The sequence below is a fragment of the Brenneria sp. g21c3 genome (assembly GCF_040240345.1).
In the GTDB taxonomy this organism is placed as follows: Bacteria; Pseudomonadota; Gammaproteobacteria; order Enterobacterales; family Enterobacteriaceae; genus Brenneria.
On sequence record NZ_JBEIAB010000009.1, the window covers coordinates 1 to 115343 of the forward strand.

A 115343-nucleotide genomic window follows, 5' to 3' on the forward strand; every position below is an offset into this window, starting at 1 on the left:
TGAACTATACGGTGGGCGAGGCGCCGAAGAACGGTTCCCTGACGCTGGACGCGGTTACCGGTGAGTATACCTATACGCCGACCGCTAACTTTAACGGCAGTGACAGCTTTACCGTCACGGTGGCTGACGGACAGGGCGGTACGACGGTCAGTACCGTGAATATCGGTGTGACCGCCGTGAATGACGCACCGGTGACAGCCGATCAGACGCTGACTACCGCGGAAGACACGCCGATCAGCGGCGCCATCAGCGCATCCGATGTGGATGGCGACGCGCTCAGCTACACGGTGGGTGAGGCGCCGAAGAACGGCACGCTGACGCTGGATGCGGCCACCGGCGAGTACACCTATACCCCGGCAAGCAACTTTAACGGTAGTGACAGCTTTACCGTCACGGTGGCGGACGGACAGGGTGGCACCACGGTCAGCACGGTGAATATCGGCGTGACCGCGGTCAATGATGCGCCGGTGACGGCCGACCAAACGATCAACACGGCGGAAGATACGCCGGTGACCGGGCAAATTACTGCCAGCGATGTCGATGGCGACGTGCTCAGCTATACCGTGGGTGAGGCGCCGAAGAACGGCACCCTGGCGCTGGATGCGGCCACCGGCGTGTATACCTATACGCCGACCGCCAATTTTAACGGTAGTGACAGCTTTACCGTCACGGTGGCGGACGGACAGGGTGGCACCACGGTCAGCACGGTGAATATCGGCGTGACCGCGGTCAACGATGCGCCGGTCACGGCCGACCAAACGATCACTACGCCGGAAGATACGCCGATCAGCGGCGCTATCAGCGCATCCGATGTGGATGGCGACGAGCTCAGCTATACCGTGGGCGAGGCGCCGAAGAACGGTACGCTGACGCTGGACGCGGCCACCGGTGAGTACACCTACACGCCGACCGCTAACTTTAACGGTAATGACAGCTTTACCGTCACGGTGGCTGACGGTAATGGCGGTACCACCGTTAGCACGGTGAATATCGGTGTGACCGCGGTGAATGACGCGCCGGTGACGGCCGACCAGAGTCTGACGACGCCGGAAGACACGCCGATCAGCGGCGCTATCAGCGCATCCGATGTGGATGGCGACGAGCTCAGCTACACGGTGGGTGAGGCGCCGAAGAACGGTACCCTGACACTGGACGCCGCTACCGGTGAATATACCTATACCCCTGCAAGCAACTTTAACGGCAGTGACAGCTTTAGCGTCACGGTGGCGGACGGACAGGGCGGTACGACGGTCAGCACGGTGAATATTGGTGTGACTGCGGTCAACGATGCACCGGTCACGGCCGATCAAACGGTCACCACGACGGAAGATACGCCGGTGGCTGGACAGATCACCGCCAGCGATGTCGATGGCGACGAGCTCAGCTACACGGTGGGCGAGCAGCCCAAGAACGGTTCCCTGACGCTGGACGCGGCCACCGGTGAGTATACCTATACCCCGGCAAGCAACTTTAACGGCAGCGATACCTTTACCGTCACCGTGGCTGACGGACAGGGTGGTACCGTGAGCAGCACGGTCAGCATTGGCGTGACGTCGGTGAATGACGCACCGGTCACCGCCGATCAGACGCTGACTACCGCAGAAGACACCCCGATCAGCGGCGCCATCAGCGCATCCGATGTGGACGGCGATGTGCTGAGCTACACGGTGGGCGAACAACCGAAAAGCGGTACGCTAACACTGGATGCGGCCACCGGACAGTACACCTATACCCCGGCAAGCAACTTTAACGGTAATGACAGCTTTACCGTCACGGTGGCTGACGGACAGGGCGGTACCACGGTCAGCACGGTGAATATCGGCGTCACCGCGATCAACGATGCACCGGTCACGGCCGACCAAACGATCACCACGACAGAAGACACGCCGGTGACCGGACAAGTTACCGCCAGCGATGTTGATGGCGATACGCTGAACTATACGGTGGGCGAGGCGCCGAAGAACGGTTCCCTGACGCTGGACGCGGTTACCGGTGAGTATACCTATACGCCGACCGCTAACTTTAACGGCAGTGACAGCTTTACCGTCACGGTGGCTGATGGACAGGGCGGTACCACCGTTAGCACAGTGAATATCGGTGTGACCGCGGTCAACGATGTACCGGTCACTGCCGATCAGACGCTGACTACCGCAGAAGACACCCCGATCAGCGGTACCATCAGCGCGTCCGATGTCGATGGCGACGCGCTGAGCTACACGGTGGGTGAACAACCCAAGAACGGCACCTTGACGCTGGATCCGGCCACCGGACAGTACACCTATATCCCGGCAAACAACTTTAACGGCAGTGACAGCTTTAGCGTGACGGTGGATGACGGTCATGGCGGCACCACGGTCAGTACCGTGAATGTCGGCGTCACGTCGGTGAATGACGTACCGGTGACGTCGGATCAGACGCTCACCACGGCGGAAGATACGCCGGTGACCGGGCAAATTACTGCCAGCGATGTGGATGGCGACGCGCTCAACTACACGGTGGGCGAGGCGCCGAAGAACGGTACGCTGACGCTGGACGCGGCCACCGGCGCGTATACCTATACCCCAGCAAGCAACTTTAACGGCAATGACAGCTTTAGCGTGACGGTGGCTGATGGACAGGGCGGTACCACCGTTAGCACGGTGAATATCGGTGTGACCGCGGTGAATGATGCACCGGTCACGGCCGATCAAAGCCTGACGACGCTGGAAGATACGCCGATCAGCGGCGCCATCAGTGCGTCTGATGTGGACGGCGACGCGCTGAGCTATACCGTGGGCGAGGCGCCGAAGAACGGCACCCTGACGCTGGACGCGGCCACCGGTGAGTACACCTATACGCCGACCGCCAACTTTAACGGCAGTGACAGCTTTACCGTCACGGTGGATGATGGACAGGGCGGCACGACGGTCAGCACGGTGGATATCGGTGTGACCGCCGTGAATGATGCGCCGGTCACGGCCGATCAAACGGTCACCACGCCGGAAGATACGCCGATCAGCGGCGCCATCCGCGCATCCGATGTCGATGGCGACGTACTGAGTTATTCCGTGGGCGAGGCGCCGAAAAACGGCACCCTGACGCTGGATGCGGCCACCGGTGAGTACACCTACACGCCGACCGCCAACTTTAATGGTAATGACAGCTTTAGCGTCACGGTGGCGGACGGACAGGGCGGTACCGTGAGCAGCACGGTCAGCATTGGCGTGACCGCGGTCAACGATGCACCGGTCACTGCCGATCAAACGCTGACTACCGCAGAAGACACCCCGATCAGCGGCGCTATCAGCGCGTCCGATGTGGATGGCGACGAGCTCAGCTATACCGTGGGCGAGGCGCCGAAGAACGGTACCCTGGTACTGGATCCGGCCACCGGTGCGTACACTTACACGCCGACCGCTAACTTTAACGGCAGTGACAGCTTTGCCGTCACGGTGGCGGACGGTAATGGCGGCACCACGGTCAGCACGGTGAATATTGGCGTGACCGCGGTCAACGATGCGCCAGTGACCGCCGATCAGAGCCTGACAACGCTGGAAGATACGCCGGTGACCGGACAAGTTACCGCCAGTGATGTCGATGGCGATACGCTGAACTATACCGTGGGCGAGCAGCCGAAAAACGGCTCTCTGGTGCTGGACGCCGCTACCGGCGAGTACATCTATACTCCGGCAAGCAACTTTAACGGCAGTGACAGCTTTACCGTCACGGTGGCTGACGGACAGGGTGGTACCACCGTTAGCACGGTGAATATCGGCGTGACCGCGGTCAATGATGCGCCGGTCACGGCCGACCAAGCGATCACCACGGCGGAAGATACCCCGATCAGCGGCGCCATCAGCGCATCCGATGTGGATGGTGATACGCTGAGCTATACCGTGGGCGAGGCGCCGAAGAACGGTACGCTGACGCTGGACGCGGCCACTGGCGCGTATACCTATACGCCGACCGCTAACTTTAATGGTAATGACAGCTTTAGCGTCACGGTGTCGGACGGTAATGGCGGTACCGTGAGCAGCACGGTCAGCATTGGCGTGACCGCGGTCAACGATGCGCCGGTCACGGCGGATCAGAGTCTGACGACGCTGGAAGATACCCCGATCAGCGGCGCCATCAGCGCATCCGATGTCGATGGTGATACGCTGAGTTACACGGTAGGCGAGGCGCCGAAGAACGGTACCCTGGCGCTGGACGCCGCTACCGGCGAGTACACCTATACGCCGACCGCCAACTTTAACGGCAATGACAGCTTTACCGTCACGGTGGCTGATGGACAGGGCGGCACGACGGTCAGCACGGTGAATATCGGCGTGACCGCGGTGAATGATGCACCGGTGACCGCCGATCAGAGCCTGACGACCGCGGAAGATACGCCGATCAGCGGTACGATTAGCGCATCCGATGTGGACAGCGACGTACTGAGCTATACCGTGGGCGAGCAGCCGAAAAACGGTACGCTAACGCTGGACGCGGCCACCGGCGAGTACACCTACACGCCGACCGCTAACTTTAACGGCAGTGACAGCTTTACCGTGACGGTGGCTGACGGACAGGGCGGCACGACGGTCAGCACGGTGAATATCGGCGTGACCGCGGTGAATGATGCGCCGGTGACGGCCGATCAGACGTTGACTACCGAGGAAGACACCCCGATCAGCGGCACCATCAGCGCATCCGATGTCGATGGTGATGTACTGAGTTACGCGGTAGGTGAGGCACCGAAAAACGGTACGCTGACACTGGACGCCGCTACCGGCGAGTACACCTATACCCCGGCAAGCAACTTTAACGGCAGCGATACCTTTACCGTCACGGTGGCGGACGGACAGGGCGGCACCACGGTCAGCACGGTGAATATCGGCGTGACCGCGGTGAACGATGCGCCGGTGACCGCCGATCAGAGTCTGACGACGCCGGAAGATACGCCGATCAGCGGTACGATTCGTGCGTCTGATGTGGACGGCGATATGCTGAGCTACACGGTGGGCGAGCAGCCCAAGAACGGTACGCTAACACTGGATGCGGCCACCGGACAGTACACCTATACCCCAGCAAGCAACTTTAACGGCAGTGACAGCTTTAGCGTCACGGTGGCTGACGGTAATGGCGGCACGACGGTCAGTACCGTGAATATCGGTGTGACCGCCGTGAATGATGCACCGGTCACCGCCGATCAGACGCTGACTACCGCGGAAGATACGCCGATCAGCGGTACGATTAGCGCATCCGATGTGGACGGCGACGTACTGAGCTATACCGTGGGCGAGCAGCCGAAAAACGGTACGCTGACGCTGGACGCGGTTACCGGGGAGTACACCTACACGCCGACCGCTAACTTTAACGGCAGTGACAGCTTTAGCGTCACGGTGGATGACGGGCAAGGCGGTACCACCGTCAGCACGGTGAATATTGGCGTCACCGCGGTGAATGATGCACCGGTCACCGCCGATCAGACCCTGACGACGGCGGAAGACACCCCGATCAGCGGTACGATTAGCGCATCCGATGTGGACGGCGACGTACTGAGCTATACCGTGGGCGAGCAGCCGAAAAACGGTACGCTAACGCTGGACGCGGCCACCGGCGAGTATACCTACACGCCGACCGCTAACTTTAACGGCAGTGACAGCTTTACCGTGACGGTGGCTGACGGACAGGGTGGCACCACGGTCAGCACGGTGAATATCGGCGTGACCGCGGTGAATGATGCGCCGGTGACGGCCGATCAGAGCCTGACGACCGAGGAAGACACCCCGATCAGCGGCACCATCAGCGCATCCGATGTCGATGGTGATGTACTGAGTTACGCGGTAGGTGAGGCACCGAAAAACGGTACGCTGACACTGGACGCCGCTACCGGTGAATATACCTATACCCCTGCAAGCAACTTTAACGGTAGTGACAGCTTTAGCGTCACGGTGGCTGACGGACAGGGCGGTACCACCGTTAGCACGGTGAATATTGGCGTGACCGCGGTCAACGATGCACCGGTGACCGCCGATCAGAGCCTGACGACGCTGGAAGATACGCCGGTGACCGGACAGATCACCGCCAGCGATGTCGATGGCGATACGCTGAACTATACGGTAGGCGAGGCGCCGAAAAACGGCACCCTGGTGCTGGACTCAGATACCGGGCAGTACACCTATACCCCGAAAGCCAATCTTAGCGGCAGCGACAGTTTTACTGTCACGGTCGCGGATGGCAACGGCGGCACAGCAGTAAGTACGGTGACGGTGGGCGTTACCCCAGTCGCGGATACGCCAGTGGTGACGCTGGAAACCACCAGCGGCGAAACCACGCTGATACCGGAGACCATCAAGGTTAACGGCGGCAGCGAGAATGGCGGATTCGATGTTCAGGACGGCAAGATCGTCGCTATCGGCGATGGCGTGCGCGTCTGGCTGACGCAGGGAGATCCGGTTCCCGAAGTGGTGGGTAACGGCGTCATTGCCTACTACAACCAGGGGAATATCAACGGCAGCGGCAGCTACTCCGATGTTTATGTGGTGCATGACGGTTCCGGATATAAACAGGACGGCAACCAACGTGGTCTGAATCAGGTCAGCGGTAATGGCGGTTCGGAAGCCAGCGGCACGTCGCCGGACTATATTTTCCTTCAGGACGGCGATACGTCCAAATACAGCGTCAGCAACTCGACCAACAACAATGCCGCCAGCAACGTGAATACGTTTGATGGCGTGAACGTTTACGGCAACGGGCAGATAATCAGCAGCGGCAACCAGTTGGAAGGCGTGATCTATGGCGACGGTACATCGGTTCTGGCGGATAACGATGGCACCACCAAGATTGAAGTAATACCGGCCCAGAGCGGTTATCAGGCGCATACGATCAGCGTTTCTGCTTCGCTGACGGATACCGACGGCAGCGAAACGTTATCCGGCATTACCCTGTCCGGTCTGCCGGAAGGTACGCAGATTGTTTCCGGCGATACGGTGCTTTATACCGTGGGTAGCGATGGAACTTACCTGATCCCGAATACCAATAATGCGCAGTCGTTCACGTCTGAAATCAGCGTGTTGGTTCCGGTATCGGCCGGCAAGTTCGACGTCATTGCGCAGGCGACGTCAACCGAGATAGCGAACTACGATTCGGCGACCGGTTACTCTTCGCATGAAGTCGAACAGTACGGTGCCACCGTGGGTACCACCGGCGACGATACGCTGACCGGCACGCACAGTAACGATTTGATGGTGGGCGACGTCTCCGGTTTGCAGATCATGGAAGGGCAAAATTACAATATTGCGTTCCTGGTGGACTCCTCCGGCAGTTTGTCGACGGACAGCATTAATAAGACGGTGGCTTCGCTGACCAACGTGTTCAATAACCTGGTCAAGAGCGCCTCCAATGTTCATGCGGGATCGGTCAACGTCTTCCTGGCAGACTTCGACACAAACGTCGGTCAGAGCGTGTCTGTAAACCTGTCGGACGCGGATGCGCTATCCAGACTGATCGGCGTTCTGAATTCGCTGGCTTCCGGCGGCGGCACCAACTATGAGGATGTGTTTAAAACGGCGGCCAACTGGTTCCAGAGCGATACTGTGACACATAACGGCGGCTCTAATCTGACGTACTTCATCACCGACGGCGAGCCGACCTACTATCAGGCTGGCGAGACGGATACGGTGAAGGTCAGCAGATCGGATTCGTTGAACATCGACTCGTTTGATTACCAACCGGGGCACGCCTATTACATGAACATTTTGGGGGGAAGCCGCGAGGTCATCGACAGCAGTGGTAATGTTTACTACTACTCCAATCGCGGGAAATCATTGATTGGTCAGGTTCATGCCGAAGGCGACGGAACCTATGAGATCTCTCATCTGGCGGGAACGGGCTACAACTCCAACTCGGCGACAAGGTCCAACTCCGCTGAAGGCTACGCCTTGTTGCATCAGGTGTCGAACGTGGAGGCGATCGGCGTCGGAGACTCGTTGAATGCTTCGAGCCTGCAAAAATATGATAGTGACGGCGTGGTGATGGATCACATCGATCCTAGCCAGCTTTCCGAGGCGATTTTGGGATCGAATCAGCCACTGAACGGCGGGAATGACACGCTGCTGGGCGGACGCGGCGACGACATCCTGTTCGGCGATGCGATATCGTTTGACGGCATTGATGGTAACGGCCTGCCGGCGTTGCAGCAGTATGTCGGCAACCAGTTACATTTGGGCACGGACACCACCGCCTCCGTTGAGCAGGTACATAGCTATATCACCGAGCATAGCGCCGAGTTCAATCTCTCTTCCGCCAATGACGGTAATGATATTCTCAACGGCGGTACGGGCAACGATATCCTTTACGGTCAGGGCGGCAACGATACGCTGTACGGCGGAAGCGGCAACGATAAGCTGTATGGCGGCGACGATATTCTGATCGGCGGGCCAGGCAATGATATCCTGACCGGCGGTTCCGGCGCGGATCTGTTTAAATGGCAGGCGGGCGATGTCGGGCATGACGTGATTAAAGATTTCAACGCCGGCGAAGGCGACAGGATCGATTTAAGCGATCTGGTCGGTGAACTGGAGCAGGGTACGGATATCAGCAACTATATCCGCATTACGGAAAGCAATGGCTCGCCAACGATTGAAGTCAGTACGGAAGGCAACTTCTCCGGCGACAAAGGCGGCACGGTGGCGGTGTCTATCACGCTGGAACACTATAGCGGCGCGTTGCCGTCCCTTGAAAGTTTAATCAGCAAACCCGAAAACACGCATAGCTAACGGGTAATCACTTAGACGGGAACCTCTGGTAAAGAGGTTCCTTTCTTTTATCAGGCATACTTAATAAGGTCTCTGCGTATGTTTTATATCCAGCGCGATAGTAACGGCCATCTAATCAGGGTTGAGGCGCGGCCTTTTCCCGAAATGAATGGCGAACTCGCTGACGACTCAACAGAGGCGCTGGCGTGGTGCGACAGTCATAAAATAGCGATGGACGGGCTACAGCAGTTGCGCCAGAGCGATCTGGACATGGTGCGGGTGCTTGAAGATTTGATTCAGGTACTCATCGATAAAGGCGTCATCAACATTACGGATTTCCCGTCGGCGGCGCAGTTGAAACTGATTGGCCGGGCGCAGGCGCGTGAAGCATTGAACGGCGGGTTGAACAAGTTAATCAATGATGACGATGACAGTATGTTCTGAGTATTGTAAGGGCGACGTCCGTGACGTCGCCCCAGCATAACCGGTGGTTACTTTGCGGCCGGCGCCGGTTCTCCCAGTAAACGTCCCATTGCGCCTTGCAATCCCATTTCCTGAAGCACCTGCAATTCTCCGGTGGTTTCCACGCGTTCGGCGATAAGCGGCAGCGCGATGCTATTGGTGGCCCGGTACATGGCTTCAATAAACATTTTTTTGTCCGCTTCACGGTCGATATTGCGGATATAGCTACCGTCGACTTTTAAATAAGCCAGCCCCCATTGCGATAAGTTGCCGATCATATTAAAACGCCCGCCGAAGTGCTGGATCCCCAGCGCGCAGCCATAATCGTTCAGGAGTTTGATTAATCCGTCAAACTGCACGGAATCCGGCAACTGATTCTCATCTAATTCCAGAATCAGGCGCTTGGCCAGATGGGGTTCATTTTTCAGCGGCGCCAGCGACTGAGCCATTAAAGGCAGGTCGAGCGCCGTGTTGCAGGATAGACTCAACGCCAGCGTCCCCTCATGCTGACGTAAATAATTCAATACCTGTTTCAGTATCACCCGGTCCAGTCGGGTATTCCAGCCAAAGCGCTGCACCCAGGGAAGGAAATGGCCGGCGGCGATACTGTTTCCCTGTTCGTCTTCAATCCTTGCCAGTACCTTGTGATGCAGAATGTTATGCGGATTAAGGCACTCCACCACCGGTTGCAGAAACAGTTGCAGTTGTTCCTGCTCCAGTATGGATTCCAGTCGGTTAAACCACATGTGGCGGTCGGTTTCCGCCTGTTCCGACGGCGGCTGGAGGCGTTCTCCGGTGGTTTTGTCGGAATGACGCTCGGCGTTGGTCAGCGCCTGATCGCCGTGTATCAGCAGTGATTGCGCGCTGTCGCCGGGACGGAATGGCACGCTGCAAATTCTGGCGACCGGAGAGACGTCGGTTTCACCGGTTAAATACAGGTTTTCAAGGTCGCGAGTCAGTTCGTCTATCAGGGCTATGGCTTCCTTTTCCACCAGACCGGGGCAGAGCAGGGCAAACTCGCCGCCGCGAATACGGGCGGACAGGCTTTCGGTATTGGCATGCTGTTTCTGCCTGTCGCGGATGGTCTGTCCGATGGAGGCCAGCAGCGCATCGGTGCGCTGTCCTCCCAGTCGCTGGTTCATACCGGCGAGATCCTGAATGCGGATCATAATCAGAAAGCCCGGAGAGGTTTCATCATCGGCCAGTTTGTCCTGAAATTGGATATCGAAAGCGCGGCGGTTAGCCAGACCGGTTTGCGCATCCTGATAGGCTTCCTGGCGTAAACGTTCGCTGCGTTCGGCTTCTTCCTCGAATAATGTTTTGAGCTTGCTGACCATCTGATTCATCGCCTGCGCCACCCGGCGGAACTCCGGCGTGCTGGGTAAATCGGGCTGGCTAAGAAACTCGCGGCGCGTAATGGCCAGCGACTGCTCGACGATATAATCCAGCGGGCGCAGTTGACGGCGCAGCAGCACCGCGCCAAGCAACACGCCCAGCGTGACGCAACCCAGCAGCCAGAAAAGCGTGGCGGAGCTGCTTTTCCACAAACGGGTGACGGCGAACATGGGATGGCTGACCACCTCCACTTTGGCCGCCTGTTCCCAGCCGCGCATGACGATGGCCTCGCCGGCGCCGGGGTGAAGATTGACCAGCCGGACAAACCAGGGCGGAACATCGGGTACGTCCGGCGACGCCATACGTTCCAGCGTGATGCGATTGGTTTTTAAGTCGCGAACGCGGATGCTGGAAAAGTAGCCGCTGTCAAAGATGGAGCTGACCATCAGTTCCACCATCGCCGGATCGTCGATATTCGGCGTCAGGGACAGGCCGAGCGCGGTGGCCGCATCCTGCGCATGGGAACGCAGCTGGTTATTATATTGCTCGCGAGAGTTTTCCAGACTGACGAAAAAACTTCCGCTGAAAATAATCAGCACGAACAGGCAGATGGCTATCAGTAGCTGTTTGTATAGAGACATAGCCTCATCCTACTCCTCAATTGAAAATCCCTCGGCACGCATTTTGGTTAATAGTTCCTGCCAGCGCGAAAGTCGTTTGCTGTCGCCCACGCGCTGGTTGCCGCTTGCTCCCGGCAGCCACAATCCCTCGCCATTAAAGGCGTAAACCGGCAGTAGGTCGGTGCGCAGGGTCGCAGGTTGAATGTTGTTCGTCAGGTTATCCAGCACCAGCGGGATTGAAGTCGGCGTCGGATAATAGGTAAGCACCATGTGGGCTTTGTTGAGACGCAGCGCCTTAACGTAAGTGATGCGCAGTTTTTCACTCGCCACGCCTAAGTGACGTAAAGTGAAGTATTTGGCAATCGCGTAATCTTCGCAATCCGCCGCGCCTTTGCGCAATGCTTCTATCGGGCTGGCCCAATAATCATCCCGATCCCAGATGACGATATCATCGCGAAACAGCAAATGGTTATTAAAAAAAAGATTCACCGCTTCCAACTGTTTTTGTTCATCCGCATTACGCTGGGCGGTGAGTAAAGCCTGCCACTCATTGATTCGACGCCTGGCTTCTGGCGAGGCGGGGCCGTACAGTTGCTCCGTCCGCTGCGTAATAAGGGGAAAATCCCAGTCTGCGCGCAGCGAACCCGCCAGCAGTAACAACAGACAGCAGATGAGTAAACGCTTGTAGCGGGATGCCTTCGGCAAATGGTATTGCACGGATGTTTCTCTGTATGCCCGCCGGGCGCTTTTTATTTGCCTGGAGGCGAATCAATTAGATTATATTTAGATTATAGAGAGTTGCAGAATATCTTACATTCATAACGACAAAAAGCGATTACTATGATGCCAAGCCGGCGTGAGAGGAAACGGGAATGACGGAAATGGTATTTTCCCCGTTGTTTCATACGATTAACTATCGTCTTGATTTAAGGTTCACTGAGGAGTGATGTTTTGAGTGATAAGCCAGAACCGCGCATTGTATTTTTTGATTTAGACGGCACGCTGCATCAGCAGGATATGTTTGGCAGTTTTTTGCGTTTTCTGCTTAAACGGTTACCCCTTAACCTTATTCTGGTTGTCCCTTTATTGCCGGTTATCGGCTGCGGCTTATTGGCGCAGGGGCGCGCCGCGCGCTGGCCGATGAGTTGGCTGTTGTGGGCCATAACCTTTGGCCGCACTGAAGCGCGTCTTGCTCGGTTGGAAAAACAGTTTATCAGTGATTTTCGTCGTCAGGTAACGCCTTTCCCGCAGGTACAGCAGCGGCTGACCGAGTATTTGCAGGACAGCAATGCGCAGGTTTGGCTGGTGACGGGATCGCCTCAGCGTCTGGTCGAGCAGGTCTACCATGATGCTCCTTTTTTACCCGGCGTCCGGCTGATGGGAAGCCAGATAACGCGCGGCGGCGGGGGTTGGGTATTGGCGCTGCGCTGCCTGGGGAAAGAGAAGGTCATCCAGATGGAAAGGCATTTGGGGGCGCCGCTGAAACTTTACAGCGGCTATAGCGACAGTAAACAGGATAACCCGCTGCTCTATTTTTGCGAGCATCGCTGGCGTGTGACGCCCAACGGCAGCCTGCAACAGTTGGAATAATGGACGTCTGATTTTGCCTGGCGCGCATCAATGGATATAATCCCGCCGCAAAAGTTGCCAATAGCGTAAAGGGAAACCATGAGCCGCGAATTGAATGATGAATATTGGATGCGTCATGCTTTGACGCTGGCCCTGCGCGCTCAGGATGAAGGCGAGGTGCCGGTCGGCGCGGTGCTGGTGCTGGATAATCAGGCGATAGGCGAAGGCTGGAACCGTCCGATCGGCCATCATGATCCTACCGCCCATGCTGAAATCATGGCGTTGCGTCAGGCGGGCATGGCGCTGCAAAACTACCGTCTGTTGAATACTACCCTGTATGTGACGCTGGAGCCTTGCATTATGTGCGCCGGGGCGATGATCCACAGCCGTATCGGCCGTCTGGTTTATGGGGCGGCGGATGAAAAAACCGGCGCGGCGGGCTCGCTGGTGGATATTTTGCGCCATCCCGGCATGAATCATCAGATAACCATTGATGCCGGCGTACTGGCTGCTGAATGTTCCGCCACGCTGAGCGATTTTTTCCGCCGGCGGCGCGAGCAGCATAAGGCGCTGAGAGCGGCGCAGAAAAAAGCCGCGAATTAATTGCGATCGCAGGTTTATTCCGGCACTTTATTGGGCGGAACGACCGGATAAGCCTGTGCCGAAAGCTGTTTCAGTTTGGCTTTCGCCTCTTTTTCCAGCAGGTATCCTTCCAGACTCACCATATAACGGCGAATGTTTTCCACATAGTTATAGGCTTCGTGTCCGCGCGCATAGCCGTATGTGGTTTGCGTGTAGTACCGTTTCTGGCTGAGCATCGGCAGACGTATTTTTACATCGACCCAGCTATCAGGGTTGCCGTTCTGTTTTGCGGTCAGTTTACGGGCGTCCAGCAAATGTGCGAATCCCATATTGTAGGCGGCCAAGGCAAACCAGATTTTTTCATCCTCCGGGATGGTCGCCGGCATTTTTTGCATCATATGCGACATATAGCGCGCGCCGCCGCTAATACTCTGCTCGGGGTCGAGACGATCGGTGACATTCAGGCTTTCCGCCGTATTCCGGGTGAGCATCATCAGTCCGCGTACTCCGGTCGGCGAGGTTGCCAGCGGATTCCAGTGCGATTCCTGATAGGAAATGGCCGCCAGTAATCTCCAATCGATATCCGTGGCGTGTTTTTCAAATAATGGCTGGATGTCAGGTAAGATCTCGTCAATGGCGCTGAGGAAGGTGGTGGTGTCGACATAATCAAATTCGCCGACATGGCCCAGGTATTTTTCTTCCAGACGGGCGAGGGTGCCGTCCTCAACGATACGACTGAAAAAATCCAGCAACGCCGCGGAGAGGCTGTCGTCATGCGATCGTCGCATGTACCAGGTTACCGGCTCTTCATCGCTGAGATCGAATGCGACGGCAAGCTGCGGATGAATCCGCTGCATAAGACCGATGGTGATCGAATCGCCCAGCGTATAGTCGAGCTTGCCGTCAGCCACCTGTTTCAGCAGTTCCAGCGAGGTCAGATCGGTGGCGGACTCCCACTTCAACTGCGGGTATTTATCGGCTTTCAGTTCGCGCAGCGTGGCGATATGCGCCGATCCCGAAGTGACGGCCAGGCGTCCTTTCAAATTTTCCATCGTTTTAGGGCGAGGCTTCCCCAGGCGATAGACCATCTGTTGCGAGACGGAGTAGTAGGTCGGCCCGGCGCGAAAGCGTCCCAAACGCTCATTGTTGTAAATCAATCCGGCGGCGAGCATGTCCGCGTCATCGTTATCCAGAGCGTCAAACAGCTCATCAAGATTTTTACGCGACGACACCACCAGCTTAACGCCGAGATAATCGGCGAAACGTTTTGCCAGTTCATAATCAAGGCCTGCCGGGGCGCCGTTACTGATAGTGTAAGTCAATGGCGAATTGACGGTACTGATGCGCAACTCGCCGCGTGCAAGGATCTGTCTGAGCTGAACGTCCTGGCTACTGCGCCAGGGGATATTGGGCCATAAGGCCAGCGCCAGCAGTAACGTGATAACCCCAATGAAAAAATAATTTATTTTTAAGCGCTTCAAATAATAGTCTCTCGGCGGCTTGCCAACCTGTCAGTCGCAACGATTTTTTATGGCGGGCTATCCTGCCCGCCACCCTTACGGGCCGCCGCAAGCGACGTTGAAAATCGCTCCAGGCGATTTTTTACTCGTCTCATCCGTGAGACTCGCCCTACGGGCCGCCGCAAGCGACGTTGAAAATCGCTCCAGGCGATTTTTTACTCGTCTCATCCATGAGACTCGCCCTACGGGCCGCCGCAAGCGACGTTGAAAATCGCTCCAGGCGATTTTTTACTCGTCTTATCCGTGAGACTCGCCCTACGGGCCGTCGCAAGCGACGTTGAAAATCGCTCCAGGCGATTTTTTACTCGTCTCATCCATGAGACTCGCCCTACGGGCCGTCGCAAGCGACGTTGAAAATCGCTCCAGGCGATTTTTTACTCGTCTCATCCGTGAGACTCGCCCTACGGGCCGTCGCAAGCGACGTTGAAAATCGCTCCAGGCGATTTTTTATACGAAAGTCCCGGAGTCGGGGCATTTTGCGTAACAAAACGGCAGTGTGCAACTTTTATTGATTCGCTTAATGTTTAGTCAGTACCTCAATGTGATGTTGAACAATAGCGACGCAAACGGTTTCGTCCTGGGAAAGGATTCTCTATAATGACGCGCGTTTCCCCCCTGTAGCGCCCAACGACTGCACCGCTGTCAGTGCATCGAAGACGAGAGAACTTTAGATTATGGAAATACTGCGTGGTTCACCTGCTTTGTCGGCTTTTCGTATTAATAAACTGCTTGCCCGGTGTAAAGAGCACTTTTTGCCGATTAGCGATATCTATGCCGAATACGTACATTTCGCCGATGTCAGTACGCCACTGAACAACGATGAACTGGCCAAACTGACACGTTTGCTGAAGTATGGTCCTTCTCTCGCTGAACATGAGCCGCAAGGCCGTTTGCTGCTGGTGACTCCCCGTCCCGGCACGATTTCCCCCTGGTCTTCCAAGGCGACGGATATTGCGCGTAACTGCGCCTTGAATAAGATTTTGCGCCTGGAACGCGGCCTGGCTTTTTATATTCATGCGCCGACGCTCAGTGATGAACAGTGGCGGCAACTGGGGGCGTTGCTGCATGACCGAATGATGGAGAGCGTGTTTGACGATATGCGGCAGGCGGAGAAACTGTTCTCGCATCAGCAGCCTGCTCCGCTAAAACGCATAGAAATCCTGTTGCAGGGCCGTCAGGCGCTGGAAAAAGCGAATGTCCGGCTGGGGTTGGCGCTGGCTGAAGATGAGATCGATTATCTGCTGGAGGCGTTCGGCAAGTTGGGACGCAACCCGACCGATATCGAGCTGTATATGTTCGCACAGGCGAACTCCGAACACTGCCGCCATAAAATTTTTAACGCCGATTGGGTGATCGACGGCGTGGAACAGCCGAAGTCGCTGTTTAAAATGATTAAAAACACCTTCACGCATACCCCGGACCATGTGTTATCGGCCTACAAAGATAACGCGGCCGTGATGGAAGGCTCCGCCGTCGGGCGTTTTTATGCCGATGCCCAGGGCAACTATGATTACCATCATGGCGACGCGCATATCCTGATGAAAGTGGAAACCCACAACCACCCGACCGCTATTTCACCCTGGCCGGGCGCGGCCACCGGCTCCGGCGGTGAAATCCGTGATGAAGGGGCTACCGGACGAGGCTCCAAACCCAAGGCGGGTCTGGTGGGCTTTTCCGTATCCAACCTGCGTATCCCCGGTTTTGAACAACCCTGGGAAGAGGATTTCGGCAAGCCCGATCGTATCGTCAGCGCATTGGACATCATGACCGAAGGGCCTCTCGGCGGCGCGGCGTTTAATAATGAATTCGGTCGTCCTGCGCTGACCGGCTATTTCCGCACCTATGAAGAGCGGGTAGACAGCCATAACGGTACAGAGCTGCGCGGTTACCACAAACCCATCATGTTGGCGGGCGGTATCGGCAATATTCGCGCCGACCATGTGCAAAAAGGCGAAATCAGCGTCGGCGCCAAGTTGATTGTCTTGGGCGGCCCGGCGATGAATATCGGTCTGGGCGGCGGCGCGGCATCGTCGATGGCATCCGGTCAATCCGATGCCGATCTGGATTTTGCTTCCGTTCAGCGCGATAACCCGGAAATGGAACGCCGTTGTCAGGAAGTGATTGACCGTTGCTGGCAGTTGGGCGAACAGAACCCGATTCTGTTTATTCATGACGTGGGCGCCGGCGGATTGTCCAACGCCATGCCGGAGCTGGTGAGCGACGGCGGCCGCGGCGGGCGTTTCGAACTGCGTGACATTTTGAATGACGAACCGGGCATGAGCCCGCTGGAAGTCTGGTGTAATGAGTCGCAAGAGCGCTATGTTCTGGCCGTCGCGCCGGAAAAATTGACGTTGTTTGATGAAATCTGCCGCCGTGAACGCGCGCCTTACGCGGCGATCGGCGAAGCGACGGAAGAACTGCATCTGACGTTGAACGATCGCCATTTTAATAATCAACCTATCGATCTGCCGCTGGATGTCTTGCTGGGTAAGACGCCGAAAATGCTGCGTGACGTCGAACGTACGCAGGTGGAAGGCGCGCCGTTAAAACGCGAAGGGATTTATCTGGCCGACGCCGTCGAGCGCGTGCTGCATTTACCGGTGGTGGCGGAGAAAACCTTCCTGATTACCATCGGCGATCGCTCGGTTACCGGTATGGTGGCCCGCGACCAAATGGTCGGCCCCTGGCAGGTGCCGGTGGCTGACTGTGCGGTAACGACGGCGAGTCTGGACAGTTACTACGGCGAGGCGATGTCTATCGGCGAACGCGCGCCGGTGGCGCTGCGTAATTTCGCGGCTTCCGCACGTCTGGCGGTGGGCGAGGCGTTAACCAATATTGCGGCGACCCATATCGGCCCGCTGACTCGGGTCAAGCTCTCGGCTAACTGGATGGCGGCGGCCGGTCATCCCGGCGAAGACGCCGGGCTTTACGATGCGGTAAAAGCTATCGGCGAAGAACTTTGTCCGGCGTTGGGATTAACGATCCCCGTCGGCAAAGATTCCATGTCGATGAAAACCCGCTGGCAGGAAGACGGCGAAGATCGCGCCATGACCTCGCCGATGTCATTGGTGATTTCCGCCTTTGCCCGGGTGGAGGACGTGCGCAATACGGTAACGCCGCAGCTGCGCGCCGATCGGGATAATGCGTTGTTGCTGATCGACCTGGGCGCGGGGCGCAAGGCGCTGGGCGCGACGGCGCTGGCTCAGGTGTATCGCCAGTTAGGTCGTGAAACGGCGGATGTTCACGATGCGCAACAATTGGCCGGCTTCTTTAACGCCATACAGCAACTGGTGGCGGATAAAGCCTTGCTGGCCTATCACGACCGTTCTGACGGCGGTTTGCTGGTCACGCTGGCCGAGATGGCATTCGCCGGACACTGCGGCGTGAATGTGGATATCGCCTCGCAGGGGGACGACGCGCTGGCTACGTTGTTCAATGAAGAACTGGGGGCGGTTATCCAGGTTGCGGCATCGCGCCGGGCGGAAGTGGAAAGCGTGCTCGCCCGCCATGGTCTGGCGGATTGCGTGCATTATCTTGGTCGTGCCGAAGAGGGCGCCCGCTTTGTTATTACCGCCGGCGCGGACGTGGTTTACCGCGAAAGCCGCACCACGATGCGTACCTGGTGGGCGGAAACTACCTGGCAGATGCAGCGGCTGCGTGATAACCCGCAATGCGCCGATCAAGAGCATAGCGCCAAGCAGGATGACAACGACCCCGGCTTGAACGTGACGCTCACTTTCGAACCGCAGGAAGATATCGCCGCCCCTTATATCGCCAAACAGGCTCGTCCGAAAGTGGCCGTGTTGCGTGAGCAAGGGGTGAACTCTCATATTGAAATGGCGGCGGCTTTCCACCGTGCCGGTTTTGACGCCGTTGACGTCCATATGAGCGACCTGTTGGCGGGGCGTCGGGATCTGAAGGATTTCCATACGCTGGTCGCCTGCGGCGGCTTCTCTTATGGCGATGTGCTGGGCGCGGGCGAAGGCTGGGCGAAGTCTATTCTGTTCAATCCACGGGTGCGCGATGAGTTTTCTGAGTTCTTCCAACGCCCGCAGACGCTGGCGCTAGGGGTATGTAACGGCTGTCAGATGATGTCTAATCTCAGGGAGCTGATCCCAGGCGCCGAGCTCTGGCCGCGTTTTGTCAAGAATAAGTCAGAGCGTTTTGAGGCTCGCTTTAGCCTGGTGGCGGTCGAGAAGAGCCCATCGTTGTTTATGAACGACATGGCCGGGTCACGTATGCCTATCGCGGTTTCACACGGCGAAGGTCTGGTTGAGGTGCGTGATGGCGAACATCTGGCCGCGCTGGAGCAGCATAACCTGGTCGCGTTGCGCTATGTGAATAACTTCGGTCAGGCGACGGAAAATTATCCGGCCAACCCGAATGGCTCGCCAAACGGCATTACCGCGGTGACCAGCGCCGGCGGTCGCGCGACGGTCATGATGCCGCATCCTGAGCGCGTTTTCCGTACCGTCAGCAATTCCTGGCATCCGGAAAACTGGGGCGAGGACGGGCCATGGATGCGCATGTTCCGCAATGCGCGCAAACAACTGGGGTAATTGCTAACCGAGTACAACCGCAAGGGGCTTCGGCCCCTTCATTCGTTTAACCCATCCGCGGTAAAACTCATCCCGGCCTTTTACTCCGTCATCCTGGCCTTCAACTCGCTCATCCCGGCACACAATACCGGCATCCTGGCATACAACACCGTCATCCCCGCGGTAGTAGGCGGGGATCTCCTACTGAAACCGGGAGCAGCCATCGGCTGATGCCTGCCTTCGCGCGAATGGCAATCTTTGCCCTTTGCCGATAGCAATGCCTTATCCTTGTCGTGTTTTCACGACAAATATACAGTTGCTTGTCTCCGATAAGAGACATTTAACTCTTTGATTTTAATGGGTTGACATAACCGTGTGGAAAGGTGTCTGCTTTTGACGACAGAAACCTGATTATCGGCCTATCCATTTCGTTTTTAATCGCATTGATTAAGCGAGCTATAAAATTTAAATTCATTTAAATTAATGAGTTAATATAATTTTTTTCTAATTGGCATGAAATGTGCTTAATAATCAGCGTCGCTCATTCAATTGGTTATGATTGCGCTGCTGATTGGCAGACATCTTCGCTCATAACGCCCGGAATGACGCCACAAGAAAGGGTGCCTATCGTCCACCAGATCGATAACAGTCCGCGTAAGCCGGCTTTATCAAACATCGGGCGACACGTTGAGTGAGGCACCGCCTATTCAGTTACGCGGCCGGCAGAAGCTATTCTCCGGCCGCGTAATGCCAAGCCCAGTCCGCTTTCCTCTCCTGTTGATGATCACCTTTGTTTACCGTGTCGTTGCTATCCGGCGATGTTAAAAACGTTCTGACGTTTCTAGCAGATTCAGTTAGCATCAGAGCGGACCGATGGGTAAATGAGATGATTTCCTTGAAACGATGGCGTTTATTTCCGCGTTCTCTGCGGCAGTTAGTAATCATGGCGTTTGTGCTGGTGTTGTTGCCTTTATTGGTACTGGCCTATCAGGCGTATCAAAGCCTGAATACGCTCAGCGAACAGGCCGCTGAGATCAATCGGACGACCTCCACGGATGCCCGACGCAGCGAGGCGATGACCAGCGTCGCGTTAGCCATGGAACGCAGCTATCGCCAATATTGTGTGCTGGACGATCAAACCCTGGCGACGCTCTACCAGAATCAACGCAACCAGTATTCTCAAATGCTGGACTCGCACGCTTCCGTCCTGCCCGACCCCCGTTATTATCAAACGCTGCGTCAGTACTTAACCCAGCTTGCGGAACTACATTGCCAAACCAGCGGTCCCGATCGGGCGGCCTCGGAACTGTTGGAAAACTTCTCGCGCGCCAACGGACAAATGGTTCAGATGACCCGTGAAGTGGTCTTTTCCCGCGGTCAGCAACTGCAACAGGCGATTGCCGAACGCGGCCGGTTTTTCGGCTGGCAGTCGCTGCTGCTGTTTCTGGTGAGTCTGATACTGGTCGTTTTGTTTACTCGTATGATTATCGGCCCGGTTAATGGCGTCGAGCGTATGATCAATCGTCTGGGAGAAGGACGCTCTTTGGGCAATACCAGTACCTTCAAAGGCCCGCGAGAAATCCGATCTTTAGCGCAGCGCATTATCTGGCTGAGCGAGCGGTTGTCCTGGCTGGAGTCGCAGCGGCATGAGTTTTTGCGCCATATCTCGCATGAGCTGAAAACGCCGCTGGCGAGCCTGCGTGAAGGCACGGAGCTGTTGGCCGATGAAGTGGTCGGCCCCTTGACGGCCGATCAGAAAGAAGTGGTGTCCATTCTCGACAGCAGCAGCCGCCATTTACTGCAATTGATCGATCAACTGCTGGACTACAACCGCAAGCTGGCGGATGCGCCGACGGAGTTGGAGCGGGTCGAAATTGAAGAAATTGTCGATATCGTCGTGTCGTCCCACAGTCTGCCCGCCCGAACTAAAATGATTCATACCGACATAAAACTGGAGTCGGAATACTGTTGGGCAGAGACGACGTTATTGATGCGCGTAATTGACAATCTCTATTCCAATGCGGTGCACTATGGCAAGGAATCCGGTAACATTTGGATCCACAGCCGGTTGACTGGGAATCGGGTGCAGATTGATGTCGCCAACAGCGGCGCGCCGATCCCGCAAGCGGAGCATGGCATGATTTTTGAGCCGTTTTACCAGGGAAGCCGTCAGCGTAAAGGCGCGGTAAAAGGCAGCGGGCTGGGGCTGAGCATCGCCCGTGATTGCATCCGTCGTATGCATGGTGAATTAAGTCTGATATCCGTTGATTATGCCGATGTCTGTTTTCGTATTGAATTGCCATTAACTTCCGAGAATGAATAAAGAATGAACGCATGGTTCGCTCGTCCCTCCCCCCCGCACACGCCGTCCGCCATATTCGATATGCTTGTCCGTCGTATGTCGGGGGCCGTGGTGATGCCATGCTTGTGCTTAACGGCGATACTGTTATTGACCGCCTGTAAACATAATGCGGGCAGCTATTTAACCTTCGGGGAGGCGGCGCAGTTTACGCCAAAAGAGCAGGTCGCCGATTATCGAGTGGCGCAGTGTGAACATCTCTGGCAGGTGGACGATCGGGAAGTCATGATCAATGCGCTGTACTGGCTGCGTGCGATGGATTGCGCCGGACGCCTGACGGAGCCGCAGGCGCGCGAAGAAGCGCGGCAAGTGGCGGGCAGCGGTTGGGATAGCGCGTTCAAGCAGGGGATTTTATTGGATAACGCCGGTATTTCGCCGGTTGAGCGGCAGCGGATGTTAGAACAACTCAACATGTTCCGTCTTGATTTCCCTGACGCGTTACGTTCGCTGATACAGACCTGGCGCGACAGGCAAACGCTGTTGCTGGCCTTATCGGATGAGCGTTTACGTTATAAGCGATTGCAGGAGTCCACGGATAAACAACTGGAGGCGCTGCAAGCCGAGCAAGGGCATTTGCAATATCAGCTCGAAACCACCAGGCGGAAGTTGGAGAACCTGACGGACATTGAGCGTCGGCTTTCAACCCGTAAGCAGCTATCAGGGGAAATGCCCGATACCGAATCTTATCAGCGCAATAATGCCGACGCGGATAAATCGACGACCAAGGAGCCGAGAAAACAATGACAGCCCGTAAAGCGGCGAACTTGCTGCTGGTGGACGACGATCCCAGCCTGCTAAAGCTGTTAGGGATGCGTCTGACCAGCGAAGGTTTCAGCGTGACGACGGCGGAAAGCGGTCAGGAAGCGCTGCGTTTGTTAACCAGAGAACAGTTCGATCTGGTGATTAGCGATCTCCGCATGGACGAGATGGACGGCATGGCGCTTTTTTCTGAGATTCAGCGCCATCAACCGGGGATGCCCGTCATTATTCTGACGGCTCACGGTTCGATTCCTGATGCGGTCGCGGCAACCCAGCAAGGGGTGTTCAGCTTCCTGACCAAACCGGTCGATCGGGATGCGTTATATCAGGCGATTGATGAAGCCTTGGCTTTGTCGGCGCCGGTTGGCGATGAAGGCTGGCGAGAAAACATCGTTACCCGCAGCCCGCTGATGTTGCGCCTGCTGGAGCAGGCCAAGATGGTCGCCCAGTCGGACGTCAGCGTGCTGATTAACGGCCAGAGCGGAACCGGGAAAGAGGTGTTGGCCCAGGCGATCCATGCGGCCAGCCCGCGCGCGAAGCAAGCCTTTATCGCCATTAACTGCGGCGCATTACCCGAACCTTTGCTGGAATCGGAATTATTCGGCCACGCGAAAGGGGCTTTTACCGGGGCGGTCAGCAGTCGGGAAGGGCTATTTCAGGCGGCGCAAGGCGGTACGCTGTTTTTGGATGAAATCGGCGATATGCCGCTGTCGCTACAGGTCAAACTGCTGCGGGTCTTGCAGGAACGCAAGATCCGTCCGCTGGGCAGCAACCGCGATCTGGATATCGATGTGCGTATTATCTCCGCTACCCACCGCGACCTGCCTAAGGCCATGGAAAAAGGCGAGTTCCGTGAAGATCTGTACTATCGGCTGAACGTCGTCAATATGAAATTGCCCGCCCTGCACGAACGGGCGGAAGATATCCCGCTACTGGCTAATCACTTGCTGCGTGAGGCCGCCGCCAGGCATAAGCCATTTGTGCGATCCTTCTCGACCGATGCCATGAAACGGTTGATGACGGCAAGTTGGCCGGGTAACGTCCGACAACTGGTTAATGTCATTGAACAATGCGTGGCGCTGACCAGCGCGCCGGTAATCGGCGAGGCGCTGGTCGCACAGGCGCTGGCTGGAGAAAACACCGCGTTGCCGACGTTTGTCGAAGCCCGTCATCAGTTCGAACTGAACTACCTGCGCAAACTGTTGCAGATAGCCAAAGGCAATGTCACTCAGGCTGCGCGGATGGCGGGGCGTAACCGGACGGAATTTTATAAACTGTTGGGCCGTCATGAATTGGACGCCAACGATTTTAAAGAATAATGCTAATGGATTGTCGGTTCGGATTCTGACAATCTTGTTTCTCGCTGATGCCCGGCTTTGGCCGCAACATAGGTAATAAAAAGGTTCTTCGATGAAAAAAATTGATGCGATTATCAAGCCGTTCAAACTGGACGATGTACGTGAAGCGTTAGCTGAAGTGGGCATCACAGGGATGACGGTAACGGAAGTAAAAGGGTTTGGTCGTCAGAAAGGCCACACAGAGCTCTATCGCGGCGCTGAGTACATGGTCGACTTTTTGCCCAAGGTAAAAGTTGAGATCGTGGTCGGGGACGATATCGTTGATACGTGTGTGGAAGCCATCATGCGCACGGCGCAGACCGGTAAAATCGGCGACGGTAAAATCTTCGTCTTTGACGTCGCCCGCGTTATCCGTATCCGTACCGGCGAGGAAGATGAAGAGGCGATCTAACGCCCTGTATTAAACCCGTTAGCAGGCGGGGATCAGCTGACAGTATCTGCCGCTATCCCATCATCCCCGCCTATCTTTCGTCATCCCCGCGGCAGTAGGCGGGGAGCTCCTGCTGAAACCGTGAGAATAGTCATCGGCTGATTCCCGCCTGCGCCGCGGGTTGATCTAGCGGGTCATTGTTTACTCTTGCTCGCCAGTTTATCCGCCAGCGTTTTTAATTCCGGCGTTTTGCTAATCGCATCCGCGACAATCCCTGATACCGCGATAGCCCCTTTTTTCTGGAAATGCGTCGCATCCGGTTTCTTCAGGCTGCCGATCTGATTACGGTAAAACGGGTAGCGTGCGGGATCGACCGCCAGCCAGTACTGTTTCCAGTGATTGCCGTTCCCCTGATTCGCCAGCGCGATCGTCGCCGTTTCGATATCCAGCACAGGGACTTTATTGGCGGCGGCGGTATCTTTGATGGTCTGGCTGTAGTCGCCGGTAAACGCGTATCCGCCTTCGGCATTTTGTTTGGTGAAGTGGTTATGCACGGCGGGCGTGCCGACTTTGCCTTCCGCGGTAAACACCCTGGCTGTCGGCGTCAGCAACACGGGGGTTAACTGATGTTGGCGGGCGAAAGTAATATAACGCTCCAGCGAGGTCTGAAACGACATATCGTCTTTACCCGGAGGGGATTGGGTTTTACCCGCCGCATTATTAGGATAAGTACACAAATTGGCGACATCGGCGGCGCCGCGCACCGGTCTGGCGCTGTTGCAGTTCTGGTCATTGATCCCCATTTGAATGAACAGAAAATCCCCGGCTTTCATCAATGGCCGCATCTGGCGGAACCAGCCGTCATAAAAATAATCGCGCGACCCTCTTCCGGGGCGCGCGCCGTTGACGACTTTCACGCCGCTGTCAGGACGAAACTGCTGTTCAAAGATCTGCCCCCAGCCCATGCGCGGCTGGCGGACTTTTTCATTGGTCGCCGCCGTGGAGTCGCCGACCAGAAAGATGCGGGTTTGCGCTTTTTGGATGGCGGTCAGGTGCTGGCGGGCAAACGGATAATCCAGCGGCTCATAGGCGCCTTGCCCGTACAATCCCGTAATCGGCCGGAAAACGCTGTCCGTCAACACGGTATAGCCTGAGTAGCCGGTGTTATTGTCATAATTACGGTTGTGATTGATGACATCGATAATTTTGCCGACCGCTTCCTGCTGGGCGACGGGATAGGTTAGGGGATCGAAACGAGCCGGGACGGCGATGCCGGCTTGTTTCAGCGCGCTATTGAATCCTGCATGGAATGCGGCATAAGCCTTTTTCAACGCGGCGTTATCCAGCGTCGGCGGTGAGGGATCGTCAGCCAACTGCTGCGGCCCCGGATACCCTGCGGCCACGGCGACGTCAGAAATAATACGGTCGGTGAGCGGGTTAATGTTGACGATATTGTCACGACCGGATTGCAGCGACGGCGCCAATGCATTCAGACAAATTGCGCGGGGAAGATTGCTGAGCTGACAGTTGGTGCCGCCGGACTCGATAGCCAAAATACGTAATGGCGAGGATAAGTCTGAAATATCAATATGGTAATTGCCCTCATCATCAGTCCGCGTCTGCCTGCGCTGACCCTGCCCATCGCGGATAATGATCGTGGCCGGTAAATGGATTTCACGGTGCGTCACGTGTCCGGTCAAGGTTGTGTTATCGCCAAGCTTGGTGCCGGCTATCGCCTCTATGGCGCTTTGTTGTTTTGCATTGTGCGGTGAGGCGGACGATTCAGCATGTGCCAGTAGCCAGGGGGCGGAAAATAAGATAGCGAAGGTCATACCATCAGAAAAACGTTTTAACATGATCAGACATATCCTTTGTTGCAGGCAGCAAAAACACTTTTGCAAATTTTACACGTCGCCAAATGACTTATGGGCCTAACTTCATTAAAAGATGAGGGTTTTTATTATGCACCTAATTTTGTCAAAGAGGGTGCCTAAACTCGGCGATGCCTTAAATTTTCATTTAATATGAAACGATATTTCAATAATTCTGCGGTTTTTTGTGATTAACAGGGGGAGCATCGAAACGGCGAGATGGAAACCCGCTGCCTGGTGATCCGCATCGATAACGACTTTTTTATGCGCGCAAGATGAAGAAAAAACAGGTTGAAAATGAAGAAAACTCCGCTTCCCGCGCAGCGGCCTAAATGCGCGCAGCCCTTGCGCCGCCTGTAGCTAATCGTTTGCGTAAAAACCTCTGTCAAGCCCTATCTTCATAAGGGAGAAACGGTTTACACTATAGGCCAGTACCCGGATGGGTAGTTGTTTTCCAGTATATTGTAAGTTAGCTGAGTCAGGAGATGCGGATGTTAAAGCGTGAAATGAACATTGCCGATTATGATGCCGAACTGTGGCAAGCAATGGAGCAGGAAGTGGTGCGTCAGGAAGAGCATATTGAACTGATTGCTTCTGAAAACTATACCAGCCCACGCGTCATGCAGGCTCAGGGTTCTCAGCTGACCAACAAATACGCCGAAGGCTATCCCGGCAAACGCTATTACGGCGGTTGCGAATATGTGGACGTGGTTGAACAACTGGCTATCGATCGCGCCAAGGCGCTGTTCGGCGCCGATTACGCCAACGTACAGCCGCACTCCGGCTCTCAGGCCAACTTTGCCGTCTACACCGCGCTGTTGCAGCCGGGCGATACCATTCTGGGCATGAATCTGGCGCACGGCGGCCACCTGACTCACGGTTCCCCGGTCAACCTGTCCGGTAAACTTTACAACGTCATTCCTTACGGTATCGATGAAAGCGGCAAGATCGATTACGACGAGATGGCGGAACTGGCGCGCACCCATAAACCGAAAATGATCGTCGGCGGTTTCTCCGCCTATTCCGGCATTGTCGACTGGGCGAAAATGCGTGAAATCGCCGACAGCATCGGCGCTTATCTGTTCGTCGATATGGCGCACGTCGCCGGTCTGGTTGCCGCGGACGTGTATCCGTCGCCGCTGCCGCATGCGCACATCGTCACCACCACCACCCATAAAACGCTGGCCGGCCCTCGCGGCGGCTTAATTCTGGCGAAAGGCGGCGACGAAGATCTGTATAAGAAACTGAACTCCGCGGTATTCCCCGGCGGTCAGGGCGGCCCGCTGATGCACGTTATCGCCGGTAAAGCGGTGGCGCTGAAAGAAGCGATGGAGCCGGAATTCAAGGTTTATCAACAGCAGGTCGCCAAAAACGCCAAAGCCATGGTCGAGGTGTTCCTGGCGCGCGGCTATAATGTAGTTTCCGGCGGCACCAGCAACCACCTGCTGCTGCTGGATCTGGTCAGCAAGGATATCACCGGTAAAGACGCCGATGCCGCGCTGGGCCGCGCCAATATCACCGTGAATAAAAACAGCGTGCCGAACGATCCCAAGAGTCCGTTCGTCACTTCCGGCGTGCGTATCGGTACGCCGGCCGCCACTCGCCGCGGCTTTAAAGAGGCGGAAGTGCGCGAACTGGCGGGCTGGATCTGCGACGTGCTGGACAATATCAACGACGAAGCCACCATCGAGCGCACCAAGCAGAAAGTGCTGGATATCTGCGCCCGCTTCCCGGTTTACGCCTGATAGCAACGCCATCGCCCCGGATGTCGCCGCCGGGGCATAGGTCAAGACGCCGGCCTTCGCGCCGGCGTCTTTTTTCATCTTCAGCACGATCCCCGCTTCTCGTCTTTGCCGGTGAATAACGCATTGCGCCGGCGCTCGCTCTCTGACAGAGTACCCTCCCAAAGAGGGAGAACCTATGGTACTGCAATCAACACGTTGGCTGGCGCTAAGCTACTTCACTTACTTTTTCTGTTATGGCGTTTTTCTGCCGTTCTGGGGCGGATGGTTAAAAGGCGAGGGGCTTTCCGCCGAATCCATCGGGCTATTGCTGGGGGCCGGTTTGGTCGCCCGTTGCGTCGGCAGTCTGGTGATTACGCCCTGCGTGAAAGATCCGTCGAAACTGATAATGGCTTTGCGGATGTTGGGATTGCTGACTCTGGTGTTATTCATTGGCTTCTGGTTAGGCAACGCCTGGCTATGGCTGCTGTGCGTGATGATCGGCTTTAACCTGTTTTTCGCTCCGCTGGTGCCGCTGACGGATGCGCTGGCCGCTATCTGGCAACGGCAGGTCGTGATGGATTATGGCAAGGTGCGGGTCTGGGGATCGATTGCTTTTGTCATCGGTTCCGCCGTTACCGGTGAGCTGGTGTCCGTTTGGGGGCATCCGGCGATTCTGGCGATCCTGAGCGCCGGGCTGGTGGCCATGTTTGTCGGCATGTTGTTGCGCCCCAGCGTGATGCCGGAAGCGGCCGCGTCTGCAACGCAATCGGCGATCGTCACGCCCTGGAAAACCCTGTTTCGCGAACCGCCGGTCTGGCGTTTCTTGCTGTGCGTGTCCCTGTTGCAAGGGGCGCATGCGGCATACTATGGTTTCAGCGTGATTTACTGGCAGGATGCCGGTTATTCCGCCTCGATTATCGGCTATCTGTGGTCGTTGGGCGTGGTGGCGGAAATTGTCATTTTCACTTTCAGCCAACGCCTGTTTCGCTGCTGGAGCGCCAGAGATTTGCTATTGCTTTCCGCCGTTTGCGGCGTCGTGCGTTGGGCGCTGATGGGCGCGACCGTGGCGCTGCCGTGGCTGGTCGTGATACAGATATTGCACTGCGGCACCTTCACCGTTTGTCATCTGGCGGCGATGCGCTTTATCGCGGCGCGATCCGACGGCGAAGTGTTACGTTTGCAGGCGGTTTATTCCGCATTGGCGATGGGCGGGAGCATCGCGTTGATGACGGTGGTTTCCGGTTTCCTGTTTGAACATTTGCAGCACGGCACGTTCTGGGTGATGGCGCTGTTGGCCGTTCCGGCGTTATTTATACGTCCGACCGTCATGCCGCGTATCCACTCACGTGATGATACGCGGTAATTTTCGTCGCCGGTATCAACCGGGCGTTTTGTCGGTTAATCGCCCGGCAAATAGCGCCATCGGCGTGAAGCTTTGTGATGAGGAGTTTATGTTATATTATAACATTTTAATCGGTTGGCTCAGGCGAATTCCCCTGCTGATGGCAGGCATGGTCACCATCTGTCAGCCCGTTTTTGCTCATCCACACAGTTTTATTGATATGCAAACGACTATCGAAAGTCACAACGAAAAGATCACCGGCTTGCGTATGGTATGGACCATGGATCCCATCACCTCCGCGGATCTGTTGTACGACGCCGGCAACGCGGCAAAAGATTCGGAAGTCTGGAAAAAACTGGCCGCGGAAGTGATGGCGAATGTGCTGGGACAACACTACTTCACCGATATCTATCGCGATAATCAACCGATAAAATATGCGCCGATGCCGACGGAGTATCATCTTTCCCGCAAAGGGAATCAGGCCGTGCTGGAGTTTGTGTTGCCCCTGGCTCACCCACAGCCATTGGCAGGCAAACCGTTGTTGATTGCCACCTATGACCCGACCTATTTTGTCGATATGTCTTACGGGGATGAGAAGGCGATAAAGCTGGCGCCCTCGTTGGCCGCCCGCTGTAAAACCACATTGGCAACGCCAAAGCCCAATGCGGATTTGCAGTCCTATGCGCTCTCGTTGGATAAAGCCGATGCGCCGGACGAGGATATGGAGCTTGGGAAACAGTTCGCTCAGCGGGTGACGTTGCAATGCCATTGAAGATAAATGCGGTTCGGCGACCCATATCGCCGGTTAGTCGATGGGCCGCGCTGTGGCCGTTAGGATTATTGATTGTTTTAGTTGGATTGAGCGCGTACTGGGTGGCGGGCTACTGGCCGCAAATCGTGCTGCAAAGCGCGGTCTGGCAAAAGTCGCTGCACCAGCAAATGTCGCTATTGCTGCAAATGGTTGAGGCGCGTCCGCATCGGGCCGGCCTGGCATTGATGATGTTCAGTCTATTGTACGGCGTATTACACGCCGTCGGGCCGGGACATGGCAAGGTGGTTATTATGACTTACCTGGCGACGCATCCTTCGAAGTTGAAAAGCAGCCTTAAACTTACCTTTGCCGCGTCTCTGGTGCAGGGCCTGACGGCCGTGCTGCTGGTGACGGTGGTGTTGGTTTTTTTACAGCTTTCCAGCCGCACGTTGCATAACGGCAGCTTCTGGCTGGAGAAGGGGAGCTTTATTCTGATTGCCGGGTTGGGCGCGCTGCTCTGTTATCGGGCGTCGAAACAGCTTATCGGCAATCTGTTCCGGCGTGGTAACCCCGTCACTATTCTGCGTTTAACGCCGGTCGTTCGGCACGCTGGCCGTATGAAAGCGCCGTTGGCGGCCATGACGCTGAACGACGGGCGTGACGCGTGCGGATGCGGCCATCGTCATCTTCCCAGTCAGGAAGAGCTGAATCAGGGGGGCAACTGGCGCACTCGCTTGATGATCGTTCTGGCGATGGGCATGCGGCCTTGCTCCGGGGCGATATTGGTATTGCTGTTTTCCAAAGTCGTTGGGGTGTTTCTCTGGGGGATCGCTTCGGCGCTGGTCATGGCGTTGGGGACGGCATTGACCATTTCCGCGTTGGCGATGTTGGTCTTTTATTGTCGTCGTGCGATCGCGCGTTTAGCTAAAACGGGTTCATCTCCGCTCTGGCCGAAGATAGCTGGATCGGTTTTATCGCTGGCGGGGGGGATGCTCCTGTTTGGCGCCGGCGTTCTGCTGTATTTAAGCGCTCAGCCAGCCATGATGGGGGGCATTCGTCCTTTCTCCGGCTGATATTTTACGTTTTCTTAACGTATGTATAAAAATGCGTTGCCTGATTTAACATCACCATTATATCATCCTCACAAGTGATAATGATTATCACTTATAACCTTGAAAGGAGAGGGGAAATAATGAAAAAGTGGCTGCTTTCGGTTGCTGTTATGTTGGGCTTGAGCGCTGTATTGACAGTGAGTGCCGCTCCCATTGTTATTGAAGATGTCAGCGGCAGAAAGGTTGAAATTAAATCGGAAGTTAAACGGATTATTTTAGGCGAAGGGCGGCAAATTTATTTGCTGGCCGCGTTTGACACCGAAGCCCCATTTCAGCGCGTGGTAGGCTGGCGCGACGATCTATCGAAAGCGGATTATGACGGTTATCTGGCCTATGAGAATAAGTACCCGGCTATCAAAAAGCTGCCTACGTTCGGCGGCGCAAAAGACGGCACCTTTAACGTCGAGCAGGCGCTGACGTTAAAACCCGATCTGGTGCTGATGAATCTGGAGTCGAAAGCCGCGACGGACGAAGGCAAGCTGATTGATAAACTCAATGCTCTGGGCATCCCGGTGGTGTTTATCGATTTTCGCGAAAAGCCTTTTGAGCATGCCGAGAAAAGCATTCACATCATGGGGCAACTGCTGGGCAAACCGCAACGCGCGGATGAACTGATTCAGTTCCGCCGCCAGCAGATTGAAATCGTTACCGAGCGATTGAAGAATTATCAGGGCGTTCGGCCGAAAGTGATGATCGATCGCGCCGGGGGCTATGACGATGAATGCTGCATGTCGTTCGGCAATGAAAACTTTGGCCGCATGGTTGAAGCGGCTGGCGGCGAGAACATCGCCAAGCATCTGATCCCCGGCACTTTCGGTACGCTGAACCCGGAACAAATCATCAGCGCCCGGCCGGATGTCGTTATCGTGACGGGCGCCAACTGGAAAAATTACAATACCGCCAACGGCTGGGTGGGCGTCGGCCCCGGCGCCGATCGGCAGGCTGCCTTACAGCGTCTGCAAAAGCTGATGGAACGTGCCGCGTTTAAAACCTTGCCGGTCGCCACCAACGGCAATGCGCACGCTATCTGGCATCAGTTCTACGATAGTCCGTATCAGTTCGTCGCCATTCAGGCTATCGCCAAATGGCTGCATCCGGAGCTATTTAACGATATCGATCCGGACGCCACGTTCCGCACCTTCCACGAGAAGTTTCTGCCGCTGCCTTACCAACCCGGTTATTGGGTGACGTTGCCGGCCAAATCCTGACAAATAAAAAGAGCGCTGACGGCGATTGGCCGTCAGCGCTCTCCGGTTTTTTCCACGCTGGCCCGGCTAACTGCTCGGCTCGGTGACCAACCCGTCGATAATCACCTGCGGAATGCCTTGCGAACAGCGTTCAATACGGCCTTTCACGCCATACACCGCTGCCAGACTTTCCGGGCTGATCACCTCGGCAGGCGCGCCATTGGCGATCAGATTGCCGTTTTGCAGCATCAGCACATGTTCGCCGTGGCGCAGCGCGATGTTGATATCATGCACCACCACCACCGTGATGATATTGCGCTTGCGCGTTTCCCGGCGCACCAAATCCATAACGTGAAACTGATAGTTCAGATCCAGCGCGCTGAGCGGCTCGTCCAGCAGCAACAGCGAAGGTTGGCGAATTAACGACTGCGCCAGTCCGACCAACTGCTTTTGTCCGCCGGAAAGCTGATCGAGATAACTCAAGGCCAGATGCTCAATGCCCAATTGCTTCAGCAGCGTCATCACTTCGGACTGGCTGTCGGCACTGTGCAGGCCGCCGGATGCGCGCTGGGCGACGATGATGGATTCGAGTACATGCAGATGTACGCCGGCCGGCAGAGATTGCGGCAGATAAACCACTTTTTCCGCCCGCTTGGCGAATGACATCTGCATCAGATTGTCGCCGTCCAGCCACAGCTCCCCTTCGGCCGCGCCCAGCCCGGCCATGGCGCGCAACAGGGTGGATTTACCGCTGCCGTTCGGGCCCAGCAGGACGGTGATTTTCCCGCGCGGCAGCAAAGGAACGCAGAGATCGCTGATAACCTGGCGTTTAGGGTAGCCCGCGCGAAAATGAGACAGACGCAATCCCGATGATGCCTGATGGCTCATACATTCCCCCTATGGCGCAGAATAATGCTCAGGAAGAAAGGCACGCCGACCAGCGAGGTGACGATGCCGACAGGAATAATCACGCCGTGGATCAGGTTTTTTGACGCCACCGAGGCCAGCGAGAGCACCAGTGCGCCGATGATCGCGCTGGCGGGCAAATAGAACCGGTGATCTTCGCCGAATATCATACGGGCGATGTGCGGCGCGACCAATCCGATAAAGCCGATGGGGCCGACAAAAGCCACGGATACCGCGGACAGAATGCTGATGCGCAGCAGAGTCGCCAGACGCAGACGCCGCACGTTAATGCCGAAGCTGACGGCGCGATCTTCGCCCAGTCTCAATGCGGTGAGTTTCCAGGCGCTCATCAGCGACAGCGGCATCACGGCAAGCAGCACCAGCAGCAAAACGCCCAGCTTTTCCCAGGATGCCCGCGCCAGACTGCCCATTGTCCAGAACACCAATCCTTGCAGCGTGTCTTCATTGGCGATGAATTGCAGCATGGAAACCAACGCGTTAAAGGTGAACACCAGCGCGATGCCGAACAGCACCACGCCGGAAGTCGCCACCTGCGTCCAGCGCGTGATGCCGTCGAGCAGCAGCACGGCCAGCAGGGCGAAGAAAAAGGCGTTGGCGGAAATAAACCACTGCGCCGGAATGCCCGGGATCCCGATACCCAGCACGATGGCGAGGGCCGCGCCGAATGCCGCGGCGGACGACACGCCCAGCGTAAACGGGCTGGCCAGCGGGTTATTCAGGATCGTCTGCATCTCCGCGCCCGCCAGTCCCAGCGACAGACCGACGATAATCGCCATCAGGGCATAGGGCAGACGAATTTCCCAGACGATCACCCTGGTACCCGCATCGGCATTGGCGGGATTCGTCAATGTTTGCCATAACACGTCCAGCGTCAGACCCGAGGGCCCCATGGTGAAATCCAGCAGCAACGAGCCGACGATCGCCGCAAGCAGCAGCATGAGGGTGCTCATCCGACGGCGCACAATATGCTGATAGCGGTGCATAACATCATTTTCGGAATCTTTGTTTCCTAAAATGTGTTTTTCCGCCACGTCGGTGGTTTTTGGGTCAGTTGTTACGCTCATGAACGTTTACTTAGCCGGTTTCCAGAAAAAGATAAAATCGCCGTGGGGCAAGCCAGTGAAATGGCGCACAATATAGCGGTAGTTTTCATCCGGATCCAGCGTAGGGAATTGCTGCGGATAAATCGCTTTTGCCAGATATTCCATACCGATGATGTTGAACGGATTGTTATAGAACTGATGATAGATGCCGTAGGTCTTTTTTTGCTGCACGGCCGGAATCTGGCTGACCCCGGTACGGTTCAACAGGATGCTTGCCTGTTCATCAATGCTTTTCTCATCGGCGCCGAGTCCGAACGGCAGGGGATTGACGCCGTTGCTGTTGGCTTTGCCGCGCTTGGCGCCCGTCAGGATGTAGGCATCCGGTTTCATGCTGATGAGTTTTTCCAATGAAATATAGCCGGTTGCGCCGGGCAGTAACTCGGAACCGATGTTACGCGCCCCGACGGCTTCCACCAGACCGCCCCAGCCGTTGTGGGCATGGCTGAAGCAGCAGGCGTCCGAACGTCCGGCCCAGGCTTCGACAAACACAGTCGCCTTGGTCGGCAGAGATGCCGTCTGTTTTTGGATCTCGGCCAGGTGCCGGCGATAAAAATCGGTATAGGCTTTGGCGTTCTCTTCCTTGTTCAACACTTTACCCAGCAGGTCGATACTGGCGGCGGTGTTCTTGACGGGATGAACCTCATAGTCGACGAACACCAGCGGGATATTCAGCGCTTTCAGTTTATCGATGATGCCGTTGTCCGTTAACGTCGGTTTGGCGCGCAACTGCGCGATGACCAGATCCGGCTGTTTCGACAGCACGCTCTCCAGTTCAACTTCGCCCTTATCGCCGAATCCCATATCCAGAATTTCCGCGGCCTGCGGCCATTTTTGCGTCATCAGCGCCCAGGTGGCCGCATCCGATCTTTTCGGCAGGTTATTCCAGGCCACCAGACGTTGAAACGGATTCTCGCGGTCAAGCAAGGCCAGCGCCATGATATCGCGGCCGTCCTGTAGCACAATTCGCTGTGGTTCTTTTTTAATTTCAATGGATTGCCCGTCTATATCCGTAATGGTGAGCGGATATTGCGTGGCATAGGAAGCAAAAGGGGAAAGCAGTGCGGTGGTCAGTAAAAGTTTATACAGCATTTTCTTGAACATTATCGTCATCCTGAGATTATCTTCTTTGAAAAAAAATGATTTTAATAACCATTATCATATGGTCGCGGAATTATACGCGGGATGGAAGAGTAAAAGGGGTTGGAATAATTAAAAAAATCATGCCGGTCAGAACGCCGGCATCTATTCCCGCGAGAAAATCAGCGTTTTAACGCATCGCTCAAATCATCGCGGATGGTTGCCAGAATGGATTTGACGACGCGCGGATTACCCGCAACCAGATTACCGGAAGAGAGATAATTGTGGCCGCCGACGAAGTCGGTCACGATGCCGCCGGCTTCACGAACCAGCAGGTCGCCGCCGGCGAAATCCCAGGGTTTCAGACCGATTTCAAAGAAGCCGTCGACACGGCCGGCGGCGACATAGGCCAGATCCAGCGCGGCGGAACCCGTGCGGCGGAAGTCCGCGCATTGGGTAAACAGCGATTCGATGATTTTGATATAGCTTTTGGCGTGCTGTTTGGCCTTGAACGGGAAGCCGGTAGCCAGTACGGTGCCGTCCAGGTCGCGAGCGTTGCTGCTGCGCAGACGATAACCGTTTAACTGCGCGCCCTGACCGCGGGTGGCGGTGAACAGCTCATTACGCATAGGATCGTAAACCACGGCGACTTCGGTGCGGCCTTTGAGGCGCACCGCGATAGAGACCGCGAAATGCGGCAGACGTTTGATGAAATTCGTGGTGCCGTCTAATGGATCGATTACCCATTGCACATCCTGATCTTCACCTACCAGCTCGCCGCATTCCTCGCCAATGATGGTGTGTTGCGGATAAGACTTGCGGATGATTTCAACGATCAGACGCTCAGCATCTCGGTCGACGTTAGTGACAAAGTCATTGCTGCCTTTTTGACTGGCTTCTACAGCGTCAGGGGTTTCGTAATTTTTAGCAATTAAATTACCGCCTTTACGCGCAGCGCGTATAGCGATATTGAGCATCGGATGCATGGTATCGTCCACTAGAATGTTAAAGAACAGAAAGCGGGCGGCATTATAGCAGGGGAAAATGAAAATATCTAAGTTTGTGTTAGAATGGCCCGATTTCCTCCTCGTATTACATAGAGTCCGCATGTTACACAATATTCGCGTTGTTCTGGTCGAAACGTCCCACACGGGCAACATGGGATCGGTCGCCAGAGCGATGAAGACCATGGGGTTAAGTAAACTCTATCTGGTTAATCCGTTGGTAAAACCCGATTCACAGGCGATTGCCTTATCCGCCGGCGCCAGTGATGTGATTGGCGATGCCACGCTGGTTGACTCGCTCGATCAGGCGCTTGAAGGGTGCAGTCTGGTGGTCGGCACCAGCGCGCGTTCGCGCACCTTGCCCTGGCCGATGCTGGAGCCGCGCGAATGCGGCGTTCGCAGCGCCCGGGAAGCGGAGCACGCCCCCGTCGCCCTGGTGTTTGGCCGCGAGCGCGTCGGCCTGACCAACGATGAATTACAGAAGTGCCATTATCATGTTGCGATCCCCGCCAATCCGGAGTATAGCTCTCTGAATCTGGCCATGGCCGTACAGATCCTGGCGTATGAAGTTCGCGTCGCTTATCTCGACCGCTTGCAGGCGGGCGAGGAAGAGCATGACGAAACGCCTTATCCGCTGGTGGACGATCTGGAGCGTTTTTATCAGCACCTTGAACAGACCTTACTGCAAACGGGCTTTATTCGACAGGCGCATCAGGGACAGGTGATGAATAAGCTGCGTCGTTTGTTTACCCGGGCGCGGCCGGAAAGTCAGGAACTGAATATTCTGCGCGGTATCCTGAGTTCGGTTCAGAAAAAACAGGGCGAGTGATCGTTAAATAATACTTGAGTGAAATGCTGGGTTAAATAGTTGACTAAAACACTCGGGAATGTCAGACTCAAATCCTGTTTTGTCAATACATGTCTTAATAATACATGTTTCATCTACAGGTACCACTATCATGAGACTGACATCTAAAGGCCGTTATGCCGTTACCGCCATGCTTGATGTGGCGCTGCATTCTAAAGAAGGTCCGGTTCCGCTGGCGGATATCTCGGAACGGCAGGGCATTTCGCTCTCCTATCTGGAACAATTATTTTCACGCCTGCGTAAAAACGGGCTGGTTGCCAGCGTCCGTGGCCCTGGCGGCGGCTACCTGCTGGGTAAGCATGCCAGTGAAATCGCCGTGGGTACCGTAATTTCCGCCGTGGACGAATCGGTGGATGCAACCCGTTGCCAGGGGCGTGAAAGCTGCCAGGGCGGCGAACGTTGCCTGACGCACACCCTATGGCGCGATCTGAGCGATCGCATTACCGACTTCCTGAACAACATCACGTTGGATGAGTTGGTCAATAACAAAGAAGTCCTGGACGTCGCGGATCGTCAGGAAACCGATACGCGCCGCACCGCCAACGGACGCCAGCAAGATACGATCAACGTAAATCTGCGCGCCTGATCTACGACGACCCATAGGGGAGGGCAGGGATAGCCCGTTACGCTTTCCGGAAAGAATTTTTCACAGCGCGTCGCGTTGGCTCGAAGAAAGGATACGGGCAAAATAGCCCGTTATAAAAACAAGACGCTTTGCACGTTTTGAAGTGATGTACGGAGTTTATGAGCAATGAAGTTACCGATTTATCTGGACTATTCAGCAACGACGCCGGTTGATCCGCGGGTGGCTGAAAAAATGATGCAATTTTTGACCCTGGACGGTACTTTTGGCAACCCGGCTTCCCGCTCTCACCGCTTTGGCTGGCAGGCGGAAGAGGCTGTCGATATCGCCCGTAATCAAATCGCGGAGTTAGTGGGCGCGGACCCCAGAGAGATTGTCTTTACGTCCGGCGCGACGGAAGCGGATAACCTGGCCGTCAAAGGCGCGGCGAACTTCTATCAGAAGAAAGGCAAGCACATCATCACCAGCAAAACGGAACATAAAGCCGTACTGGATACCTGTCGTCAGCTGGAGCGTGAAGGCTTTGAAGTCACCTATCTGGCCCCGCAGCGTAACGGCATTATCGATCTGAAAACGCTGGAAGCCGCGATGCGCGACGACACCATTCTGGTTTCCATCATGCATGTGAATAATGAAATCGGCGTGGTGCAGGATATCGCCGCTATCGGCGAAATGTGCCGTAGCCGCGGCATCGTGTTCCATGTCGATGCGACCCAGAGCGTGGGCAAGCTGCCTATCGATCTGAGCCAGCTCAAAGTAGATTTGATGTCGTTCTCCGGTCATAAAATTTATGGGCCGAAAGGCATCGGCGCGCTGTACGTGCGTCGTAAACCGCGCATTCGTATCGAAGCGCAGATGCACGGCGGCGGCCATGAGCGCGGCATGCGTTCCGGCACCTTACCCGTTCATCAAATCGTCGGCATGGGCGAAGCCTACCGTATCGCCAAAGAAGAAATGGTCGCCGAGGCGGCGCGCCTGCGCGCGCTGCGCGATCGTTTGTGGAACGGCATCAAGGATATCGAAGAAGTCTATCTGAATGGCGATCTCGAACACGGCGCGCCGAATATTCTTAACGTCAGCTTCAACTATGTTGAAGGCGAGTCGCTGATTATGGCGTTGAAGGATCTGGCGGTGTCGTCCGGCTCCGCCTGTACCTCCGCCAGTCTGGAACCCTCCTACGTATTACGCGCGCTGGGTATGAACGATGAATTGGCGCATAGTTCGATCCGCTTCTCGCTGGGTCGTTTTACTACCGAAGAAGAGATCGATTACGCCATTGAGCTGGTGCGGAAATCTATTGGTCGCCTGCGCGAACTTTCTCCGCTGTGGGAAATGTTTAAGCAAGGCGTGGATATCAGCAGCATCGAATGGGCGCATCATTAATTCGCAGGATAGGGGACGACGATTATGGCTTACAGCGAAAAAGTAATTGATCACTATGAAAATCCACGCAATGTCGGCTCGTTCGACAACGCGGATCCGAACATTGGCAGCGGTATGGTAGGCGCGCCGGCCTGCGGCGACGTCATGAAGTTGCAGATTAAGGTCAATGCCGAGGGCATCATTGAAGATGCGCGCTTCAAGACCTATGGCTGCGGTTCCGCCATCGCCTCCAGTTCGCTGGTGACCGAGTGGGTAAAAGGTAAATCGCTTAACGAAGCGGAAGCGATTAAAAACACTCAGATCGCCGAAGAGCTTGAGTTGCCGCCGGTGAAAATCCACTGCTCCATTCTGGCGGAAGATGCCATCAAGGCGGCGATTGCCGACTATAAAAGTAAACGTGAAGCCAAGTAAATTGCCGAGGTTGTTATGTCAATTTCTTTGAGCGACAGCGCTGCGCAACGGGTAAACGCATTTCTGGCCAACCGGGGCAAGGGCCTCGGCCTGCGCCTTGGCGTACGCACCTCCGGTTGTTCCGGTATGGCGTATGTGCTGGAATTCGTTGACGACGTCAACGCGGATGACGTGGTATTCGAAGATAAAGGCGTCAAAGTCATTATCGACGGTAAAAGCCTGGTCTACCTTGACGGTACCGAACTGGATTTCGTCAGGGAAGGGCTGAATGAAGGCTTCAAGTTCAATAACCCTAATGTCACCGGCGAATGCGGTTGCGGCGAAAGTTTTAACGTTTGACCACTTCTCAGGGTAGTTGATAGACCCAATAGATTTCGGGATGCGGGAATCACTTGCCCGCAGCTTGAAAAAATGGGGATTCCCTGTTTCCGCCGGCCTGAAGCCGGGAGAAACAGCGGCCAAATGACGGCAATTACCCCAGAACCCTCAGAGCGCGTTATGGATTACTTTACTTTGTTCGGGCTGCCGATTCGCTATGATGTGGATGGCAGCCTGCTTGTTTCCCGTTTTCAGGAACTGCAACGGCAGTTTCATCCCGATCGTTTCGCCGCGAGCCCGGAAAGGGATCGTCTGCTGGCGTTACAGCAGGCGGCGACGATCAATAATGCCTATCAGGCGTTGAAACATCCGCTGAAACGCGCGGAGTATATGCTATCTTTGCACGGTTTTGATTTAAGCAACGAGCAGCATACCTTGCGCGATACCGCGTTTTTGATGGAGCAGCTCGAATTACGCGAGGAACTGGACGCCATTGCTCAGCGTGCCGATGCCGAAGCGGCGCTGGCGGCGTTCGCCGATCGATTACAATCGATGCTGGCGAAACGCAGCGGGCAAATGCGCGAGGAGCTGGACAGCGAAGCGTGGGCGGATGCCGCGGATACCGTGCGTAAACTGCGCTTTTTAGACAAACTCCGGCAGCAGGTTGAACAACTCGAAGAACAATTGCTGGACAGGTAAGTTTTTAATCCGGGCGGGAACGCGGCGGTGTCGACCCCCGCGCGATGTTTCCCGCCAGCCAATTGATGGAAGCTCAATATGGCCTTATTGCAAATTAGTGAGCCGGGACTCAGCGCGGCGCCGCATCAGCGACGTTTGGCTGTCGGCATTGATTTAGGCACGACCAATTCTCTGGTCGCCACGGTGCGCAGCGGCGAGGCGCAAACCCTGGCGGACGACGAAGGGCGCGAGCTGCTGCCGTCGGTTGTTCACTACCATGCCGAAGGGCATGAGGTAGGATGGGCGGCCGGCGAAAAGGCGGCGGGCGATCCCGCCAATACCGTCAGCTCGGTAAAACGCATGATGGGACGCTCGCTGGCGGATATCCAGCAGCGTTATCCGCATTTGCCCTATCAATACCAGGCCAGCGAAAACGGTCTGCCGTTGATACAAACGCCGGCCGGGAATATCAATCCGGTTCAGGTGTCGGCGGATATCCTTTCGGCGCTGGCGCAGCGGGCGCAGGCCGCGTTGGGCGGCGCGCCGGACGGCGTGGTGATCACCGTCCCCGCCTATTTTGACGACGCGCAGCGTCAGGGAACGAAAGATGCCGCCCGTCTGGCGGGGCTGCATGTCTTGCGCTTGCTCAATGAGCCGACGGCGGCGGCTATCGCCTACGGACTGGATTCCGGCAAGGAAGGCGTGATCGCCGTTTACGATCTGGGCGGCGGCACTTTTGATATTTCCGTGCTGCGCTTGAGTCGCGGCGTATTCGAAGTTCTGGCGACCGGCGGCGATTCCGCGCTGGGCGGCGATGATTTCGACAATCTGCTGGTGGAGTGGCTGCGCGAGCAGGCCGGTATTACCGCCCGCGACGATCATCATTTGCAGCATAGGCTGCGCGAAGCCGCGATTCAGGCCAAGATTGCGTTAAGCTCGGCGGAATCGACGCCTGTTGCCGTCGCCGGCTGGCAGGGCGAAATCACGCGCGCGCAGTTTAACGCGCTGATTACGCCGTTGGTCAAGCGTACGCTGCTGTCCTGTCGTCGCACCCTGAAAGATGCGGGCGTGATGCCGGATGAAGTGCAGGAAGTGGTGATGGTGGGCGGATCGACCCGCGTGCCTCTGGTGCGTGAGCAGGTTGACGCGTTCTTCGGCCGCACGCCGCTGACTTCTATCGACCCCGATAAAGTGGTGGCGATCGGCGCCGCCATTCAGGCCGATATTCTGGTGGGCAACAAGCCGGACAGCGAAATGCTGCTGCTGGATGTGATCCCGCTGTCGCTGGGACTGGAAACGATGGGCGGTCTGGTGGAGAAAATCATTCCGCGCAATACGACTATCCCGGTTGCCAGAGCGCAGGAATTCACTACCTTCAAAGACGGTCAGAGCGGGATGATGATCCACGTTCTCCAGGGCGAGCGCGAGCTGGTTCAGGACTGTCGTTCGCTTGGACGCTTCACTTTGCGCGGTTTACCGCCGTTACCTGCGGGCGGCGCGCATATTCGTGTAACATTTCAGGTAGATGCTGATGGCCTGTTGAGCGTGACGGCGATGGAGAAATCTACCGGCGTGGAAGCCTCTATTCAGGTCAAGCCTTCTTACGGGCTGAATGATACGGAAATCGCCGCCATGATTCAGGACTCCATGCTGAATGCGCAGCAGGACGTGGGCGCCCGCATGTTGGCCGAGCAGAAAGTCGAGGCGGCCCGGGTGCTGGAGAGCCTTCAGAATGCGCTGGCGGCCGATGCCGATTTGCTGACCGCTGATGAGCAAGCGGCAATCGCTGCGGCGTCTGAACATTTACAACGGGTCATGGCGGGAACGGATGTGGCGGCGATGGAAGCCGCAATAAAAATATTAGATCAACAAACCCAGGGTTTTGCCGCCCGTCGGATGGATTCTTCTATTCGCCGCGCGTTGGCGGGCCACTCTGTGGACGAGGTTTAAACATGCCTAAGATTGTCTTTCTACCTCATCAGGATCTCTGTCCTGAAGGGGTGGTTTTGGAAGCGGAACGCGGGGAAACGATTCTGGATGTAGCCCTGCGTAATGGAATTGAAATTGAGCATGCCTGCGAGAAATCCTGCGCTTGCACCACCTGTCATTGTATCGTTCGCGAAGGCTTTGATTCTTTGGCGGAAAGCACCGAAGACGAAGATGACATGCTGGATAAAGCCTGGGGACTGGAGCCTGAGAGCCGGTTAGGCTGTCAGGCGCGTATTGCGGGTGAGGATTTGGTCGTTGAAATCCCGCGCTACACGATTAATCATGCCCGTGAACACTGACAGACAGGAGTCGTTATGGGATTGAAATGGACGGACAGCCGTGCAATCGGCGAAGCGCTTTATGATCACTATCCTGATGTCGATCCGAAAACCGTGCGTTTTACAGATTTGCACCAATGGATCTGCGATCTGGAAGAGTTTGACGATCTTCCCGATGCCTCCAATGAAAAAATTCTGGAAGCGATCCTGTTGGTTTGGTTAGATGAAGCGGATTAATTGACAATACGGGCTGCCCTGACGGCGGCCCGTTTATTTTGCGATAACGCAAAGGTAGTCTTACCCAATAGATTTCGAGTTGCAGGACAACACGCATGGCGTTTTGAACAGCGCTTGCGCTGGCCCCGAAGGGCCGAGTAATACAGCCAACGCACCTGCGACTTGAAAGATGAAGGGTATATAGAACAATCTGGAGCAGAACTATGACAAGCGAAGCTATGTTGGTATCACTCTCCAATCAACCTGCTGATGCGCGCTGGGGTGAAAAAGCGCCGTTAAGTGTGAACGATCAGGGGTTGACTATCCATTTGAACGGCACGTCGCCGTTAGCGGCCATCCAACGTGCGGCCCGCAAAATCGACGGGCAAGGGATTAAACATGTCAGGCTGGCCGGCGACGGCTGGGATCTGGAAAGCAGTTGGGCATTTTGGGCCGGGTTCCGCGGGCCGAAAGGAAAACGGACGGTTGAATGGCCGGAATTGAACGACGCCGATAAAAAAGAGCTGGGCGATCGTCTCAAGATCGTCGACTGGGTGCGTGACACGATCAACCTGCCGGCGGAGGATCTGGGGCCGGAACAGTTGGCGACCCGGGCGATCGATCTGCTGTGCGATGTCGCCGGCGATGCCATCAGCTATCGGATCACCAAAGGCGACGATCTGCGTGAGCAGAACTACGCCGGCATTCATACCGTCGGTCGGGGATCCGATCGTTCTCCGGTGCTGCTGGCGCTGGATTACAACCCGACGGGCAACCCGGATGCGCCGGTGTTCGCCTGTCTGGTCGGTAAAGGCATCACCTTTGATTCCGGCGGTTACAGCCTGAAGCCCAGCAGCTTTATGGATTCAATGAAATCGGATATGGGCGGCGCGGCGACGGTGACCGGCGCGCTGGCGCTGGCGATTGCCCGCGGTCTCAACCAGCGGGTCAAGCTGTATCTGTGTTGCGCCGACAATATGGTCAGCGGTAACGCCTTCAAGCTGGGCGATATTATCCGTTACCGCAACGGCAAGAGCGTTGAAGTGATGAATACCGATGCGGAAGGGCGCCTGGTGCTGGCCGATGGCCTGATTGACGCCTCCGAACAGAACCCGCAACTGATCGTTGACTGCGCCACGCTGACCGGCGCGGCCAAGACGGCGCTGGGTAACGATTATCACGCCTTGTTCAGCTTCGACGATGAACTGGTCGCGGCTTTGCAGCAAAGCGCCAAACAGGAAAGCGAACCGTTCTGGCGTCTGCCGCTGGAAGAGTTTCACCGCAGCCATTTACCCTCAAACTTTGCGGATTTAAACAACATCGCCGGCGCGGCCCACTCCGCCGGCGCCAGTACGGCCGCCGCGTTTCTGTCCCACTTTGTGAAAAATTATCAGCAAGGCTGGTTGCACATCGACTGTTCCGCCACCTATCGCAAAGGGGCGGTCGAGCAGTGGGCGACCGGCGCGACCGGACTGGGCGTGCGGACGCTGGCGAACTTGCTGCTGAGTAAAGCGGAATAGTTCAGACTTCTGCGCGCCGATATCGCCGTTGACAGTCAGTGCGGATAATCGCAACCGGGTTAGCTCCCGGTCGCATTTGCCGACAAAGTCTGGTGAGCGGCGATATCTGAATCGGGTTAGCGCCTGGTTTTAATGTCAACGATGGGTTGAGGATAGAGATGGATTTTTCACCGCAAAACAAACTGGAAGAACTTCTGGCGCTGGCGGCCGGCGAACCGGCGCACCGACCGGCTTTTTTCAGGGAACTGATGGATGCCACGGTATTTATACTGGGGCAGAGCGACGATCCCGATGAAAGCGGGGAGAAAACCCTGCATGCCGGCAGCAATGTTCAGATTCAGCATTGGGAAAAGGCCGACGGCTCTTCAGCCATTCCTTTTTTCTCTTCGCTGGAAGCGCTACAGCTGGCGGTGACGAAAGAATCGCCGTTTTTAGCCTTGCCGGCGCGTTCACTGTTCGAATTGACGCTGGGCGCGACGTTGTTTCTCAATCCGAATCTTCCCTATGGCAAAGAATTTCTGCCGCAGGAAGTGGAGCATATGCTTTCTGACCAGGGGCATGGGTTTGTGCAGCAGCGTGTGGTTGAAGAAGATACTGAAGTTTTGCTCGGTCAGCCGGCCGACATGCCGGTGCAGATGATAGATTCATTAACTCAGTTGTTTACCCAATACCGGCACGTTCGTCGTGCGTTTCTGGCCCAGATCCATGAAGGCGGCGAGCAAGATCCGCATCTGCTAATCGGCCTGGATGTCGATGGCGGCGATGTGGAGGAGGTGATCCGCGCCGCCGGCAGCGTAGCCAGCGATACCTTGCCCGACGATCGCCCCGTCGATCTCTGTCTGGTGAAGGAGGGCGATCCGGGCATCAGCCATTATCTGACCAAACACACCACCCCGTTCTATGAGCGCAAATGGGGCAGCTTTCTGCGCGATTTTAAAGGATCGGGAACCGCTTGAGACATCGTCAGGATGAGAGCCGGCGAGCGCTGCTCTCGTCCCCATTTCGTCAAGTTAGCGCGTTTTGTCTATCAGGCTTGATCCGTCTCGATGGGAAGATCGTCCCGGCCGCCCCATTCGCTCCATGAGCCATCATACAAAGTGACGTCCCTGACGTTCAGCAGCGTTAATGCCAGTACAACGACTGCGGCGGTGACGCCGGAACCACAGCTGGCAACGATCGGTCGGTTTAAGTCCACGCCTTGCCGGCGCAGGAGTGCTGCCAGCTCGTCGTTGGATTTCAGCGCGCCGTCGGCGACCAGCGCGTTCCAGGGAACGTTAAGGCTGCCGGGGATATGGCCGCGGCGCAGGCCGGGGCGCGGTTCGTCGACTTCCCCTTTAAAACGGGGGGCCGGACGGGCGTCGATAATTTGCGCCGAGCCGCTCTTGATGATAGCCAATACGTCATTACATCGGCGGATGGCGGATGTGTCCCGCCGCGCGGTGAAAGATTGCGCCGGGCGTTCAACATCGCCCTGTTCCAGCGGCAGATTTTGACTTTCCCAGCCGGCCAGTCCGCCACTCAGAATCGATATTTTTTCCACGCCGAAGGTACGCAGCATCCACCAGGCGCGAGGCGCGGAGAACAGGTTGCCTTCGTCATAAATGACAATATGTCGCCGATCGCTGACGCCGAGTTTGCCCATCGCGACGGCAAAGTCATCGCTGTCGGGCATCATATGCGGCAGGTCGGTATGATGATCGGATAAGGTTTCAATATCAAAAAAGACCGCGCCGGGTAAATGTCCGGCTCGGTATTCGGCATGAATATCACGGGTGGTTTCGCCCGGCGGCAACATCCGGGCATCAATGAGCGTGATATCGCTATCGTTAAGATGTCCGGCAAGCCAGGCGGCGGAAACAAACAGTTCGGATGAAGATGCTGACATAGAACCCCCACGCAGGGACTGACGATGTGCAATGATGGCGATTATTGTCAGCGATTTTACCTGTCCCGACAAGTGTCGGCTTAACGGGGACCATTGCCGGCGGCGGTGTTATCTATTTTCCATCCCAGCGGGATAAAGAGAAACAGCGGCAGGCGACGGAAAATAAGGTAGGGAAGAAGATAATGTTTTTTTAATAAAATGTTATTTATCTGGTAGGCAAGCGGTTACAGCCACCCTATAATCTGCGCCACTTTTGTCGGCCTGAATTATTCTCCTTTCAATCCGGCCGTTATCTGACAGTTATTGAATGAGGTCAATATGACGATAGAACGTACCTTTTCCATCGTAAAACCGAATGCTGTGGCGAAGAACGCGATTGGCGCGATTTATGCGCGTTTTGAGCAAGCGGGTTTTAACATCGTTGCGGCCAAAATGCTGCATTTGACGCGTGAACAGGCCGAAGGCTTTTATGCCGAACATCAGGGCAAACCGTTTTTTGACGGACTGGTTTCGTTCATGGTTTCGGGGCCGATCATGGTGCAGGTGCTGGAAGGCGAAAATGCGGTACAGCGTAACCGTGACATCATGGGCGCGACTAACCCGGCTAACGCGCTGGCGGGAACGTTGCGGGCCGATTACGCCGACAGCCTGACGGAGAATGCGGTACACGGCTCGGATTCCATCGAATCCGCGCAGCGCGAAATCGCCTATTTCTTCAGCGCGGATGAGATTTGCCCCCGCACCCGCTGACATAAAAAAACGCCGGGAGCGTTTTTTAACGTTGCCTGCAACGGCCCTGAGGGTGGCGCGCAGGGATAGCGCGCCATAAAAAAACGCCGGGAGCGTTTTTTAACGTTGCCTGCAACGGCCCTTGAGGGTGGCGCGCAGGGATAGCGCGCCATAAAAAAACGCCGGGAGCGTTTTTTAACGTTGCCTGCAACGGCCCTTGAGGGTGGCGCGCAGGGATAGCGCGCCATAAAAATTGCGGCGATGGTAGCTTAGCTGTTTTAAACTTTGTACAATGCGGCGCCCCGATAAGTATGCGCTTGTCCGGGGCGTTTCTTTTATTATCCTTCTTACGAGCCATAACGTGTAATAACGAGGCCAAGAGCGCTTATGTCCGAACAAATCGTGTCTGAAAAAACCGTGTCCGAAATTTCACCGGCGTCCGCCGTCGCTCTCGAACCCGCCAAATCCGGGGCGGAAAAAATCAATCTGCTGGATCTTAACCGTTCGCAAATGCGCGAATTTTTCGCCTCGCTGGGGGAAAAACCTTTCCGCGCCGATCAGGTGATGAAGTGGATCTATCACTATTGCTGTGATGATTTCTCTCAGATGACGGATATCAACAAAGCGTTTCGCGCCAAATTACAAGAGGTCGCCGAGATTCGCGCGCCGGAAGTGGTGGCTGAGCAACGCTCTTCCGACGGCACCATCAAGTGGGCGATTCTGGTCGGCGGTCAGCGAGTGGAAACCGTCTATATTCCTGAAGACGACAGAGCGACGCTGTGCGTCTCTTCTCAGGTCGGCTGTGCGCTGGAGTGCAAATTCTGTTCAACCGCGCAGCAGGGCTTTAACCGCAACCTGCGGGTTTCCGAAATTATCGGCCAGGTGTGGCGAGCGGCGAAAATTATCGGCGCGTTTAAGGTTACCGGCCAGCGCCCGATCACCAACGTGGTGATGATGGGAATGGGCGAACCCCTGCTTAACCTGACCAACGTGGTGCCGGCGATGGAAATCATGCTGGATGACTTCGGCTTCGGCCTGTCGAAACGTCGCGTCACCTTGTCGACGTCCGGCGTGGTGCCGGCGCTGGATAAACTGGGCGATATGATCGACGTGGCCCTGGCGATCTCGCTGCATGCGCCGAACGATGAAATTCGTAACGAAATCATGCCGCTGAATAAAAAATATAACATTGAAGCCTTTCTGGGCGCGGTGCGGCGTTATCTGGAAAAATCGAATGCCAACCAGGGGCGCGTCACGGTGGAATACGTGATGCTGGACCATATCAACGATGGCACCGAACATGCGCACCAATTGGCGGAATGTCTGAAAAACACGCCGTGCAAAATTAACCTGATTCCCTGGAACCCGTTCCCCGGCGCGCCTTATGGCCGCAGTTCGAACAGCCGCGTCGATCGCTTTTCCAAGGTACTGATGGAGTATGGCTTTACCACGATTGTGCGTAAAACGCGCGGCGACGATATCGATGCCGCCTGCGGTCAGCTCGCCGGTGAAGTGGTGGACAGAACCAAACGTACGCTGAAGAAAAAAATGGCGGGTGAACCTATCTCGGTTAAAACGGTCTGATACCTGATAGTCTGCGCCGCAAGCGAATGCGGTAATACTTTCAGGGCGCTAATCATTTATCCCATTTCCGGGATGGCTGCGACCGGATGCGGATTAAGGTAACATAACCGCTGATATGTTCGGCCGGGACGACAATGGAAGGAAGTCAGGCGTGACGCTACAGTTAAGACAGGGAAGGGGACGGCTGCTGGTTTTCGCCGCCGTGTTGTCGGCGGGGTGCGCTCAGTCGTCCCCGGAAAAGGTCAATCCGGCGGCGGCGCAAACCCGTTTGCAGTTGGGGGCGGAGTATCTGGCGCGCAATAACCTTGATGCCGCTCGCCAAAACTTTGAAAAAGCGCTGGAAGCAGCGCCGCAAGACTACCGCGCTCACTTAGGCATGGCGCTTTATGAGCAACGGGTGGGCGAAAATCAGGCGGCGGAAAAGCGTTATCAATTCGCGTTGCGCCTGGCGCCGGAAAGCGGCGGCGTAATGAATAATTACGGTGCGTTTCTGTGTGGTTTAGGGCAGTATGTAGCGGCGCAGCAACAGTTTAGCGCCGCTGCCCAACTCCCCGATCACCATCAGGTTGCCGATGCGTTGGAGAATGCAGGTTATTGTTTTTTCAAAGCAGGGCAAAATGATAATGCGCGTAGCGTATTAAGCCGGGCGCTGAGGTATGATCCTGCAAAGGGCCTCGTGCTGTTAACAGAGGCGGATAAACAGTTCTCTGCCGGAAAATACGAGCAGGCTCAATTGCTTCTGGATGTTTATCAGCATATTCTCCCGGTCAGCGCCGAGAGTTTATGGTTGCAGATTCGTTTCGCCGCGCTGGCGGGCCATGACGGCGACATTGAACGCTATGGCAAATCGCTGGCGCGAAGTTTTCCACAATCTAAACAGTACCAGCAGTTCTTAGCTAATGAATACTGAAGCCACTCAAGATAATACAGCATCAACCATTCCCGGCGAACGTCTTCGTCAGGCGCGTGAGCGTCTGGGAATGACTCAGCAGAGCGTTGCTGAACGTTTGTGTCTTAAGCTTTCGATTGTGCGTGAGATTGAAGAGGGCAATGTGCCTGCTAATCTGGCGCCGACGTTTTTACGCGGATATATCCGTTCTTATGCGAAGTTGGTTCATGTGTCGGAAGGCGAATTGTTACCCATGCTGGATAAGCATGTGGTGCCCAAAGCCTCCAACGTTGCGCCGATGCAGAGCTTTTCCCTGGGAAAAAGCCGCAAGAAACGCGATGGCTGGTTAATGACCTTCACCTGGCTGGTGGTCATCATTGTTCTGGGATTGACCGGCGCGTGGTGGTGGCAGAATCATCAGGCGCAGCAGCGGGAAATCAACAGCATGGTCGATCACGCCACTTCGTTGCAGGCATCGAGCGAAGGGCAGGAAGTGCCGTTGATGGATAATAGCGAATCGCCGGATCTCTCGGCGTCCGATAGCGCGCCTTCCACCCCGTTGGATATACCGGCGAGCACGGAAAATGCGGCGTCGGCCCAGCCTCAGGCGCAAGCTCAGTCTCAGCCGGCGCCTTCAACTGCCGCGCCGGTAGAGCCGGCGCCAACGGCTTCCGCGCAACCGCCATCGACGGATAACGCCAGTCAGAGCGCGGTAGCGCCGGCCGCCGGCGATGCGGCGTCGGAACAATCTCCGGCTACCGCCTCGCAAGCGCTGGTGATGAATTTTAGCGCCGACTGCTGGCTGGAAGTGACGGATGCCAGCGGAAAAAAATTGTTCAGCGGAATGCAGCGTAACGGCGGTTCCCTGAATCTGAGCGGTCAGGCGCCTTACAGCCTGAAGATCGGCGCGCCTGCCGCGGTACAGATTCAATATCAGGGTAAGCCGGTCGATTTAAGCCGGTTTGTAAGAAGCAATCAGGTTGCGCGTCTGACGTTGGCGGCGGAATAACCGAATCGCTGCCCGTGATGCCGCAATTTTGGAGAAGAAGTAATGCATAACGCTGCACCCATCACCCGTCGGAAATCAAAGCGGATTTACGTCGGCAAGGTGCCTATTGGGGATGGCGCGCCGATTGCGGTGCAGTCCATGACCAATACCCGGACCACTGATGTTGAAGCGACGGTTAATCAAATCAAATCACTGGAACGCGTCGGTGTTGATATTGTACGTGTTTCCGTTCCCACCATGGATGCGGCCGAAGCGTTCAAACTCATTAAACAGCAGGTGAATGTCCCACTGGTGGCCGACATCCATTTCGACTACCGCATTGCGTTGAAAGTCGCGGAGTACGGCGTTGACTGTCTGCGCATCAATCCGGGCAACATCGGCAACGAAGAGCGAATCCGCGCCGTGGTCGATTGCGCGCGGGATAACAATATTCCGATACGTATCGGCGTTAACGGCGGGTCGCTGGAAAAGGATTTGCAGGAAAAATATGGCGAGCCTACGCCGGAAGCGCTGCTGGAATCCGCCATGCGCCACGTTGATATTCTTGACCGTCTCAATTTCGATCAGTTTAAAGTCAGCGTAAAAGCGTCCGACGTTTTCCTGGCCGTGCAGTCCTATCGGTTGCTGGCCGCGCAAATCGACCAGCCGTTGCATCTGGGCATTACTGAAGCCGGCGGCGCGCGCAGCGGCGCGGTCAAATCAGCGATTGGATTGGGCCTGCTGCTGTCGGAAGGTATCGGCGATACCCTGCGTATTTCTCTGGCCGCCAATCCGATAGAGGAAGTGAAAGTCGGCTTCGATATTCTGAAGTCGTTGCGTATTCGCTCGCGCGGCATCAATTTTATCGCTTGTCCCACCTGCTCGCGGCAGGAGTTTGATGTCATTGGCACCGTGAACGCGCTGGAACAGCGTCTGGAAGACATTATCACGCCGATGGACGTCTCGATTATCGGTTGCGTGGTTAACGGGCCGGGCGAGGCGCTGGTTTCCACTATCGGCGTGACGGGCGGACATAATAAGAGCGGCTTCTATGAAGACGGCGTTCGTCAGCGTGAGCGGTTCGATAACGAGCAGATGATTGACCAGTTGGAAGCCAAAATTCGGGCTAAAGCGTCCATGATGGATGAGAGCCGACGCATTACGGTAAATCTGGTTGATAAGTAACCGGGTCTGATGCTGTGACGCCCGGCAAGACGATTCTTGAGCCCGATGGGAAGGCCTTCCGATTGAAGATAGCGTGCCAATCCCCCTATAATCGGGTTTATTTTTTGAATAATAGATAGAGAACAGACGTGGCAAAAAATATTCAAGCCATCCGCGGTATGAACGATTACCTGCCGGCCGATACGGCGCTGTGGCAGCGGATTGAAAACAGCCTGAAGCAGGTGCTCGGCAGCTACGGCTACAGTGAAATCCGTACGCCGATTGTCGAGCAGACCGGGTTGTTTAAACGCGCCATCGGGGAAGTCACCGATGTGGTCGAAAAAGAGATGTATACCTTTGAGGATCGGAACGGCGACAGTCTGACGCTGCGTCCTGAAAACACCGCGTCCTGCGTCCGTGCCGGTATCGAGCACGGCATCCTCTACAATCAGGAGCAGCGCCTGTGGTATATCGGGCCGATGTTTCGCCATGAGCGTCCGCAGAAGGGGCGTTATCGTCAATTTCATCAGATTGGTTGCGAAGTCTTTGGTCTGGCCGGGCCGGATATCGATGCCGAACTGATTTTGCTGACGGCGCGCTGGTGGCGGGAACTGGGTATTTCTGAACATGTTAATCTTGAGCTGAATTCCATCGGTTCTCTGGAAGCGCGCGCCACTTACCGTGAAGCGCTGATCGCTTTTCTTGAACAGCATAAAGATCGGCTTGATGAAGATTGCCTGCGCCGCATGTACACCAATCCGCTGCGCGTGCTGGATTCGAAAAACTCCCAGGTTCAGACGCTATTGAATGACGCGCCGGTTCTGACCGACTATCTGGATGACGAATCCCGCGTTCACTTTGAATCATTGTGTGAACTTTTAACGCAGGCCGGTATCCCATATACCGTTAATCCGCGTTTGGTTCGCGGTCTGGATTATTACAACCGCACCGTTTTTGAGTGGGTGACGACCAGTCTGGGCGCTCAGGGTACGGTCTGCGCCGGCGGTCGTTATGACGGCATGGTCGAACAACTGGGCGGACATGCGACGCCGTCCGTCGGGTTTGCCATGGGTCTGGAGCGTTTGGTTCTGCTGGTGCAGTCAGTCAACTCCGGCTTTAAAGCGCTTCCCGGCGTTGACGTTTATCTGATCTCTTCAGGCGCAGGCACTCAGATCGCCGCGATGAAACTGGCGGAGACGTTACGCGATGCGCTGCCGCAATTAAAACTGATGACCAACTACGGCGGCGGCAATTTTAAAAAGCAATTCGCCAGGGCTGATAAATGGGGCGCGCGTATTGCGCTGGTACTCGGTGAGAACGAGGTCGCGGCGGGTCAGGTGGTAATCAAAAACCTGAGCAACGGCGAGCAGGATACATTGGCACAGGCGGACGTCGCCGCAAGATTGACGACGTTGCTGGATTGAGGAGAGAGACACCGTGGAAGTCTATGGCACAGAGAATGAGCAGGTTGATGCGTTACGTCGTTTCTTCGCAGAAAATGGGAAGGCGTTGGCTGTTGGTGTTGTGCTTGGTGTCGGCGCGCTGGTGGGATGGCGTTTCTGGCTGAATCACCAGAACAACAGCGCGATGGCGTCATCGGCGTCATATCAGCAAATCAGCGATCGGCTGGCGGAAGGTAAAGCTGAAGACATCGCCTCGGCGGAGAAGTTTTCCACCAATAAAAATAGCTATGGCGTGCTGGCCTCGCTGGCGCTGGCTCGTCATTATGTAGATCAGAAGGATTTTGCCAAAGCTGAACAACAGCTGATTCAGGCTCAATCCCAAACCAAAGATGCCGATCTGCTCTCTCTGGTGAATTTGCGTTTGGCGCGCATTCAACTGCAAGAGAACAAAGCGGATGAAGCGCTGAAGACGCTGGATGCCGTCAAATTGGATGGCTGGGTTGCTTTGGCCGCGGAAGTCCGCGGCGATGCGCTGGTCAGCAAAGGGGATAATCAGGCTGCGCGTGAAGCCTATAACAAGGGGCTGGACGCCAATCCGCCGCAGGCATTACAAGCGTTCCTGCGCATGAAACTGAACAACCTGTCCAGCTAAGAGGAATTCCATGCAATTGCGTAAAACACTTCTGGTAGGACTGGTTTCCGCCGCCCTGCTGAGCGGATGTTCGCTGTTTAACAGCGAGGAAGATGTCGTCACTATGTCTCCACTGCCGACGGTGGAAAATCAGTTTACGCCGACGAAGGTTTGGAGTCGTTCGGTGGGAAGCGGCATTGGCGAATTTTATTCCAATCTGCGCCCGGACTGGCAGAGCGATCGCGTATTTGCCGCCGATCGCAAAGGGACGGTAAAAGCGCTGGATCTCGATAGCGGCGCTGAAATCTGGAAGGTTGACCTGTCTGAAAAAACCGGATTTTTATCCTCGAATATTTCCGCCTTATTATCCGGCGGCGTCGCAGTATCGGGGAATCATGTCTACGTCGGTAGTGAAAAAGCCCAGGTCTATGCCCTGAATACCGAGGATGGCGCATCGGTATGGCAAACCAAAGTCGCCGGCGAAGTGATTTCCCGGCCGGTGATCAGCGACGGCGTGGTGCTGGTTCACACCAGCAACGGAATGCTACAGGCGCTGGATGAAGCCGACGGCGCGATTAAATGGACGGTCAATCTGGATATGCCGACCCTGTCTTTGCGCGGCGAATCCGCACCGACCGTTGCCTTTGGCGCGGCTATCGTCGGCGGTGATAACGGACGTGTGAATGCGGTGCTGATTAACCAGGGGCAGCTAATCTGGCAACAGCGTATTTCACAGCCGAGCGGCGCAACGGAAATCGATCGTCTGAACGATGTCGACACCACGCCGGTTATTGTCGGAGAAGTGGTGTACGCATTGGGCTATAACGGCAACATGACCGCCCTGGACTTACGTTCCGGTCAGATCCTGTGGAAACGGGAACTGGGCTCGGTGCATGATTTCATCGTCGATGGCGACCGTATTTATCTGGTCGATCAGAATGACCGCATTGTGGCGCTGAACACCAATGGCGGCGTGAATCTGTGGCGTCAGAGCGATCTGCTGCACCGCAATTTGACGGCGCCGGTGCTGTATAACGGCTATCTGGTGGTGGGTGACGCCGAAGGATACCTGCACTGGCTGAACACGGCGGATGGCCGTTTTGTGGCGCAACAGAAAGTGGATAGCGCCGGTTTCCTCAGCAAGCCGGTCATTGCCAGCGATAAGCTGCTCATCCAGGCGAAAAACGGTGAAGTTTACGCATTCACCCGCTAGTTAACCACGACATACCTGGATCCCGCCCGCTTGCGGAGGCGATCCCCCAACGGCTCCTGACAGTATCAGGAGCCGTTTCGTCTTTATCGTCAGCGAGTGTTCTTGCTGTAACGTATTGAAACATAAGTAATGAGGTTGTAACAATGATACCTGTCGTCGCGCTGGTCGGACGTCCGAATGTGGGGAAATCCACTCTATTTAACCGCCTGACGCGCACGCGTGATGCTTTGGTGGCGGATTTCCCTGGGCTGACACGTGACCGCAAGTATGGTCGTGCTGAAGTGGAAGGTCATGAATTTATCATCATTGATACCGGCGGTATTGATGGCACCGAAGACGGCGTCGAAACGCGGATGGCCGGTCAGTCGCTGATGGCGATAGAAGAAGCCGATATCGTGTTGTTTATGGTGGATGCCCGCGCGGGGCTGATGCCTGCCGATCAGGGGATCGCGCAACATCTGCGCAGCCGCCAGAAGGCGACGTTTCTGGTCGCCAATAAAACGGATGGCGTCGATCCCGACACCGTTATCGGCGATTTCTACTCTCTGGGAATGGGGGATATCTATCCGATAGCCGCTTCTCACGGCCGCGGCGTAACGTCATTGCTTGAAAAAGCGCTGTTGCCGTTTGTGCAGGACGATGAGACTGAAGTCGTTGAGCTGACGGAAGAAGAAGAAAACGCCGCCTACTGGGCCGAGCAGCTTGCGGAGGGTCAGCTTGCCGACGACGCCGAGGGGGAAGAGGATGATTTCAATCCTGAAGACCTGCCGATTAAGCTGGCCATCGTCGGCCGCCCCAACGTGGGTAAGTCCACACTCACCAACCGTATTCTGGGCGAGGAACGGGTGGTGGTTTACGATATGCCGGGTACTACGCGCGACAGTATTTATATCCCGATGGTGCGTGACGAGCGAGAGTACGTGCTGATCGATACCGCCGGGGTGCGTAAACGCGGCAAGGTGACCGATACGGTTGAAAAGTTCTCGGTGATTAAAACGCTACAGGCGATTGAAGACGCCAACGTGGTGATGCTGGTTATCGATGCGCGCGAAGGGATTGCCGATCAGGATCTCTCTCTGTTGGGCTTTATCCTCAATAGTGGGCGCTCACTGGTGATTGTGGTCAACAAGTGGGACGGCCTGTCGCAGGAGGCTCGGGAGCAAATCAAGGAAACGCTGGATTTACGCCTCGGTTTTATTGATTTCGCCCGCATCCATTTTATCTCCGCGCTGCATGGCAGCGGCGTGGGTAATCTGTTCGAATCGGTGACTGAAGCCTATTCCTGCGCCACTCGCCGGGTGGGTACCTCCATGCTGACCCGCATTATGCAGATGGCCGTCGATGACCATCAGCCGCCGCTGGTACGCGGTCGTCGCGTAAAGCTGAAATATGCGCACGCGGGAGGCTATAACCCGCCGATTGTGGTGATCCACGGCAATCAGGTAAAAGATTTACCGGATTCCTATAAACGCTATCTGATGAATTACTATCGTCGTTCATTGCAGGTGATGGGAACGCCAATCCGCATCCAGTTCAAAGAAGGGGAAAACCCCTTTGCGGATAAGCGTAATACCTTGACGCCCAATCAGTTACGTAAGCGTAAGCGTTTGATGAAGCATCTGAAAAAAAGTAAATAATGAATGAGCGGGGCGGATACTGAGTATTCGCCCCGCATTGCTGAACGGCTGGGTAAGTTTATGTCCTGGGAAAACTGGAGTTTTGCGTTTAACGTCACGATGCCGAATCTGTTGATGCTGCTGCTGGGAATGGCGCTGCGCAAACTGAACATGCTGAACGACGCCTTTTGCGACTCGGCCATGCGCCTGGTCTTTAATGTCTCTCTGCCTTGTCTGCTGTTCTTCAGCGTGGTCAGCAATCACCAGCCGATGATGGCGCAGTTGCCGCTGGTGGTTTATGGCGTCGTCGGCACGTTACTGACTTATCTGTTGCTGGAGTTCGCCGCGGTCTATGTCGTCAAGGAACCGACCGAGCGCGGTATCTTCGTGCAGGGCGGCTTTCGTTCAAACACCGGCATTATGGGGCTGGCGTTCGCGATGAGCGCCTATGGCGAAGAAGGCGTCGCCATCGGTTCTTTGTACCTGATGGTGACGGTGATTATGTTTAACGTGTTGTCCGTGATCACCTTGACGCGCAGCTTAAAGCGCACGGATGACGGTCGGGGCATCCGTATCTTTGCGCTGCTGAAGAGCATCGTCACCAATCCGTTGATTATCAGCCTGCTGGGCGGCTTGTGCTATTCGAACAGCGGCTGGCCGATGCCATCTGTGATTCGGCAGACCGGCGGCTTTATTGCCTCGCTGTCGTTGCCGTTGGCGCTTTTGTGCGCCGGCGTTAGTCTTGATCTGCGGATGATTTTTCGATCGTCCAACGTGGCGGCGCTCTCCTCCGTGTCCAAGTTGCTGATTGTGCCGGCGATCCTGACGTTCGGCGGCTGGCTGGTCGGTTTTCGCGGCGCGACGCTCGGCGTGATTTTTTTGTTTTCCGCCACGCCGACGTCGGCGGGCAGCTACGCGATGACCCGGGCAATGGGCGGCAATCCCACGCTGGCGGCCAATATTATTGGTTTGACCACCGCTGGTTCGTTCTTTGTTATTGCCCTGGGCGTCTATTTCCTGCGTTCGCTCGGGGTGATTTAGTCATAAGGGGAGGATAGGGTGGAAGTCATTTGTCCGCGCTGCCATAGCGCGATGAACTGGAAAAACGATAATCGGTTTCATTGTCCGGCCTGTGGGGAGGACTATCTGCGCGAAGCGCATTGCCCCGAATGCCGACAGCCGCTTCAGGAGCTAAAAGCCTGCGGCGCGGTGGATTATTTCTGTCAGCACGGGCATGGTCTGGTTTCGAAAAAGCGCGTGGTCTTTTCGTTGCACAAACAACAGGCGGAAAAATAAAAAATATAATATGCGCTTATACCTTTTTAAGCCTTCTTTCTGCTTTTTCGCCACTGATAGGTTATTTTAGCAATCCGCTTGCTTCGGCAAAAAAAGACGAAAAGGTAAAATGAGGGCGAGTTTATCAGTTTGAAAACAAAATAGAGTAAAAGGATAATAATCACTGGCATGACAAGATTTGAATTCAACCCGGTCTGAGTATAGAGGGTAATATGGTAGATGCAGTTTGGCACAGCCAGAAATACAGAGGTGATGTACAGGATTTTTAATACTTCCAATCCTCTGTTATGCCCCCTTGGAATATAATGGATAAACATAATAAGCGGTATTATATAATAAATGATTGTTATGATTGCGGTGAACCCGAAGTGAAGTCCGTGATTGTTCTTATCAATGATAAACAGATCTGCCAGCACGATTGTATTTATTACGGCAACGGGCAGTAATAAAAATATAGCCATTACGGTTGTCCACGGCGTTACGGGAGGGATCGCGTTTTCTTTCTTAAGGAAGTAATTCTCCAGTTTTTTTCCTGAACGTCGGTATAGCGCAGGGTTCTTATCTCTGATTTCTTTCTCAACCTCCCTTCCATGGCTGATTAATTCATTGAAATTTTTACCTAAATTCATCATTCTTCCCTATTGTCGTGGTTGAGTGAATCAAATATATCCCACGGAATATCATATAACGAGCCAGATTGATGCCGACAAATGCCGATGTATTGTTTATCGCTCTTGCCAGGCAATGATGCTGCTAGACCGCCTGATACGGCAAGCAACACATTAATGATTATTGCTCCGCATGAAAATGCTGTTGACGTAATTTCTGTCCCCGGAGACGGACTGGATGCGGATTTAAAGTCGCTATTTGCCTTCGCGCCATAGGGTGGTGAGTTCCGGCGGCGCCAGGTTTTCCGGGATCAAAAACTCTTTTTCGGCATCGGGCGTTTTCTTTGCGGAGGAAAAATAGATATGAATGCGGTAATAAAATTGATCGCCGCGGCCGGGGGAGTCCGGCCCGCCGGGTTCGCGCGCCTGCGGCAGCGCGGAGCGGATAGCGTGGCAAATGCGTTCCCGAACGGGTGGCGGCAGGTTGGCTAATGCAAAACGCCGCAGTCCGGCCAGCTTGGGGATCCAGGCGATGCCGCCTTCGCGCGCCAGTTCGATAACGGCATCATCATTGAGTTCAGGCAACGTCTTCATCTACAGGCTTCCCTGGGCGGATACAACCCCTACTTTTTCCCAGGATTGCTTAACGATATCCGCGACGGACTGGTCGAAAAGCTGTGCGGCATGCTGGATGGTGAAGCGGGAGAATATTTCAAAATCGGCGTTTTGCGGCAGCGACTTATCACACAGGGTGGCATACCATATTTTGCCCGCTTTTTCCCAGGAATAGCCTCCCAGTTCGGTCGCCGCCAGATAAAATGCGCGGTTCGGTATCCCAGAGTTGAGGTGTACGCCGCCATTATCTTCACGGGTATTGATATAGCCGTCCATATGCGAGGGTTGCGGATCCCGGCCTAACAGCAGATCGTCATATGCGGTTCCCGGTTGCGACATCGAGCGCAGGCCGGTTCCGTGGATCCCTTCCGCCAGCAGCTCTTCGCCAATCATCCAGTCGGCCTGATCCACCGTTTGTCCGCGGTGGAACTGTTTTACCATTGAACCAAAAACATCGGATAACGACTCGTTCAAAGCGCCGGATTGCCTTAAATAGATGAGCTCGGCTTCACTTTCAATCACGCCGTGCGTCAGTTCATGCGCCACAATATCAATGGCGATGGTGAAGCGGTTGAAAATTTTACCGTCGCCGTCGCCAAAAACCATCTGCTGTCCATTCCAGAACGCGTTCTGATAGTCTTTGCCGTAGTGTACGGTGCCTGTTAGCGTTAAGCCTTGATTATCAAGGGAATTGCGCTGAAAGGCCTGCCAGAAGAAATCATAGGTAACGCCAAGATAGTCATGGGCTTCATCGACGGCGATATCGCCATTGCTGTCCTGACCTTCCTTTCGCACCAGCTTGCCGGGCAATTGCTGCTGATTTTCCGCATCGTATATTTCGCGATAGGGCCGACCCGCAGAAGCCAGGGCGTGAGGCGCGGGTTTGGGGTGAGTGCTTACCATCAGCGACTGAACGTGCATCAGGGTTTGTTGGGCGCAGCGACGCTGTTCCTCTGACCCATTGGCAATAATGCGATGTAAAAGATAAGGAGGGATCACGCTGTGAATCGGCCTGGACTTCATACCTCGGTCTCCTTGAGAAAGGTGGCGAATGGCAATTCAGACGATCGAAAACGGGGACTGCTAATAATTACCTAAGGTAAATATAGTTTAGCAGGGTATTTCTATCTTTTTTTGCGCCGTTTAGCTATTAATGCCGTCGCGTTTTCCGGCATCAGCATGGTGACCTGACTTTCTACCCAACCGTCTTGCAGGCGGGTCTTCAACATGGCTCCCGGCTCGGCCTGGGCGATATTCTTCAGCACCTGGCCGTCCGGCGTAGTGGTGACGTTATAACCGCGCGCCAGCGTCGCCAGCGGACTGACTCCCTCCAGATGCGAGCAGGCGACGCCCAGCCGCTGTTTATGCTGATTGAGCCGGCGCTCAAGGGCGTAGCGCATCTGATACTGCAACTGCTGTAAACGCTGTTGCGCACGATGGATCCTGGGTTGCGGTTGTTGCTGTATCAGTCGCTGTTGTAAACGCTCACTGCGGCGCGCTAGCTGTTTGAGCTGCAACTGCATCCCCTCATCCAGCCGCTGGCGCAGCCTGACCAGTTGCGTCTGCTGACGAGCCAGGCGCAACTGCGGATGTTGCTGCTGTAAGCGATGTTGCAGACGGGTAAAGTCGCGACTGCGCTGGGCGAGGTAATAATCCATCGCCATTTCTAAGCGCTGGCGCTGCGATTGTATCTGGCGGATGAGTTCGAGCTGATTACGGCTGACCAGTTCCGCGGCCGCCGACGGCGTAGGCGCGCGCAAATCGCCGACGAAATCGGCGATGGTGACGTCGGTTTCATGGCCGACGGCGCTGACGACGGGAATCCGGCTGGCGAAAATCGCCCGAGCCACCCGTTCATCGTTGAAACTCCATAAATCTTCCAGCGAGCCGCCGCCACGCCCTACGATCAGCACATCGCATTCGGCGCGCAGGTTAGCGAGATCGATCGCGCGCACAATCTGTAGCGGCGCTTCGTTGCCCTGTACCGCGGTTGGATAGACCACCACCGGCAGCGACGGATCGCGACGTTGCAGAACCTGTAAAATATCGTGCAGGGCGGCGCCGCTGGCTGAGGTGATGACCCCGACCCGTTTGGCGGGGCTTGGCAATGCCTGTTTGAATTGCTGATCGAAAAGCCCTTCCGCGGCGAGTTTCTGTTTTAGCTGTTCAAACTGCTGTTGCAGCAGGCCGTCGCCCGCCGGCTGCATACTTTCCGCCAGCAGTTGGTAATCGCCGCGTGGTTCATACAGCGTAATCGAAGCGCGTATCAACACCTGCTGACCGTTTTGCGGGCGGAAGACGACGCGGCGGTTGCTGTTGCGAAACATGGCGCAGCGGACCTGCGCGCGTTCATCTTTCAGCGTGAAATACCAATGGCCGGATGACGGCTGAGAAAGGTTGGATATTTCGCCGGAAAGCCATATCTGGCCCATTTCCATTTCCAGCAGTTGTCGCACCGTCTGGTTCAGGCGGCTAACGGTAAAAATCGCAGAAGAGGGGAATTGAGACATTGTGAGCCAGATCAAATTTTAAAACAGAGACTTAATTGATCGATAGTACCTGGCTGTAACAGGTAATCAAGCATTTTTTTTAAAAAACACTGGAGACAATCGGTTACGCTCTGTATAATGCCACGGCAATATTTTATCTGTTCTTCACATCCACCTTGGTGAGATATTGCCCATGTTACGTATCGCTAAAGAAGCATTGACGTTTGACGACGTCCTCCTTGTTCCCGCTCATTCTACCGTCTTGCCTAATACGGCTGATTTAACCACCCAACTGACGAAAACCATTCGCCTGAATATTCCTATGTTGTCTGCCGCGATGGATACCGTAACGGAATCCAATCTGGCGATTGCGCTGGCGCAGGAAGGCGGTCTCGGCTTTATTCATAAAAATATGTCGATTGAACGTCAGGCTGAAGAAGTCAGCCGGGTAAAAAGACATGAAAGCGGCGTGGTGGTTGATCCTCAAACCGTTACGCCAACCACCACGCTGCGTCAGGTAAGGGAACTGACCGAACGCAATGGTTTTGCCGGTTATCCGGTGGTTGCCGAAGGTAATGAACTGGTTGGCATCATCACCGGTCGTGACGTACGTTTCGTCACCGATTTGGATCTGCCGGTCAGCGCGGTGATGACGCCGAAAGAACGTCTGGTCACGGTAAAAGCCGACGAAGCCCGTGAAGTCGTGCTGCACAGAATGCATGAAAAACGCGTTGAGAAAGCGCTGGTGGTGGATGATAAGTTCCACCTGCTCGGCATGATCACGGTAAAAGATTTTCAGAAAGCGGAACGTAAACCTAACGCGTGTAAAGACGAACATGGCCGTCTGCGCGTTGGCGCGGCCGTCGGCGCAGGCGACGGTAATGAAGAACGCATTGATGCGCTGGTTGCGGCCGGCGTTGACGTGTTGCTGATTGACTCCTCTCACGGTCACTCCGAAGGCGTATTGCAGCGCATTCGCGCCGCCCGTGAAAAATACCCGGATCTGCCGATTATCGGCGGCAACGTAGCGACGGCCGCGGGCGCAAAAGCGCTGGCGGACGCTGGCGTGAGCGCGGTGAAAGTGGGTATCGGCCCCGGATCTATTTGTACCACGCGTATCGTCACCGGCGTGGGCGTACCGCAGATCACCGCAATTTCCGACGCGGTCGAAGCACTGGAAGGCACCGGCATTCCGGTTATCGCCGACGGCGGTATTCGCTTCTCCGGCGATATCGCGAAAGCGATCGCTGCCGGCGCGGCTTGTGTGATGGTCGGCTCGATGCTGGCCGGTACGGAAGAATCCCCCGGCGAGATCGAACTGTATCAGGGGCGCTCTTTCAAATCCTATCGCGGTATGGGCTCGCTGGGCGCGATGTCCAAAGGCTCTTCCGACCGTTATTTCCAGAGCGATAACGCGGCGGACAAACTGGTGCCGGAAGGGATTGAAGGCCGCGTGGCTTACAAAGGCATGCTGAAAGCCATTGTGCATCAGCAGATGGGCGGCCTGCGCTCCTGTATGGGGCTGACTGGCTGCGGCACCATCGATGAACTGCGCACGAAGGCGGAGTTTGTCCGCATCAGCGGCGCCGGCATTCAGGAAAGCCATGTCCATGACGTTACCATTACCAAGGAATCACCGAATTACCGTATGGGTTCATAAGGTGATTACAGGCTGATTTAATTCGTTAAACCCGGTAATATTCACCGGGTTTAATTACTTTTTAGCTTTTATATCCTATCGATTTCAAGGTGAAGGGCGTGCAACAGCCCGTCGACTTGAGGTTTGCCGGATATATTCGTATTTGGAATACGTTTCCCATGACAGAAAACATTCATCAACACCGCATTCTTATTCTGGATTTCGGCTCGCAATATACGCAGCTGGTTGCACGACGTATTCGTGAACTGGGCGTGTATTGTGAACTCTGGGCATGGGATGTCACAGAAGCGCAGATCCGCGAATTTAATCCTAACGGCATTATTCTTTCCGGCGGCCCGGAAAGCACCACTGAATTCAACAGCCCGCGTGCGCCTGAGTATGTTTTCCAGGCGGGCGTGCCGGTATTAGGCGTTTGCTACGGCATGCAGACCATGGCGATGCAACTGGGCGGCCATGTTGAAGGCTCCAATGAACGTGAATTCGGTTACGCTCAGGTTGAAATTAAAACCGACAGCCGACTGGTGGCCGATATTCAGGATGCATTGAGCGCTGACGGCGCGCCGCTGCTGGATGTCTGGATGAGCCACGGCGATAAAGTGACCGCTATTCCCGACGATTTCGTCACCGTCGCCAGCACCGATACCTGTCCGTTCGCCATTATGGCCAACGAAGAAAAACGTTTTTACGGCGTACAGTTCCACCCGGAAGTTACGCACACCCGTCAGGGACAGCGTCTGCTGGAGCGTTTTGTGCGCGATATCTGCCAGTGCGAAGCGCTGTGGACGCCGGCTAAAATTATTGACGACGCCGTTGAGCGCATTCGTCAGCAGGTTGGCGAAGACCATGTCATCCTTGGTCTGTCCGGCGGCGTCGACTCCTCGGTCACGGCGATGTTGCTGCACCGCGCCATCGGTAAACGCCTGACCTGCGTCTTTGTGGATAACGGCCTGCTGCGCCTGAACGAAGCCGATCAGGTGCTGGAAATGTTCGGCGATCGTTTCGGCCTGAATATCGTCCATGTCCCGGCGGAAGATCGCTTCCTGGACGCGCTGGCCGGTATCGACGATCCGGAAGTGAAGCGTAAGACCATCGGTCGCGTCTTTGTCGAAGTCTTTGATGAAGAAGCGTGCAAACAGTCCGAAGTGAAATGGCTGGCGCAAGGCACCATCTACCCGGACGTGATTGAATCCGCCGCTTCGGCAACCGGCAAGGCGCACGTGATCAAGTCTCACCATAACGTCGGCGGCCTGCCGAAAGAGATGAAGCTGGGTCTGGTGGAACCGCTCAAAGAGCTGTTTAAAGACGAAGTACGCAGAATCGGCCTGGAGCTGGGCCTGCCGTACAACATGCTTTATCGCCACCCGTTCCCGGGGCCGGGTCTGGGCGTGCGCGTGCTGGGTGAAGTGAAAAAAGAGTATTGCGACCTGCTGCGCCGTGCCGATGCCATCTTCATTGAAGAACTGCACAAAGCCGAACTGTACGACAAAGTAAGCCAGGCTTTCACCGTCTTCCTGCCGGTGCGTTCCGTCGGCGTGATGGGCGACGGCCGCAAGTACGACTGGGTTGTTTCATTGCGTGCGGTGGAAACCATCGACTTTATGACCGCTCACTGGGCGCATCTGCCGTACGAGTTCCTCGGCCGCGTCTCCAACCGCATCATCAACGAAGTGGACGGCATCTCCCGCGTGGTTTACGACGTGTCCGGCAAGCCGCCGGCGACGATCGAGTGGGAATAAGTTTTTAACATCCACTGAGTTCCGCGAACATCTAAAATCGCCAGTAAAATCATAGGATTTTCTGGCGATTTTGTTTTCTGGCTCGCATAAACCTTGAAAAGTACATTTTAGGGGTTGCCGTAAAAATACGGTGACCTTGTGTGACTCATTGTCCGTGGTCTGGCGAAAAGCAAAAGAGCAAACTCTCCGTTTGAAAATCAACATTAACATACGGAGAAATATATGGAGCAACATGACTGGCATCCAGCCGACATTATTGCAGGCTTAAGGAAGAGGGGAACGACGCTGGCGGCGATTTCCCGAGAGGCGGGGCTGGCGTCGTCTACGTTGGCAAACGCGCTGACGCGGCACTGGCCGAAAGGCGAGCGCCTGATCGCCGAGGCGCTAAATAAACGCCCCGAAGAGATCTGGCCGTCGCGCTATGAAAACATCAGGCGAAGGCAAAGTGGGGCAGGGGAGTCGGATTGAGAATCAGCTCAGCAGAGGTTTACAAAACCTTATATTTTGCACGAATGGATTTCGGCGCTCCTTAACGGATTTCTATGGAATGGAAATTTGTTAGGGAGCCAACAAGCGCAGCGCATTAGCCGCTTGATGCGGGAAGGCTGGCGCAGTAAGTTATTGGTGCTTTATTGCTGCGGCAAGCAGCATCCCATGTTGTCACGACTTTCAAGGCAATGCGCAGGCCAAACCTGTGAGGTCGACACCCAGCCCGCCATCGCTGCCATTCTGCGGGCGCTCGCTTCGGCGGCGGCAGTTACCTTATCTCAGCGCTTTCCGGCGCGACCTGTCATCTGACGCACATTTCCTCCGCCAATTCTCATCAACCTACTTCTCAGAGGAGGACTGAACCGATATCTGAGGCAGGCTTTCAGCCTGAGGGGATTACCTGCTGATGCAGGCGGCTGCACCGAGTGCATCAATATTTCTCGGTAAATCGGTGAGTGTTTCAGGCATTGAAACATCGTCATAGAAAACATCAGTTCTACGAGGAAGCCGTTTTACCTTGCGCCGGTTTCTGACCAGAGCCACGGGTTGGTGGCCCCGATTTCAATAGTAGTATTCACGACATGAAGACCAATACTTCCTGTCGCCCCGGCAACGAGTATTTTTATGATAAACCTTCTGATAATTCAGACTTATTTTCGATACGGCCAGAATATCAATTATCATTATTGTCAGTAATGGGGCTAAAATGATTGTATCTATGAACACCCTTCATGAGTGCGCTTTGGAGGGGATGTTTCAATAAGGAAATCGCCAATGCTCAAAGAAAACTTCAACGAACTGCAAATCTTTCTTGTGGTTGCAAGGGAGCGAAGTTTTACCAAAGCAGCTGGCAAACTCGGTGTTTCTCAGTCAGCCCTTAGCCATGCGATGAAAGCACTGGAGGAAAGGTTAAACATTCGCCTTTTGACCCGAACCACCCGAAGTGTTGCACCCACTGAAGCAGGTGAGAGAATTATTGCCTGCCTTGAACCTCGTATCGCCGATCTTGAGCAGGAGCTGGAATCGCTGGTTCAACTGAACGGCACAGCCTCCGGCAATATCCGTTTATCTGCCGGGGAGCATGCCGCGCGAAGCCTGGTATGGCCAAAGCTAAAACCCTTCCTTAGGGAATACCCGCAAATTAATGTCGAACTGGTGGTGGATAACGGCTTTGTCGATATTGTTGAGGGGCGTTTTGACGCCGGGATCCGTCTGGGTGAAAGCGTGGATAAGGATATGATCGCCGTGAGGATTGGCCCGGATATGCGGATGGCTGTGGTCGGCGCGCCGTCATATTTCGCCGCTAACCCCGTGCCTGAAACACCGCACGAGTTACAAAACCATCAGTGCATCAATATGCGCCTGCCGACGGCCGGTGGTCTTTATCACTGGGAGTTCGAGAAAGATGGTAAGCCGCTACGCGTGAGAGTTGAAGGGCAGGTGACGCTTAACCTGCTGGCAGAAAGGATTGATGCTGTTTTATCCGGTTTTGGCATCGCCTGTATTCCTGAGGATAGGGTGCAGGATTATGTAGAGTCGGGAGAACTTATGCAGGTTCTGCAAGACTGGTGTCCTTCTTTCCCCGGATATTACCTTTACTACCCCAGCCGTAAGCAGCATCCGCCCGCTTTTGCGCTGATGATCGATGCACTTCGCTACTCGGAATGACGGGTTCGCAATTCGCTGTGGACCCGTCAGGGTGTTAACGGCCTACACGAGCCTGATGCTCAGGCGAGTAACGTTCGCCGACGATTTTAATCGTTTCAAGCGCCTGTGTTATCTGCCGTGAGTCATCCTGCGAAAGAATGATGTCGGCGGCGTCCAGGTTTTCCTCCAGCCGGTGCAGTTTGGTGGTACCCGGGATGGGAACAATCCACGGTTTTTGCGCCAGCAGCCATGCCAGCGCGATTTGCGCGGACGTCACACCTTTCTCTATTGCCAGTTCACCCAACAACGAGACCAGCTTTTCATTGGCTTCGATCGCTTGTGCGGCGAAACGCGGCACGGTGCTGCGGTAATCATCCTTGCCAAACGTGGTTCCTGGCTTAATCGATCCCGTCAGGAAGCCTTTACCTAATGGGCTGAATGGCACAAAACCAATGCCCAGATCTTCCAGTAACGGCAGGATCTCCTGCTCAGGCTCGCGCCACCACATGGAGTATTCGCTTTGCAGGGCAGTGACAGGTTGTACAGCATGCGCACGGCGAATGGTTTGCACACCCGCTTCGGACAGACCGAAATGTTTGACTTTGCCTTCAGCTATCAGGTCTTTCACCGTTCCTGCAACATCTTCAATAGGGACATCCGGATCGACACGGTGTTGATATAGCAGATCAATGACATCAGTCTTAAGACGGCGTAATGACCCTTCAACAGCTTCACGGATATGCTCCGGACGGCTGTTTAAAATCTGCTGCTTGTTGTCCGTACCGAAGGTAAAACCAAACTTGGTGGCGATGACCACGCGGTCACGAAAGGGTTTTAAGGCTTCACCGACAACCTCTTCATTAAGGAAGGGGCCATACACTTCGGCGGTATCGAAGAACGTGACGCCACGCTCAACCGCTGCACGAATGAGTTCGATAGCCTGACGGGTATCTGTCGCCGGGCCGTAGCCGTGGCTGAGGCCCATGCAACCGAGTCCAAGCGCGGATACTTCGAGTCCGGATTTACCCAGGTAACGTTTTTGCATTGAATGAATACCTTTTTATCGCGACTTAAACATCAAGTTTGCGGCCAGTCAGCCATTCCACCATTGCGGGGTCGCGGTGAGAGAAGAATGCGCTGGTTGCGGTATCGAGGGCGGCAATCTGCAGCATATCCTCAGAACTGAGTTCAAAATCGAGAATGTTGATGTTCTCTTCCATGCGTTCTTTCCGCACCGATTTCGCCAGCGAAACGATACCGCGCTGGAAGATCCAACGCAGCACAACCTGGCCCACGCTTTTGCCATATTTCTGACCAATCGCCGTTAACACGGGATGCTGGAACAGACCATTTTTACCTTCAGCAAACGGCGCCCAGGCTTCCGGCTGAATGCCACGGCTTTGCATCCACGGAACGGCGTGCAGTTGCTGGTTGAAGGGGTTAACTTCAATCTGGTTTACCGCAGGGGCGACTTTATTGAAGGCGATAAGATCGGCCAGTCTGTCAGGATGAAAGTTACTGACGCCAATGGCGCGAATTTTGCCTGCCTGTTGCAGTTCTTCCATGGCGCGCCAGGCCCCATGGACATCACCGTAAGGCTGGTGAATCAGATACAGGTCAACGTAGTCAAGTTGCAGTCGATTCAGAGAGCGTTCGAACTGCGCTTTAGCACCTTCGTAATTGGTATCCTGCAGCCAAAGTTTGGTTGTGACAAAAAGTTCGTTACGTGCGATACCGGTCTGTTTCAGCGCATTCCCGACCTGGGTTTCATTCTGGTAAGACGCAGCGGTATCGATCAGGCGGTATCCCGTATCGATGGCATCAATAACGGCTCTTTCGCATTCAACGGCATCAGACATCTGAAACACCCCGAAGCCCTGCAGGGGCATGTCAATACCGTTATTCAGTTTTACAGTTTGCATGACGTTATCCTTCAACTGTTGTCCAGGAAAAGCATAACGCAAAGTGATTTATTCGATTAGACGGGGTAATTAGCTAGGGTTTATTAGCTGTGTTCATTAATTTTGAGGGTGTCCGGAGGTCGGCTTTGTACCCAGGCTGTGTGGAAACTAATAGTTTCAAGTCGCTCAGCAACATTTCTGATCTGCGTTGTAAGAATGTCGTCGAAGCTGACTGAGTACCCATAAATTTTCATTCGGGCGGTTCAAGGGCTTTTAATACCGACCATAACTTCATTGAAGGCGAAAGCGGCGGCAACCGCTAGCCGTATTGTTCTCGCAACTTAATAGTCAATTCTTCAGTACTTGTTGAATTTTCTGAAGTCGGCAATAGTTTTAAAGTCAGGCGTTAATCGATCAAGCAACCACATCAGTTCAACGTTCCGCCGGGCCTCTTTTTCTAACCTGCGTGAGGACTGAATGCGGCTCAGGTATCCATAAATGTACAGCTTCAGCATAGGCGTAAAGTTGCGCCGCTGGTTAGATCCAACCGGGGAATACATCTGTCTTTTCCGCTATAACCAACAGACTGACGAGGCGATTCTCGACATTTTCGCCGGCACACGTCAGGACTGGTTATCACTTCTCTATCTCGTCCAGATCTCCCGCCCGTAAAGATCGAAGCATGTGACGACTACCCCAGCGATGGCTGTGGGGTTCACATGTGTGCTTTTATCATCCCCAATAACCGTCGAGGCGGTTGTAATTGATCGATAATCAACGTGAGTTATGATTGGGCGACTTTCCCCTTACATCGCAGATTCTTCTAGTGTTTTCATGCAAGTACATACAGAAGCAAAGCCGATGCACTTTAATTACCGACCTTTTCAGCGAGCCGCTATGTCCGTTGTTCGCTCAAAGCAAACAGTCACATTCAACAGCTCTTCACCAAGATTAGGCCATTTATTTTTGATAAAGCCTGATGATTGTATTGAGCCCTCAATAATGAAGGCTCAATACGACTTCTTTCTATTGCAGATCTTTTTCCTTCAGGAATTTACTTACCAAATCAGCAATCTGCACATTATTCAGGTCAGAGAACGGGAAGTGGGTATTACCTTTGATTCCTACCTCAGGCAGATGTGTCACAGTGACATCCCCGCCATGCTTGTTCACCACGTCACGCCACTCACGAGCCATCGCCAGACGTACGCGCCAACTATCCTGCGCGGGCATGGCGACAGGCTTATCCGGTATGTTATCGCCGTAAATAATCAGAATCGGGATTTTAGTCAGCGCCATAAACTGTTCCATCGGCACTGATTCACCCTTCAGCGTGTCGAACGCACTTGGCATAGGGGCTGGTAGTTCTTTCTCCGGGAAGACAAAACTGCTACCAGGCTCGAAGGCGACAATAGCTTTGACCTTGTCGTTTTTCATCGCAGCGTACCAGCCAGGCCCGCCGCCCTGAGAGTGGGTGAAGAGGATAGCCGGGCCGGATTTATCTACTACAGCGGACATAGCGTCAGAGATAACATTGATATCAAACGGCCCTGTATTCGGGGTCATCTGACGGAAATACTGATTTAGTGCTTCTTTGTCGTGAGAGAACTGAACGCCTTTAAAATACTCTGGCCACACGCCAACGCGAAACTGGTTAAACCACATTTGCTCATCGGGTTTTGGCGTGACAGTACCTTCTACAGTGGTGCGCCCGGCGCTGCCCCGACGCGGCTGATCGACAAGATAAGTTGAAAATCCGCGACGCAAAAATATGTTCTGAAATCCTTCGCGACCGTCAGGCGTGCTTTCCCAGGTGCGGGAAAACTGCCCCGCACCATGCAGCATGACGATGGGGTATTTGTGCGGATTCTCCGGGATTTTGTAGAACACTGACGCATGATCGCCATGATAAGTTTGACCAGCGGAGTCCAGCGGCTTTTTCGCATCAAATGTTCCTGGTGCGGTGATGATGGTTCCGCCAGCGGAAAAGCTACCTTGTTGCTGAATGACCAATGGTTCGGCATAGACGGACTGAGCCGCCAGGCCGCCTGCCATCACGCAGATGGCCAGCGTTTTTAAGATCGTCTTCAAGATTACATCCTCTGTTATGTTTGCAGTTCAATCATATCTGAGTTGCCAGCATTAATTATTTAGCCCCCTTGATTGCCCTTATTTGGCAGACTCATGAATGCGGAAGATTAGCCGCGTATCGTCTCTAACCAACGGGTTACCGTTTCTGTGGTTCTTCGCTCCTGATCGCATTCAATGACCAGCGGTTTTTCCCGGCGAGCGGTTGGCGCCAGACTTGCAAGGATGTCGTCGCTGTCCCCTTTACCGTAGCCGCCGTGAGTAATGAAGGGGATGAGTAATTTGCCCGCAAGGTTATGGCTGCTAAGAAATGTTTGCACAATGGGCGGCACGCTGGTCCCCCAGACGGGAAAGCCTAAATACACGGTCTCATAGCGTTCGATATCTGCGACGCTATTTTTTAATGCTGGTTTTACTCCCCGTTCACGCTCATTTTTCGCGTGTTCAACGGTCTGAAAATAGTCTTCCGGATAAGGTGTGGCCGGTTCGATTTCAAACATATCGGTTTTCAGGCTGCGGTGAATGACGCCCGCAATAACTCGTGTGTTCCCGCTACGGGAAAAGTACGCCACCAGAATACGGCTTTTACCCCGCACCTTTACGTTTCCAATCGCAGCTGTTGCCAGGGAGACGTTCGCCAGCGTGAGCCCGGCAAGCGCGGTAATCAATATTCTGCGGGTGGGATCATGCTCCATAACCAACTCCTTTATTTGCTCGCGAGCGCCTTTTCAGCTCGCATGGCGGCATCATTTTCGCCATGTTCACGCAGAACCTGTGCCAACTGGCGCAGCTGCGCTGCCGTCAGGCCGACCCGCATGCTTGCTCGCGTATGAGATAACAGTTGTGCTTCAATAAGACTAACGAAGTCGGAGAGAAAGATAATTACCCACATTAAATAGCCGCTATGAATGAAATTCATGAAACCATAGGGTATGTGATGGTTATTTTTTTGCCTGAATAGTAAGCGCCATCAAGGCGCTGGCAGCCGTAAACACCGCAATGATCCAGCCCATTGTCCATGGCGTACCATCGCTAAATAGCGCCAGAAGCAGTGAAGAGATGATGCCGCTGCCGTATTGCAATGCGCCCATTAGTGCCGATGCGGAGCCTGCGACATTTGGTACTGCATCCAGCGCACAAGCCGTAGACGTTGCCGCGATGATGCCATTCATAGAGAAGAACACGAATACGGCCACTACAATCACGGTGATCCCGCCAACGCCCAGACCAGTTGCGACAGCAAGTACTATTGCGGAAAGGGTAGCGATGAATACCGCTAGCTTAAGTAACGTTTCCAATGGGTAGCGATGAACCAGGCGTCTGTTGACCATGCTTACAGCCATCAATCCCACAATGTTTACGGCAAATAGCCAACCGTAATGCTGCGGGTCAACGCCAAAGTACGTAATGTACACAAACGGGGAGCCGGTGATGAAGGCGTACGCTGCGACGTAGTAGAAGGTCAGGCATAGCGTAAACCGCATGTATTTGGCGTTGGTTAGCAAAGCATAATAGTTTCGAAAGGCACTGGTTACGGAGGCTTGCGAGCGCTTTTCTGCAAGTAATGTCTCCGGTAACCAGAATAAAGACATCAGCATTAATGTTCCGATAATAGCTAGCAGCCAGAAAATGGCATGCCACGATGTGACTTTAATCATTTGCCCGCCAATTAGAGGGCCGGCAATCGGCGCGACAGCCATAATGATCATCAGGGTCGACAACATTTGCGCTGCACGGGTACGGCTAAACAGATCACGGATCATTGCACGAGCCAGCATAGGGCCGGTACAGGCGCCTAACGCCTGAAAAACACGCCAGAAGACAATTTGAACAATATCTGGTGATAACGCGCAGCCCACCGATCCTATAACGAATAAACCCAGACCAATGAACAGCGGCAGACGCCGTCCGTAACGATCGCTAATCGGTCCCCAAATAAGTTGCGCAATGCAAAATCCAATAAGAAACCCTGTGATTGTCAGTTCTGCATCACCCTGTAAATCTTTCGCCATGACGGGCATGGCGGGAAGATAGATATCGGTTGATAATGAAGTGACGGCCATTAAGGCGCTGAGAATGAGTATAAAAGTAAGACCGGTTTGTTTAGCCCTAGATGACTGCGTTCGCGACTGTAGGTTGAACATGGTGATCCGTCTGAACATGAAGGAATAGGTGCATGTTAACGGGTTTGTGCATGCTGATAATGGCAGGCGGGAGGATAGGGACTATGAGTGGTATTCATTAATAGAAAACGATATCTCTCATGGCATGGGCAGGATATGCCATAGGAAAGAGAGGCGATGCCATGTTCAGGTTTGCAATCCTGGCATGGTATCGGATGTGCGGCTTTACCAGAAATGCTGGGGGACGTTCATATACCTGAGAAAGAAGAAACGAGCTAAAAGGAAAACGAGGAATATGAAACCAATACGGCGAATGGGGAATGGATATGAACCGCATGTCGAACAGTTTGGCGATCGATTGACCTACTCGCTGCCTGTCGACTCTGGGGTTGTCAGCTTCGGCTTCACGTTTGAGCTTCGCCAAGCCGACCTTGATGTCCTGCTTTCCGATGACTATAGACGTGCCGTTCTCGAAGTTATTGCACACACATTACTCCAGCATTCGACGATTCGTGGGAATGCCCGCTTCACACAAAGCGATTTCGATAGCCTTGTGTCGGGCATACTCCACTCCACGAACGATGATCTCCATGCATTTATTGCACAGGTTGGTCGGGACAATAAAATTTTGATTGACCACTATGTGAAAGAAGTGATGAAGCGACGCTCCGCCGAAAACTTAGTATGTCGTAACCAATAGAATGAACATGGTTGGTCGATATTTGGATTATATTTTATCAGGGAAGTTACATTTTCATGTTAAGTGATTATTTTTCCACGAGGTATTATGTCTTATAATCTTTCAGATAAATTAGTAATAGGTTTGTCTTCTAGTGCATTATTTGATTTAGAAGAATCCGATAATGTATTTAGACAGAACGGTGAAGAGGAATATCGAGTATTTCAAAGAGAAAATCAAGATAACACTTTAAAAAAAGGAGTCGCTTTCCCATTTATTGGAACCGTCGGCATCTATATTGCCATCTGTTCATATCCCTTTTGGTGTTATTAATGAATCTCAAAATAAAAGCAAGTAATATCAAAATGATGGAAAATAAAGGGGAATGCGCGTCATAGGCTCTATTTCTAGAGCAGAACGCTTATATTGTACTCATGAAGTGATGTAGCTATCACTCCATGATACAGAGTATGCCTTATAAAATGAAAGTAGTCGTAAATTTGGGAATAGACTGACTGTCATATCAGATAGCCACCAAATATGAAGAGGGGAACGACGCTGGCGGCGATTTCCCGAGAGGCGGGGCTGGAGTCGTCCTCGCTGGCAAACGCGCTGACGCGGCACTGGCCGAAAGGCGAGCGCCTTTATCGCAGCGGCAAGCCGCATCCCATTAAACGACAGCGACCCATTCTTTACGCTTCAGGCAACGCCGCCATCGACGTTTCCACCAGACCCAGCAGCGTTTCGCGCGCCGCGCCGTCCTGAGCCTGTAGCGAAATGCCCTGAATGATGGTGGAAAAGTAAGTCGCCAGACGCGCGGTATCGGTCTCCGTTGGCAGTTCGCCGTCGGCGATTCCGCGCTCCAGCCGCTGGCGGATCAGCCGTTCGGTGCTGCGCCGCAGTTCTCGCATATGGCCGCGCAGCGGCGCGTTCTGTTCCTGACAGTTGAACAGGCCCAGACTGACCATGCAGCCGCCGGAAGACGGGCTGGACAACGCAATGTTCAGGCTGGCGAGCAGCATGCCCTCGATAGCTGCGCGTACGTTTTGCGTCTCGGCCAGCACTTTCATGCTGCCGGCGCCCACCGTGGAGAGATAGAGATCGAGCGCTTCCCGATACAGGGCCTCCTTGGAGCCGAAAGCGGCGTAGAAGCTGGGCGGGTTGATGCCCATGGCGCTCATCAGCTCGGCGAGCTGGGTGGCTTCGAAGCCTTTGGCCCAGAAGATTTCCATGGCGGACTTAAGTGCGGCATCACGGTCAAAACTGCGGGGGCGCCCTCGGGCCATACTGTCTCCTTTCTGTATTTTCGATTACATAATTATTGACGCTATTCGCGTTCATGTTAATACTGTAATTCAACTTACACAAATGGAGCAAGCCGATGTCCGATCATGCCGACGCCCGTATAGAGACCGTTCGCGACTATTTCCGTAAGGTCGATGCCAAGGATCCTGCGCTGCTGGATCTGTTCACCGAGGATGTTGAGTTCTTCTTCCCCAAGTTCGGCACGGCGCGCGGCAAGGCGGCGCTGCAACGTTTCGCCGAACGCATCGCCCGCGACGCGGCGCAGCTGACCCATGATATCGACGGCCTGATCTTCACCGTGCAGGGCGATCGCATCGTGGCGGAAGGGCGCGAGTGGGGCGTGACCGCGGACGGACGATCATGGCCCGATGGCGAAATCTCGCAGGGGCGCTTCGCCAACGTGTTCGAGTTCGACGGGGCGCTTATTAAGCGGACTTTTATCTACGTCGATCCGGATATGACCAACGAAGACAGCAGGCGAGTGGCCCTGTATCACGGCGCGCAGGCGCCCGACGATCCGCAGGCGCTGGCGGAAATCCTCGCGCTGTTCGCCGACGAGGTGGACTGGGATATCCCCGGCAATCTGGAGGCGGTGCCTTGGATCGGCCCGCGCCGCGACAGCGAGTCGGTGGGGGCATTCTACCGGGAACTGGCCGCGCGCATTACGCCGGAGCGCTTCGAGGTGCAGCGGATTCTGGCCGACGTCGACACGGCGGCGGTGCTGGGCGAACTGGCCTCGCGGGTCAACGCCACCGGCCGCCTTATCGAGTCGCCGTTTGCCGTCGTGCTGACCGTCGGCGATGGCCGGATTACTCGCTACCGCATGCTGGAGGACAGCCACGCCGTGGCGGCGGCGGTATCGGGACAGAGCCGCTAACCGTCTCCTGCCGAACCATGGTCAGCCTCAACGCTGAGGCGCCATATGATCTGGTGCGGCAGTTCGCGGACGCCCCCGCACCAACAGGGCAGAGGCTGCGTACAGGGCACCGGAAAACCGCACCACGGTTTTGCGCTAGCTGGCAAGCGCGTGATTGGATAGCCCCTTGCTAGGGGTTTCGCGTGGTCATACTCAGGTTATTCAGTTCGTTTTTTTCCTTTTCCAGCATCCGGCTATGATTGTAGTGTCCAACATGGTTGTCACCCCATGACTGCGCGTAGGGCAACCCGGTCAGGCTTTCAATCACCGCTTGGGTGTCCGCCGTGACGTCCGCCTTATCGCCGCCGTTTTTCAGGCGTTGAACTTCTCTGTTCAGGATATCGTGCGTGCGTTCGTTGATATTGAAGCGGTAGGAGGACAGGATACCCCACAGCGTCAGAATGACCGGCACCACGATCATGATGGCGATGATGCTGTCAATCGCCGACTGTGGCTGCGCGCTTTGGCCAGAAACGAAGCCGGACATTTGCAGTATCAGTCCCACCAGGAAGATGGACAGCGCCTGAGAAGCTTTGCGCAGCAGACTCATAAAGCCGGCGAAAATCCCTTCACGCCGGTTGCAGGTGAGAATCTCATCCACATCGGCCACGAAGGTATAGTTGTTCCAGGGAATGGCATAGATACCGCCGCGTGCCAACCCGGCAATGACTGCGCCGGTGTACAGCAGTGCCATGCTGGTGGCGTGCAGGAAGTAGCTGACGCCAAAGAGGGCAAACGCGACCAGCGCCAGCGATGCCTGGGTACGGAACGCCCTGGCGGGCGAGAATTTCAGCGTCAGATAGGTCGCGACGCCGACCCCGAAGAATTGCAGTGCGTTGACGGCGCCCAGCAGGTTGGAAGCCGTCACCGAGGTTTCCAGCAGGGCAAATACGATGAAGTAGGTGAACACCGAATTGAAGATGTCCTGCGCCACGGAACCGCCGAGATACATGCCCAAATGCGAACGGAATGTTTTGATTTTTAACGTAGAGACGAAATCAAACGCAATATTGCGACTCTTCTCCATGAAGGAGCGTTTCTCTTTCGGCTCGTCGTTGCGTTCCAGGCTTTCCACGTCTTCCACCGAACGTTCCCAGGTGCCGAAGTAGACAAACAGCAGCACCACGACAAAGGTGGCGGTAAAGATCAGGCCGGTGTAGTAGAACGACAGCGAGGATTCCTTGCCGAAATAGCCGACCAGACGGCCCGGCAGGAAGGCGGCGACAAAGCCGGATAATTGCGCGATATACATTCTGGCGCTGGTCAGCTTGGCTCGTTTATTGAAGTCCGAGGTCATCTCGGCGGACAGGGTGTCGTAGGGGATGAGAATCATCGTGTAGACGATTTCAAACAGAATATACACGCCCAGATAGAACCAGTAGTTCATGCCTTCTACCCACAGGAAAGAATAGACGGTCACTAAAGGCACGCTTAACAGCAAGAAGAAACGACGGCGGCCGAAACGTCGTCCGAGCCGGGTCTTATGAAAATTATCGGTAATGTAGCCCATTACCGGGCACATAATAACGTCCACAATACGCGCCACGGCAAAAATAGAACCGGCTTCCAGCGGTGACAACCCGCAGAATGTAGTGAGAAAAAACAATAACCATGCGCTTACCAACGTAAACGCCCCAGACCCGATAACGTCTGCCAACCCATAACAAATGTAGTTATAGAGTTTTATTTCTCTATTATTTTTTGACATGGTAAGCACTCTTATTCGCGGTTTTTATTATTTTCTTCTTCATATTCCCGGCGTTGTGTTTTGCTAATCAGGCGACGGTGATCCGCTTTATTACCCGAAAAAACCACCGCCGCGCCGTATTCACATGCATGCAAAGATGAAGAGAGAAAGGATTATTTTTCGTTTATTGCCTGTTCTGTCACGATTTCCTGGGGGTTCCATCCTTCAGGCAGTCTCTCCGGACGCAGGATGTTGAGATTATTCAGGCGCAACGCTTCCACGCCGCGCGCAAATAACGCCGGTAAGCCGCCCGGATAGGGTTCCACGCCAAAGGCGTTGCCGGTTAACGGATTGACCTTGTAGGCATTGTCTAATCCCATGCCGGTTGGGCGTTTGGGATTGCACGGCGGGCGTACGTCATATTCGCCCTGTGCGCTGTTCTCAGAGGCGAGCTGCCGGAGGGTCACGGTATTAAAGGTAATGTTATTGATCGCACCCTGAATATCGCTATGTAGATTGATAGCCCCTTCGGTGACGCCCACCATATTGCTGAACACCACGTCCGATACGCTGCCGGGCACGATGCGCGGATCGCGAAAACGCACTGAGACGAATACCGGATCGGCTTTTCCCCAGTGGCATGCATGGGCATAGTGACAGGCGTAGGTGATATTGCTGAAAATCAAACGGGAGAAGTTGCCGCCGTCGCGCGAAATAATGCCGATCGCGCGGTTCGATTCATAAATCGAACAGTTGTTGACGCTAACATTTTCCACATCGGCAAAGGTTTCGGTGCCGATTTTCAGTGCGCAGCTTTTGGAGCGTAAAATGCAGTTGGTCACCGTCACATTACGCAGCGGCCGTTGGATATGCGGCGCTTTTTTAGTGGTCTTCAAACAGATGCCGTCGTCGGCGGCGCTGAAATAGCAGTCGCTGATGTGGACGTTTTCACAGCTGTCGATATCCAGCGCATCGGTGTTGGCCATCGTCAAATCATTATCGATGGTAATGCGCGCGACGAACACCAGCTCGCAGCTGACCAAATGTACCGTCCACATCGGCGATTGCCTAATGGTGAAGTCTTTCAGCCGGATACTGCGACAATTTTCGAACACCACCATGCGCGGGCGATGGGGGTGGGGTAAGCGGTATCCCTGCTCGTCGGGCTCGGCGGAAAAGAAAGCGTTGGCGTTGCCATCGATCTTGCCGCTGCCGCACAGGGTTATGTTGTGTTCGCCGCAGGCATACAGCAATGCGCTTTGCGACAGTTCTGCCGTGGTGAGGGTTTGCGCTGCGGAATAGTCGTCATAACAATCGCTTGCCAGCAAGGTGGCGCCTGCTTCTAATTCCAGACAAAAATTCGACGGTAACACCAAGGTGCCGGTACGGTAGACGCCGGGCGTGACCACCAGCGTACCGCCGCCTGCGGCCTGAATATCATCAATCAGGCGCTGTAATAAGCCCGTGACGAGTTCAGCGCCATCGCGATTGATATTTACCGTATCAAGAGAAATTTTCATGAAAATATTCCGTCTGTATTGAGTGTCGTCTTGTTGATAAACGGATTGAAGCACGCGGGAAATGGGGGATAACACGGGAATCTGCGTGTTTTGTGGCGATCGGTGAAGGGCATCGCATCTCGCTTTTGGCGCGCAGGGAAAATCAGACGCGCGTCATAGTCGCGGTGCGTGCGTCGATGCCGGTGTGTGACGATCAGCACAAATAAATCGGCTTCTTCCTGGCGCAATGCAGGAAGAGCTCGTCAAGAACAGGGGATGGTCGGGAGAAATGAGACGGCGTTCACTGATTGGCGCCGCGCTCCGACGGCGCGGGGAACATTGGAGGAAGAGAATACGGCTTAATGGGAAGACGGCATTGGCGCAGACTTGTCGAGCAGCTCCAGCTCCGCATACAGGCTTTCGGTGAACCGGAACGCTTTTTCCGCGTCAAACAGGTGATCGTAACTGACAGGATAGTCGATATGGCTGGCGGAGAACTGTGTTAACTCCCAGTTCAACTCGTGCAAGGCGCGCATGTTGGCGCGAGCGATCTCACGCAGCGGCCAACTGTTGTCGACCTGATGACAATAGCGCAGAGTGAAAAACGCTTTCTGCGCATAGGCGAACATCCGGCAATAGAGCGATAGCCCGCTCCATTCCTGCAACCACAACCGGCGGAATGCCGGAGGAAACGCATGCGCATCGGCCATCGTCATAGCATGACGGTGGCCGTCCTCAGCGATGCGCAAAGCTTCGTCTTTCTCTTGCGAGATGTGATACAGATTTTGCGAGGAACGCTCGCGCTGCTCCGGCGCGAAGGTAATGTCGTCCTGCGAGCCGGGTAGCCAATGGTTGCGGTTTAGCTGACCGTACAGACTCCACACCGCCTGACCGTAGCTGTTCGGCAGCATACTGTGGCGGTGAAATACATGTTTTTTCACGTAAATCGCACCGTAAATGGCCTGACGTGCGGTATCGAGACACTCCAGAATCGCGGCGATCGTGTCCGAGTCCGGCGACCAGTCAAAGCGTGACTGCAACCAGGCGGCAAACAGCTGGGGCTGGTTAACGGTGGGAGACGATGCGCTCAAGTAGCTGGCGCAGGCATAAAGCGAGAATTCACTGAGTGAATTCAGTACGGAAACGTTATTGATGCCATCCCAGGTGATCCGGCACACAATATGTTTGTTGCTGGTGATATTCTCCTGACACCACAGAATACGCCCTTGAATTTCCTCATGACGGAGGCAGGGTACATGTCCCCAGCCGACTTCTTCGCCCGCAAAATCAAACTCGACCCAAATATCGCGTTCGGCCAGCGACAGTAAGGCCGGGTTGTTGGGAAACTCCGGCCAAAAGCGCTCAGGGGTAATTTTTACTGATACGCCAACGTTCGGCGGCAGGTGAGAGATCGAATCGATAGCGGTATCGATATCGTTATAATTCGCCGGGAAAAGCCGGATGATCAACCGTTTATCATATCTTCGCATTACTTTTTCCACGGCGGAGTACAGGCTGCCATAGCTTTCATGGCTGTCGAACATAAAGGCCGTGCCGTTTTTTTTCAGATCGAACTCATCACCCGATGGCGTGGCGAAACGCACCAGGCTGTCGGTATTGGAAATGGCGAGAAAAACGCCTTTCAGCATCGGCAACTGATGCATGGCCAGTATCAGCTTATCCGTCAGATACTGGCGCCAAAACGCGATATCCGGCTTTTCCCGGCAACTTTTTTGTGCGAGGAGTTCGGGGTGGCTGATAAACAGCTCCGGCGTAATGCTGATCTCCTTGCACTGTAGGTAGACATCAATGCCGTGCAAGACGCAGTGTCGCGCTATTTTATTGATATAGTTGCAATTGAAGCGTTGCAGGTTGGAGACGTGATCGTCATAAGTTTGCAGCTTGAAGCCGTCCGGCGCGACCAGCTTATCCAGCAGATCGGGCTGCCCGAGTATCAAGGCGTTAAAATGGTGTTGCCGGGCGTAAGCGACAACCCGCATGATGAAATGCCATGACCACAGATCGTTTGAGGTAATTTCGATCGCCCTGGTTTGCCACATGCCGTCTTCGCCTTATTGTTATTCGTGTGATTATCAAGGGATGCCGTTGCCCCAGCTAACAATGAACGCATTAATGATGCGGCCTGGCGGCCTCAACAAAACGCGGATGTAAGACGCCAGAACCATAGTAACCTTCTCCAGTAGCGGATTTTCGTTAAGTATATCGACATTTTCCAACTGGCAATCATCTAAGCCGGTCTATCTAAAATGCGCCGACGTCGTTATGATGAGCTTGGTGGCCCCATCCTGTGCTGTGGTCTTTTTATTTAAGTAATTAATTGATTTAAATTAATATTTCCCCGATTGCTCAGTAGGGTCTCTATACTTTGGGAGATAATCAGCATGACAATGTATCAGGCGTTGGCTTTTGATCTTGCCCACCACCGGATAACACTCGGTGAGGTGCAACTCCACTATGCCGAGATTGGACAAGGCGAGCCCGTTTTGCTTCTCCCCGGTTGGCCGCAGACCTGGTACGCCTGGCGTCATGTGATCCCCATTCTCCAGGCCGAAGGACGACGGGTGATAGTGTTGGACCCGCGCGGTCTGGGCGCCAGCGATAAGCCATCCCAGGGCTACGATCTCGACTCTGTTGCCGCGGAGGTGCATGATTTCATCACTCAGCTAGGCCTTGCCGACGCGAACAGTCTGGATATCGTTTCCCATGACGTGGGTTCGTGGATAGCTTATGCGCTGGCCGTCGCCTATCCGGGCGACATGCGGCGCCTGGTACTTAGTGAAATGACCATCCAAACGCCTGATGCGGCGCGTCCGATTCCAGACGAAAGCGGCAACATCGCAACCTGGCATTTCAGCTTTAATCGCCTGACAGACCTGCCCGAAGCGCTGGTTTCAGGGCGGGAGCGTTTGTTTCTCGACTGGCTGTTCGATCATAAAACCATCTGGCCGGAGAAAATCGATAACATCGCGCGCGAGCATTACACCCGTAGTTTCGCCGCGCCGCATGCTGCTAAAGCCGGTTTCGATTATTATCGCGAGCTGCTAAGCGAAAACGGACTCAAGCGCATGGCGGAGCGCATAGCTCAGCCACTGACCATGCCGGTATTGACCATCGGTGCGGAAGGCGGCGTGCAAAATCGTTTAGGTCAAAGTTTGGCGGACGCCGCCCCGATGTTGCAAAGCGTTGTGCTTGCCGGCGGACACTATCTGCCAGAGGAAGCGCCAGAAGCCTTTGCTCAAGCCGTCATCGCTTTCTGGCGCGACACGGAGTAAAAAGTCAGTAAGTTCAGTAATGGGGTTCTGCGGGGCTTTCGTCCTCTGCCGGAACATGAATGCCGACTAACCATCAAAGCGATCATCTTATCTATGTTTAAACGTATCAAGTCCGCCCTGCGCGGCAAAAAAAAGAGTACACAGACGACCATCGCTTCTGAGCAAGCCAATGTGGCGCAATCCCCGCCCGCCAATGACGAACTGATTGTCGCCTATGACGCTTATGGGCAGGAAATGCATATCCCGCGCAGCGAGTGGCGCGATAAGGTTTTTCTGCCTGCTTTGCAGCAAAAGTGGAACGACGCAGACGAACTCTACGATGCGATCATCTCGGGCCTGAACGACGGCTTTGTGGCCGATTTGCTGCCGGCCGCCGAACGTCTGGTTGAAATTGACGCTATTGCCGAGCGCAGCCATGTCATCCAGGGCATTGTGCTGATGGAAAATGGTCACCTTGCCGGCGCTGAGAACGCTCTGCGTACGGGCATAGAAAAAGCCGGTGCGACGGGAACCTTGTTGACTAATTTGGCCAAGGTATTTGCCGAGCGCGGCGAAGACGCGCGCGCAGATGAAACGCTTTGGCAAGCGTTGCAGACCGATCCGAATCAGGACAACGGTTTACTCTGGTGGGCCGCCATTCAGCAGGAGCGCGAGGGCGAGGCGGGTTACCTGAAGGCGCTGCGCACCGTAGCGGCTCTGCCGGGGAGTTGGCGAGCGCAACTGTGGCTGGCGCGTCATCATCTGGAACATAAGGAGGTTGAGGCGGCCCGGGCCTTGTATGCCGAGGTGCTGAACGGCGGCCTGTTCGACGGCGGCGCGTTAATGATGATTTCCGGCGATCTCGGCAATAATGGCGAGATCCCGCCGATCGTCGAACTTATCGCGCCGGTTTACGACGAGCACAAGCATGATCCGATGGCTGGTATCAACTTGCTGCGCGCTTACCAGGCGCTCGGCGACGTCGAGGAGGGCGAAAAGCTGCTGGCGCGCATGTATGCGCTGGGGTTCGCGCCAATCAAACAGCGTCTTGATGAGTTCGCACAGGCCTTTCAGGAGATGCGTAAGCAAGTTACGCAAGGTATTCCAACCGATCCGGAACAGTTGAAGATCAGCACGTTGACGCTAAACCAGCCGATCTGGCATTACGGCTTGTGCAAAGCTGACTGGCTTTTCCAACAAAAGCCTGAGGACGCGCAACAAATCGGCTTCTTCGCGCTTGCAAAAATGGCGGACGGCATTGAAGGTTCCGAATCGCAGCGCGAAGATGACCTTGGTCGTCTGACGCGCGCGATTCCTCTCTATTTTGCCGAAGCGGCCCACTATTGGAGCCACTACGCAACCCGTTGCTATATCCAGGTGGTGGAAGGGGGCGGGCCGGTGGTCGCCGGCGGCATCGACGGCAATGCGCTTTTCGACATCGTGCCGCCGACGATGACCTATTTTGTCACCGGCGAAATTGGCTGCACTGGCGAAGGCGAGCAAAAGCAGTGGCAGATATCGCTCGATCTCTGGGACTGCGCCGCCCGCGCAAAACTGGCTGCTGAAAGCGGCCAGGCCATCGATGCAGAGCTCGGCGCCCTGATGCTGGATCTTGAACAACGCTTGCTCGCTCACCTCGATCAGAAACGCGACCAGCCCCTGGATCCGTTCTACTTACGTCCCTCGCTCGAGGCAATGCCCGTTTATCTGAACGAGCTGGGTCAGGCTTTCATGCTGACGCTGGTCGCAAATGAATGGATGCCGCGCTCCGCAATGTGGGGCGAGCGGGCGATGCTGGATTGGCCGCTCAGGATGGCTTTACATTGGCCGTCGGCGGAAGTGCCGAAGCTGATGTACATCTCCGGGCTGGGTAAGGCTTACGACTATAAATCCGACGCCCTTGCTGAATACAAGACGCGCAGCCTGGAACTGCTGCGCGAAGCCGAAAGGGCGGACAGCCCGGCGGCTCGCCTGGCGCCGCTGATATGGAAAATTTTCGGCATGGATGAAGAGTTCAACGCCCATCGCCGGAATTTGTCTGCCGATGCGGACGCGGCATATTCAGCCTGGCTGGCGCGCGTGGCGGAAAAATAGCAACGCACGCGACAATTCACGCTCATGCATATTTATGGGGCGGCGGCATGCCCGCAAGGTAGGGTAAATGAACGCTGACCCAACGTATGGCGAATCCATGAACAAGAGCCGGATGCCGATGATGAATTTTATAAGTTCCAGGTCCATAGACCAGGCCGCTGAACGGTTAAGCGGCGCGGTGATTCGGACTCCGACCGTGTTTTGTCCGGTATTGACGGATAAGCTGCAACGAGCCGTTTATCTTAAGCTCGAAAACTTGCAAATCGGCGGGTCGTTCAAGGCTCGCGGCGTGCTCAATCTGTTTTCGGCGTTGGGAAAAGATATGCACGGGGCTAAATTCGTCGCAGTCAGTGGCGGAAATTTCGGCATCGCAATCGGGGAGGCCGCGAGAACTTTCGGGGCCGATGTCACGGTCGTCATGCCGCAGAGCGCGCCGTCGTCGTCAGTTAAAAGGATCCGCGATACCGGCAGCGTGGTGATGGTAGAAAGCGATGTCAATTCTGCATTTGCCCGCGCCAGGGCGCTTGAAGAAAAAGGATATCGGGTGATAGACGACTGTCGCGACACGCTCATAGCGGAAGGACACGGAACGCTTGGGCTTGAGTTTATTGCCGATTGTCCTTCATTGACCGATGTGATTGTTGCCGTTGGCGGCGGAGCCATGCTGGCCGGCGTGGCTACTGCACTGAAATCCATCAAACCCGAGATTAGGGTCTGGGGGGTGGAAACCGCCGGCGCCAGCTCCATGTATCAGGCTATGCAAGCCGGAAAGCCGACTAAAGTCGATATCAGTTCCATCATTTCAACGCTTGGCGTGCCGGTCATCGATGAACGGATGCTTGCCCACGCGCAGCGTTATGTTGAAGAAATCGTGGTGGTTTCTGATAACGATGCCATTGACGGTATGATTTCTTTCGGCGAAACGGCCAGGTTGTGGGTTGAGCTTGCCTCCGGGGCGCTTTTGCCGGCCGCAGCCGTCATCTCGACGAAAATTGCCGAGAACGCGGTCATCGGGCTTGTCGTTTGCGGGGGAAATATTTCATATCAGGAAATGAATAAATGGGTTTCCTTCAGGCAAAGCGCCTGATTTCGAACGACATCATCATTATTCCATCAGTCCGCCGCCGTATCGCACGCGGCGGAGAACATCCCCACCTTAAAAGATAAAGCCCGAAAGTCTGCTATCGCCTGAAACCGCGGTGGCGGCCGTTACGCGTTCTTGTCTGCTTTAGCGATCGCGCTATCCGCAGCCTGTTCCGGCCGGTCGTCGGGTAACGGCCAATGCGCGATCAAGGTTAGCAGGCCCGGAAAACGTTCTTCGATATCTTCCCGGCGCAACCGGCTGCGTCGTTCTAATCCGTATTGGCGCTGGCGGATCAAACCCGCTTCGCGCAGCGTTTTGAAATGATGGGTCAACGTCGATTTCGGGCGATTGAAGCCGAACCAGCCGCAGGGATGGTCGTAGGCTTCCGACTCCAGCATCAGTTTACGGATGATGGTCAGACGTAACGGATCGGCCAGTGCGGCAAAGAGCGTTTCCAGCTTTAAATCCTTGGTTGCGGGCTCCGGCAACGGCGGCGGCAGATCGGTGAGCGGGTCTTTTTTCATCAGGAAGCGATAGGGTTGTTGAATAACTAAAGTCCATTATAGCACTTGTACGTATTTTTTCGAACATGCTATAGTTCGAAAAAACTCGTACAGGATAAGGCTATGACTTTTTCTGCTAATTCAGTCTTCATTAACCAGCGCGATCTGACCCCTTTGGCGGTGAATGCTGCCGGGGAAAAAGCGTTGTCTGCCGTCAGGGCGCCTGATCCCGCTCCCTTGCATTTGGGCCATGTCTTACCACGACAAGGAGAGGAACAATGACGGGACGTAGCTCGCCGGCGCTGATGGCGAGCGCCGCATGGGTGGTCACGGCGGTATTTATCTTGTCGAACTCGCCTACGCCGCTTTATGTGTACTGGCAGCAATCGCTCAATTTTTCCACCGGCACGCTGGCGGTGATATTCGCTTGTTACATCGCCGGTCTGCTTGGCACCTTGCTGATCGCCGGGCAGCTATCCGATCGCTACGGGCGAAAAATGATGTTGTACCCCGGTTTGCTGGCTGCGCTGCTGGCCTGCGCGCTATTCTCCGTCGCCCAGTCGGTGGCGGTTTTGGCCATCGCCCGCTTGCTATCCGGCATCGCGGTCGGAACGGCGGTATCTGCGGGCATGGCGGCGGTCGGCGATCTGGGCGGCATTGAGCGCAGGCGGCAGGCCGCTTTGCTGGCGTCGGTGTCGATGGTGCTGGGCGCGGGCCTGGGGCCGCTGCTGGCCGGAGCGATAGCGCAATGGGTAACGTCGCCCGTCATGCCGGTTTTCGGCGTGGAGTTCGCCATTCTGCTCAGTGCGCTAATCATCCTGTTTTTCCTGCCGCTGCGCGCCGCAAAGCGGCAGGAGAGAAAGCCTCTGCGGCTGCGCCTGCCGACGGTTCCCTCAGACAATCGCCGCCACCTGCTTTACGGCATCGGCACCTTCGGGCCGGGCATTACCGCGACATCCTTTATGCTGGCGCTGGGGCCGTCGTTGTTATCCCGCTTGCTGGATGTCAGCAGCCCGATGGTCGCGGGCGGCATGGCCTGCGCCATGTTCCTCTCGGCGACCGGGGTACAGTTTATGGTGCGTCAATGGAAAGTGCGGTCGATTTTTCTCGCCAGCACGCTGGCGACGATAGCCTGCATGGCGAGCCTGACCCTCGCCGTGCAGGCTTCGCTTGCCGGCGTGCTAATTCTGGCCGCGCTGTTCGCCGGCGTCGGGCAGGGATTGGGGCAGTTGGGCGGGCTAACGTTAATCGGACTGTACGTTGCCGATGGGCGTCGCGCTGAAGCGAATGCGGTGCTGAATATCGGCGGCTACCTGCCGGCTTGTCTGTTGCCCGTCGCCGCCGGCTACGCCATCGACCTGTTGGGATTAACCAACGGCGCGGCGCTGTTTGCGCTGATTCTGAGTCTGGCCGCGGCGGTCGGCGGTTTCTTTATCTTTACCCGTCTTAGAGACGAACCGCAGCCGGCGAACAGTAGCGATGATCCATCCTGATAAAGAACAGCGCGCAATGCGACCGGGGGACGCGGCTTCGTCCGCCTCGCCGTTGCGTGTGGTGAAATAAGACCGGCGAAATTCGACCGCAACCGGCCCAAGAGGAAACAGATTGAGGTAGCATGTTTCTCTATGAGGGCTGCGCGGCAGATCCCGCGCAGCCGGTCCCATTGACCGAATGCTACACAGGAGCTATCTCATGACCACCAACAGCGCTAAACGCGATTACCCGGTTAGCCGGGTGCGCCGTTATCTCGAACCGGGGCCGATCGTACTGGTTTCATCGCAATGGCAAGGGAAAAACAACATTATGACGCTGGGCTGGCATACCATTCTGGAATTCTCGCCCTCGCTGGTCGGGCTGATGATCTCCGGCGGCAACCACAGTTTCGAGATGATTCGCCGTAGCCGCGAGTGCGTGATCAACCTGCCGACCACGGCGCTGACCGATACGGTGGTAGGCATCGGCAACACCTCCGGCGCCGATATCGACAAGTTCGCCGAATTCAATCTTACGGCGCAGGCAGCGCAGGAGGTTGCCGCGCCGCTGATCGCGCAATGCCATGCGAACTTCGAATGCCGCCTGTATGACGATGCCCTGGTTGAACGCTACAACTTTTTTATTTTCGAGGTGGTGAAGGCGCATGTCGCGACGTCGCCGAAACACCCGGAAACCTTGCACTACACCGGAGAGGGGATATTTATGGTGGCGGGAAAAACCATCAGTCGACGTTCCTTGTTCAAACCCGAGATGCTTATCTGATACCCGGTGCGTATCTCGCTGGCGTTCAGGGCGCGGAGCCGCTCATCGCCAGCGCATTATTTTCGGCGCGCGGCTGAATTCGCGCGTCATTGCCCCGTTTTTCCCGGAGCGCATTATGGATTCATTAACCCAAATTGTTCTCGGCGGCAGCGTTAGCGCGCTGGTCGCCCCCGCAACGCATCGTCGTCCGGCGTTGCTGGTCGGCGGCGTTCTCGGCACCTTGCCCGATCTGGATGTGTTCTGGTTCATGCTGGCGAAAAGCGATGCCGTCACCGAAGTGACCTGGCACCGCGGTCCGTCGCATTCGCTTTTGCTGCTGGCGGTGCTGGGTGGGTTGTTGTGGCTGGCGTTGCGGCCGCGCAGCCGGCTGATCCGCGCAGCGCCGACGCGCTGGTTGTGGGCTATCTTGCTGGCTTTGCTGACGCACCCGCTGTTGGATGCTTTCACCGTCTACGGCACGCAGCTGCTGTGGCCTTTGCCGACCCCGCCGATCATGTGGGCGACGATCTTTATCATCGATCCGTTATATACGCTGCCGTTGCTGGCCGGCGTGATTGCCGCCTGGCGGCTGGCGCCGGGAGAGGCGTCGTCACAGACGAGCGGCGGGCGTCGCTGGCTGGCCGCCGGACTGATTATCAGCTCGGTTTATCTGGCCTGGAGCGTCGCCGCCAAGGTTTGGGTCGATCGCGCCGCCTCGCAAAGTCTGAGCGGCAGCGGATTGCAGCAGGCGCCGCGCTTTTCCACGCCGCTGCCGTTCAATACGCTGCTCTGGCGCGTGGTGGTGATGGCGCCGGATGGATACTGGATCGGCGATCGCTCGTTGATCGCCGATCGCGGGCCGATGCGCTTTACTTTTTATCCCAGCGACAACCAGATTCTGGCGCAATTGGCGCCGACGCCGCAGCTACAGCGCCTGATGTGGTTTACTCACGGCTTTTTCAGCCTGCGGCCGCAGCGGGGCGACGACGGCGAAACGCGGCTGATCCTTGCCGATTTGCGGCTGGGGTTCGAACCTGACTACTTTTTTCGCTACGACGTCGCCGGCGTGGATGCGCAGGGGCGTTGGGCGGTCGCGCCGGAGATCGTCCGCGTTCCGATATCCGCCGACGATCGGGCGGCGGGGCTGGAATGGGTATGGCGGCGTATTTTTGACAGTGAGGCGCGGCGGAGCACGGTCAGCGATGAGCGGCCTAAACCTTAGGCCGCTTTCAAACGCATCCGCCCCGTGAGGGGCGAGCGCCGGTCGGGAGCGCTTCAGCGCGACAGCCAAGCCGGAGAAATAGCGTTTGGCCGGTTTTTCGATGCGCCGTCTTGATGGTTTTTTTCAGCGCCGCAGCTGCTGTTCGAGCCGGCCAATCGCCTCGACGCGTTTCTGATGGCGTCCGCCTTCAAACTCCGCATTGAGCCAGCTATCGACAATCATTTTCGCCAGTTCCAGCCCCACCACACGCGATCCGAACGCCAGAATATTGGTGTTGTTGTGCTGGCGGGAAAGCTGCGCGGAATAGGGTTCGCTGCATACTACGGCGCGGATGCCGGGAAATTTATTGGCGGTAATGGAAATCCCCACGCCGGTGCCGCAGATAAGAATACCGCCGTCAGCCTCTCCGTTCACCACCGCTTCTGCCACCGCGCCGGCAAAGTGCGGGTAGTCGGCGCGCTCCTGCGACCAGGCGCCTTTATCCACGACCTCGATGCCCAGTGACCGCAGATGCGCCAGAATATCCTCTTTGAGGATAAACCCGACATGGTCACAGCCAAATGCGATCCGCTTCATACGCTATTCCCCCTGTTTGAGAAAACTTCACAGTTAATATTTATTTGTGACTTTTGATCGGTTTTATGCGCAAAAAAGACCCGAACCTACCGGGTTCAGCGCCTGTTCTACACATACTGATGCGACAAATCAATATGGATATATGCACAAAATAGCGTGACATGGTTCTGCGTTGATGCGCGGTTTTTGTTTAATGCGTTGTTTTTGTTTGGCTATTTTGTTTTATGGAAATGAGGGTGAGAGTAAAACTTCATGAATATAAAAACTTTATAAATTTAATATTTTTGTGAAGTTGCTGGCATATTTCTCGCTGACGATGTGATGATATAGTGTCGTCTTCTATTTAAAGGACGCGAGCGCACAATGAGTCAGTCAGAGTTTGATCAGGGACTCCCTAACGGAATCGGTATTGCGCCCTATCTGCGTATGAAGCAGGAAGGGATGACGGAAAACGAAAGCCGGATTGTGGAGTGGCTGTTAACGCCAGGCAATTTGAGTGAGGCGCCGGCGATTAAAGATGTTGCCGAGGCGCTGGCGGTGTCCGAGGCGATGATCGTCAAGGTATCGAAGCGTCTGGGTTTCAGCGGGTTTCGCAACCTGCGCAGCGCCCTGGTGCATTACTTCTCGCAGTCTGAACAGGTGTTGCCCGCGGAGCTCTCTTTCGATGAAGCGCCGCAGGATGTGGTGAACAAGGTGTTTAATATTACCTTACGCACCATCATGGAAGGCCAGTCGATTGTTAATGTTGATGAAATTCATCGCGCCGCGCGTTACTTTTTTGGCGCCAACCAGCGCGATTTGTACGGCGTCGGCGGTTCCAACACCATTTGCGCCGATATTCACCACAAACTATTGCGTATCGGCGTGCGCTGCCATGCCTATCAGGATGCGCATATCATGATGATGTCCGCCGCCTTGCTGAAAGAAGGCGATGTGGTGCTGGTGGTGTCGCACTCCGGGCGCACCAGTGATTTAAAAGCGGCCGTCGAACTGGCGAAGAAAAATGGGGCAAAAATAATTTGTATTACTCATAGCTACCATTCGCCGATTGCCAAACTGGCGGATTTTATTATTTGCTCGCCAGCACCAGAGACCCCTTTATTGGGACGAAACGCTTCAGCCAGAATATTACAATTAACGTTATTAGATGCTTTCTTTGTTTCCGTTGCCCAACAGAATATTGAACAGGCGACATTAAATATGGAAAAGACCGGCGCTATTGTCGATTTTTTCCGGCGTGACCGATGAAGTGACAATATAAAGACGTATTCCACACCAGTGGAATACGTCTCTGTACTCCCTACAAAGAGAATACTGCCATGAATAAATATCTGAAAATATTCAGCGGCGCGGCCGTGGGATTAATGCTGTCAACCAGCGCCTTCGCTGCCGCCGAATATGCCGTAGTCTTAAAAACTTTATCCAATCCGTTTTGGGTAGATATGAAAAAAGGAATTGAAGACGAAGCGAAAAAACAGGGGGTGAGCGTCGATATTTTCGCCTCTCCGTCTGAAGGCGATTTTCAGTCGCAATTGCAACTCTTTGAAGACCTGAGCAATAAAAATTACAAAGGCATCGCCTTTGCCCCCTTATCTTCCGTCAACCTGGTGATGCCGGTGGCGCGAGCGTGGAAAAAGGGAATTTACCTGGTTAACCTCGACGAAAAAATCGATATGGATAACTTGAAAAAAGCGGGGGGCAACGTTGAAGCCTTTGTTACCACCGATAACGTCGCGGTCGGGGCGAAAGGCGCCGAATTTATCATTGAACAACTGGGCGCCGCAGGCGGCGAAGTGGCGATTATTGAAGGAAAAGCGGGCAACGCTTCCGGCGAGGCTCGCCGCAACGGGGCGACCGGCGCTTTCAAAAAAGCGACGCAAATCAAACTGGTCGCCAGTCAGCCTGCCGACTGGGATCGGATTAAAGCGCTGGACGTGGCCACCAACGTGTTGCAGCGCAACCCGGATCTGAAAGCGTTTTACTGTGCGAACGACACGATGGCGATGGGCGTTTCCCAGGCGGTGGCGAATGCCGGTAAAACCGGCAAAGTGCTGGTGGTGGGAACCGATGGTATTCCGGAAGCGCGCAAAATGGTGGACGGCGGGCAGATGACCGCCACCGTCGCGCAAAACCCGGCGGATATCGGCGCCACGGGATTGAAATTGCTGATCGATGCGGCGAACACCGGCAAGGTCATTCCGCTGGAAAAAGCGCCGGCGTTTAAGCTGGTCGATTCGCTTCTGGTGACGAAGTAATTTTCCTCTCACTCCGATCCTCTCTTCAGGGAGAGGGTCTCCTCCCGTAAGCAGGGAGGCGATAATTATGAGGTTTACTATGGTCACGCCATATATTTCGATGGCGGGGATCGGCAAATCCTTTGGCCCGGTTCACGCATTAAAATCGGTTGATTTAACGGTTTATACTCATGAAATACATGCGTTATTAGGGGAGAACGGCGCCGGTAAATCAACTTTGATGAAAGTATTATCGGGGATCCACGACCCGACCAAAGGCACCATTACCATCAATAATGTGAATTACGACAAACTTGATCATAAACTCGCGGCGCAACTCGGTATCGGCATTATTTATCAGGAACTCAGCGTTATTGATGAATTAACCGTGCTGGAGAATTTATATATCGGCCGCCATCTGACTAAAAAGATTTGCGGCGTCAATATTATCGACTGGAAAGAGATGCGCCTGCGCGCCGCGATGATGTTATTGCGCGTGGGTTTAAAAGTCGACCTTGATGCGAAGGTGGCGAATTTATCCATTAGCCATAAGCAGATGCTGGAAATCGCCAAGACATTAATGCTCGATGCCAAAGTCATTATTATGGATGAGCCCACCTCTTCATTAACGAATAAAGAAGTGGATTATCTTTTTTTGATCATGAATCAGTTGCGTAAAGAAGGCACCGCGATTGTTTATATCTCGCATAAATTGGCGGAAATTCGCCGGATTTGCGATCGCTATACGGTCATGAAGGACGGCAGCAGCGTGTGCAGCGGCATGGTTCGCGACGTGACGAACGACGACATCGTGCGTTTGATGGTGGGGCGTGAGCTGCAAAATCGCTTCAATGCGATGAAAGAGAGCGCCGGCAACGTCGAACGCGATACGGTATTCGACGTGAAAAACGTCACCAGTCGCGACAAAAAGAGGGTGCGCGACATCTCTTTCAGCGTCAATCGCGGTGAAATCTTCGGCTTTGCCGGACTGGTCGGCTCCGGGCGTACCGAACTGATGAACTGCCTGTTCGGGGTGGAGAAACGCAGCGCCGGTGAAATCAGATTAAATGGCAAGGTCATTTCCCCGCGCTCACCGCTGGACGCGCTTAAAAAAGGCATGGCGTACATCACCGAAAGCCGCCGTGACAACGGCTTTTTCCCCAACTTTTCCATTGCGCAAAATATTGCGATCAGCAACAGCCTGAAACGAGGCGGCTTTAAGGGCGCGATGGGCCTGTTCAATGAGGAGGAAGAACGCAAAATCGCTGAAGCGCAACGGGATCTGCTGGCGTTGAAGTGCCACTCTGTTGAGCAAAATATTGGCGAGCTATCCGGCGGAAACCAACAAAAAGTCCTGATTTCCAAATGGTTATGTTGTGAACCCGAAGTGATTATTTTCGATGAACCGACCCGCGGCATTGACGTCGGCGCGAAGGCTGAAATCTACAAGGTGATGCGTCGGCTGGCTGACGAAGGCAAGGTCATCCTGATGGTTTCATCCGAACTTCCTGAAATTATCGCCGTCTGCGATCGCATCGCCGTGTTCTGCGAGGGGCGTCTGACAAACATCCTGCGCAACCGCGACGACCTGAGCGAAGAGGAGATCATGGCATGGGCATTACCTCAAGAGTGAAAAGCGACATGAGCGAGAAAAAACCGTTTAACTTCGCGCTGTTCTGGGATAAGTACGGCACCTTTTTTATCCTGGCGATCATCGTCGCCATCTTCGGCAGCCTGTCGCCGGAATACTTTCTGACCACCAATAACATCACGCAGATCTTCGTGCAAAGTTCGGTCACCGTATTGATCGGCATGGGGGAGTTTTTCGCCATCCTGGTGGCGGGGATCGACCTGTCGGTCGGCGCTATTCTGGCGCTCTCCGGCATGGTGACCGCCAAACTGATGCTGGCGGGCGTCGATCCGTTTCTCGCCGCGCTGATTGGCGGCGTGCTGGTCGGCGGCGCGCTCGGCGCGATTAACGGCTGTCTGGTGAACTGGACCGGGTTGCATCCGTTTATTATTACGCTCGGCACCAACGCCATTTTCCGCGGCGTCACGCTGGTGATTTCCGATGCCAACTCGGTGTACGGCTTCTCGTTTGATTTTGTGAACTTTTTTGCCGCCAGCGTTATCGGCATCCCGGTGCCGGTTATTTTCTCTTTGTTGGTGGCGGTGATCCTGTGGTTTGTCACCACGCGGATGCGCCTGGGCCGCAATATTTACGCGCTGGGCGGTAACAAAAATTCGGCTTTTTACTCCGGCATTGATGTGAAATTCCACATTCTGGTGGTGTTTATCATCTCCGGTATCTGCGCCGGTCTCGCCGGCGTGGTTTCAACCGCGCGTTTGGGCGCGGCGGAGCCGCTGGCAGGGATGGGCTTTGAAACCTATGCCATCGCCAGCGCCATTATCGGCGGCACCAGTTTCTTCGGCGGCAAGGGCCGCATCTTCTCAGTGGTTATCGGCGGACTGATTATCGGCACCATCAATAACGGGCTGAATATCCTGCAAGTACAGACGTATTACCAATTGGTGGTGATGGGCGGGCTGATTATTGCCGCTGTCGCCCTCGACAGGCTTATCAGTAAGTAAGGAATTCACGATGAAAATATCCCCCTCTTTGATGTGTATGGATCTGCTGAAATTTAAAGAACAGATCGAGTTTATTGATAGCCATGCGGACTATTTTCATATCGATATTATGGATGGTCACTTTGTCCCCAACCTGACGCTTTCGCCATTCTTTGTCAGCCAGGTGAAAAAACTGGCAAGCCTGCCGCTGGATTGCCATCTGATGGTCACTCGTCCGCAGGATTACATAGGTCAACTGGCGCGGGCGGGGGCGGACTTCATCACCTTGCATCCGGAAACGATCAACGGCCAGGCGTTTCGCCTGATCGATGAGATCCGCCGCCACGGCATGAAAGTCGGGCTGATCCTCAATCCGGAAACGCCGGTTGAGGCGATGAAATACTATATTCATAAAGCGGACAAAATTACCGTCATGACCGTCGATCCGGGCTTTGCCGGGCAGCCGTTTATCCCGGAAATGCTGGAAAAAATCACCGAGCTGAAAGCCTGGCGCGAACGCGAAGGGCTTAGCTACGAAATTGAAATCGATGGTTCCTGCAACCAGGCCACCTATCAGAAACTCATCGCGGCCGGGGCGGATGTCTTTATCGTCGGCACCTCCGGTTTGTTCAACCATGCGGACAATATCGATGAAGCCTGGTCTTTAATGGCAGAGCAGATCCTGGCGGCGAAAAAAGAGGTACAGCCTCATGCAAGAACGGCATAACGTCGTGGCGGGCGTGGATATGGGGGCGACGCATATCCGTTTTTGTCTGCAATCGATAAGCGGAGACGTGTTGCACTGTGAGAAACGCCGCACGGCTGAGGTGATTGCCGACGGCGTGGTCGCCGGTATTCATACGTTGTTGCAGCAACAGCTTGACCGATTTGACGCCCGTTGCCACGGGCTGGTGATGGGGTTCCCGGCGCTGGTCGGCAAAGACAAACGCACCATCATTTCCACCCCCAACTTACCGCTGGCGGCGGATTCACTCAGCGCGCTTGCCGATGAACTGGAAAGCGCGCTGGGCTGCGCGGTGGAATTTTCCCGCGATGTGAATCTGCAACTCTCGTTCGACGTCCGGGAGAACGGTCTTAAAGACCAACTGGTGCTGGCGGCCTATCTTGGCACCGGCATGGGCTTTGCTATCTGGCTGAACGGCGCGCCGTGGATCGGGGCGCACGGCGTTGCAGGCGAACTCGGCCACATTCCGCAGGGCGACATGCGGCTACGCTGCGGCTGCGGCAATGTCGGATGCCTAGAAACGGTCTGCTCCGGTATCGCGCTCAGGCGCTGGTATGAGCAGCAGAGTCGTCATTATGCGCTCGGCGAACTGTTTATTCATGCCCGTCATGAACCCTTTGTGCAAGAACTGTTGCAGCATGCGGCGCGGGCCATCGCCACCAGTATTAACCTGTTCGATCCGGAGGCGGTGATCCTCGGCGGCGGGGTGATGGATATGCCGGCGTTCCCGCGAGACGCGCTGATTGCGCGGATTGACTCGCACCTGCGCCGCCCGCTGCCGCACGCGGCGGTGCGTTTTCTGGCGGCCTCATCGTCCGCCTATAACGGCGCGCAGGGCGCGGCGGCGCTGGCGCTTGCCCGCTTTACGTAGCGTTTTCTTCCGCTGGCGGCCTCGGGATCAGGAGATGCCCGCCTATTCCCCCGGAAAGGCCTTCAGCTCTGCCGGACGCCGCCTCGGCAGGCGGCTGTGAATATCACTCTACCCGTACATCAAAGCCGGGGAAGTACTGTTTGGCCAGCTTCTCGACGGTGCCGTCTTCTTTCACCTGTTTGATGGCCTTATCCAGCGCCTCTTTCAGCTCGGCGTCGCCTTTGCGCAGACCGAAACCGATGCCGCTGCCGAGAATGGTGGCGTCGTCGACCGGTTGGCCGATAAAGGCGAAGCCTTTGCCCTCAGGCCGGTCGAGAAAACCGGTTTGACCGGCCGCCGCCATCACCAGCGTACCGTCCAGACGGCCGGCCGCCAGATCGTCATAGGCCAGATTCTGATCTTTGTAAGAGGTCACGGTGACGCCCTGTTTCGCCCAGTGCGTTTGCGCATAGATTTCCTGAATGGAACCCTGAAGCACGCCGATGGTTTTGCCTTTCAGCGCCGCTGCCGTCGGCGCCAGTCCGGCCTCCGGTTTGCCCAGCAACTGGGTTGGGATGCGGTAAATCGGGGTGGTGAAATCAATGGCTTCTTTGCGCTTTTCGGTGATGTTCATCGCCGAGTTGATGGCGTCGAATTTTTTCGCTTTCAGCGCCGGAATCAGCGAGTCAAATGAGGTTTCGACCCAGGAGCATTTGAAGTTGCCGGCTTTACAGATGGCATGGCCCAGATCGATATCGAATCCTTCCAACTGGCCCTGCGCATTTTTACTTTCAAACGGCGGGTATTCGGCTTCCACCCCGAAACGCAGTTCGGTCTGCGCCATGGCAAAGGAGGAAGAGAGTAAACCGAGCGATACCATCAGCATGTTTAATTTTTTCATATCGGGAACGATCTCCGCTAATTCGATGAGTTGTGATTAAAAATAGTGTCCCACAGCGTAAACACACCGCGTTAACGCCTGTTGCCCGCCGCTTGGCACAGCGCTTTCGCCCCTGCCAGCAATGTCGCATCATCCTTGGAAAAAGAAAGACGAATCAGTTTGTTGTCGGTGCCGTCGGTATAAAACGCCGACAGCGGAATGGTCGCGACGCCCTGTTCCACGATCAACCGTTTCACCATTTCGCTGTCGCTTTCGTCGCTGAAATGGCGGTAATCGGCCAGAATAAAGAAAGAGCCGGCGGAAGGCAGCAGTTTAAACGGGCCGTCGCGCAGCGCATCGACCAGCAGATCGCGCTTGTGCTGATAGAAGGCGCCGAGCGACAGGTAGGTCGCCGGGTCGGCCATATATTCCGCAAAGGCGTACTGCATCGGCGTATCGGCGGAGAACATCAGGAACTGATGCACCTTGAGGATTTCATTCATCAGCGCTGCGGGGGCCAGACAGTAACCCACGCGCCAGCCGGTCACGTGAAAGGTTTTGCCGAATGACGAGACAATCACGCTGCGCGCCGCCAGCGTTTGCCGTGTCGCCATGCTGTGGTGGCGCTGATTATCAAACACCACGTGCTCATACACTTCATCGGACAGGATCACAATGTCGGTGTTGCGCGTCAGGCGGTCCAACTGCGCCAGATCGTCGGCGCTCAGCACCTGTCCGCTCGGGTTGTGCGGCGTGTTGATGATGATCATCCGGGTACGGGCGTTGATGGCGGCCTGTACCTCATCCCAGTCGATGCTGAAGGCCGGAACGGACAGCTTTAGCGCCACCGGTTTGGCGCCCTGTAGCCGGACAATCGGCGCATAGCTGTCAAATGCGGGTTCGAAATAGATGACTTCATCGCCCGGATGCACCAGCGCGGAAATGGCGGCATAGAGCGCTTCGCTGGCGCTGGCGGTGATGGTGACCTCCTGGCCGGCGTCGTAGCGCTGGCCGTACAGGCGGTTGACCTTCTCCGCGACCACCTCTTTGAGCGATACCAGTCCGGTCATCGCGGCGTATTGATTATGGCCCTGTTCCATGGCGCGGGTCACCCCGGCGATAAGTTCGGGCGCGCAGGGAAAGCTGGGGGCGCCCTGCGACAGGTTGATGGCGTTGTGCTGATTGGCGAGCTGACTGATAACGGTGAAAATGGTGGTACCCACATCCGGTAATTTTGAGCTGAATTGAACCGGGGTTTGAATCGGCATATCTATCTCCGTTTTCGCCATAATAAGTGAATAATTATTCATTTATTAGACGTTGCGGCGGCTGGCGGCACAATCGAATTGTTGTCATAATAGCCATGAGTAAAATTCATGGCTGAGGGCGTTATTTCCCGCTATTGTGGCATAAACCTCAGCGGAAATGGCGGGGTAGCCGCTGATTGCCAGCAATCCGCATCCGCGTTTTTCCTGGCGGCCGATAACATATTTATGTAGTCGATTTTCTTATGGCTCGTTGCTTGAGGGCAGGTTCCGATAATGAATAAACGTATTCCCCCTTTGAATGCCCTGCACGCCTTTGTGGTGACGGCCCGCCACCTCAATTTTACCCGCGCCGCGGAGGAGCTGTTCGTTACTCAGGGCGCGGTCAGCCGCCAGATCGCCTCGCTGGAAGCCTGGCTGGGCGTGATGCTGTTTCAACGCCACGCGCGCGGTCTGCGGCTGACGCCGGAGGGCAGTCGGCTGCTGCCGGAAATTAGCGAGATATTCGAGCAACTTTTCAATGTGACGGGCAAAGTGCGCGAGCGCGGCGCCATTCGGATGAAAGCGCCCACCTGCGCCATGCGCTGGCTGCTGCCGCATCTGATGAGAATGGAGCAGGCGCGGCCGGATATTCACGTATCGCTCACCACCACCACTGAACATGACGTCGATTTTCGCGCGGAAGACTATGATGCGGCGGTGGTGTTCGCGCCGGACGGCGCGGCGCGGGGGCATGGCGTCAAGCTGTTTGACGAGGTGCTGTCGCCGGTGGCGGCGCCGCATCTGCTGCCGGCCGGACATGACAGGCTGACGGCGCAGCAACTGACGACGTTCACGCTGTTGCATCCCACGCAGGACCGGCGTGACTGGAAACTGTGGCTGAAAGCCCAGGGTATGGATGAGCGGGTTATGCGCCGCAATCAGCAGTTCGATACCATGGATCTGGCCATCAGCGCCGCGATCCAGGGCTTCGGGGTGGCGATGGCGGATATCACGCTGGTGGTGGAAGATATCCGGCGACAGCGCCTGGTCAGGCCTTGCGATGACGAGGTAAACACCGGCGCCGCTTATTATCTGGTGCATCGCCCTGATGTGCAGGCGCAATGGCTGACCGATTTTCTCGCCTGTTTTACGCACTGTATTGAAACAAATTGTTGAATCTTTATCGCCGGTGTTGCGCGGCAGGGGCTTTGTACTGTGAGTTTTCAACGTAAAACGGAGGATAAAATGGCGAATGCAGAGCATGTCGGCAATGTTTTTCGGCGGTTACATGAAGGCGCCGGCGCATTCATTATCCCCAATCCGTGGGATGTCGGTACCGCCAGAATTCTGGCGGCGGTGGGGTTTCAGGCGTTGGCGACAACCAGCGCGGGAATGGCTTTCTCTCTGGGGGTAAAAGAAGGAGAGGTAAGTCGTGAGCAAGTCATCCAACATTGTCGTTCGCTGGTCGAGGCAACGACGCTGCCGGTTTCAGCCGATCTGGAAAAAGGGTTTGGCGACAGTCCCGAAAGCGCGGCGGAAACGATCCAGGTTGCCGCCGGCATCGGCCTTGCCGGATGTTCGCTGGAAGATCATACGGGAGAGGCGCAACATCCCATCTATGACTTCCAGCTTGCGGTGGAACGCATTGATGCCGCGGCGGAAGCCTGTAGAAAATTGCCCCACGATTTTATACTGACGGCGCGCTGTGAAAATTATCTCTGGGGCAAGCCTGACCTGGACGATACCATCCGTCGGTTGCAGGCTTTTGAAAGCGCGGGGGCGGATGTGCTTTTTGCTCCCGGATTACGCGATTTGGATACCATCCGCACCGTCTGTCAGTCACTGACGAAACCGGTTAACGTAATAGCCGGTATTCAGGGAACGACCTTTAGCGTCGATCGGTTAGCGCATGCGGGCGTCAAGCGTATCAGCGTCGGATCGGCGTTATCCCGACTGGCTCTGGGCGCGTTTATCCGGGCGGCGGAGGAAATGAACAAATCGGGTTCTTTCTTATCGCTGGATGATGCAATGGGCTTTGCCGATGTTGAACGTTATTTCACCTCCGCCAGCCGTTAATCCGTTCGCGCTATGGGATTTGGGGTGGGTTAATCGGTATCGTTGATGCCCCAGTTAAAGAACTTGTCATTCCCGATCACCGCGCGTCGATCCTGACCCGTTCCACCAGAAAGTCCAGCAAGGCGCGCACCCGTAGCGGCAGGTAGCCGCCCTGACCGACGAATACCGCATGCATCTCTTCGTTATCGCCCGGATTGAGATCTTCGAGCACCGGCCGTAAGCGGCCGGCGGCAATATCGTCGCGCACCTGGAAGGCCGCCAGACGGGCCAGCCCGACGCCGGCGAGCGCCAGGCGGCGCAGCGCTTCGCCGTCGCTGGCTTGCACGTTGCCGGTGACCGGCACCTCGATATCTTCGCCGGCGTAGCGCAGCGGCCAGCCGCGCTGGACGCGCGCGTAGTTGGCGCCCAGTCGGTTATGCCGCGTCAGTTCATCCGGCGTGGACGGCGTGCCGTGGCGTTGCAGATAGTCGGGCGCGGCGACGATGGTCATGCGCGTCTGGCCGAGTTTGCGCGCCAGCAGATTAGAGCTTTTGAGCGGACCGGCGCGCACCGCCACATCGGTGCGCTGCTCCAGAATATCGATGACCTCATCGGTCGCGACGATATCCAGCGTCACGTCGGGATAACTCGCCAGAAATTCCGGCACCAGCGGCAACAGGAAATGGTGAGCAAAGGGGACGTTGGCATTCACCCTCAGCCGACCGCGCGGCGTCGCATGAGCGCTGGCGCAACGTTCCGCCTCATTCAGATCGGCCAGAATGCGCACGCCGCGCTCATAAAAGACGCAGCCCTCCGGCGTGAGCTGGAGCTGGCGCGTGGAGCGGTTCAGCAGTCGGGTGCCCAGCCGCCGCTCAAGGCGTGCGACCAGCTTGCTCACGGCGGAGGGCGTCATGCCGCAGGCGCGGGCGGCGGCGGAAAAGCCGCCCAGCTCAATGGCCTGTACAAACACCTCCAGCTCTCCGGATCGGTTGACATCTAAACGCGCCATAACGGCCTCCTTAATGACTTCAGTTCACAAATGTTTTTCCTGACGCCAGTCTAGTTCATTTATGTCGTTGAGTTCATCATTTGACAATATTTTGCTACTGAATTCACTGATATGAAAAATCTCACTCAAATCTCCGGCCCTCTGCTGCTAAGCGTCGCGCTCGCCGCCGCTCAACTCCCCGCCGCGCGCGCCGCCGAGCCGTCCTGGGTCGCGTCGTGGAGCGCCAGCCCTCAGCCGGTCTGGGAGGCGGATTTTCTGTTTCCTCTCAATACGCCGGGCGAACTGCATCAGCAAACCGTGCGTCAGATCGCGCGCGTCAGCCTGGGCGGGGAGCGGCTGCGTATCCAGCTGTCCAATGCCTATGGCCGTCAGCCGGTGACGCTGGGCAAAGCGACGCTCGCGCTGCCGGCGAAGGATGACGCGCTGGCTGCCGGCAGTCTGCGTACCCTGACGTTCGGCGGACGGGAAACGGCGACAATCCTCCCCGGCGCGTCGCTTATCAGCGATCCGGTCGCTCTGTCCGTACCGGCGCTGGGGCAGGTGGCGCTGAGCCTCTATCTGCCTGAGAAGACCCCGGTCACTACGTTTCACTGGGACGGTCGGCAGAGCGGCTGGATTGTAGCCGGCGATCGCGCGTCGGATCGGCGGTGGTCTGACGGGCAGGACGCGTTGCAGAGCACCACCACGCGGCTGCTGTGGTCGGGCGTTGAGGTTGAGACGGCCGCGCCGGCACGGGCGGTGGCGGTCATCGGCGATTCCATTACCGACGGCGCCGCCGCGTCGCTGGATAAAGACCGCCGCTGGCCGGACTTGCTGGCCGTCCGGCTGGCGCCGCATGGGGCGGCGGTGATCAACGCCGGCATCTCCGGCGGCCGTTTGCTCTCAGACGGCATGGGCGTCAATGCGCTGGCGCGGCTGGATCGCGACGTGCTGAACCAGCCGGGCGTACAGAGCGTTATCGTGATGCTGGGCATCAATGATATCGCCTGGCCGGGAACGGCGTTTGCGCCGACCAGCCCGCGGCCGACGCTGGCGGCGCTGACGGCCGGCTATCGTCAATTGATCGCCCAGGCGCACCGCCGCGGCATACGCGTTATCGGCGCCACGCTGACGCCGTTCGCCGGCGCGCTGCCCGACACGCCGTTGGACAACTACTATCACCCGGAAAAGGACGCTTTGCGCCGTCAGGTCAATGACTGGATACGCGGCAGCGGCGCGTTCGACGCGGTGATCGATTTCGACGCCGTACTGCGCGATGCGGCGCATCCCGAACGTCTTGATGGCGACGTCGATTCCGGCGATCGGCTGCATCCCGGCGATGCGGGCAACCGCGTGATGGCGGACGCCGTCGATCTCAATGCGCTGTTTGCCGATCCCACGATTTTGGCCGGGAACCATTCGGCCGCGACACAGGAGCAATAAATGATGCTTTTCACCCCCTATCAACTGGGCGACCTGATATTGCCCAACCGTATCGTCATGCCGCCGATGACCCGTTCGCGCGCCGGCGACGGCAACGTGCCGACTGCGCTGATGGCGGAATATTACGCGCAGCGCGCCTCGGCCGGCCTGATTGTCAGCGAAGGTACGCAAATCAGCCGACAGGGGCAGGGATACGCCTGGACGCCCGGCATACACACGCCGGAACAGATCGCCGGCTGGCGCGGCGTAACCGCGGCGACGCATGCCGCCGGCGGGCGTATTTTCGCCCAGCTGTGGCACGTCGGCCGGGTGTCGCATACGTCGTTGCAGCCCGGCGGCGCGGCGCCGGTTTCCTCCTCGCCGCTGGTGGCCGAAGGGGTGACGGTGTTTATTGACCCCGCTGGCAAAGGCGCGCTTTCCGGCGCCGGCGAAAAGGTGCAGCATTCGGCGCCGCGGGCGCTCACGCGCGCGGAGATCGCCGATGTGGCGCGCAGCTACGCCGACGCCGCGCGCAACGCGCTGGCGGCGGGCTTCGACGGCGTCGAACTGCACGCCGCCAACGGCTATCTGATCAATCAGTTTATCGACTCGCAGGCCAATGCGCGCACCGACGAGTACGGCGGCAGCCTGTCCAATCGCCTGCGTTTTCTGCGCGAGGTGGTGGAGGCGGTGGCCGACGTTACCGGCGCGCAGCGTCTTGGGGTGCGGCTTGCGCCGCTGACCACCTTGCAGGGCGCCGTGGATGACACCCCGCAGGCGACCTACCTCGGCGCGGCCCGGCTGCTGGACGATCTGGGCGTGGCCTACATACATATCGCCGAGGCGGACTGGGAGGATGCGCCGACTATGCCGGCGGCGTTTAAAGAGGCGCTGCGCCTGATCTACCGCGGTACGCTGATCTACGCCGGCAAGTACGATCTGGCGCGCGCCGAGCAGGCGCTGGGCAACGGCTGGGCCGATCTGATCGGCTTTGGGCGGCCGTTTATCGCCAATCCGGATCTGCCGACGCGTTTGCGGCTGGGATTGCCGCTGAGTCCACCCGACGCCAGCCGCTTTTTCGGCGGCGGAGCTGAGGGTTATACCGACTATCCCCGCGCGCGTTCGGCGGGGCAACAACTGACGACGGAGGGCGACAAGGTATGAGTAGGCAAGGTACCCATGCCGGCGTCTGGGCGCTGGCCGTGACCGCTTTCGCCATCGGCGTGGCGGAGTTTATCGTGGTCGGCGTGCTGCCGGCCATCGCTACGGATCTTAACGTGTCGCTGGCGCGCGCCGGCGGACTGGTCGGCTTATATGCGCTGGCGCTGGCGATTGGCACGCCGCTGGTGGTGTTGGGGCTGGCGCGTTGGCCGCGCAGGCCGGTGCTGCTGACGCTGGTGGGCGTATTCCTCGTCGGCAATCTGCTGGCGGCGTTGTCCTCCAGTTATGCCATGCTGCTGACCGGACGCATCGTCACCGCGGTGGCGCACGGCAGTTTCTTCGCTATCGGCGCGACGGTGGCTGCGCGGCTGGCGCCGCAAGGGCAGGCCAGCCGCGCCATTGCGCTGATGTTCGCCGGGCTGACGCTGGCGATGGTCATCGGCGTGCCGCTGGGAAGTTATATCGGCAATGGTTTTGGCTGGCGGCTGCCGTTCTTTGCCGTGGCGTTGCTGGCCGCAGTCGCCTGGGCGGCTACCGCGCGCTGGGTGCCGGCGCTAGCTGCGCCGTCGGCGGGTCGGGCGACGACGCAGTTGGCCGCGCTGGGCCAGCCCGCCATCCTGGCGATGATGTGCGTCACCGTTCTGGGCTTCGGCGCCAGCTTCGCGGCTTTCACCTTCGTGACGCCGATTCTGACCGACATTTCGGGTTTTTCCGTCCATGGCGCCAGTTTGCTGTTGATGGTGTTCGGCGCGGCGACGCTGGTCGGCAATCTGGCCGGCGGTCGGTTGGCGACAAAACTGGGCTGGGCGGCCGCCTTGCGGCGTCTGCTGGCGGGGTTGCTGCTGGCGCTCGCGGCGCTGGCGCTATTGATGCCTTATAAGCTGGCGATGGTGCCGCTGCTGTTTATCTGGGGCGCGCTGGCCTTCGGCATGTCGCCGGGCTTTCAGGCGGGTATGCTGGAGACCGCAGAGCGCTGGACGCCGCGCGCGGTGGACTTCGCCTCGGCGCTGAATATCTCGGCTTTCAATCTGGGGATTACCCTGGGCGAGACGGCGGGCGGCGCGCTGGTGGCGCAGGATCGTCTGACGCTGACGCCCTGGGTGGGCGTGCTGCTGGCGTTGCTGGCGCAGTTGCCGTTGCTGTGGCTGGCGCAGCGGCATCGCCGTTTTTCCCCTCAATAGGTTTTAAACCATACCGCGGCTTGACGCTGGCGACAGCTTCAAGCCGCAATTCCTTTGCACTTCTTGTGATAGATTGAAAAAAAACCGTATAAAGTGACGGTATCGGATAAGGCCGCCGCGGCTTATCCGGTGACGGATGGCGCTCGCCAATCCCTCCTTTTCATTCTTTCATCGGGGTAACTGAATAGATGAGCTATCTCAAGGTGTTGACGATTGGTTTTGTCTGTGTGCTGCTGCTGTCATTTTGGCAGAGTTATGCTAAAGCAACGCAGCGCGGGGAGACCTTCACCGGCCAGAGTTGGTGGGGAACCAAGCGTGATTCCGCGGGGATAGCGCCGGATCCGGTGAAATTCCGGCAAACGGCGGTAGTGCAAATCTATGCGGCGCCCACGTATGGCTGGCGCGGACTGGTGGCGGTGCATCCCTGGATCATCTTCAAGAAAGCCGGTGAAACGCAATACAGCCGCTATGAGGTCACCCGGTGGGGCGATGAGAATGTTGTTCGTCGTAACCGCTCGATCCCCGACGGCTATTGGTATGGCGCGCGCCCGTCGCTGTTGGCGGATCATCGGGGAGCGGCGGCCGAAGCCATGATCCCGCGGATTGAAGCCGCGATCAAAAGTTACCCCTATCCGCATACCTACCGCGCCTGGCCCGGCCCGAACAGCAATACCTTTATTGCGCATATCGGCAGGGAAGTGCCGGCGCTGAAGCTGGATATGCCGGCCAACGCCGTCGGCAAGGATTACCGCGCGTTAACGCGTCCGATCGGCTTGCCCCCTTCCGGCAAGGGCGTGCAGGTATCGTTGCTGGGCGTGCTGGGGGTGACGCTGGGCGTGGAGGAAGGTATCGAGGTCAATGTGTTGGGGCTGAATGTGGGCGTGGATATCAATTCACCGGCGCTGCGTTTGCCTTTTATCGGCCGACTGGGGCGCGACAGTGTGAAACAGGATGAGGGCTGACGACGTCGTTTCTTCGTATTTTGACGTAAGTATCGGTTGTCCTGTCGATATGGAAGCCGTTCATGAGAACGGCTCCCGATGCCGATTTATCCGGGCTTAATTAAAACGAACTCCAGTTATCGTCACTGCGGCTTTCCTGCGCTTTTTTCGTTAGCTGGGCGGTTAATTGCGGGCGTTTTAGCGTCGTGCGCGCCGGGTCGCTCTGCACGCTATTGCCGTTAAGGATGAATGTCGCCACCAGACTACTCAGCGTCGTGGCTTGATCTTGCAGGGACTGAGAGGCGGCGGAGGCTTCTTCCACCAGCGCGGCGTTCTGCTGCGTCACTTCATCCATCTGACCGATGGCTTGGTTCATCTGTCCTATACCCTGACTTTGCTCCGTCGCGGCGGCGGCGATTTCACTGATAATATCGGTCACCTGGCGTATCGCCGTTTGTACGTTGTCCATCCGCTGTCCCGCATCGTTGGCTTGAATGGCGCCGTTACCCACCAACTGCACAGAGGACTGGATCAGTTCCTTGATTTCCTTGGCGGCGGTAGAGGAGCGTTGCGCCAGACTGCGTACTTCGCTGGCGACCACGGCGAAACCGCGTCCGGCTTCCCCGGCACGCGCCGCTTCCACCGCCGCGTTGAGCGCCAGGATGTTGGTCTGGAAGGCGATACCTTCGATGACGCCGGTAATGTCGGCGATTTTCGCCGAACCGTTTTTGATGTCTTCCATGGTTTTGACCATGGCGCTGACGGCCACGCCGCTCTGTTCCGCCAGACTGTTGGCTTCGCCGGAAAGCGTGCTGGCCTGCATGGCATTATCGGCGTTCTGTTTCACGGTATCATTGAGTGAGGCCATGCCGGATGTGGTCTGTTCCAGAGAGGCGGCCTGTTCTTCGGTGCGCGACGACAGATCCTCGTTTCCGGCGGTGATTTGCGTGGACGCGGAACTGACCGATTGCGCGGATGCCGCTACGGCGGAGAGCGCATCGCTGACCTTGTCCAGCAGGGTATTAAACGCAAGGGCGGTTTTCCCGATTTCATCCCGCTGGCTGTCGTCCGCTCTGTAGGTCAGATTGAGCGATTCGCTGGCGCCGACCATCACGCGCTGCATGCCGTTCAGTCTGTTGCGCACGTTGATGATGATTTTGGCGGCGAAAAGGCCGACCGCGATAATCACGATGGCGGAGAACAGCAACATTCCCCAGAAGGTGCGATCGTAAACGGCCTGATTCTGCTCCCTCAGCTCTTCTCCTATCTCGATATTATGGGTGGTCTGTTTTTCCAGCCCTGTAATCAGCGTGCGGATGGTTCCGCCCACGCCGGATTCGTTGAATATCAGCGGCAGCGTGACCGCATCGTCGCCATTGCGCGACGCGGCGATGAATGCCGGAAAAGCCGCCTTGATAGCCGCGATATCTTTGGCGTCCTGTTCCGTCATGGCCTTGTCCAGATCGCTGGAGATGTCGTTATGGGCGTAGTAGACGTTGAGCTCTTCCAACTGTTTGATTAGCGCCTCAATGTTTTGCTCCGTTTCCGGCTGTCTGTCGGGAGCGCCCTGATGGCGGTACATCTCTACCCGCAACTGATTGGCCGCATTAAGGGTTTTGGCGAGATCCCGGATACTGGTGATGGTGTTGGCCTGCACATATTCAAAGCGCTGCTGAAAACCTTTGATCGCGTAGATCGAAGCAGCCGCCAGCGCGCAAAGCGAGAGCGCCAGCAGGGTGATAACAATGGTTAACCTTTGGGTGATGGACATAGTCGAGCCTTATATGACGATTTGCTGCATGTGGATTTGAGTGACTGCGTCCTTTCCTGATTGGTCGATGTTGACCTGTAAGGTATCCATACGGCTATTGGTTATCGTCAATAAGTCCTAAATCTTCACTTTTACTTTGCAAAACAGGGTCAAGCGACTTTTTGCATCTGAGCGAGCAGCCAGCTTCGCAGATGGGCGATATCGTCCCGTCCGGCATAGTCAGGCAGGGTCACCAGATAGTAATTCGCGCCGGGCAGCGCATGTTCAAACGGCGCGCTAAGCACGCCTTGCCGGATAAAATCATGCGCCAGCAGGCTGCTGACGATGGCGATCCCCTGGCCGGCGACCACCGCCTGAATGGCATGGGTTTCGTCGGTGAAGTGTAAGCCGGCGTCAATATTCAGGTCGGCGGGGCCAAAGCGACGGCGCCAGTTCTCCCAGCTTGGCGAAAGCGCGGGTATATGGCGATTATCGACGTGAAACAGCGTGGCCGAGGATAAATCCCGCAGTTGTTTGATGGCTAACCGCGGACTGGCGACCAGCACAAAGCGATCCTGATAAAGCAGCGTCGAGGTTAACGTTTCCTCTCGCTCCTCGCGATAGCGGATCGCCGCGTCCACCGTTTTTCTCGTCAGGTCGACGCGTTCCACGCTGGTATGCAAACGTAAATCGATAGCCGGCAACGCCGCTTTCAGGTCTGCCAGGCGCGGCACCAGCCAATGGGTTAGAAAGTTCGAGGTGGTGGTGATGGTTAGCACCGGCGGCGCATTTACGGCATGAATTTTTTCCACGGTGTCCTGTAGCGCGCTAAAAACGCGCTGCGTGGTGGCAAAGAGCATCTCTCCGGCAGGGGTTAACGTGACGCCTTTGGCGCTGCGCTCGCACACTTTTGTCGCCAGCTGTTCTTCCAACAGGCGTATTTGATGGCTGATCGCGGTGGCGGTGACGCCAATCTCGTCGGCGGCCAGTTTGAAGCTGCGATGAACGGCGACGGCATTGAAGGCCCGCAGCGCGCCCAATGGCGGTAAACGTTTTTTTCTCATGATGAATTTATCTCATCTATGGATGAAATCAATGACTTTGAGTCGGCATTCTCAATGGAAGTAAGCTGATTAAACGCTGCTTTTATGATGAATTCAATTCATTCTTGAGATGGGGTTTTTACCGGGGGAAGAGGATTATGGCTAGTTGTATTTCTGCGGATGACAAGCTGAGGTCGCGTTTATCGCCTGCGCTGATCCTGTTGTCGCTGGCGCAATTTGTTATCGCGCTGGACTATTCGATTATCTATGTCGCATTGCCCGATATCGCCGGCAGCCTGCAATTGCCCGATGCGCATGCGCAATGGATCGTTTCCGCCTATGGCGTGATATTCGCCGGTTTTTTACTGGCGGGCGGCCGGCTTTGTGATGCGGCCGGCGCCAAAAACATGTTTGTTTTCGCGATGGCGCTGTTCAGTCTGGCTTCGCTGCTGGGCGGGATAACCACATCCGCCGCCGCGCTGATCGTCGCGCGGGGGATTCAGGGCTTAGGCGCGGCGCTGTTGCAACCCGCTATTATCGCATTGATTTCTCATTATTTCCGTCCGGGGCAAGAGCGGGCGAACGCGTTAACCGTCTGGAGCGCCGTCGGCGCTGCGGGGCTGGTGGCCGGCGTCGTGCTGGGCGGACTGTTTACCCAGCTTAGCTGGCGGCTGGTGTTTTTGGTCAATGTGCCGATCGGGTTAATCTGTATCTGGTCCGCGCGCCGCTATTTTCTTGCTATCGTGCGCCCGGCGCAGCGCCAAAAACTGCCGCTGCTGTCATCATTATTGGGAACCCTGAGCGTGCTGAGTATCGTGCTGGCGATGACCTCATTAGCCGATCACGGCCTTGACCATATCAACACTCACCGCGGGTTAGGGGCGAGCGCGATCTTGTTATCGCTGTTTCTGCTCGGCGAGCGCTACGGCAGGCGACCGCTGGTGGGCCGCGGCATTCGGCGGTTGGTTTCTTTGCAGCGCGGGAGCATCGCCAGCGCGTTATATATGGCCAGCGTGGGTACCGAGCTGTTTCTGCTCACCCTGCTGATGCAGGCGCACTATAGCTACAGCGCGTTGCAGACCGGGCTGGTTTTCATCCCGCTGACGCTGATGATTATCGTCGGCAACGCCATTGCCGGTAAGCTGTTTACGCGTATCCCGGCGCCCAGGGTGTTGCGCTGGGGATTTCTGCTTGGCGCCGCAGGATTATTGGCGATCGTTTTTTCTCTGGAAGAACATATCGACTGGTTTTTGTTTATCCCCGGCTTGTTACTCAGCGGCGTCGGGCATGGCATGATCTATACCGCCAAATTCGTCGTCGGCATGCATGAGGTGCCGGATGAGCAGCAGGGGATAGCCAGCGGGCTGATGGTTACGGCGCAATATGCCAGCGGGGCGATCGCCCTCGCCCTGATGGTGATCATCCTCAACGCCTATGCCGGCATGACCGGCTTCCAATACGGTTTTGCCGCGTTGATCGGTTTTGCCTTGTTGGGCGCGCTGTTGACGGAAGAGATAAGTAAAACCGTGTAGGTTATGCGCCGTCGTCGCGGCGCGCCAGAAACTGGATGACGGCCGATAAAAACTCGCTTCTGCCGGCTTCGTTGCGGTCGAGATGGACGAAGTGCGTGGCCGACGGGATGGTCAGCGCCTGTGCGTCGGGCGCTTCCCGCGCCAGCGCGTCGGCATCTTGCGCGCGGCTCCAGAAATCTCTCTCTGAGCGGATCGCCAGCACCGGCATGGTGAGTCGCGCCGCCTGCCACTGTTTTTTACCTATCGCCAGTTCGAAACTGTCGGCCATCGCCCCGGAAGGCGCTCTGAAACCCGGCGGATCGCGCTGGTAAGCGGTATCGTCCGAAGCCAGCGCCGCATCGGCATAAGCCTGCGCGACCCGCTCATCCCGCCAACGGGTCTTGTCTTCCGACGGAATGCTGTTGTCCCAGGCGGGGAACAGACTGGCGCGACTGTTGACCCGATAACCGCCGAAGCGGGATGCGTGAAAGGTGCCCGGTTTGTCGGGGGTATCGAGCGGCGATCCCAGACCGAGCGTGTCGTGGTGACGGCTGCCGCCGTAAAGGGTGTTGTAGAGCACCAGACGATCAACGTGCTGCGGATATTGCGCGGCATAAGCGCCGGCCCAGTGTCCGCCCGTCGCCCAACCCAGGATGCTGACCTTGTCGCTTTGGCTCCATTGCATGACGGCGCCGATCGCCGCGCCGATGTCGTCGACGGCATCGGCGGTGCGCATGAGCGGCGCGCTGAGTTCCGGCGGCCGGCTCATGGCTGCCGGTCGACTGGAAAAACCATAGCCCCGAAGATCCATGATGTAAACGCGATGACCCGCCGCCGCCAGGTCGCCGGCCAGCGATCCGCCCGCTACCGGCAGGTCGAAGGAGGCGACGCCGGGTACGCGCGCGCCGTGCAGCAACAGCACCGGCGAGGCGCCATCGGCGGGTAATGACGCCGGTCTGACTTCCCTGATAAACAGCGATATTCCCGCTTGCAAGGGAAGGTATCGATCCTTTCTGACGAGCGTGATTTCCGTCTCGTCGTCCGCCCGCGACGCCTGTTTTTGCTCCGTCTCCCCGGCGGACGCCAGCGGCGCGGCGGTCAGCAGTAAGCTCGCCAGCATTTTTTTGCGCCAGCCGCCGCTGGCGTATGAATCGCCTGAATGTCTCATCATCGTGGTTCCCGCGTGAAATAATATTTATCATCGGCGCGCAATAATGATATGTCTAATACTGTCTATATTGTCATTTAATACATTCAGGATATCGATTTATGTTAAGTCTGCGTCAGTTGCAGCAGTTTCTGGCCGTCGCGGAAACCATGAACTATCACCGGGCGGCCGAGCGACTGAATATGGCTCAGCCGCCGCTAACGGCCGCTATCCGCAATATGGAGGATGCGCTGGGCGTCCGCCTGTTTGAGCGCACCCACCGTATTACCGGCTTAACCGCCGCCGGGGAAGTGCTTCAGGAGGAGGCGCGTCGCACTCTGGCGCAGATGGCTCGCGCTGAAACGCTGACGCGACGCGCGGGGCAGGGGCTGACCGGATCGCTGCGCATCGGCTTTGTCGCCAGCGCGGTACGCCATCGTCTGCCCGCTATGGTCGCCGGTTTCAGCAAGCAGCACCCGGAGGTCGCGCTGGATTTGCACGAAGCGACCACCGCGCGGCAGATTAAAGACTTGCTGGAAGACCGTCTCGATATCGCTATCGTCGCCTTGCCCGTGCCGGGGTATGCGGCCTCATCTCTGGCTTTGCGGCCGCTGCTCTCCAGCCGACTGGTCGCGGCCGTGCCGCAGGATCATGCGCTGGCCGGCGCCACCTCGCTGACCATTGGCGCATTGGCGGGTGAAGCCTGGGTTATGTTTCCCCAAAGTGAAGGGCCGGGACTCTATCAAACTATCCATGCGGCCTGTGAACGGGCCGGATTTATCCCGCGGGTCGCGCAGCGGGCGGTGCAAATGGAAACCATCTTGGGATTGGTGGCGGCGGGGTTGGGCATTGCCCTGGTGCCTGAGTTCATGCAGGCCAGCGGCTGGGAGAATGTCGCCTTTCGTCCGCTGGAAGAGCCGGACGCGTCGTTAACGTATGAGGTCGCCTTTGCATGGCGCAAACAAGATAATACGCCGCTACTGACCGCATTCGTCGCTTATGGATAGTCCCGCCATCTTTTACGTTGCGGCCGGTCGGCTTTGCGAAGCGAAGTCGATACAGGCGGCGTGCTTATGGGGGAGCGGAGCCTATTGGGCTGATGCCAATAGCCCCTTGTTTTACATTGAGATTATGTTATGCATAAGGTGTACCGTATTAATGGCATGGTTGATTTTTATGTCGACGGAAATCAACTTAAATCGCTGATTAGCGATGAAACGGAAATGCTGAATAAACCAGTTAGTCGTTGCCTGTTGCTGCTGATTGAGAACCGATATGAAATTATCGAACAGGCGACTTTTTTCTCTGAGGTTTGGCATAAATTTGGCGTTTCCGTTACGCCAAATACATTTTATCAGAATATATCGCTGCTAAGGAGAAGCCTCAGCGCTATTGGTTTGGGCGATGACGTGGTAAAAACCGTATCGCGTAAAGGATTGATGCTTTCTCAGCGCGTTGAAATAGAATTTATAGCCGATGAAAGTCATCATCCGACTGAATATTTACCGGCATCCGATGCCGAGGTTAATTCCACCGCCGAACCTGACGCCAGGGTTGCGTCGAAACGGATAACTCGCGCCGGGCCAGGGATGGCGGCGGCGGAAAATATTGAGCGCAAAGGTGAGAAAAAACGCTATGCAAAATCTTTCTGGCTTATTGCGGTATTGGTCTGTCTGACGGCGGCATCGTATCCTCTTTATCACGCGAATAATCGCGTCAGTGGTTATTTTGATCATTATACAGACGCCGGCGAATATAAAGGTTGCCGTCTTTTTGCCAATGCATTGGCGCCAAAAGAAAAGGTAATGAATATTGTTAATCACGATGAGGTTTCTTGTGCGGAAAATAAGTATGTCTATATTACCACCTATGATTTTTCGACGGTGAATTCTGTTGTTCAATGCCGGTCGCCGCTGAATGATAACCACCAGGATAATCATTGCGTATCGCATCTGTTTGTTGCAGGAGGAATAAAAAAATGAGACGGCTGAATAAACAGATGGTTATTCTCTTAGCGGGGGGGATGATGCTTTTCATCGCGTTGATTTATATTAATCGCCCAAAGCCGACGAAATTATCGTGCGACGCCTCTTTTATTCTGCATAAGGACGGTCATGTTCTTAAATTATTAATGAGCTATATTTTTTATGATAATAACGGCATCGCCATGCTAAATGGCGCGGAAGTCACGCCGGAAGGCGTAACGCATACGGTGAATAGAAGGACGGTATTCACCTATGCGAAAGTGAACAATAGCTATTCTCTCACCTCAACGAATTCCTACTCGATGCCTAATCAGGCGGAAAATACGGTTTTTAGCGAACTGATGCCGGCGTTCTATTTTAAAAAGGACATTAATTTTAATATTGTTATTTATCCGCAGGGAGACGAAGGGTGGGTGTTTGCCGCCGAGCCGGTGCCTTCATTCCTGTGCGAAAAGCGATGATAGGAAAAACGGGCGCTTGCGCCGCGTAATAATATTCAGTCGTGGTTATGGGCGGCGCGGAAAAAGCGAAGGAGACATCGCGCCAGCAAAAGGTCTCCTATCATTATCATCTTGCATTGGGCCGTTTATCAGCGGGCCAGCACGCTCATCGCGGTAATAATCGGACCGCCGACGGTGCGTTTTAAGGCGCCGATGGCCAACCCTTTCAGCAGCGTTTTGGCGCCCCGGCGAATCGTACTATCGATGTAGTCTTGATCTTCGGCCGCCTTCAGCCAGCCGAGCCGCTCAAATTTCTCCAGCAATTCATCGACGGCAACCCTGCGGCGATCAAAACAGATTGCTACCGATCCGGCATAGACGCGGTGGGTGACCGTTTGTACGCCATCCTGTTGACTCAACTCTCTGACGACCCGCTCCACCTGTTTGGGATTGCGCTGAATAAAGTCGGACCGAACGCGAATACGATTCTGAGTCTGGTGCAGGTAGGGTTTCATGGCGACCTCTGATAGGCAAATAACGATTTACATGCAAATAGCAATGCGAACAATTTACGTTACCACTCCTGGCTTGTCCACTTATTGCCGGTAAATTCGCCGGTTTTTGTGACCCGCCATCCCTGACGGGGCGTCGCTAAAGCGACGTTGAAAACGTCTACCGGAAGTTTTTTACCCTCCAATTAACAAAAGCCTGAACCACTTGATAAACCGCAAAGAATCCCTCTCCCATCGGCTGATAATGACAGCGTTGTATTTTTTTACGTCTGTCCGCCGTTGATGCGGACAGGTTTAATATCGGGCCGGATAATGTCCGC

General features: G+C 55.7%; 97 protein-coding genes and 3 pseudogenes. 66 read left to right on the forward strand and 34 right to left on the reverse strand.

Annotated features, from left to right (window positions below; translation table 11 throughout):
- The first annotated feature begins 11 nt into the window (after positions 1 to 11).
- Together ABRZ28_RS14375 and ABRZ28_RS14380 are read left to right on the forward strand one after the other, a co-directional pair.
- Positions 12 to 8741, forward strand: coding sequence for a tandem-95 repeat protein (locus ABRZ28_RS14375; RefSeq protein WP_330520628.1), 8730 nt, complete (start codon positions 12 to 14; stop codon positions 8739 to 8741).
- Between the two features lie 78 nt (positions 8742 to 8819).
- The gene (locus ABRZ28_RS14380) at positions 8820 to 9164 is read left to right on the forward strand and encodes a tryptophan synthase subunit beta (RefSeq protein ID WP_330520629.1); all 345 of its coding nucleotides are present in this window, start codon (positions 8820 to 8822) and stop codon (positions 9162 to 9164) included.
- A 47-nt stretch (positions 9165 to 9211) separates the two neighbouring features.
- Here ABRZ28_RS14380 and lapD read toward each other — a convergent pair whose 3' ends face one another.
- Both lapD and lapG read right to left on the reverse strand, forming a co-directional pair.
- Positions 9212 to 11158, reverse strand: a complete 1947-nt coding sequence (lapD, locus tag ABRZ28_RS14385) for a cyclic di-GMP receptor LapD (RefSeq protein WP_330520630.1) — start codon at positions 11156 to 11158, stop codon at positions 9212 to 9214.
- Between the two features lie 9 nt (positions 11159 to 11167).
- Positions 11168 to 11854, reverse strand: a complete 687-nt coding sequence (gene lapG, locus ABRZ28_RS14390) for a cysteine protease LapG (protein WP_319605251.1) — start codon at positions 11852 to 11854, stop codon at positions 11168 to 11170.
- 234 nt (positions 11855 to 12088) lie between these two features.
- On the opposite strand from lapG, the gene yfhb reads away from it, so the two are divergent.
- Positions 12089 to 12727 carry a phosphatidylglycerophosphatase C gene (yfhb, locus tag ABRZ28_RS14395; protein ID WP_330520631.1) on the forward strand — a complete coding sequence of 213 codons (639 nt, stop codon included), beginning with the start codon at positions 12089 to 12091 and terminating at the stop codon, positions 12725 to 12727.
- Between the two features lie 78 nt (positions 12728 to 12805).
- Entirely contained in the window at positions 12806 to 13309 is a 504-nt protein-coding gene (gene tadA, locus ABRZ28_RS14400) for a tRNA adenosine(34) deaminase TadA (protein WP_330520632.1), read from the forward strand.
- Between the two features lie 14 nt (positions 13310 to 13323).
- On the opposite strand, the gene mltF is transcribed toward tadA, so the two are convergent.
- Complete coding sequence (mltF, locus tag ABRZ28_RS14405) at positions 13324 to 14769, reverse strand: membrane-bound lytic murein transglycosylase MltF (protein WP_330520633.1); 1446 nt, start codon at positions 14767 to 14769, stop codon at positions 13324 to 13326.
- 713 nt (positions 14770 to 15482) lie between these two features.
- On the opposite strand from mltF, the gene purL reads away from it, so the two are divergent.
- The 5 genes from purL (at position 15483) to glnB (ending at position 24213) form a co-directional block, all read left to right on the forward strand.
- On the forward strand, positions 15483 to 19367 hold the full coding sequence (purL, locus tag ABRZ28_RS14410) for a phosphoribosylformylglycinamidine synthase (protein WP_330520634.1): 3885 nt from the start codon (positions 15483 to 15485) through the stop codon (positions 19365 to 19367).
- 865 nt (positions 19368 to 20232) lie between these two features.
- Complete coding sequence (locus tag ABRZ28_RS14415) at positions 20233 to 21669, forward strand: sensor histidine kinase (RefSeq protein ID WP_330520635.1); 1437 nt, start codon at positions 20233 to 20235, stop codon at positions 21667 to 21669.
- A gap of 3 nt (positions 21670 to 21672) precedes the next feature.
- Complete coding sequence (gene qseG, locus ABRZ28_RS14420) at positions 21673 to 22449, forward strand: two-component system QseEF-associated lipoprotein QseG (RefSeq protein ID WP_330520636.1); 777 nt, start codon at positions 21673 to 21675, stop codon at positions 22447 to 22449.
- A complete protein-coding gene (gene glrR, locus ABRZ28_RS14425; protein ID WP_319605258.1) occupies positions 22446 to 23783 on the forward strand; it encodes a two-component system response regulator GlrR in 1338 nt (445 codons plus the stop codon). The genes qseG and glrR overlap by 4 nt, the downstream gene beginning before the upstream one ends.
- A gap of 91 nt (positions 23784 to 23874) precedes the next feature.
- Positions 23875 to 24213, forward strand: a complete 339-nt coding sequence (glnB, locus tag ABRZ28_RS14430; RefSeq protein WP_319605259.1) for a nitrogen regulatory protein P-II — start codon at positions 23875 to 23877, stop codon at positions 24211 to 24213.
- A 173-nt stretch (positions 24214 to 24386) separates the two neighbouring features.
- Here glnB and paeY read toward each other — a convergent pair whose 3' ends face one another.
- The gene (gene paeY, locus ABRZ28_RS14435; protein WP_330520637.1) at positions 24387 to 26048 is read right to left on the reverse strand and encodes a pectin acetylesterase PaeY; all 1662 of its coding nucleotides are present in this window, start codon (positions 26046 to 26048) and stop codon (positions 24387 to 24389) included.
- 506 nt (positions 26049 to 26554) lie between these two features.
- Between paeY and glyA the strand changes: the two genes are divergently transcribed.
- The 5 genes from glyA (at position 26555) to ABRZ28_RS14460 (ending at position 32200) form a co-directional block, all read left to right on the forward strand.
- Complete coding sequence (glyA, locus tag ABRZ28_RS14440) at positions 26555 to 27808, forward strand: serine hydroxymethyltransferase (RefSeq protein WP_319605261.1); 1254 nt, start codon at positions 26555 to 26557, stop codon at positions 27806 to 27808.
- Positions 27809 to 27983: 175 nt separating this feature from the next.
- Entirely contained in the window at positions 27984 to 29150 is a 1167-nt protein-coding gene (locus ABRZ28_RS14445; protein WP_319605262.1) for a 3-phenylpropionate MFS transporter, read from the forward strand.
- A gap of 88 nt (positions 29151 to 29238) precedes the next feature.
- Positions 29239 to 29901 (forward strand): DUF1007 family protein, encoded by a 663-nt coding sequence (locus ABRZ28_RS14450; RefSeq protein ID WP_330520639.1) that lies wholly within the window; start codon positions 29239 to 29241, stop codon positions 29899 to 29901.
- On the forward strand, positions 29892 to 30953 hold the full coding sequence (locus tag ABRZ28_RS14455; RefSeq protein ID WP_330520640.1) for a nickel/cobalt transporter: 1062 nt from the start codon (positions 29892 to 29894) through the stop codon (positions 30951 to 30953). The genes ABRZ28_RS14450 and ABRZ28_RS14455 overlap by 10 nt, the downstream gene beginning before the upstream one ends.
- Before the next feature lie 119 nt (positions 30954 to 31072).
- The gene (locus ABRZ28_RS14460; RefSeq protein WP_319605265.1) at positions 31073 to 32200 is read left to right on the forward strand and encodes an ABC transporter substrate-binding protein; all 1128 of its coding nucleotides are present in this window, start codon (positions 31073 to 31075) and stop codon (positions 32198 to 32200) included.
- 66 nt (positions 32201 to 32266) lie between these two features.
- Here the strand turns inward: ABRZ28_RS14460 and ABRZ28_RS14465 are convergent, their stop codons facing one another.
- The 4 genes from ABRZ28_RS14465 to suhB all read right to left on the reverse strand — a co-directional run bounded on the left by ABRZ28_RS14465 (position 32267) and on the right by suhB (position 36272).
- On the reverse strand, positions 32267 to 33067 hold the full coding sequence (locus ABRZ28_RS14465) for an ABC transporter ATP-binding protein (RefSeq protein WP_330520641.1): 801 nt from the start codon (positions 33065 to 33067) through the stop codon (positions 32267 to 32269).
- Positions 33064 to 34170, reverse strand: coding sequence for a FecCD family ABC transporter permease (locus tag ABRZ28_RS14470; protein WP_442878701.1), 1107 nt, complete (start codon positions 34168 to 34170; stop codon positions 33064 to 33066). The genes ABRZ28_RS14465 and ABRZ28_RS14470 overlap by 4 nt, the downstream gene beginning before the upstream one ends.
- 6 nt (positions 34171 to 34176) lie before the next feature.
- Complete coding sequence (locus ABRZ28_RS14475) at positions 34177 to 35310, reverse strand: ABC transporter substrate-binding protein (RefSeq protein ID WP_319605267.1); 1134 nt, start codon at positions 35308 to 35310, stop codon at positions 34177 to 34179.
- Between the two features lie 158 nt (positions 35311 to 35468).
- The gene (gene suhB, locus ABRZ28_RS14480) at positions 35469 to 36272 is read right to left on the reverse strand and encodes an inositol-1-monophosphatase (protein ID WP_319605268.1); all 804 of its coding nucleotides are present in this window, start codon (positions 36270 to 36272) and stop codon (positions 35469 to 35471) included.
- 121 nt (positions 36273 to 36393) lie between these two features.
- On the opposite strand from suhB, the gene trmJ reads away from it, so the two are divergent.
- From trmJ to sseB, 11 genes are all read left to right on the forward strand, one after another.
- A complete protein-coding gene (gene trmJ, locus ABRZ28_RS14485) occupies positions 36394 to 37119 on the forward strand; it encodes a tRNA (cytosine(32)/uridine(32)-2'-O)-methyltransferase TrmJ (RefSeq protein WP_319605269.1) in 726 nt (241 codons plus the stop codon).
- A gap of 130 nt (positions 37120 to 37249) precedes the next feature.
- A complete protein-coding gene (gene iscR / locus ABRZ28_RS14490; RefSeq protein WP_319605270.1) occupies positions 37250 to 37744 on the forward strand; it encodes a Fe-S cluster assembly transcriptional regulator IscR in 495 nt (164 codons plus the stop codon).
- Between the two features lie 165 nt (positions 37745 to 37909).
- Positions 37910 to 39124, forward strand: a complete 1215-nt coding sequence (iscS, locus tag ABRZ28_RS14495) for a cysteine desulfurase (protein ID WP_319605271.1) — start codon at positions 37910 to 37912, stop codon at positions 39122 to 39124.
- Between the two features lie 24 nt (positions 39125 to 39148).
- Positions 39149 to 39535, forward strand: a complete 387-nt coding sequence (iscU, locus tag ABRZ28_RS14500; protein WP_319605272.1) for a Fe-S cluster assembly scaffold IscU — start codon at positions 39149 to 39151, stop codon at positions 39533 to 39535.
- 15 nt (positions 39536 to 39550) lie between these two features.
- Complete coding sequence (gene iscA / locus ABRZ28_RS14505; protein WP_319605273.1) at positions 39551 to 39874, forward strand: iron-sulfur cluster assembly protein IscA; 324 nt, start codon at positions 39551 to 39553, stop codon at positions 39872 to 39874.
- Between the two features lie 159 nt (positions 39875 to 40033).
- On the forward strand, positions 40034 to 40552 hold the full coding sequence (gene hscB, locus ABRZ28_RS14510; protein ID WP_330520642.1) for a co-chaperone HscB: 519 nt from the start codon (positions 40034 to 40036) through the stop codon (positions 40550 to 40552).
- A 78-nt stretch (positions 40553 to 40630) separates the two neighbouring features.
- The gene (gene hscA / locus ABRZ28_RS14515) at positions 40631 to 42481 is read left to right on the forward strand and encodes a Fe-S protein assembly chaperone HscA (protein WP_330520643.1); all 1851 of its coding nucleotides are present in this window, start codon (positions 40631 to 40633) and stop codon (positions 42479 to 42481) included.
- Between the two features lie 2 nt (positions 42482 to 42483).
- Complete coding sequence (gene fdx, locus ABRZ28_RS14520) at positions 42484 to 42819, forward strand: ISC system 2Fe-2S type ferredoxin (protein ID WP_319605276.1); 336 nt, start codon at positions 42484 to 42486, stop codon at positions 42817 to 42819.
- Positions 42820 to 42834: 15 nt separating this feature from the next.
- Positions 42835 to 43035, forward strand: coding sequence for a Fe-S cluster assembly protein IscX (iscX, locus tag ABRZ28_RS14525; RefSeq protein ID WP_319605277.1), 201 nt, complete (start codon positions 42835 to 42837; stop codon positions 43033 to 43035).
- 203 nt (positions 43036 to 43238) lie between these two features.
- Positions 43239 to 44534 carry an aminopeptidase PepB gene (pepB, locus tag ABRZ28_RS14530; protein ID WP_319605278.1) on the forward strand — a complete coding sequence of 432 codons (1296 nt, stop codon included), beginning with the start codon at positions 43239 to 43241 and terminating at the stop codon, positions 44532 to 44534.
- A 158-nt stretch (positions 44535 to 44692) separates the two neighbouring features.
- Positions 44693 to 45490, forward strand: coding sequence for an enhanced serine sensitivity protein SseB (gene sseB, locus ABRZ28_RS14535; RefSeq protein ID WP_330520644.1), 798 nt, complete (start codon positions 44693 to 44695; stop codon positions 45488 to 45490).
- 71 nt (positions 45491 to 45561) lie between these two features.
- On the opposite strand, the gene sseA is transcribed toward sseB, so the two are convergent.
- Positions 45562 to 46419, reverse strand: a complete 858-nt coding sequence (gene sseA / locus ABRZ28_RS14540) for a 3-mercaptopyruvate sulfurtransferase (RefSeq protein ID WP_319605280.1) — start codon at positions 46417 to 46419, stop codon at positions 45562 to 45564.
- A gap of 318 nt (positions 46420 to 46737) precedes the next feature.
- Between sseA and ndk the strand changes: the two genes are divergently transcribed.
- The 11 genes from ndk (at position 46738) to ABRZ28_RS14595 (ending at position 57932) form a co-directional block, all read left to right on the forward strand.
- Positions 46738 to 47169, forward strand: coding sequence for a nucleoside-diphosphate kinase (gene ndk / locus ABRZ28_RS14545; RefSeq protein WP_319605281.1), 432 nt, complete (start codon positions 46738 to 46740; stop codon positions 47167 to 47169).
- 366 nt (positions 47170 to 47535) lie between these two features.
- Complete coding sequence (rlmN, locus tag ABRZ28_RS14550; RefSeq protein WP_330520645.1) at positions 47536 to 48732, forward strand: dual-specificity RNA methyltransferase RlmN; 1197 nt, start codon at positions 47536 to 47538, stop codon at positions 48730 to 48732.
- Between the two features lie 151 nt (positions 48733 to 48883).
- Positions 48884 to 49642, forward strand: coding sequence for a type IV pilus biogenesis/stability protein PilW (pilW, locus tag ABRZ28_RS14555; RefSeq protein WP_319605283.1), 759 nt, complete (start codon positions 48884 to 48886; stop codon positions 49640 to 49642).
- Entirely contained in the window at positions 49632 to 50630 is a 999-nt protein-coding gene (gene rodZ, locus ABRZ28_RS14560; RefSeq protein ID WP_330520646.1) for a cytoskeleton protein RodZ, read from the forward strand. Before pilW ends, rodZ begins: the two co-directional genes overlap by 11 nt.
- A 42-nt stretch (positions 50631 to 50672) precedes the next feature.
- Positions 50673 to 51794 carry a flavodoxin-dependent (E)-4-hydroxy-3-methylbut-2-enyl-diphosphate synthase gene (gene ispG / locus ABRZ28_RS14565; protein ID WP_319605285.1) on the forward strand — a complete coding sequence of 374 codons (1122 nt, stop codon included), beginning with the start codon at positions 50673 to 50675 and terminating at the stop codon, positions 51792 to 51794.
- Positions 51795 to 51922: 128 nt separating this feature from the next.
- Entirely contained in the window at positions 51923 to 53197 is a 1275-nt protein-coding gene (gene hisS, locus ABRZ28_RS14570) for a histidine--tRNA ligase (protein ID WP_330520647.1), read from the forward strand.
- 13 nt (positions 53198 to 53210) lie between these two features.
- A complete protein-coding gene (locus ABRZ28_RS14575) occupies positions 53211 to 53828 on the forward strand; it encodes a YfgM family protein (RefSeq protein WP_319605287.1) in 618 nt (205 codons plus the stop codon).
- A 10-nt stretch (positions 53829 to 53838) separates the two neighbouring features.
- Positions 53839 to 55020: an outer membrane protein assembly factor BamB gene (gene bamB / locus ABRZ28_RS14580; RefSeq protein ID WP_319605288.1), complete on the forward strand. Its 1182-nt coding sequence runs from the start codon at positions 53839 to 53841 to the stop codon at positions 55018 to 55020.
- 143 nt (positions 55021 to 55163) lie between these two features.
- Positions 55164 to 56657, forward strand: a complete 1494-nt coding sequence (gene der, locus ABRZ28_RS14585; protein WP_330520648.1) for a ribosome biogenesis GTPase Der — start codon at positions 55164 to 55166, stop codon at positions 56655 to 56657.
- Positions 56658 to 56717: 60 nt separating this feature from the next.
- Complete coding sequence (locus ABRZ28_RS14590; protein WP_330520755.1) at positions 56718 to 57677, forward strand: AEC family transporter; 960 nt, start codon at positions 56718 to 56720, stop codon at positions 57675 to 57677.
- 18 nt (positions 57678 to 57695) lie between these two features.
- The gene (locus ABRZ28_RS14595) at positions 57696 to 57932 is read left to right on the forward strand and encodes a zinc ribbon domain-containing protein (protein WP_330520649.1); all 237 of its coding nucleotides are present in this window, start codon (positions 57696 to 57698) and stop codon (positions 57930 to 57932) included.
- A gap of 26 nt (positions 57933 to 57958) precedes the next feature.
- Here the strand turns inward: ABRZ28_RS14595 and ABRZ28_RS14600 are convergent, their stop codons facing one another.
- The 4 genes from ABRZ28_RS14600 to xseA all read right to left on the reverse strand — a co-directional run bounded on the left by ABRZ28_RS14600 (position 57959) and on the right by xseA (position 61665).
- Positions 57959 to 58561: a hypothetical protein gene (locus ABRZ28_RS14600; RefSeq protein WP_330520650.1), complete on the reverse strand. Its 603-nt coding sequence runs from the start codon at positions 58559 to 58561 to the stop codon at positions 57959 to 57961.
- A 234-nt stretch (positions 58562 to 58795) separates the two neighbouring features.
- Positions 58796 to 59134, reverse strand: coding sequence for a protealysin inhibitor emfourin (locus ABRZ28_RS14605; protein WP_319605292.1), 339 nt, complete (start codon positions 59132 to 59134; stop codon positions 58796 to 58798).
- Complete coding sequence (locus tag ABRZ28_RS14610) at positions 59135 to 60178, reverse strand: M4 family metallopeptidase (protein WP_330520651.1); 1044 nt, start codon at positions 60176 to 60178, stop codon at positions 59135 to 59137.
- A 101-nt stretch (positions 60179 to 60279) separates the two neighbouring features.
- The gene (gene xseA / locus ABRZ28_RS14615) at positions 60280 to 61665 is read right to left on the reverse strand and encodes an exodeoxyribonuclease VII large subunit (RefSeq protein WP_330520652.1); all 1386 of its coding nucleotides are present in this window, start codon (positions 61663 to 61665) and stop codon (positions 60280 to 60282) included.
- A 172-nt stretch (positions 61666 to 61837) separates the two neighbouring features.
- Here xseA and guaB point away from each other — a divergent pair, with 172 nt between their 5' ends.
- The 3 genes from guaB (at position 61838) to ABRZ28_RS14630 (ending at position 65508) form a co-directional block, all read left to right on the forward strand.
- Positions 61838 to 63304 carry an IMP dehydrogenase gene (guaB, locus tag ABRZ28_RS14620; RefSeq protein WP_330520653.1) on the forward strand — a complete coding sequence of 489 codons (1467 nt, stop codon included), beginning with the start codon at positions 61838 to 61840 and terminating at the stop codon, positions 63302 to 63304.
- A gap of 158 nt (positions 63305 to 63462) precedes the next feature.
- A complete protein-coding gene (guaA, locus tag ABRZ28_RS14625) occupies positions 63463 to 65040 on the forward strand; it encodes a glutamine-hydrolyzing GMP synthase (RefSeq protein WP_319605296.1) in 1578 nt (525 codons plus the stop codon).
- 222 nt (positions 65041 to 65262) lie between these two features.
- Positions 65263 to 65508 carry a helix-turn-helix domain-containing protein gene (locus ABRZ28_RS14630; protein WP_330520655.1) on the forward strand — a complete coding sequence of 82 codons (246 nt, stop codon included), beginning with the start codon at positions 65263 to 65265 and terminating at the stop codon, positions 65506 to 65508.
- Positions 65509 to 65952: 444 nt separating this feature from the next.
- Here ABRZ28_RS14630 and ABRZ28_RS14635 read toward each other — a convergent pair.
- Positions 65953 to 66155, reverse strand: a pseudogene (locus ABRZ28_RS14635) (NAD(P)H-binding protein); the annotation flags it as partial.
- Between the two features lie 148 nt (positions 66156 to 66303).
- Between ABRZ28_RS14635 and ABRZ28_RS14640 the strand changes: the two are divergent.
- Entirely contained in the window at positions 66304 to 67197 is an 894-nt protein-coding gene (locus ABRZ28_RS14640) for a LysR family transcriptional regulator (RefSeq protein WP_330520656.1), read from the forward strand.
- Positions 67198 to 67231: 34 nt separating this feature from the next.
- Here ABRZ28_RS14640 and ABRZ28_RS14645 read toward each other — a convergent pair whose 3' ends face one another.
- The 7 genes and pseudogenes from ABRZ28_RS14645 to ABRZ28_RS14675 all read right to left on the reverse strand — a co-directional run bounded on the left by ABRZ28_RS14645 (position 67232) and on the right by ABRZ28_RS14675 (position 73309).
- Positions 67232 to 68221, reverse strand: a complete 990-nt coding sequence (locus ABRZ28_RS14645) for an aldo/keto reductase (RefSeq protein WP_330520657.1) — start codon at positions 68219 to 68221, stop codon at positions 67232 to 67234.
- A gap of 25 nt (positions 68222 to 68246) precedes the next feature.
- A complete protein-coding gene (locus tag ABRZ28_RS14650) occupies positions 68247 to 69098 on the reverse strand; it encodes an aldo/keto reductase (protein ID WP_330520658.1) in 852 nt (283 codons plus the stop codon).
- Between the two features lie 344 nt (positions 69099 to 69442).
- Positions 69443 to 69592 (reverse strand): annotated as a pseudogene (locus ABRZ28_RS14655) (transposase); the annotation flags it as partial.
- Between the two features lie 511 nt (positions 69593 to 70103).
- On the reverse strand, positions 70104 to 71168 hold the full coding sequence (locus ABRZ28_RS14660) for an alpha/beta hydrolase (RefSeq protein WP_330520659.1): 1065 nt from the start codon (positions 71166 to 71168) through the stop codon (positions 70104 to 70106).
- A gap of 107 nt (positions 71169 to 71275) precedes the next feature.
- Positions 71276 to 71860: a flavodoxin gene (locus ABRZ28_RS14665; protein WP_330520660.1), complete on the reverse strand. Its 585-nt coding sequence runs from the start codon at positions 71858 to 71860 to the stop codon at positions 71276 to 71278.
- Positions 71861 to 71871: 11 nt separating this feature from the next.
- Positions 71872 to 72018 (reverse strand): annotated as a pseudogene (locus tag ABRZ28_RS14670) (carboxymuconolactone decarboxylase family protein); the annotation flags it as partial.
- A gap of 88 nt (positions 72019 to 72106) precedes the next feature.
- Positions 72107 to 73309: a multidrug effflux MFS transporter gene (locus ABRZ28_RS14675; RefSeq protein WP_330520661.1), complete on the reverse strand. Its 1203-nt coding sequence runs from the start codon at positions 73307 to 73309 to the stop codon at positions 72107 to 72109.
- A gap of 274 nt (positions 73310 to 73583) precedes the next feature.
- Between ABRZ28_RS14675 and ABRZ28_RS14680 the strand changes: the two genes are divergently transcribed.
- From ABRZ28_RS14680 to ABRZ28_RS14690, 3 genes are all read left to right on the forward strand, one after another.
- Entirely contained in the window at positions 73584 to 73988 is a 405-nt protein-coding gene (locus tag ABRZ28_RS14680) for a hypothetical protein (RefSeq protein WP_330520662.1), read from the forward strand.
- Between the two features lie 87 nt (positions 73989 to 74075).
- Complete coding sequence (locus tag ABRZ28_RS14685) at positions 74076 to 74300, forward strand: 5'-nucleotidase (protein ID WP_330520663.1); 225 nt, start codon at positions 74076 to 74078, stop codon at positions 74298 to 74300.
- 207 nt (positions 74301 to 74507) lie between these two features.
- A complete protein-coding gene (locus ABRZ28_RS14690; RefSeq protein ID WP_330520664.1) occupies positions 74508 to 74732 on the forward strand; it encodes a helix-turn-helix domain-containing protein in 225 nt (74 codons plus the stop codon).
- On the opposite strand, the gene ABRZ28_RS14695 is transcribed toward ABRZ28_RS14690, so the two are convergent.
- Complete coding sequence (locus tag ABRZ28_RS14695) at positions 74660 to 75253, reverse strand: TetR/AcrR family transcriptional regulator (RefSeq protein WP_330520665.1); 594 nt, start codon at positions 75251 to 75253, stop codon at positions 74660 to 74662. The two genes, ABRZ28_RS14690 and ABRZ28_RS14695, sit on opposite strands and share 73 nt — an antisense overlap.
- A gap of 95 nt (positions 75254 to 75348) precedes the next feature.
- On the opposite strand from ABRZ28_RS14695, the gene ABRZ28_RS14700 reads away from it, so the two are divergent.
- On the forward strand, positions 75349 to 76149 hold the full coding sequence (locus ABRZ28_RS14700) for a nuclear transport factor 2 family protein (protein ID WP_330520666.1): 801 nt from the start codon (positions 75349 to 75351) through the stop codon (positions 76147 to 76149).
- A 169-nt stretch (positions 76150 to 76318) separates the two neighbouring features.
- On the opposite strand, the gene ABRZ28_RS14705 is transcribed toward ABRZ28_RS14700, so the two are convergent.
- The 3 genes from ABRZ28_RS14705 to ABRZ28_RS14715 form a co-directional block, all read right to left on the reverse strand.
- Complete coding sequence (locus ABRZ28_RS14705; protein WP_330520667.1) at positions 76319 to 77896, reverse strand: MFS transporter; 1578 nt, start codon at positions 77894 to 77896, stop codon at positions 76319 to 76321.
- Between the two features lie 152 nt (positions 77897 to 78048).
- Complete coding sequence (locus tag ABRZ28_RS14710) at positions 78049 to 79395, reverse strand: glycoside hydrolase family 28 protein (protein WP_330520668.1); 1347 nt, start codon at positions 79393 to 79395, stop codon at positions 78049 to 78051.
- Positions 79396 to 79733: 338 nt separating this feature from the next.
- A complete protein-coding gene (locus ABRZ28_RS14715; RefSeq protein WP_330520670.1) occupies positions 79734 to 81434 on the reverse strand; it encodes a hypothetical protein in 1701 nt (566 codons plus the stop codon).
- 342 nt (positions 81435 to 81776) lie between these two features.
- Here ABRZ28_RS14715 and ABRZ28_RS14720 point away from each other — a divergent pair, with 342 nt between their 5' ends.
- From ABRZ28_RS14720 to ABRZ28_RS14730, 3 genes are all read left to right on the forward strand, one after another.
- Positions 81777 to 82667: an alpha/beta fold hydrolase gene (locus ABRZ28_RS14720; RefSeq protein ID WP_330520671.1), complete on the forward strand. Its 891-nt coding sequence runs from the start codon at positions 81777 to 81779 to the stop codon at positions 82665 to 82667.
- 93 nt (positions 82668 to 82760) lie between these two features.
- Positions 82761 to 84740 (forward strand): tetratricopeptide repeat protein, encoded by a 1980-nt coding sequence (locus ABRZ28_RS14725; RefSeq protein WP_330520672.1) that lies wholly within the window; start codon positions 82761 to 82763, stop codon positions 84738 to 84740.
- 118 nt (positions 84741 to 84858) lie between these two features.
- Positions 84859 to 85827, forward strand: coding sequence for a threonine ammonia-lyase (locus ABRZ28_RS14730; RefSeq protein WP_330520756.1), 969 nt, complete (start codon positions 84859 to 84861; stop codon positions 85825 to 85827).
- A gap of 122 nt (positions 85828 to 85949) precedes the next feature.
- Here ABRZ28_RS14730 and ABRZ28_RS14735 read toward each other — a convergent pair whose 3' ends face one another.
- Positions 85950 to 86348, reverse strand: a complete 399-nt coding sequence (locus ABRZ28_RS14735; RefSeq protein WP_330520673.1) for an ArsR/SmtB family transcription factor — start codon at positions 86346 to 86348, stop codon at positions 85950 to 85952.
- A gap of 257 nt (positions 86349 to 86605) precedes the next feature.
- Here ABRZ28_RS14735 and ABRZ28_RS14740 point away from each other — a divergent pair, with 257 nt between their 5' ends.
- The 3 genes from ABRZ28_RS14740 (at position 86606) to ABRZ28_RS14750 (ending at position 89784) form a co-directional block, all read left to right on the forward strand.
- The gene (locus ABRZ28_RS14740; RefSeq protein ID WP_330520674.1) at positions 86606 to 87820 is read left to right on the forward strand and encodes an MFS transporter; all 1215 of its coding nucleotides are present in this window, start codon (positions 86606 to 86608) and stop codon (positions 87818 to 87820) included.
- Between the two features lie 199 nt (positions 87821 to 88019).
- Positions 88020 to 88583 (forward strand): flavin reductase family protein, encoded by a 564-nt coding sequence (locus tag ABRZ28_RS14745; RefSeq protein ID WP_330520675.1) that lies wholly within the window; start codon positions 88020 to 88022, stop codon positions 88581 to 88583.
- 115 nt (positions 88584 to 88698) lie between these two features.
- Positions 88699 to 89784: a metal-dependent hydrolase gene (locus ABRZ28_RS14750; protein ID WP_330520676.1), complete on the forward strand. Its 1086-nt coding sequence runs from the start codon at positions 88699 to 88701 to the stop codon at positions 89782 to 89784.
- Between the two features lie 123 nt (positions 89785 to 89907).
- Here the strand turns inward: ABRZ28_RS14750 and rpiB are convergent, their stop codons facing one another.
- The gene (rpiB, locus tag ABRZ28_RS14755) at positions 89908 to 90360 is read right to left on the reverse strand and encodes a bifunctional allose-6-phosphate isomerase/ribose-5-phosphate isomerase RpiB (RefSeq protein ID WP_319605316.1); all 453 of its coding nucleotides are present in this window, start codon (positions 90358 to 90360) and stop codon (positions 89908 to 89910) included.
- A 363-nt stretch (positions 90361 to 90723) separates the two neighbouring features.
- On the opposite strand from rpiB, the gene ABRZ28_RS14760 reads away from it, so the two are divergent.
- From ABRZ28_RS14760 to alsK, 6 genes are all read left to right on the forward strand, one after another.
- Positions 90724 to 91608 (forward strand): MurR/RpiR family transcriptional regulator, encoded by an 885-nt coding sequence (locus tag ABRZ28_RS14760; protein WP_330520677.1) that lies wholly within the window; start codon positions 90724 to 90726, stop codon positions 91606 to 91608.
- A 71-nt stretch (positions 91609 to 91679) separates the two neighbouring features.
- Positions 91680 to 92615, forward strand: a complete 936-nt coding sequence (alsB, locus tag ABRZ28_RS14765; protein ID WP_319605318.1) for a D-allose transporter substrate-binding protein — start codon at positions 91680 to 91682, stop codon at positions 92613 to 92615.
- 79 nt (positions 92616 to 92694) lie between these two features.
- A complete protein-coding gene (gene alsA, locus ABRZ28_RS14770; RefSeq protein ID WP_319605363.1) occupies positions 92695 to 94227 on the forward strand; it encodes a D-allose ABC transporter ATP-binding protein AlsA in 1533 nt (510 codons plus the stop codon).
- Positions 94206 to 95186, forward strand: coding sequence for a D-allose ABC transporter permease (alsC, locus tag ABRZ28_RS14775; RefSeq protein ID WP_319605319.1), 981 nt, complete (start codon positions 94206 to 94208; stop codon positions 95184 to 95186). The genes alsA and alsC overlap by 22 nt, the downstream gene beginning before the upstream one ends.
- A 10-nt stretch (positions 95187 to 95196) precedes the next feature.
- On the forward strand, positions 95197 to 95892 hold the full coding sequence (gene alsE, locus ABRZ28_RS14780; protein WP_319605320.1) for a D-allulose 6-phosphate 3-epimerase: 696 nt from the start codon (positions 95197 to 95199) through the stop codon (positions 95890 to 95892).
- Positions 95876 to 96781 carry an allose kinase gene (alsK, locus tag ABRZ28_RS14785; protein ID WP_319605321.1) on the forward strand — a complete coding sequence of 302 codons (906 nt, stop codon included), beginning with the start codon at positions 95876 to 95878 and terminating at the stop codon, positions 96779 to 96781. The genes alsE and alsK overlap by 17 nt, the downstream gene beginning before the upstream one ends.
- Positions 96782 to 96884: 103 nt before the next feature.
- Here alsK and ABRZ28_RS14790 read toward each other — a convergent pair whose 3' ends face one another.
- Both ABRZ28_RS14790 and ABRZ28_RS14795 read right to left on the reverse strand, forming a co-directional pair.
- The gene (locus ABRZ28_RS14790; protein WP_319605322.1) at positions 96885 to 97661 is read right to left on the reverse strand and encodes an ABC transporter substrate-binding protein; all 777 of its coding nucleotides are present in this window, start codon (positions 97659 to 97661) and stop codon (positions 96885 to 96887) included.
- A gap of 71 nt (positions 97662 to 97732) precedes the next feature.
- On the reverse strand, positions 97733 to 98908 hold the full coding sequence (locus ABRZ28_RS14795) for a methionine aminotransferase (protein ID WP_330520678.1): 1176 nt from the start codon (positions 98906 to 98908) through the stop codon (positions 97733 to 97735).
- A gap of 273 nt (positions 98909 to 99181) precedes the next feature.
- Here ABRZ28_RS14795 and ABRZ28_RS14800 point away from each other — a divergent pair, with 273 nt between their 5' ends.
- On the forward strand, positions 99182 to 100063 hold the full coding sequence (locus ABRZ28_RS14800; protein WP_330520679.1) for a LysR substrate-binding domain-containing protein: 882 nt from the start codon (positions 99182 to 99184) through the stop codon (positions 100061 to 100063).
- Positions 100064 to 100132: 69 nt separating this feature from the next.
- Positions 100133 to 100963: an isocitrate lyase/PEP mutase family protein gene (locus ABRZ28_RS14805; protein ID WP_330520680.1), complete on the forward strand. Its 831-nt coding sequence runs from the start codon at positions 100133 to 100135 to the stop codon at positions 100961 to 100963.
- A gap of 76 nt (positions 100964 to 101039) precedes the next feature.
- Here ABRZ28_RS14805 and ABRZ28_RS14810 read toward each other — a convergent pair whose 3' ends face one another.
- Positions 101040 to 101951, reverse strand: a complete 912-nt coding sequence (locus ABRZ28_RS14810) for a LysR family transcriptional regulator (RefSeq protein ID WP_330520681.1) — start codon at positions 101949 to 101951, stop codon at positions 101040 to 101042.
- A 111-nt stretch (positions 101952 to 102062) separates the two neighbouring features.
- Between ABRZ28_RS14810 and ABRZ28_RS14815 the strand changes: the two genes are divergently transcribed.
- The 4 genes from ABRZ28_RS14815 (at position 102063) to ABRZ28_RS14830 (ending at position 106656) form a co-directional block, all read left to right on the forward strand.
- Positions 102063 to 103373, forward strand: a complete 1311-nt coding sequence (locus tag ABRZ28_RS14815) for an SGNH/GDSL hydrolase family protein (protein WP_330520682.1) — start codon at positions 102063 to 102065, stop codon at positions 103371 to 103373.
- 3 nt (positions 103374 to 103376) lie between these two features.
- Positions 103377 to 104516: an alkene reductase gene (locus ABRZ28_RS14820; protein WP_330520757.1), complete on the forward strand. Its 1140-nt coding sequence runs from the start codon at positions 103377 to 103379 to the stop codon at positions 104514 to 104516.
- Positions 104513 to 105694: an MFS transporter gene (locus ABRZ28_RS14825; RefSeq protein ID WP_330520683.1), complete on the forward strand. Its 1182-nt coding sequence runs from the start codon at positions 104513 to 104515 to the stop codon at positions 105692 to 105694. The genes ABRZ28_RS14820 and ABRZ28_RS14825 overlap by 4 nt, the downstream gene beginning before the upstream one ends.
- A gap of 188 nt (positions 105695 to 105882) precedes the next feature.
- The gene (locus ABRZ28_RS14830; RefSeq protein WP_319605329.1) at positions 105883 to 106656 is read left to right on the forward strand and encodes a DUF3750 domain-containing protein; all 774 of its coding nucleotides are present in this window, start codon (positions 105883 to 105885) and stop codon (positions 106654 to 106656) included.
- 100 nt (positions 106657 to 106756) lie between these two features.
- Here ABRZ28_RS14830 and ABRZ28_RS14835 read toward each other — a convergent pair whose 3' ends face one another.
- Together ABRZ28_RS14835 and ABRZ28_RS14840 are read right to left on the reverse strand one after the other, a co-directional pair.
- The gene (locus tag ABRZ28_RS14835) at positions 106757 to 108406 is read right to left on the reverse strand and encodes a methyl-accepting chemotaxis protein (protein WP_330520684.1); all 1650 of its coding nucleotides are present in this window, start codon (positions 108404 to 108406) and stop codon (positions 106757 to 106759) included.
- Positions 108407 to 108555: 149 nt separating this feature from the next.
- Entirely contained in the window at positions 108556 to 109449 is an 894-nt protein-coding gene (locus ABRZ28_RS14840) for a LysR substrate-binding domain-containing protein (RefSeq protein ID WP_330520685.1), read from the reverse strand.
- Positions 109450 to 109586: 137 nt separating this feature from the next.
- Between ABRZ28_RS14840 and ABRZ28_RS14845 the strand changes: the two genes are divergently transcribed.
- On the forward strand, positions 109587 to 110960 hold the full coding sequence (locus tag ABRZ28_RS14845; protein ID WP_330520686.1) for an MFS transporter: 1374 nt from the start codon (positions 109587 to 109589) through the stop codon (positions 110958 to 110960).
- A 1-nt stretch (position 110961) separates the two neighbouring features.
- Here the strand turns inward: ABRZ28_RS14845 and ABRZ28_RS14850 are convergent, their stop codons facing one another.
- Complete coding sequence (locus tag ABRZ28_RS14850) at positions 110962 to 112110, reverse strand: alpha/beta fold hydrolase (protein ID WP_330520687.1); 1149 nt, start codon at positions 112108 to 112110, stop codon at positions 110962 to 110964.
- Positions 112111 to 112208: 98 nt separating this feature from the next.
- On the opposite strand from ABRZ28_RS14850, the gene ABRZ28_RS14855 reads away from it, so the two are divergent.
- The 3 genes from ABRZ28_RS14855 (at position 112209) to ABRZ28_RS14865 (ending at position 114532) form a co-directional block, all read left to right on the forward strand.
- Positions 112209 to 113093: a LysR family transcriptional regulator gene (locus ABRZ28_RS14855; protein WP_330520688.1), complete on the forward strand. Its 885-nt coding sequence runs from the start codon at positions 112209 to 112211 to the stop codon at positions 113091 to 113093.
- A gap of 129 nt (positions 113094 to 113222) precedes the next feature.
- A complete protein-coding gene (locus tag ABRZ28_RS14860) occupies positions 113223 to 114068 on the forward strand; it encodes a winged helix-turn-helix domain-containing protein (protein ID WP_330520689.1) in 846 nt (281 codons plus the stop codon).
- Complete coding sequence (locus ABRZ28_RS14865) at positions 114065 to 114532, forward strand: YqeJ family protein (RefSeq protein WP_319605336.1); 468 nt, start codon at positions 114065 to 114067, stop codon at positions 114530 to 114532. The genes ABRZ28_RS14860 and ABRZ28_RS14865 overlap by 4 nt, the downstream gene beginning before the upstream one ends.
- Before the next feature lie 128 nt (positions 114533 to 114660).
- Here the strand turns inward: ABRZ28_RS14865 and ABRZ28_RS14870 are convergent, their stop codons facing one another.
- Positions 114661 to 115026, reverse strand: coding sequence for an HMA2 domain-containing protein (locus tag ABRZ28_RS14870; RefSeq protein ID WP_319605337.1), 366 nt, complete (start codon positions 115024 to 115026; stop codon positions 114661 to 114663).
- Between the last annotated feature and the right edge of the window lie 317 nt (positions 115027 to 115343).

Bases quoted from the DNA above. Each gene is read 5' to 3' on its own strand.
- sseA (WP_319605280.1), bottom strand. From the start codon at position 46,419: ATGTCAGCATCTTCATCCGAACTGTTTGTTTCCGCCGCCTGGCTTGCC.
- ABRZ28_RS14730 (WP_330520756.1), top strand. From the start codon at position 84,859: ATGATGAATTTTATAAGTTCCAGGTCCATAGACCAGGCCGCTGAACGG.
- ABRZ28_RS14810 (WP_330520681.1), bottom strand. From the start codon at position 101,951: ATGGCGCGTTTAGATGTCAACCGATCCGGAGAGCTGGAGGTGTTTGTA.
- ABRZ28_RS14605 (WP_319605292.1), bottom strand. From the start codon at position 59,134: ATGAAGACGTTGCCTGAACTCAATGATGATGCCGTTATCGAACTGGCG.
- ABRZ28_RS14475 (WP_319605267.1), bottom strand. From the start codon at position 35,310: ATGTTCAAGAAAATGCTGTATAAACTTTTACTGACCACCGCACTGCTT.
- qseG (WP_330520636.1), top strand. From the start codon at position 21,673: ATGAACGCATGGTTCGCTCGTCCCTCCCCCCCGCACACGCCGTCCGCC.
- trmJ (WP_319605269.1), top strand. From the start codon at position 36,394: ATGTTACACAATATTCGCGTTGTTCTGGTCGAAACGTCCCACACGGGC.
- ABRZ28_RS14465 (WP_330520641.1), bottom strand. From the start codon at position 33,067: ATGAGCCATCAGGCATCATCGGGATTGCGTCTGTCTCATTTTCGCGCG.
- ABRZ28_RS14700 (WP_330520666.1), top strand. From the start codon at position 75,349: ATGTCCGATCATGCCGACGCCCGTATAGAGACCGTTCGCGACTATTTC.
- suhB (WP_319605268.1), bottom strand. From the start codon at position 36,272: ATGCATCCGATGCTCAATATCGCTATACGCGCTGCGCGTAAAGGCGGT.
- ABRZ28_RS14450 (WP_330520639.1), top strand. From the start codon at position 29,239: ATGTTATATTATAACATTTTAATCGGTTGGCTCAGGCGAATTCCCCTG.
- lapD (WP_330520630.1), bottom strand. From the start codon at position 11,158: ATGTCTCTATACAAACAGCTACTGATAGCCATCTGCCTGTTCGTGCTG.
- rodZ (WP_330520646.1), top strand. From the start codon at position 49,632: ATGAATACTGAAGCCACTCAAGATAATACAGCATCAACCATTCCCGGC.
- ABRZ28_RS14790 (WP_319605322.1), bottom strand. From the start codon at position 97,661: ATGAAAAAATTAAACATGCTGATGGTATCGCTCGGTTTACTCTCTTCC.
- hscA (WP_330520643.1), top strand. From the start codon at position 40,631: ATGGCCTTATTGCAAATTAGTGAGCCGGGACTCAGCGCGGCGCCGCAT.
- ABRZ28_RS14415 (WP_330520635.1), top strand. From the start codon at position 20,233: ATGATTTCCTTGAAACGATGGCGTTTATTTCCGCGTTCTCTGCGGCAG.
- pepB (WP_319605278.1), top strand. From the start codon at position 43,239: ATGACAAGCGAAGCTATGTTGGTATCACTCTCCAATCAACCTGCTGAT.
- ABRZ28_RS14850 (WP_330520687.1), bottom strand. From the start codon at position 112,110: ATGATGAGACATTCAGGCGATTCATACGCCAGCGGCGGCTGGCGCAAA.
- ABRZ28_RS14820 (WP_330520757.1), top strand. From the start codon at position 103,377: ATGCTTTTCACCCCCTATCAACTGGGCGACCTGATATTGCCCAACCGT.
- ABRZ28_RS14845 (WP_330520686.1), top strand. From the start codon at position 109,587: ATGGCTAGTTGTATTTCTGCGGATGACAAGCTGAGGTCGCGTTTATCG.
- alsE (WP_319605320.1), top strand. From the start codon at position 95,197: ATGAAAATATCCCCCTCTTTGATGTGTATGGATCTGCTGAAATTTAAA.
- ABRZ28_RS14815 (WP_330520682.1), top strand. From the start codon at position 102,063: ATGAAAAATCTCACTCAAATCTCCGGCCCTCTGCTGCTAAGCGTCGCG.
- ABRZ28_RS14740 (WP_330520674.1), top strand. From the start codon at position 86,606: ATGACGGGACGTAGCTCGCCGGCGCTGATGGCGAGCGCCGCATGGGTG.
- ABRZ28_RS14860 (WP_330520689.1), top strand. From the start codon at position 113,223: ATGCATAAGGTGTACCGTATTAATGGCATGGTTGATTTTTATGTCGAC.
- ABRZ28_RS14685 (WP_330520663.1), top strand. From the start codon at position 74,076: ATGTCTTATAATCTTTCAGATAAATTAGTAATAGGTTTGTCTTCTAGT.
- ABRZ28_RS14750 (WP_330520676.1), top strand. From the start codon at position 88,699: ATGGATTCATTAACCCAAATTGTTCTCGGCGGCAGCGTTAGCGCGCTG.
- ABRZ28_RS14380 (WP_330520629.1), top strand. From the start codon at position 8,820: ATGTTTTATATCCAGCGCGATAGTAACGGCCATCTAATCAGGGTTGAG.
- ABRZ28_RS14855 (WP_330520688.1), top strand. From the start codon at position 112,209: ATGTTAAGTCTGCGTCAGTTGCAGCAGTTTCTGGCCGTCGCGGAAACC.
- ABRZ28_RS14805 (WP_330520680.1), top strand. From the start codon at position 100,133: ATGGCGAATGCAGAGCATGTCGGCAATGTTTTTCGGCGGTTACATGAA.
- iscR (WP_319605270.1), top strand. From the start codon at position 37,250: ATGAGACTGACATCTAAAGGCCGTTATGCCGTTACCGCCATGCTTGAT.
- ABRZ28_RS14830 (WP_319605329.1), top strand. From the start codon at position 105,883: ATGAGCTATCTCAAGGTGTTGACGATTGGTTTTGTCTGTGTGCTGCTG.
- ABRZ28_RS14760 (WP_330520677.1), top strand. From the start codon at position 90,724: ATGAGTCAGTCAGAGTTTGATCAGGGACTCCCTAACGGAATCGGTATT.
- ABRZ28_RS14735 (WP_330520673.1), bottom strand. From the start codon at position 86,348: ATGAAAAAAGACCCGCTCACCGATCTGCCGCCGCCGTTGCCGGAGCCC.
- glrR (WP_319605258.1), top strand. From the start codon at position 22,446: ATGACAGCCCGTAAAGCGGCGAACTTGCTGCTGGTGGACGACGATCCC.
- ABRZ28_RS14675 (WP_330520661.1), bottom strand. From the start codon at position 73,309: ATGTTCAACCTACAGTCGCGAACGCAGTCATCTAGGGCTAAACAAACC.
- ABRZ28_RS14460 (WP_319605265.1), top strand. From the start codon at position 31,073: ATGAAAAAGTGGCTGCTTTCGGTTGCTGTTATGTTGGGCTTGAGCGCT.
- ABRZ28_RS14470 (WP_442878701.1), bottom strand. From the start codon at position 34,170: ATGAGCGTAACAACTGACCCAAAAACCACCGACGTGGCGGAAAAACAC.
- ABRZ28_RS14665 (WP_330520660.1), bottom strand. From the start codon at position 71,860: ATGGAGCATGATCCCACCCGCAGAATATTGATTACCGCGCTTGCCGGG.
- alsC (WP_319605319.1), top strand. From the start codon at position 94,206: ATGGGCATTACCTCAAGAGTGAAAAGCGACATGAGCGAGAAAAAACCG.
- hscB (WP_330520642.1), top strand. From the start codon at position 40,034: ATGGATTACTTTACTTTGTTCGGGCTGCCGATTCGCTATGATGTGGAT.
- guaB (WP_330520653.1), top strand. From the start codon at position 61,838: ATGTTACGTATCGCTAAAGAAGCATTGACGTTTGACGACGTCCTCCTT.
- iscS (WP_319605271.1), top strand. From the start codon at position 37,910: ATGAAGTTACCGATTTATCTGGACTATTCAGCAACGACGCCGGTTGAT.
- ABRZ28_RS14710 (WP_330520668.1), bottom strand. From the start codon at position 79,395: ATGAAAATTTCTCTTGATACGGTAAATATCAATCGCGATGGCGCTGAA.
- ABRZ28_RS14630 (WP_330520655.1), top strand. From the start codon at position 65,263: ATGGAGCAACATGACTGGCATCCAGCCGACATTATTGCAGGCTTAAGG.
- ABRZ28_RS14870 (WP_319605337.1), bottom strand. From the start codon at position 115,026: ATGAAACCCTACCTGCACCAGACTCAGAATCGTATTCGCGTTCGGTCC.
- glnB (WP_319605259.1), top strand. From the start codon at position 23,875: ATGAAAAAAATTGATGCGATTATCAAGCCGTTCAAACTGGACGATGTA.
- ABRZ28_RS14650 (WP_330520658.1), bottom strand. From the start codon at position 69,098: ATGCAAACTGTAAAACTGAATAACGGTATTGACATGCCCCTGCAGGGC.
- glyA (WP_319605261.1), top strand. From the start codon at position 26,555: ATGTTAAAGCGTGAAATGAACATTGCCGATTATGATGCCGAACTGTGG.
- ispG (WP_319605285.1), top strand. From the start codon at position 50,673: ATGCATAACGCTGCACCCATCACCCGTCGGAAATCAAAGCGGATTTAC.
- ABRZ28_RS14600 (WP_330520650.1), bottom strand. From the start codon at position 58,561: ATGAATTTAGGTAAAAATTTCAATGAATTAATCAGCCATGGAAGGGAG.
- ABRZ28_RS14640 (WP_330520656.1), top strand. From the start codon at position 66,304: ATGCTCAAAGAAAACTTCAACGAACTGCAAATCTTTCTTGTGGTTGCA.
- ABRZ28_RS14680 (WP_330520662.1), top strand. From the start codon at position 73,584: ATGAAACCAATACGGCGAATGGGGAATGGATATGAACCGCATGTCGAA.
- ABRZ28_RS14835 (WP_330520684.1), bottom strand. From the start codon at position 108,406: ATGTCCATCACCCAAAGGTTAACCATTGTTATCACCCTGCTGGCGCTC.
- ABRZ28_RS14725 (WP_330520672.1), top strand. From the start codon at position 82,761: ATGTTTAAACGTATCAAGTCCGCCCTGCGCGGCAAAAAAAAGAGTACA.
- sseB (WP_330520644.1), top strand. From the start codon at position 44,693: ATGGATTTTTCACCGCAAAACAAACTGGAAGAACTTCTGGCGCTGGCG.
- iscA (WP_319605273.1), top strand. From the start codon at position 39,551: ATGTCAATTTCTTTGAGCGACAGCGCTGCGCAACGGGTAAACGCATTT.
- guaA (WP_319605296.1), top strand. From the start codon at position 63,463: ATGACAGAAAACATTCATCAACACCGCATTCTTATTCTGGATTTCGGC.
- ABRZ28_RS14590 (WP_330520755.1), top strand. From the start codon at position 56,718: ATGTCCTGGGAAAACTGGAGTTTTGCGTTTAACGTCACGATGCCGAAT.
- der (WP_330520648.1), top strand. From the start codon at position 55,164: ATGATACCTGTCGTCGCGCTGGTCGGACGTCCGAATGTGGGGAAATCC.
- rlmN (WP_330520645.1), top strand. From the start codon at position 47,536: ATGTCCGAACAAATCGTGTCTGAAAAAACCGTGTCCGAAATTTCACCG.
- ABRZ28_RS14825 (WP_330520683.1), top strand. From the start codon at position 104,513: ATGAGTAGGCAAGGTACCCATGCCGGCGTCTGGGCGCTGGCCGTGACC.
- ABRZ28_RS14645 (WP_330520657.1), bottom strand. From the start codon at position 68,221: ATGCAAAAACGTTACCTGGGTAAATCCGGACTCGAAGTATCCGCGCTT.
- ABRZ28_RS14720 (WP_330520671.1), top strand. From the start codon at position 81,777: ATGACAATGTATCAGGCGTTGGCTTTTGATCTTGCCCACCACCGGATA.
- iscU (WP_319605272.1), top strand. From the start codon at position 39,149: ATGGCTTACAGCGAAAAAGTAATTGATCACTATGAAAATCCACGCAAT.
- ABRZ28_RS14715 (WP_330520670.1), bottom strand. From the start codon at position 81,434: ATGTGGCAAACCAGGGCGATCGAAATTACCTCAAACGATCTGTGGTCA.
- ABRZ28_RS14800 (WP_330520679.1), top strand. From the start codon at position 99,182: ATGAATAAACGTATTCCCCCTTTGAATGCCCTGCACGCCTTTGTGGTG.
- alsB (WP_319605318.1), top strand. From the start codon at position 91,680: ATGAATAAATATCTGAAAATATTCAGCGGCGCGGCCGTGGGATTAATG.
- ABRZ28_RS14445 (WP_319605262.1), top strand. From the start codon at position 27,984: ATGGTACTGCAATCAACACGTTGGCTGGCGCTAAGCTACTTCACTTAC.
- ABRZ28_RS14840 (WP_330520685.1), bottom strand. From the start codon at position 109,449: ATGAGAAAAAAACGTTTACCGCCATTGGGCGCGCTGCGGGCCTTCAAT.
- ABRZ28_RS14695 (WP_330520665.1), bottom strand. From the start codon at position 75,253: ATGGCCCGAGGGCGCCCCCGCAGTTTTGACCGTGATGCCGCACTTAAG.
- fdx (WP_319605276.1), top strand. From the start codon at position 42,484: ATGCCTAAGATTGTCTTTCTACCTCATCAGGATCTCTGTCCTGAAGGG.
- tadA (WP_330520632.1), top strand. From the start codon at position 12,806: ATGAGCCGCGAATTGAATGATGAATATTGGATGCGTCATGCTTTGACG.
- ABRZ28_RS14455 (WP_330520640.1), top strand. From the start codon at position 29,892: ATGCCATTGAAGATAAATGCGGTTCGGCGACCCATATCGCCGGTTAGT.
- ABRZ28_RS14690 (WP_330520664.1), top strand. From the start codon at position 74,508: ATGAAGAGGGGAACGACGCTGGCGGCGATTTCCCGAGAGGCGGGGCTG.
- ABRZ28_RS14865 (WP_319605336.1), top strand. From the start codon at position 114,065: ATGAGACGGCTGAATAAACAGATGGTTATTCTCTTAGCGGGGGGGATG.
- ABRZ28_RS14705 (WP_330520667.1), bottom strand. From the start codon at position 77,896: ATGTCAAAAAATAATAGAGAAATAAAACTCTATAACTACATTTGTTAT.
- ABRZ28_RS14795 (WP_330520678.1), bottom strand. From the start codon at position 98,908: ATGCCGATTCAAACCCCGGTTCAATTCAGCTCAAAATTACCGGATGTG.
- alsK (WP_319605321.1), top strand. From the start codon at position 95,876: ATGCAAGAACGGCATAACGTCGTGGCGGGCGTGGATATGGGGGCGACG.
- alsA (WP_319605363.1), top strand. From the start codon at position 92,695: ATGGTCACGCCATATATTTCGATGGCGGGGATCGGCAAATCCTTTGGC.
- paeY (WP_330520637.1), bottom strand. From the start codon at position 26,048: ATGTTAAAACGTTTTTCTGATGGTATGACCTTCGCTATCTTATTTTCC.
- rpiB (WP_319605316.1), bottom strand. From the start codon at position 90,360: ATGAAGCGGATCGCATTTGGCTGTGACCATGTCGGGTTTATCCTCAAA.
- xseA (WP_330520652.1), bottom strand. From the start codon at position 61,665: ATGTCTCAATTCCCCTCTTCTGCGATTTTTACCGTTAGCCGCCTGAAC.
- ABRZ28_RS14745 (WP_330520675.1), top strand. From the start codon at position 88,020: ATGACCACCAACAGCGCTAAACGCGATTACCCGGTTAGCCGGGTGCGC.
- bamB (WP_319605288.1), top strand. From the start codon at position 53,839: ATGCAATTGCGTAAAACACTTCTGGTAGGACTGGTTTCCGCCGCCCTG.
- purL (WP_330520634.1), top strand. From the start codon at position 15,483: ATGGAAATACTGCGTGGTTCACCTGCTTTGTCGGCTTTTCGTATTAAT.
- ABRZ28_RS14610 (WP_330520651.1), bottom strand. From the start codon at position 60,178: ATGAAGTCCAGGCCGATTCACAGCGTGATCCCTCCTTATCTTTTACAT.
- ndk (WP_319605281.1), top strand. From the start codon at position 46,738: ATGACGATAGAACGTACCTTTTCCATCGTAAAACCGAATGCTGTGGCG.
- iscX (WP_319605277.1), top strand. From the start codon at position 42,835: ATGGGATTGAAATGGACGGACAGCCGTGCAATCGGCGAAGCGCTTTAT.